Genomic DNA, 113599 nt, shown 5'->3' with positions numbered 1-113599 from the left:
AGGTTCGCTACCTCCGTTGCCGAGTTCCCCATCAAGGTTCCCGCCCCACGCGTACACCTGACCCGAGTCGGTGATGGCGTACACGGCATTCTGAGAGAGAACCAACTCTGAGATCCGAAGGCCCTCGAGACCGACCACGGGCTTCGCTACGGGGTTTGATTCATCGGCGGTTCCATTTCCGAGAAGGTCTCCGCCTGCTCCCCAGGAATACACGCGGCCCGCGTCGGTAACGGCGAAGAAAGCCCCACTCCCATGGCTCACTACTTCTCGCACGGGGTCGCCGATCTCGCCGTAGATGGTTTCAACATCGTAGAACTCAGCACCCGCCGTGTGGGTCTGTCCGATAAACGGTGTGTGGGATCCGGCGGTTTTCATTCGTGAGTGGTTTTCTCGAACCGTCCGGCGAAGGTGATCGCGAACGCGTTCAGCGCGGGCTTCCACCTCATCACCCAGCGTGCCCTTCCGCCGCCAGTCGGGTCAAGCGACCGCGTCACGAGGTAGAGACATTTCAGCGCGGCGGCCTCGTTGGGAAAGTGCCCCCGAGCTCTCACGGCGCGCCGATAGCGAGCGTTGATTGACTCGATCGCGTTGGTCGTGCAGATCACCCGCCGGATCTCGACGTCATACTCGAGGAACGGCACGAACTCCGCCCAGCTGTTCTTCCAGAGCTGCACGATCGCCGGATACCGTCCGCCCCACTCGGCGGCGAACTCCTCGAACCGATCCTTCGCCGCCTGCTCCGACGGGGCCGTGTAGACGGGTTTGAGGGAACGGACGATCGCGTCGCGGTGTTGCCGCCCGGCGTAGCGGAAGCTGTTGCGGATCAGATGGACGATGCACTGCTGGACGACCGTTTGCTCCCAAGTGGTGTTGATCGCCTCCGGGAGACCCTTCAGCCCGTCGCAGACCGCGATGAGCACGTCCTCGACACCCCGGTTCTTCAGCTCGGTGAACACCTGCAGCCAGAACCTCGCACCCTCCTGACCGTCACCGGCCCAGATGCCGAGGATGTCGCGTTCCCCGTTCACGGTGACGCCCATCACGACATAGAACGGGGTGTTCCTCACCTGCCCGTCACGGACCTTCACCACGATCGCGTCGACGAAGATCACCGGGTAGAGCGCATCCAACGGCCTGCTCGACCATTCGGCGAGTTCCCCGGCGACCTTCTCGGTGATCCGGCTGATCGTGTCCTTGGAGACCTTCGCCCCATAGACCTCGTCGAAATGCGCAGCGATCTCACCGGTCGTCAACCCCCGAGCGGAAAGGGAGGGTCTGTCCGATAAACGGTGTGTGGGATCCGGCGGTTTTCATTCGTGAGTGGTTTTCTCGAACCGTCCGGCGAAGGTGATCGCGAACGCGTTCAGCGCGGGCTTCCACCTCATCACCCAGCGTGCCCTTCCGCCGCCAGTCGGGTCAAGCGACCGCGTCACGAGGTAGAGACATTTCAGCGCGGCGGCCTCGTTGGGAAAGTGCCCCCGAGCTCTCACGGCGCGCCGATAGCGAGCGTTGATTGACTCGATCGCGTTGGTCGTGCAGATCACCCGCCGGATCTCGACGTCATACTCGAGGAACGGCACGAACTCCGCCCAGCTGTTCTTCCAGAGCTGCACGATCGCCGGATACCGTCCGCCCCACTCGGCGGCGAACTCCTCGAACCGATCCTTCGCCGCCTGCTCCGACGGGGCCGTGTAGACGGGTTTGAGGGAACGGACGATCGCGTCGCGGTGTTGCCGCCCGGCGTAGCGGAAGCTGTTGCGGATCAGATGGACGATGCACTGCTGGACGACCGTTTGCTCCCAAGTGGTGTTGATCGCCTCCGGGAGACCCTTCAGCCCGTCGCAGACCGCGATGAGCACGTCCTCGACACCCCGGTTCTTCAGCTCGGTGAACACCTGCAGCCAGAACCTCGCACCCTCCTGACCGTCACCGGCCCAGATGCCGAGGATGTCGCGTTCCCCGTTCACGGTGACGCCCATCACGACATAGAACGGGGTGTTCCTCACCTGCCCGTCACGGACCTTCACCACGATCGCGTCGACGAAGATCACCGGGTAGAGCGCATCCAACGGCCTGCTCGACCATTCGGCGAGTTCCCCGGCGACCTTCTCGGTGATCCGGCTGATCGTGTCCTTGGAGACCTTCGCCCCATAGACCTCGTCGAAATGCGCAGCGATCTCACCGGTCGTCAACCCCCGAGCGGAAAGGGACAGAACGATCTGATCGATGCCGTCCAGTCGGCGTTTCCGCTTGGGGACGATCACCGGCTCGAACGACCCGTCTCGATCTCGCGGGACTTCGATCTGGGTCTGTCCGATAAACGGTGTGTGGGATCCGGCGGTTTTCATTCGTGAGTGGTTTTCTCGAACCGTCCGGCGAAGGTGATCGCGAACGCGTTCAGCGCGGGCTTCCACCTCATCACCCAGCGTGCCCTTCCGCCGCCAGTCGGGTCAAGCGACCGCGTCACGAGGTAGAGACATTTCAGCGCGGCGGCCTCGTTGGGAAAGTGCCCCCGAGCTCTCACGGCGCGCCGATAGCGAGCGTTGATTGACTCGATCGCGTTGGTCGTGCAGATCACCCGCCGGATCTCGACGTCATACTCGAGGAACGGCACGAACTCCGCCCAGCTGTTCTTCCAGAGCTGCACGATCGCCGGATACCGTCCGCCCCACTCGGCGGCGAACTCCTCGAACCGATCCTTCGCCGCCTGCTCCGACGGGGCCGTGTAGACGGGTTTGAGGGAACGGACGATCGCGTCGCGGTGTTGCCGCCCGGCGTAGCGGAAGCTGTTGCGGATCAGATGGACGATGCACTGCTGGACGACCGTTTGCTCCCAAGTGGTGTTGATCGCCTCCGGGAGACCCTTCAGCCCGTCGCAGACCGCGATGAGCACGTCCTCGACACCCCGGTTCTTCAGCTCGGTGAACACCTGCAGCCAGAACCTCGCACCCTCCTGACCGTCACCGGCCCAGATGCCGAGGATGTCGCGTTCCCCGTTCACGGTGACGCCCATCACGACATAGAACGGGGTGTTCCTCACCTGCCCGTCACGGACCTTCACCACGATCGCGTCGACGAAGATCACCGGGTAGAGCGCATCCAACGGCCTGCTCGACCATTCGGCGAGTTCCCCGGCGACCTTCTCGGTGATCCGGCTGATCGTGTCCTTGGAGACCTTCGCCCCATAGACCTCGTCGAAATGCGCAGCGATCTCACCGGTCGTCAACCCCCGAGCGGAAAGGGACAGAACGATCTGATCGATGCCGTCCAGTCGGCGTTTCCGCTTGGGGACGATCACCGGCTCGAACGACCCGTCTCGATCTCGCGGGACTTCGATCTCGACGGGGCCGATCTCTGTCAGCACCGTCTTGACCCGCGTCCCGTTACGCATGTTCTCGCCGATTGGGGTCCCGCCGTGCTCGTGGCCGAGGTGCTCGGTCAACTCGGCATTCAGCGCGGTCTCGAGGACGTTCTTCGTGAGCTGGCTGAGCAGGCCGCCCGGCCCCGTCAGGCTCACGCCCTGCTCCTTCGCCTGCGCGAGCAAGCGTTCTGCGAGTTCTTTCTGATCGATGATCTCCCCGGTCACGGGATCAATCATCTCGTCGTCAACAACGACAGTGGTCGTGTCAGCCACGGCCATCTCCTTTCGGATCAGGCCGGACCCTCACACACCATTATTCAGACAGTCCCTTCGATCTCGACGGGGCCGATCTCTGTCAGCACCGTCTTGACCCGCGTCCCGTTACGCATGTTCTCGCCGATTGGGGTCCCGCCGTGCTCGTGGCCGAGGTGCTCGGTCAACTCGGCATTCAGCGCGGTCTCGAGGACGTTCTTCGTGAGCTGGCTGAGCAGGCCGCCCGGCCCCGTCAGGCTCACGCCCTGCTCCTTCGCCTGCGCGAGCAAGCGTTCTGCGAGTTCTTTCTGATCGATGATCTCCCCGGTCACGGGATCAATCATCTCGTCGTCAACAACGACAGTGGTCGTGTCAGCCACGGCCATCTCCTTTCGGATCAGGCCGGACCCTCACACACCATTATTCAGACAGTCCCGCGTGTTGCCGAGATTGGTGAGCGTGAGCTGCCAGGCCACGTCGCAGACACCGGTGGTGTCGTTGCAGGCGAGGCTGGCCTCGTTCTTGTCGATGTCGACCTTGGGCTCGGCGGCGTGGAAGCCGTAGTTCACACCGTTCTGCGCGCCGCCCATGGCGAGCGTGAACACCGTCGACTGCTCGGCGGCGTTGGCGAATCTGCGGTTGATGAACGAGAAGGTGGGGTCGACTGCGAGGTCTTGGCCGTAGTAACTGGTGAGGTGTGCAGGGAGATTGGGCCCGCGCTGGTCGACGCGGGTGACGTAGTCGCCGTGCACGAGCCCGGTGAAGCTGTAGTAGCCGGTCGCGTTGGTGACCGCGGTGCGCACCGGTGCGTCTTCGATCACCCCGTTCACCACCCGATACAGACCGACCGATGCCCCCTGCACCTTCGGCTCCGTCGCGTGCATGACGGCGTCGTTGTTCACGTCATTCCAGACCGTGCCGCTCGCACTCGCCATGACCACCTGTGCGCGCGCCGGCCAGGGCACGGGTGCGGCTTCGACACCCGTGTCGGTGATCGTTCTACCCGCCCACAGCAGGTAGTTGTTGCCCTGCCGGTTGCCGGTCGGCTGCAGGGTGACGTTCAGGGCCGCGTTCTCGCCGGCGCCGTTCGCGGGCTGACGCACCTTCAGCGCGGTCGCGCCGGCGAGCGGGGGCACGCCGCCCTGGCCTGCCTGCGAGACCGGGTGCCACACCGAGTTCGGGTCGCCCGGGTTGAGGGTGGGGTTCGCGGTCACCGTGAAGAACACCTCGGCGCCGTCGGTGGTGTCTTCGACCCCGAAACCCGCTCCGGTGAGCGCGAGGCTGCCCTGAAAGCTCGACGTCTTGGGGCTGGCGGTCCAGTTGGGCACCTGGCTCTGGTAGGCGGCGCCGTCGCCGTTGCGGGGCAGCGCGATCACGGTCTCGGTGTGCCCCGTGCCGTTGAGGGTGGCGGCGAGATCGACCCGCCAGGTGAGGGGTTCTTCGATCTCCTGCTGCGGCGTCACCACGCTCACCCGCGCGGCGGCGGTGAGCTGCTCGGGCACGGTGCTGCGCGCCTCGGCGCTCGCCGGCAGCACCTGCTCGGCGCCGTCGAGCGAGAACGTCGCCGCCGACACGATCGTGTCGCGCGCGGTGTACGTGGCCTTCGCGTCGTACGTGATGTCGGGCAGCGTGGCGGTCTTGTTCCAGTCCTGGTACGAACCCGCGATCAGGCCCTCAGCGGGCGTGAACACGAGGCGGGCCGGAGTCGACTCGGGATCGCCGCAGACACGCCCCGACGGGCCGGGCTCGGCGGGGATCACGGTCAGCTGCCAGGCCGGGTTGGTACTCACGGGGTCGGTGACGCACCGATCCGCCTCAACCTCGACGCGGGCCGCGAACCCCGCCGCCGGGATCGGCGGGTTCACCACACGCGCCCTCACCCGATAGGAGGCGGTGCTGCCCGGCGGGGTCTGCGGGTTCGCGACGGTGTGCTCGACCTGCAGGGTGGGGATCACGGGGAACACCACTTGCACCGCGCCCGTCACGCCGGCGATGTCGCCGTCGCCCACCCGGGCCCGCATCACGTCCTGCACCACCGGCCCGTCGCCCGGCTTGACGCTCTCGCGAATCTTCGCGGGCACCGTCACCGTGAACGCGCCCGCGCCCGCCTGGTCGTGCACCGGCAGGGCGCCCTCGGCGAAGACGACCCTGATCGCGCGCCCGCCCGCCGGCGCCTCCTCCTGCTCCACCCAGCCCTGCGTCACCGACGCATCGGCGATCGGGTCGCCCGTCTCGGTCGTCGACCAGAAGATGCGATACGACGCCGGGTCCACGGGGGTGCCGTCGGGGCCGGTCACGTTGACGAAACCGTCCACCCGCTGCAAGCCCGGATCCCACTCGTCAGCTACCACGATCTGCGGGGCCGGGTCGCCAGGTCCAACCTCGATTGCGGTGGTGAGCACCGACAGCTCCTGCCGGAACTGCGCGCCGGCCGCCAGCTGCCAGGGGCTGCCCGCATTCGAGTATCCCGTCGACGAGGCCGCCGCCCACTGCATGTTGCCCGGTTCGAACTTCGACTGTGATCCGGTGTAGGGATACGCCACCCGCTTGCTGAACAGCTCGCCCGACGCCGGAATCGGCCGGTACACCCGCGCCGCCGAGTAGTCGTTGTTCGGGTAGGGGGTGCCGCCGATGGACCCGGTCTTCGGATCGTACGTCGACCAGCTCTGGGGCTTGCCCGTGCCCGGCTGCCAGCCGTCGCCGTTGTTCAGGTAATCGGTCGACCTGAATGCGCTCCCGGGCACCTCCATCCACACGTCGTAGACGGCCGTGGATCCCTCGTCCTGCTCGGGCCAGCCGCCCGGCACCGTGAAGTTCAGCTGACGTTCCCCCGAGTACTTCAGCGTCAGCCAGCCGTCGACGGGGGTCACCGCCTGAGTGCCGAGCCGCCAGGTCGTGCCCTCGGGGAACGCCGACACGTTCACGCGGGCCTCCCACTGCATGCCCGTCGATACTCCCTTGACCGGCGAGAACCCCTCACGCTTGAGCGCCCGCGGGGTGATCGTGAACCCGCCCGACGCCGCACCCTCGTACGCGTACAGTTGGGCGCTCGGGCGGATCGTGAGATCAGCCTGCGGCGCCGACACCACCGTCACCGCCTCGGTCTCCACCGAGGCGTACGGCGATTGGCCGCTGATGCCGACCGATACCGGGAACTTCTGCTCGGTACGCGCCAACCCCTGCGCATCCGAGGCGGTCATCAGCAGGGTGCGCGTCACGCTCGCCGCCGCACCCTCCTCGATCGTGAACAGGCAGGAGTTGCCGCTCACCTGCACCGAGACCCCCGGCACCGGCGCGCAGAACTCGGCCTTGCCCTCGGACCAGCGCAGGTACGCGGCGCTGCCCATCGACACCGCGACCGTGCGCTTCGGGCCGGCCTGGAACTTCAGCTCCACCTCGTACCCCACGACGTCGCCCGACGACACCACCCCGTCGCTCGGGCCATCGTCGCCGGGGCTGAACCCGTTCGCCGTGTTCACGAACGACGCCGCATCAGTGCCATGCCCAGTGCCGTCGTACTTCTTCGTCACCCGCACGTCGGTGTACGGGTTGGGGCCCGGTGCAGCCGTCGCGCCTGGCGCGCTCACCGCGACCAGGCCGCCCGCCACCACCGCCGCCGCCGCGACGCCCGACAGCACCCGCCTCACGACGGCGCGACGGCTCTCGCGGCCCACACCCACAGCACGCATCGAAGAGCACTCCCAAGGTCGAACGACACACGGCACTACCGATGTCGCGTCGCTCCCCTCAACGCACCAGTCGACCCGGTTCTGCCCAATCGTAGCCACGCGGGGACGGGGCATAGGCCGCGCACAGGGAACAATCACCCTGTTCGGCGCGTTTTTCACCCCGGAGGCGAGGACGCCACCCGCCGCCCCAGGCGCCTCCTGAGCCACATCTCCCGCCCAGAGAGCACGCACGCGCGCACGGAGCCCCGACCTGCCCCTGCCGAGTGGGCAAGAATAGCTCGCGAGCCGCAGAAACACCGCACTTTCTGCCCACTCGGGGCGCTTGTTCCTTTCGACAGGCTCAGGGGCCGGGCACGCGCTCACTGAACCGCGACCCGCTCATGGAATCGCGGCCGCGCCGGGGAACCGTCGCAGACCACCCCATCGAGAGGTCAAAAACTGCTCAAGGACCGCAAAAGCGCAGCACTTTCTGACCGCTCGGGGAGGGTGTTCGTTCCCTTCGGCAGGCTCAGGGAGCAGCCTCCGGGAGTCCCGGCGGCGCTCAGGGAACGGTTCAGGGAGTGGGAACGCGCCAGGCAACCGCGGCGGGCTCAAGGAACGGCGACGCGCCCAGGGAGCGGCCATGCGCCGAGAACGACCCAGGCCACCCGTCGAGAAGTCGGTCAGTCGGCGATGCCCGCCAAGCGCCGTCGCAGCAGCACCGCCTGCGTGCGCGCGTCGGCCACGGCGCTCGCGGTCGAGCCGCCGTGCAGCGCCTCGCCCACCGCCAGCAGGTCGTGCGTCGCTTCGCGCGCGGCGCCCAGTCGGCGCTCGGCAGCCTCGCGCTGCTCGATCGACGCGTAGGGGGCGATTCGCAGCACCGCCTCCACACCGCCGGCCGCGGCCAGTCCGACGGCCGTGAGAGCCTCGCTCACCGAGCGCTGCACTTGCCCCTCACTCGGCACGCCCTCGAGGTCGACCCCCTCGATCACGGGCCCCGAGAGGCGCGCCCGGCGTGCGCCGCCAGGTTCGACGCGCACCGCCCAGTGCTGCCCGTCGGCGAGCTCGACCGCGCACAGCGCGGTCTCGTCACCGATCGGGAGTCCGTCGGCGCCCGCCGCGAGGGCGACCCGGGCCTCCATGCGCCAGCGCGTCGGCAGCACGTCGTGCAGCGCTTCGGACAGCACGCCCGCGGTTTCGAGCACAGCGGGGGCCTCGCGAGCCGACGATGCATCGACCCCCACCACGAGCGCGCGCGCCTCGGTCACCGTGCCGTCGACCTCTTCGACGCGCCAGACATCATCGCCCGTGCGCTCGACGGCGGTGACGGTCGCCGCGGCGACCTGCGCCCCGTAGAGACCGAGCCGCTGTTTCAGCTCTGCGAACGCTGCGGGCCAGCCCCCCACCGGCGCCACCGCGGTTTCACGTGCAACATCACGATCGGCGTTGGCCAGCACCGCACCCGAGAGCGACCCCGCGCGGGTGAGCGCCTCGTTGAGGCCGGGCACCGCCGCAGCGACCTCGACCTCGTCGGCGGCGAGACCGAAGCGTTCGCGCACGAACGGGTCGACCAGCCGCTCCACGACCGCCTCGCCAAGGCGACTGCGCACCAGCTCGCCGAGCGAGTGCGCCTTGCCGATCGTGAGCACCGGTTTCACCCGATCCAGGTACGCCCGCGCGGCGGCGCGACCGCCGAGCACGGCGACCGCGTGCGACGAGATGGGCACCGCGGGAATGCCCAGGGCCGCCGGAACGGGCTGCGGCACCCACTCCTGCTTGATGCCGCGCAGCAGCACGGGGTTCGGCGCAACCGACACGGCGCGCACCTCGTCGTTCACGTGCCCGCCCTGCGAGAGAGGCGCGGCGATGTGCTGCAGCAGTTCGCGCAGCACGCCGTCGGGATCGGGCAGTGCGTCGGCTCCGCCGACCGCCTCGGCGCGGGCCCGAGCGACCGCGGCAGGCGCGCCCTCGATCGGCCAGTCGCCAGTGCGCACCGAGAGGCCCACCTCGGCCAGTTCGAGAGCCGCCGACAGCTCGGGCAGGCCACCGCCGATCACGTAGACATCAACCACGCTGCTGCTCCTCTGACCCCGGGTTCGGCGACTGCGGCTCTACTGCGGGCGACTGCGGCTCCGCGGGCTGCTCCCGCGGTTCTGCAGATGGCGGCGCGGCCGCATCAGCCTGCGGAGCCGCCGCGCCCCCCTGCCCCGCGATGGGCGGCTGCGGCTGCGACTGCGACTGCATCTGCGGCGAGGTCGGCAGCGCCGGCTGCAGCGTCGGCGCCTGCACCTGCACCAGGTCGATGCGCGAGCGCCCGTGACCGCCCTTGCGGAAGATCCTGAGCGCCAGCCAGACGAACACCCCGAGCCCGACGATCTCGCCCAGCAGGCCGCCCGCGCTGCCGCCGTCGGCGGTCTGCGCGGTCTCGCCGCCGAAGCCGGTCACCATGAAGCCGAAGCCGACCAGGTTGTTGACGATGTGAATCGCGATCGCCGCTTCGAGGCCGCCCGTGCGCCAGGTCAGCCAAGCCGCGACGACGCCCATCAGCCCCACAGCCGCGAGACCCCAGAAATCGTAGATGTGCGCCATGGCGAAGGCCACCGAGGGGATGAGGATCGCGAACCACGGATTGCGCAGCCACGCCCCGAGCACCTGCATGAACAGCCCGCGGAAGACCACCTCCTCGGTCGCCGCCTGGACCGGCACGAGCACGATGACGAGCACCAGCGAGATCAGCGCCGCGTTCACGTCGAACGCGCGATCCGCTTCGGCGGGCGGCTCGGAGAGCGCCGCCGGATCCACGATCGCCTGCAGGCCGATCTCGGCGGCCATGCCCACCGCCGTCATCGCGATCAGCGCGAGCACCGCCGCCCCGAGCAGGCGCAGCAGCAGCCCCCAGCGCAGCCGCGCCGCGACCGACCACACGCGGCCCACGGGGCGCATGCCCAGCGTGAGCATCGCGAGGATCACCGCCGGCAGCATCACGATGATCGACAGCATGCTCATCAGCACCGACAACGGGCGCTGCGTGTCGATGATCTCGGTGCTGCCCGACGCGAGGTCGTTCAGGTACTCGGGATCGCCCGCCATCATCAGCGGTACGAAACCGACCGCCAGGATCACCGTGAACACGCCGAAGTAGACACCCGCGAGCAGCAGGAGCAGCAGCGGCTTCCACCAGCGATAGTTCGCCACACCCCGCAGCAGGCGGTGGTACTCGAGCGGCTCGGTCTCGACCGTCTGCATCACCGGCGCCGGAGCCGCCCACGCCCACTGCTGCGGCGCCGACTGCTGCGGCGCGGGTTGCTCTGGGACGCTCATGGATGTCTCCTTCTTCTCGCCGACGATCGCTCGGCGCACAGATCGAGGCGGGATCCTGCTGCTACAGAATCCTGCCCCATACCTCTGACAGTCTCGGGAGAAACCGCCGTGCCCGTCGAGCCGGGCCGGGCGAAAACGCTGCCGCGCCTTCGCTCACGCCCCTACCCCTCGCTTCGCTCCGTGGGCCGCCGCAGTAGCGGCGCCGCGGCGCGGCGAAAACGCTGCCGCGTCTTCGCTCACGCCCCGCGCAACCGCGCGGCGAGGTAACCGTGCAGCTCGGCCAGCGGCACGCGCTGCTGCTCCATCGTGTCTCGCTCGCGCACGGTCACCGCGTTGTCGTCGAGCGAGTCGAAGTCGACCGTCACGCAGAACGGCGTGCCGATCTCGTCCTGACGGCGGTAGCGGCGGCCGATCGCGCCCGAATCGTCGAAGTCGACGTTCCAGTCGTCGCGCAGATCCTGCGCGATCTCGCGGGCGAGGGGCGACAGCTTCTCGTTGCGGCTGAGCGGCAGCACGGCCACCTTCACCGGGGCGAGGCGCGGGTCGAGCGCGAGCAGCGTGCGCTTGTCGGTGCCGCCCTTCGCGTTCGGCACCTCCTCCTCGCGGTACGCGTCGACGAGGAACGCCATCAGCGACCGGGTAAGACCCGCCGCCGGCTCGATCACGTACGGCGTGTAGCGCTCGTTCTTGGTCTGGTCGAAGAAGTTGAGATCTTTGCCCGAGTGCTTCGAGTGCGTCGACAGGTCGAAGTCGGTGCGGTTCGCGATGCCCTCGAGCTCGCCCCACTCGCTGCCCTGGAAGCCGAAGCGGTATTCGATGTCGGCGGTGCGCTTCGAGTAGTGCGACAGCTTCTCCTTCGGGTGCTCGTAGAAGCGCAGATTCTCGGGGTCGATGCCGAGGTCGGTGTACCAGCTCATGCGCTCGTTCATCCAGTACTCTTGCCACTGCTCGTCGGTGCCCGGCTCGACGAAGAACTCCATCTCCATCTGCTCGAACTCGCGGGTACGGAAGATGAAGTTGCCCGGCGTGATCTCGTTGCGGAAGCTCTTGCCGATCTGGCCGATGCCGAACGGGGGCTTCATGCGCGCCGCCTGCAGCACGTTCGCGAAGTTCACGAAGATGCCCTGAGCGGTCTCGGGGCGCAGGTAGTGCAGGCCCGACTCGTCGTCGACGGGGCCGAGGAAGGTCTTGAGCAGGCCCGAGAAGGCTCGCGGTTCGGTCCACTGGCCGCGGGCGCCGCAGTTGGTGCAGACGATCTCGGCGAGGCCGCCCTCGGGGGCGCGGCCCTTCTTCTCCTCGAACGCCTCGATGAGGTGATCCTCGCGCTGGCGCTTGTGGCAGCTGAGGCACTCGACCAGCGGATCGCTGAAGACCTCGACGTGGCCCGAGGCTTCCCACACCTGCCTCGGCAGGATGACGCTCGAGTCGATGCCGACCACGTCGTCGCGCTTCTGCACCATGGTCTTCCACCACTGGCGCTTGATGTTCTCCTTCAGCGCGGTGCCGAGGGGGCCGTAGTCCCATGCGGAGCGCGAACCGCCGTAGATCTCACCCGCCTGGAAGACGAAGCCGCGATGGCGGGCGAGGGCGATGACCTTGTCGAGGCGGGACTGTTCAGCCATGTTCGATTCACTCCAAGGGGCAAGCGGGGATCTTGGGAAGCGCCGGGCGCGGGGCCCGGCGCATCCGACCATCCTACGCCCTCGGGTGCACCAAGCGCCGGGGCCGGCGACCGGGTGCGGCGGGCTACTGCGCCGGCGCACCCGGCGCCATGCCGTCGGCCCCCTCGGGCGGCGTGCCGCCGAAGCCGCCCGCCCCGGGGCCGCCCGGGGCTCCCGAGCCATCGCCGCCCGGCATGCCGCCGGGCGCACCGGCCCCGCCCATGCCTCCGGGGCCCTGCTGCGCGGTCGCCGGATCCCACTCGGCGCCGTTCGCGGTGACGGTGCCGCCCGTCACCGTGATCTCTCCGTTGGCGTCGACCGGGATGTCGCCGCCGTTGTCCGCGCTCGTGATGACGATGTCCCCGCCCGAGATGCCGATCGTGCCGTTCGAGTCGAGCCCGTCGGCGCCGGCGACGATGGTGATCGTGCCGCCCGAGATCTCGAGGCGCTCGCCGGTGTCGGTCTCCCGATCCGCGCCGCCCGTGTTGAGGCCCGAGGCGTTGATGCCGTCGTCCGAGGCCGTGAGGTCGAGAACACCCGCGAAGATGCCGATGTTCACGGCCTCCATCGCCTCGGTCGACTCGGTCACGGTGATGTCGCCGCCGCCCACCGAGACGGTCACCTCGCCCTTCACGCCGTCGTCGACCACCGCGGCCGTCAGCGTGCCGCCCGTGATCACCGTGTCGGTCTGGGCCTGCACCCCGTCATCGCCGGCGGTGATGTCGATGTCGCCCCCGGTCACGAGGATGTAGCCCCGCGTCTCATCCTCTTCCTGGTCGCTCTTCAGCCCGTCGCCGCTGCCGGCGGCGAGCGCGAGCGCGCCGCCCTCCACCACCAGCGCGTCCTTCCCGCGCAGCGCGTCGTCGGCAGCGGTGACCGTGAGGTCGCCCGACAGGATCACCAGGTCGTCGGTGCTCGAGATCCCGTCGTTGCCGTTGCCGTGCACCGAGAGGGATCCGGATCCCGAGATCGTGAGATCGGCCCGAGCGTCGATCGCGGCGTTCGCGGTGGCGTCGTCGGCGTACGACGCGGCGTCGGAGACCGTGTTCTCACTGCCGTCGGCGAGGTTGATCGCCACGTCGTCGGCGCTCTGCACCTCGATCGCGGGTCCGGCCGTGTTGTCGATGTCGACGCCGTCGAGGATCAGCACCACGAGCGCGTCATCGGGGGCGGCGACCACGAGCCGCCCGTCGAGGGCACCGCTCACCCGGTAGACGCCCGCCTCGGTGATGGTGACGGTCGATTCGTCGACGCCCACCCCGGCCGCGGAGGACGAGGCCGAGGATCCCGAGAGTTCGATGTCGACCGCGTCGGCGGCCGACCACTCGTCGTCGTTCACGGTCGTGTAGTCGGCGTTGGCGGCGAGCACCTCCTCGGCGCTGAGGTCGCCAGAGAAGACGTCGGCGCCGGCCGACACCGAGGCCGCCGCGGTCGGCGCCTCGGCTTCGTCGGCCGCGGCCGCGCACCCCACGAGCAGGGCGCCCGAGAGGGCGATCGCGGCGGCGGCGAGGATCTGGCGTTTCATGGTCGCTCCTTCGGGGAATGCGGATGGGTCTGCCGGGGTGAGGCGAACGGGCCGCGGAGCAGCCGCGCCCACTTGTTGCCCGGCAACTCGGGGTGCAGCGCGGCGGTGCCGGTGCCGAACTTGCTGATGTTCTGGGGGCGGTGGCCGGATCGCCACAGCGCCCGGTCGAGCGGGGTCACGTGCCCCACCGACTTCGACTCCACGATCACGTGCCCCGGCAGCGACAGGCGCCGCCCGTCGGCGTCGAGCCAGAGGAGGCCGGTGTCGACGGTGGCCCGGCTGCCGTCGCCGAGCAGCAGCGTCGTGCGCCGGTATCGGGTGGTGATCGCGGGGCGCAGCTGCGCGTCGAGACCGGGATCGAGGCCGATGCTCGCGAGCGACTCGGCAGCGTACACGCGGCCCTCGGCCGTCAGCCGGTCGAGGTCGCGCGCCGCATACGGGATGCGCTCCTTCACCGTCGCACCACGCCCGCCGCGGGTCTTCATCTCGAGGAACGCGGCTCCGCTGCCGGCGTAGGCGCGGGTGCGCAGCTTGAAGCGGCGCCGGCGGGGCTGCGCCGCCAGCCGGTAACTCAGGCGGTCCGGTGTGTCGAAGTAGACCGAGGCGTAGTCGCAGCCGTGCGCCCCGTCGACGTCGAGCACGCGGGTGCTCGCGTCGAGGCCGCGGATCACCGTCACGGCGTCGTCGGCGGGCAGCAGGTACTTGCGGTCGACCCGGGTCAGCAGTTCGGCGTCGGCGACGAGCTCGCCGAGCGTCACCTCCGAGAAGCGCTCCGTCGACCGCTCCACGGGGGTCACCGCGCCTCCCCCGACGCGATCTGCACCGCGCGCGTGCGCAGCGGGGCGACGAGTCGACCCCGCGTCGGCTGCGGCAGACGGTACCGCACGTCGACGAGCGCCGTGTCGTTCACGAAGTCGAGATCCTGTACCGTCATCGACGTCACCCGGCCGCCGAGCCTGCGCTCCAGCTCGCCGCGCAGTTCGCCCTCATCGGCGATCGCACGGTCGAGTCGCACCACCTGATGCCGGCTGCGCGCCAGCAGCGCCGGGTGATCCGCGAACCACATCACCGCCAGGATCATCACGATCAGCGCCACCGGTACCAGCAGCGAGTCGGTCGCGAGACCTCCGATGAGCCCCATCGCGAGCGCCGAGAAGTAGTACGCCACCTCGCGCTGCGAGATCTCCGACGACCGCAGGCGGATGATCGACAGCACGCCGAACAGGCCGAGGCCCAGCCCCGCCGCGATCTCGGTGCCGCCCAGCACCGACGTCACCGCCAGCACGCCGATGTTCACGCCGAGAAACGCCACCACGAGGTCTCTGCGGCGGTGCCTCGGGTAGTAGAGGCCGAGGGTGAGGATGAGCGCTGCGACCAGGTCGACAGCGATGAGGGTCAGGCTGGGGGCGGACACGCCGAGCTCCTATCGTCGAACGGAGTCGGCGACCGCGAGGGGATCCCGACTGCGTCCATTCCAGCGAACGGAGTTATGCGGACCTTATGATTCGACTGCGAGGCGGGTAGGAGCTCTCGGGGCGGATCGGCGGCGCTGCCGGGGCGGGCGGGATCGCACGCGGCCGGCCGGGATCGCCCGGCGAGTCGGGCGGGTTCACGAGGCGGATCGGCCGCGATCCCGCCGCGTCTCAGGAGAGATCGATGAGGTTCTCGGGCGACTCCCCCGCGCGCAGATGCGCGATCTGGCGCTCGATCAGGGCCACCATGCGCGGCTCCATCGCGCTCGAATCACCGCCGACGTGCGGCGTGATGAGGGTGTTCGGGCACTTCCACAGCGGGTGATCCTCGGGCAGGGGCTCGGGATCGGTCACGTCGAGCGCCGCACGCAGACGGCCCGCCTGCAGCTCGGCCACGAGCGCGTCCGTGTCGACCACGGGCCCGCGGGCGACGTTCACGAGCAGGGCGTCGTCAGGCATCGCGGCGAGCGCCGCGGCGTCGACGAGCCCCCGCGTGCCGTCGGTGAGGGGCACCGCGAGGATCACCACCTCGGCGTCGGCGAGGCACTCGTGCAGATCCTCGAAGCCGCGCACCTCGACCGTGTCACCGGCGAGATTCTGCTCTTCGCGCGCCGAGCGGGCCAGGCGGGTGAGCTGCACCTCGAAACCCGCGAGCCGCGCCTCGACCGCCTTCGCCACTCCGCCGTACCCGACGAGCAGCACACGGCGATCGGCGAGGCTCGGGAACTCGCGCAGATCCCAGCGGCCCTCGTCGCCCGCCCGCACGAACTCGGGAATGCCGCGCTGCGACGCGAGCGCGAGCGTCACCGCCAGCTCGGCAGTGGAGGTCTCGTGCACGGTCGCGGCGTTCGCGAACGCCAACCCGGCCGGCAGATGCCTCGCCACGCCGTTGTAGCCGATCGACTGCCACTGCACCAGCTTCACATCGACGCCATCGAGCGCCGACAGGCAGCGCGCGCCGCCCCAGTAGGGCGGTACGACGATATCGAAATACTCTCGCGGAGCAGGCGTTTCGAGATCCCAGGCGACGAACTCGACCCCGGGCACCTCGCCCAGGATGTCGCGCAGCGGCTCTTCGGCGGGCAGTGAGACGACGAGGTCATTCATACGATCGAGTGTAGTGTCGGCGCCAGTTCGCGCCAGGCGGATCGCGCCGTCCCGGGGCTCGCTGCAGCACTCGGGGGCAGTTGGCTGTAACGTAATGGATATGGACACCTCGTATTTTGAGCGACTCCCCGAGAGCATCCAGAAGCTCGTCGTCGACGGCCTGGATGCCGAAGTGCAGGCCGGGCTCGAGAAGCTCGACGAGGCGAAGAAATCGGGATCACTGGCCGTCGAGCAGCAGACCGCCATCGAAGGCGACATCCGCCGCGCCGCAGAGCTGCGCAACCGCTTCGCGCCCGCCTAAACGGCTCGCCGCTGCACCAGCGGTCGCCTCGGCGCGGGATCACGAGTCGACTCTCAGCTCCGCGCACCCGTTTGCACACCGCGCGCACAGCTTCGTTCGAGAGTCTGGAGCTCCAGCGGAAAGGAGAACCGGTCATGGGATTTCTTGAGGATGCGAAGGAAACCGCCGAGGCAGCGGCGAAGAAGGTGAGTCGCGCGGTCGAGGACGGCGTCGACAAGGCCAAGGACAAGCTCGACGAGGTGAGGGCCGAGGCCGACGTGAAGAAGGCGGAGGCCGACGTCAAGAAGGCCGAGGCCGAGCGCGACGCGACCAAGACCCGCAACGACATCAAGGACGACCTGCGCGACTGATAGCCGCGCGGCGCCGTGATCCGGCGCGACAGAGGCCCGGTCGGGATCGATCCCGACCGGGCCTCTGTCGTGCCGGGGGCGACGTCACCAGTTCTGGCGGAAGGCGTAGCGCCCGTCGATGAACACGTCGATGTATTTCGCACCGCCGTCGACGAGCTGCTGAGCGATGAACCGCACGGAGACCATGTGCTGCTCGTGTGCCCCGACCTCGAGGTCGAACACGTTCGGCATCAGGATCCCCGTGTTGCCGCCGCTGTCGATCACGGGCGTGCCGTCGACGCTGATCGTGACGCGGTTTCGGATCCCGGTCACGTTCACACCGACCTCGTGCTACTCGTGCGCCCCGACTCGAAAGGTGAAGCCTGCTGCCATGGCCACCAGTCAACCACAGGCGTGCGCGACCGAGCACCTGCCGCAGTCCGCGCGAATCAGTCTCGCGTCGACCACCATGCGAGGGCGACCAGGACGGGCTGGAAGAGCAGTCGCGCGAACCGCTTGTTCTCGGTGTCGAGTCCGAACGCGTTGCGCCGGTGGAGGTACTGGGAGACGTTGCCGGGGAACACCAGCACGAAGAACGCGGCCGCTATCGCCCCCACCAGGCGCGCGCGCCTGCCCTGGGAAACGGTGAGCGCGGTACCCAGCGTGATCTCTGCGACGCCGGACGCGACGACGGTGGTGTCCGGTTCAAGTGGCACGAACTCGGGGACCTGCGCTTGGAACTCTTTCCGGGCGAACGTGAGATGCGCGGTACCGACGAAGATCAGGGCTGCGCCGAGCAGCGTCTTCGTGAGGTGTCTTCCGCGGTGAGCGCCCATGCCGCCCATTATGCAGCAGAAGCGAGGCCGCCGGCCAGGGGTGCCCGCGGCGCGCGTCGGCGGGGTCCGGCCGTCCCACGGCAGAACCAACCCGAGCGGATCCCCCCGCCGACGGATGCGAGGCCGCCGTTCTCTCCGTAAGGTCGAAGGCATGGACGAGAACGAGCCCGAAGAAGAGAAGCAGCGGTCGAGCAACTGGCTGGTCTACGGCATGGTGTTCGGCATGCTCGCCGGGGTGGTCATCGGATCGCTGACCGACCAGCTCGCGTTGTGGATGGTGTTCGGGATCTCGATCGGGATCGCGGTGAGCGCCGGATTCTCGAAATCCGGCAAGTAGACGCGGTTCGAAGCCCCGTGACTGGGCGCTCGCACCGCGAAGCGTCGGAGAAGCGCGCGGGGCGGCGACTCCTGAAACGGAACGATCCCCCGACTCCCTGGTGTCTTCCAGGCAGTCGGGGGATCCGATTCGGTGGCGGGTGAGGGATTCGAAACCTGCCGACTGCCAAGCGCCACCGTGGACAGGCCGAACATTGAATTGGCCTGGTTTGAGTTCCGACCGGTTTTCCTGTCAACCTGTCGGTGACAGAAGTTCCTCGGCCTCAGCATAGTAGGCCTGCTCGACCTCGATCGGGGTACGCATATCGAGCTCCCCGTGAAGGCGCTCATGGTTCCACCACCACACGTATTCGAGGGTCGCGAGTTCGACCTGCTCAACCGTCCGCCAGGGGCCCTGCTGTCGGATCAGTTCGGTCTTGTAGAGGTTGTTGACCGCCTCAGCCATGGCATTGTCAAAACTGTCGCCGACCGTCCCGGTCGAGGGCACTGCTCCGAGTTCCGCAATGCGATCCGTATAGACCATGGCGGTGTAATTCGACCCGTGATCGGCGTGATGGATCAGGCCATCGAGCCTGCCGCCCGATTGCCACGCAGCCATATCGAGTGCCTGCATCGGCAGAACCTCAGATTTCAGCGTCGCAGCGACATTCCAGCCCACGATTCTGCGCGAGTACACGTCAGTGACGAACGCGACATAGGCGAACCCAGACCAGGTGGCGACGTAGGTCACGTCGCACACCCAGAGCTTGCGCGGCCCGTCAGCGGCGAATCTCCGGTTGACGAGATCGGCAGGCAGTGCCGCCGTTTTGTTAGGGCGTGTGGTGAACACGCGCTTTGATTTCCGTACCCCGCGCACGCCGGCGAGCCGCATCAGACGCTCGGTCTGGTCGCGGCCGATCTTCCACCCCTCACGCTTCAGCAGGGCATGCATCTTCCGGCGCCCGTACACGCCATAGTGCTTCGCGTGGAGCCGCCGGATCTCAGGGAGGAGCAACTCGTCGCGCAGCTGCCTGGCTGAGGCCGACCGGGCTTTCGCGGCCCGGTATCCGCGGGAGGTGAGGAACCCACGAACTGCCGCACGCAGCGTACGACAGAGGAACTCGACCCCGAAACGATCACGGTACTCGTCGATGAATCTGATCATTTCGTTCGTGGCCGGTCGAGTTCCTTCGCGAAAAACACGCTCGCGGCTTTGAGTACCTCGTTGGCCTTACGGAGCTCGCTCACCTCGCGGCGTAACCGCCGGTTCTCCTGGGCCATATCGATCGAGGTGCCAGGCTTCGCGCCGGTATCGATGTCGTAGCGGCGCTGCCACACGCGCAGCGTCTCCGGGCTCACTCCGAGGAGCCCACCGACGTGTCGGCAGGCCGCGGTCAGCGACTCGTGCTCGGGACGGGCTTCGGCGAGCATCCGAAGTGCGCGCTGGCGAAGTTCAGGGTCATATTTGCTTGGCATCGTAGTTCCATCCTTGTATAAAGATCGGAACTCAAACCAGGCCAATTCACTCGCGGAAGAACGTCGGGCCTCCGAACGGACGCAACTACCGGCCGATGAAACCCAAGCCGTTCTGATGGAGATCAGTATGGGGGCGGACCCAAGTCAGCTCGATAGCGTGATCACGGAGCTTGAGGAGATGTGGAGTAGCGATGGCGATTCGTGACGACGGTGGTCTCCACGTGAGCGCATCCCGTTACGACGCCGCACACGCGGAAACCGTGATCGCGGAGCTCGAGGAGCAGTACGCGGCCGGCGAGATCGACCGGCACGCCTACCTCGAGAAGAAGCGCGGCTTGGTGCGTCTCTTCCTCAAAGCGACCACGCAGCCGAAGCGCCGTCGCAAGTACGTCGAAAACTACGACGGCGACTAGGGGCTACCGCCGCCCCAATGCGCGGCGTAGCCTGAGCGCATGTGCGCTTCATACGGCCTCACCGGCGACGGCACCCCGATCCCTCTGCCGGGCGAGGATGAGCCGATCAGCGAGCCCGGGTCGCTCGCGCTGCTCAACGACTGGATCGAGCAATACGACGGGCACGCGAAGATCACCGGGCGCAAAGCGAAAAACCTGAACCCAGTCCTCATTGGAGACCGCCTCGAGCTTGGATGGTGGTCGCTCTGGGCAGACGGCAGCGGCCCCCGCGGACGCAACAGCTTCAACGCCCGCGACGACTCTCTCGTGAAGCGATGGAGCCACGCGTTCCAGCAGCGGGCCCTGCTGCCGGCGAGCTGGTACGACGAGGGCAAGCCCAGGTGGTCCCTCGCCGACGGGTCGCCGTTCTGGATCGCTGCCGTCACCTCGACCGTCACCGACGACGAGACCGGCGAGGCCCGCCTGACCTACGCCATGGTCACCCGACGAGGGATCGGCAAGGCCTCGGCAGTGAAGTCGAAGAGCAGCGGCGGCACCGAATCGCGCATGCCGCTCCCCATCCCCGCAGACTTCGCCTCCGAATGGCTCAACCCAGACCGTCCAGGAGACGCAGGCCTCGTCGCGGAGGCACAGATTGCGTCGGAGGATCTCGCCCGGGCGATGGAGCCGGATCGTCCGATCGACGTGTCGGAGACCCTGTTCTGACGCATCTGACGCAGTAGACAGAAACTCCTACTGATGTACGCCCGGTACAGGCGCCACCGCTGAGTGATGACGGTGACGCCTGCCCTTCTCCCCCGGGAAATGGCCGGCCTCTCGCGCGATCACCCTTTGGCGGCGGGAGACGACAACTGCCCTTCGAGAAGCCGACAACCCAGACGATAACGCCTAGATATAGATCATGCGAGACCCCAGAAATACGAAAAGCCCCCTGCAGCGTCCCGAACGCCCCGCCGTGCCCGTTCTGCGACAGCCCTGTGATGATTCCTTGGAAAGAGTGGTGGGAATACCCAAGATGCGACGGAGTGAGGCTACCAAGCATGGAATCTGAATCTCCGGCATCTGCTACTTCATCGTAGGGTTAAGAATTCCTTGTTGGTAGACGGTATTCGTGCTTAGAAGTGCATCCACTCTGTCCGCCCAGTCATTATCCCCGATTAGCGCATTCAGCCACCTCTTGGCCACGATGATTGTGGAGTATGGACCGGGCAATTTGTGCTTGGGTTCCCGTTTCTTCTCCTTGGGTAACGCAGCTACGAGAACATCAAAAGTGCGGTTCCATAGTTGCGAATGATGAGCACACTTGTTCCGGAGAACAGAGAAAGTATGTAATCCACTGCTGAATCCTGTGGTTTGAAGGCCCAAGCTCTGCGCAGCAGATTTACTCAACTCGGGTTCGTTGAGATACCAACTCATTTTTGCGACGGCACCAAACGTCATGACTTCGATCGCAACCCAGACGGATGCTCGGGCACGCCTCGGCCGCGATGACCTTGGACGTGTACGCGGACCTGTTCGATGACGATCTTGAGGCGGTTTCGGAGCGTCTGGTTTTGGCGATCGCGTCTCAGGGTGTTGTCAAAGTGTTGTCACGGGACGATTCCTGAAACGAAAAAATCCCCCGACTCCCTAGTGTTTTCTAGGTGAGTCGGGGACTTAGTTCTGGTGGCGGGTGAGGGATTCGAACCCCCGTAGGCAGTGCCAGCTGATTTACAGTCAGCCCCCTTTGGCCGCTCGGGTAACCCGCCGTCGGTCGCGCGAACACGACCAAGAAACCACTGTAGCGCCTCGCTCCCGCGAACGGAAATCGGTGGCAGCCGAGGCGGCGTGGCAGGATCGGAGCATGCCCGCGCTCCCCGAAGAACTCACCCTGCTCGCCGCCGACCGGGTCGACGACATCCCCAGCAGCACCTTCTACCGCATCGCCCGCCTGCGCCAGGAGGTCTTCGTGGTGGAGCAGGACTGCGTGTATCTCGACCTCGACGGCCGCGACCTCGAGCCCGGCGCAAGGCAGCTCTGGGCGCAGACCGACGGCGGCGAGGTCGCGGCGACCGTGCGCATCCTCGACGAGAGCGCCCACGAGGCGAACCTCGTGAGCATCGGTCGCGTCGTCACCGCGCCGGCCTGGCGCGGTCGCGGCGTCGCCGCCGCACTGCTGCAGGCCGCGATCGAGGCGTGCGCCGGGCGCGCGATCCTCATCCACGCCCAGTCGCATCTCGCCGACTGGTACGGCAGGTTCGGCTTCGCACCGTGCGGTGAGGAGTTCCTCGAGGACGGGATCCCGCACACCCCGATGCGGATCGGCTGACTCTCACCCGATCTCCCGCCCGGCTCGGGAAACGGTACGCACGACCGGCCGGGGTCAGGCGTCGACCACCTCGTCGAGGCCGGGCACCGCGATCGCGAGCCCGTGCCGGTGCGCCCGTGCCGATACCGCCTGCTCCCGCAGCAGCGTGAGCAGTTCGACCGGCCCCGCCATCGTGACCGGCTGAGCCCACAGCGCCGCACGGTCCAGGCCGCCCATCCACTCGGCCGCCCGCACCGCGTCTCCGCCGATCAACCGCACACGCTCGGCCACCACTCCGTCGGCTCCGACGGGGCCCGCGACCGCGAGCCGCTCCACCCAGTCGTCGTCGCGCTCGAGCGACACCTCGATGCCCTGGCGCTCGAGGAAGGCCGTGACGGCGGGAGGCAGCACCTTGCCGGTCGACACCGACACCCGCGCGCGCACCAGCAGGGCCGCGGCGATCACCCGCACCAGCCACGCGATACTGCCGCCCTCGGCGAGCCGCAGCTGCGTGGTGACGGGCAGGTAGCGGATCACGTTGCGCTCGATGCCGAGGCCGATCGTGTCGCGCTCCACGCCGAACGACGTGCGCCACGCGAGCGCGTCGGCGAGCGCCGCGCGCCGCACCTCGTCGAACTCCTCGTAGTGCAGCACCGACTGCGCCGCCTCGATGAGCAGGCGCACCTCGGGTTCGAGCCCGCGCAGATGCAGGGTGTCGCTGCGCGTGCCCTCGCGCAGCTGCCAGGCGCCGAGCGGCAGCAGACGATTGGGGCCGCCGCTCAGCGCGGGCAGACCCGTGGCGGCTGTGCCCCAGACCCCTCCGGGGTGGCGTTCGATGCGGGCCGCGGTGGTCGGGCGGTTGACCGCCAGCGACGCCGCTTCGACGCCCGCGAGCCAGTCGAGGATCTCGTCGGCGTCGTTCGACTGCAGGCCGGCCGCGGCTCCGCTGCCGTCGGCGTTCTGCAGACGCAGCGCCTCGTCGAGGGTGTGCGCGTGCGCGATGCCGAGCACGGGCACGCCGAGCGCGTCGCGCCAGAAGGACGACGAGGCCGACACACCCGACCGCACGCCGGGGCTCCACAGCCGCCCCTCGTCGTCCAGTCGGCGCGGCTGCACGAGCCACTCCTCGCCGCGCCCCAACTCGGTGAGCGCACGCAGCGCGGCGCCCGCAGCGGGCGCGGGCAGCGGGCCGACGTCGAAGCTGAGCGGGTCGGCGTGGCCCGGCCGAGCCGTGTCGCCCACCCGCAGCGCGCGCACCGCGTCGGCGAGCCCCTCGCGGAAGCGGCGCGACCGCGCCACACTGCCCAGCAGGATCGCGACGTGCGCGGCGCGCGGGTGCGCCCCCGCTCCGAGGAACGCTGAGGCGACCACGTCGTCGATCGCTCGGTCGAGGTCTGCCGACGGCGCCACGAGCACCGCGCCGCGGGCGTGGAAGCGCCCCTCGATCTGCAACTCGGGTCGGCGGCGGGCGATCTCGCGCGCTGCGGCGCGGTCGCCGAGCACTATCGCGCGATCGATGTCGGCGCACGACACCTGGTCGAAGAGCCCCGTCGGGTCGCGCACCACCTCGATGCCGACCGCGCCGGGTGTGACACCGCCGACCTCCCACTCCTCGAGCAGCACCTCGGCCGAGCGTCGAAGGCGCCGGGGCACCGCCCACAGCACCCCGCTGCCGGCCGCGAGCGCGGCGAGCACCGACTCGGCCTGCGCCGAGAGCGGGGTGCTCTCGTCGGCGACGACCAGCACCAGCCCCTCAGACACGAACGTCGCGCCCCTGACGGCCGCGAGCCCCTCTGCGAGCTGCCCGTAGTAGCGGCCCGCGTCGACGATGTCGTTGACCTCGGTGTCGAGCTCCATCGCGGGGGCGCCCGTGTCGGCCGCGAGCGTCTGCAGCAGGCGGTCGCGCGCGGCGACCACCGCGAGCGCGGCCCGGCGCAGCCGCGACGCCCTCGTTCGGGCGGGCTGGCCGCTCCACCGCTGACCGGCGTCGCGCGCGGCCCTCGTGACCTGCTCGATCTGCTCTGCCTGCTCGACCTGCTCGGCGGCCCCTGCCTGCGCGGGGTCTGCGGAACGCTCGGGGTCACGCGCGTCAGCGGCCTCATCGGCGGCCGGGGCCGCTTGCTCGACCGCGATCGCGGGGTCGGCCTCGGTCTCGGGTCCGTTGAGATCGGCGGCAGTCGCATCAGCGGGGGCGGCGGCAGAAGCGAGCGGACCGCCGGCGGCCGGAGTCGCCTCGGCGGCCGGCTGCGCCGCCGCCAGAGCCTCCGCGTCTTCGGCCGCACGCGCGAGCAGCGCGCGCACCCAGTCGCGGTTGCCCGCGAGGCTGGCGTCGGTGGTGGGCTCGCCCGCGAAACCGGACTGCGAGACCACCGGAATCGGGCACGGCGGTGCGAGCGACTCGAGCCTCACCTCGCCCGTCGAACCGCGCGTGAGGCCGAGCACCGCCGCGGTGAGGCCGCCGGTGTCGAAGCGCGCGGGCTCGTCGGGTGCGCGGTAGAACAGGGCGCTGTCGCGCTCGCTCGGATCCCACTCGCGGGCGCGCATCTGTGTGCGGTGGGAGGCGGGTGCCGGCTCGGCGGCGAGTGCGGCGGCGGCGCGGAATGCCGCCTGTTCGGCCTCGAGCACCTCGCCCCCGACGATCCCGTCTGCGGAAACGGCGACGGGGGCGCGAGACCCGCCTTCGGCATCGTCCGCGCCGACGGACCCGGGATCGGCCTCAGCACCGGCACCGGCGTCAGCACCGGCACCGGCACCGCCCCCTCCACCGGCAGCGGAATCGGACCCGCCGTCGGAACCCGAATCGATAGCGGGATCGACGCCCTCCGACTCGAGAGCGTCGTATCGGGCGATGACGGATTCGGGATCGGCGGCCTCGGCGGCGAACGCCACGAGCGTGTCGACGGCGCCGGCGAACTCGCGGGGTGCGACGACCGGCAGCGAGACGCGCACCTCGGCCCCCACGTCGGAGAGCGCCTGCGCGAGACCCGGCGCGATGCCGCTGCGCAGCTGCAGCGAGAAGAGGCCCTGCGAACCCAGGTGCTCTGCGAGCGCTGCGGTGCCGCTCAGCACGAAGAGGTCTTCTGTCGCGATGACCGGGCGCAGCACGGCCGCGCGCCCGGGATGCAGAGCGAGTTCGATGAGGCGCAGCAGCTGCGCCGTGACCTGCTCGCGCTCTTCGAGCACCGGCACCGCGAGGCCGCTCTCGATCGAGGTGATGCGCTCGGAACTCGCGACGCCGGCCACCCCGATCACCGTCTCGACTGCGGCTCCGCCGTCGGCGGCGCGCTGCTGCGCCCACCGACTGATGCGATCGTAGTGCTCGCGCGACTCGGGCAGCTCGGCCATGATCCGCACCCCGACCCGAACGCGGTCGAGCGCGGCATCGGCGAACGCGCGCACCACGATCTCGGGCAGCAGTCGCGCCCACCGCACGCTCCGGGGCTCGAGGTGCACGGTGGTGCCGTGCTCGGCCGCCGCGTCGAGCACGGGGCGGATGCCTCGTACCACACGGGCGACGTCGTCTTCGGCCGACCAGTCGCTGCCGCCCGGAGCGATGCGGGCGGGGTCGATCACGAGGTGGTTCACGGCGGGCACCGCGCAGAGCGCGGCCAGTCGGGCGACCTCGGCCTCGGCGCCCGCGGGGCCGTGCACCGCCTCGCCCAGCGGCACGACGACGGGCGCCACCCCGGCCTCTCCGAGCCTGCGCAGCGCCTCGGTGAGACGGCTCATCCTGCCGGGGCCCGCGGTCGGCCCCGCAGCGGGCAGCTTGGCGGCGAGCACGAGATCGGCGACGCGGTCGCGCAGCCGCTTTCGGGCCATCGGCAGCACCGCCCAGGGCAGCCCCAGCGAGGTGGCGCCGCCCGCACGCACGGCCAGGCGATCGCGCACCGGCAGCGAGGGCGGCACGTCTTGGGCCACCTCGCGCAGCCCGGCCGCCGACACGAACACGTCTTCGGTGCTCGCGAGCAGCTCGAGCAGCCGCCGCGTGAACTCGAAGCTCTCGGGGTCGCGCCGCATCGCCCTCAGAAACCCCGGCCGCTCATCGCCGTCGCGGGAGCGCAGCACGGAGAGCCACCCGTCGACGCGCGCCTCAGCCTGGTCGGCGACTGCTTGCCACGCCGCTTCCTGACCGAAAGATTCTGCTGCCATGTGCCCACTGTAGAGGGCGCCTCCGACAAAGGCGGGAGCGCACGCGGGGAGCACCGAAGCACCGCTCGGCAGGCCGCCGCACTCCCCCGACTGAGCGCCGCCCCTGCCGAACGCCACGCCTCCTGCGCAGCGCCGCGCCGACGCGGGAGCCTGCGCCCGCCGAACGACGGAGCCCGCCGCAGCCGGTCGGGCTGCGGCGGGCTCCGTCGCCGAACGTGTGGGGATCAGCCGACGGTGGTCGCCTGGTCGAGGATCTCCTGCGGGATCTCGACGCCCATGCGCTCGGCGGCGCCGGGGTTCACGACGTAGGCGAGCTCGGTGGCGAACTCGACCGGGGTGTCGGCGGGATCCTCACCCTTCTCGAGGATGCGGAGCGCCATCTCGCCCGTCTGACGGCCGAGCTCGGTGTAGTCGATGCCGAGCGTCGCGATCGCACCGCCCTCGACGGTGCCGGACTCGGCGCCGATCACGGGGATCTGCTTCTCTTCGGCGACCTGCACGAGCGACGAGATGCCGCCCACCACCAGGTTGTCGGTGGGCACGTAGATGGCGTCGACGTCACCGAGCGACTCGGTGGCCTGGGGGATGTCGCCCTCGGTGGTGACGGTCTTCGTCACGATCTCGAGGTCGAGGCCGGCGGCGACCTTCTCCGCCGCGGCGATCTGCACCTCGGAGTTCACCTCGCCCGAGGCGTAGACGATGCCCACCTTGGCGGCGTCGGGCACGAGCTGCTTGATGAGCTCGAACTGGGCCTGCAGGGCGTCGTCGGGAACCGCGTCGCTGGTACCCGTGACGTTGCCGCCCGGCTTCGCGTTCGAGGCGACGAGATCGGCGGTCACCGCGTCGGTGACCGCCGTGAAGAGCACGGGCTTGTCGGTGATCGCCTGAGCGGCGGCCTGGGCGGCCGGCGTGGCGACCGCGAGCACGAGATCGGCGTCGGAGGACGCGAAGCTCTGCGCGATCGAGACAGCGGTGGACTGCTCGCCGTTGGCGTTCTGCAGGTCGAACTCGACCGTCTCGCCCTCGACGTAGCCGGCGTCGATGAAGGCCTGCTTGAAGCCCTCGGTCGCCGAATCGAGCGCGGGGTGCTGCAGCAGCTGGCTGATGCCGATGGTCACCTTCTCGACCGCGGCGTCACCGCCGCCCGTCGAATCGGAGGAACCGGAGCAGGCGCTGAGCGCGAGCGCTGCCGCGGCGGTGAGGCTCACGGCGGCGAGCGCACGGCGGAACGAGGTCTGACGCATGTGTTATCGATCCTTCGCAGGTCTACCCGCCGCGACTGCCGCCCCGGCGAACTGAGAAATCGGCGCGGGAAAACACCGATTCCAGCATCGTAGACCGCGACGGCCCGATTCATGCAAACCTCATACGGTTTCGTGATCGACCCGTTGCCTCGCGGAGGCGCCCTCCCACGTACGCTGACGATCCGAATGCACCCGCGTCCGATAGTTCGGATCTCACCCGTGTTTCGGACGGGATCGCGCAATTCCATCCGAAACACGGGTGAGATCCGACCTACGGGCGGTGAGGATCGGGATCCGCCCCGGGCCCGGAGCCCCCTATCCGTAGATGATGTCGGCGCACACCCGGTACGCGTTCTCGGTGGGGGTGAGGCCGAGCCGAGCCGCCTCGGCGAGGTTCTCCCGCGTCTTGCGCGGGATGGTGCTCTCGATCCGCTGCTGCAGTGAGTCGTACGAGGCGTGGGCCCCGTTGAGGTACTCCTCGGCGCCGCACATCACCCCTGCGGTGTTGTGCCACCACTCGGTCTGGAACACGATGCCCCGCTCCGCGAGCAGGCGCGAGAGGCGCTCCTCCTCCCGCTGGTTGGTCGCCCTGAGCTGGTTGTTCGCCGGCCCCCAGACGTAGCGGTAGCGCAGGCGCCCGATCACCGTCTCGTCGATGATGCCGCCGATCGCGGCGGGGCAGAGCACGTCGGCCTCGAGGTCGAGCACCTCGTCGACTCCCACCCGCGTGCTGCCGGGGTGGGCTGCGAGGAACTCGGCGACGCGGGCCTCGTTCAGGTCGGCGACGATCACTGCGGCGCCGTCTCCGTGCAGCAGCTCTGCGAGGTGCCGGCCGACGGCGCCGAGGCCTGAGACCACGACCCGCTTGCCGTCGAGCCGGCCGTAGGAGCCAGGCTCGGTGAACCGCACCGCCTCCTTGAGGGCGAGGAAGGTGCCGTACGCGGTGGGGCGGCCGCTCTCGCCGAGCGGCGAGCTGGGCCCGTTGGTGAACTGCGGCGAGAAGTGCGCGTTGATGACGTCGGACATCGCCGTCGGGAAGTTCATGTCGGGGCCGGTCATCGTGCGGCTGCGGTCGATCGCGAAGGCGAGGAAGCCCAGGGCTTCGAGGTCGGCGAGATCGAGCTCGTCCATCTGCACGGTGGTCTTGCAGCCGCCGAAGTCGAGATCGGCGGCGATGTTCTTGAAGCTCATCGCGCGCCCGAGGTTGAGCCCGTCGACGATCACGTCGAGTTCGGACTCCTCGAGCGGGTGACGGCGGATGCCGCCCGCGAGCGTGGCCTGCCGCTTGTTCATGGCGCCCTGCTTGCGGCTGTGCTGGTTGCACATGAAGCGGATGTTCTTGCCGGCGTGGAGGTAGGCCTCGATGCCGAAGTGCCGCCCCTGGCGCAGCAGGTCGAGCACGGTGTCGAGGTAGCCGCGCAGCCCGTGCGCCTCGTAGAGCGCGTAGACCTCTTCGCTGTCGAGGAAGCGCGCGCGCTGCGTGAGCAGCGATTCGGCGGCGAAGCGGCTGCGGTACCGCGAGAAGTCGCGATCGGCGTCCCACTCGCGGGCGGCGAAGAGAGTGTGCTCGTCGGTGCGCCAGTCGTACTGCAGCTTGAGGGTGGTGAGCCCCTCGGCGGCGAGGGGGCGAAGAGACTGTCGTTCATGGGGTCCTTTCAGGGCACGATTCGAGAGGCGGGAGCCGGGAAGCGGCGCCGGGCGGCCGCACGGCAGGGCGACCCCACGGCGGCGCGGAGAACCCGGCGGCATGGGGAACCCGGCGGATCGCGCACAGCTGCGGATCGCGCACGACTGCGGAGAACCGCCGGTCGTGCGCGGGCAGCGCCGAGAGCGATGAGGGGCGGATCGGCGCGATGCCGATCCGCCCCTCCCCGAGCCGCCGATGGGAGGAGACTAGGCGAGCAGCGCCCGGTCGTCGAAGCTCGCGCCCTTGATCTTCGCGAACTCGGCGAGCAGCAGCGGCACGGTGAGGTGCCGCTTCTCGTCAGCCGAGGCCTCGAAGACGATGCGGCCCTCGTGCATCATGATGAGGCGGTTGCCGAGCTTGAGCGCCTGCTCCATGTTGTGCGTCACCATGAGGGTGGTGAGACCGCCCTGGGCGACGATGCGCTCGGTGAGGTCGGTGACGAGCGCCGCGCGCTGCGGATCGAGCGCGGCGGTGTGCTCGTCGAGCAGCAGGATACGGGGCTGTGTGAAGCCGGCCATGAGCAGCGACAGCGCCTGACGCTGGCCCCCCGAGAGCAGGCCGACCTTGGCGGTGAGCCGGTTCTCGAGGCCGAGTTCGAGCGACTTCAGCTCTTCGACGAAGCGCTCCTTGCGAGCCTTGGTGACTCCCAGGCCGAGACCTCGGGCCTTGCCCCGCTGCAGCGCGAGCGACAGGTTCTGCTCGATCGTCAGATCGGGCGCGGTGCCCGCCATCGGATCCTGGAACACGCGGCCGACGTAGCGGGCCCGCTGGTACTCCTTGAGCTTCGTCACCGGCTTGCCGTCGACCGTGAGCGACCCGGTGTCGACCGTGTAGCGGCCCGCGACCGTGTTCAGCAGCGTCGACTTGCCCGCGCCGTTCGAGCCGATGATGGTCACGAAGTCGCCCTCGTCGAGCGTGAGGCTGAGGTCGACGAGCGCCTTTCGCTCGTTGATCGTGCCGGCGAAGAAGGTCTTCGAGATGCGGTTGATGTTCAGCATGGCGTTCTACCTTCCCGCCTCGGGCACGGTGACCCCGGTCGTCGCAGAAGCCACGGGTTCTGGCTCCGGATCCGGTTGCTTCGCGCCCGGTCTGCGATTGCCGCGATCCCTGAGCGACGGCACCTTCTTGAGGAAGCCCCAGCGCGGCAGGAGCAGCGCCAGCACCACGAGGATCGCGGTGATCGCTCGCATGTCGTTCGGGTTGAGGCCCACGGACAGGGCGAAGAAGATGATGAGTCGGTAGAGGATCGAGCCGACGAGCACCGCGAGGCTGGCCATGAAGATGTTGCGCTGGCCGAGCACGGCCTGGCCGAGGATCACGGAGGCGAGACCGATGAGGATCACGCCGATGCCCATGCTGATGTCTGCGAAGCCCTGATACTGCGCTACGAGTGCGCCCGCGAGGGCGACCAGGCCGTTCGAGATGGCGAGGGTGAGGATCTTCATGCCGTCGGTGTTGACGCCGAAGCTGCGGATCATCTGCTCGTTGTTGCCGGTGGCCTGGATCGCGAGACCCAGGTCGGTCGAGAGGAACCAGTCGACCACGAGCTTCAGCACGAACACCAGCACCGCGAAGATCGCGACGGCGATCCAGGTCTTGCCGATCCAGCCGACCTCGCGCAGCGGGGTCATCAGCGTGTCCTCCCGCAAGAGCGGTGTGTTCGCCTTCCCCATGATGCGCAGGTTGATCGACCACAGCGCGATCATCGTGAGGATGCCCGCGAGCAGGCCGTCGATCTTGCCCTTGGTGTGCAGCAGGCCCGTGATGACGCCAGCGATCACGCCGGCCGCGGTGCCCGCGAGCGTCGCGACGACGGGGTTCTGGCCCGCCGTGATGAGCGCCGCGGCGACCGCGGCGCCCGTGGTGAGGCTGCCGTCGACGGTGAGGTCGGGGAAGTTCAGCACGCGGAACGTGAGGTACACGCCCAGCGCCATGACTCCGTAGAGGAGTCCGAGTTCAATCGCACCGATCATAGGATCACTCTACGACGTTCGCGGCGCGGTCGACGAGCCCCTGGGGCAGCTCGTAGCCGAGTCGCTCGGCAGCGGCGGGGTTGATGGTCAGCTCGAACTCCGACTGCGTCTCGACGGGCATCAATGCGGGATCCTCGCCGTCGGCGAGGATGCGGATCGCCATCTCGCCCGTCTGGTAGCCGAGCTTCGTGTAGTCGATGCCGAGCGTGGCGACGGCGCCGCCCGACACGTGCTCGGCGTCGGCGCCGACCACGAGGATGCCGCGCTCCTCGGCGACCGAGATGATCGAGCCGAGGCCGGAGATCACGAGGTTGTCTCCCGGCGTGTAGATGGCGTCGACGTCGCCGAGCGCCTCGGTGGCCTGCTTGAGCTCACCGGCGTTGGTGACGGTCTGCTCGATGAGCTCCATGCCCTCGGCCTCTGCGGCCTCGCGCGCGAGCTTCACCTGCACCTCGGAGTTGACCTCGCCCGAGCTGTAGACGGTGCCGATCTTCTTCGCGTCGGGGTCGATCTCCTTGATGAGGGCGATCTGGTCGGCGACGGGGTTCATGTCGCTCGTGCCGGTGACGTTGCTGCCGGGCGCCTCGTCCGACTCGACGATGTCGGCCGCGACGGGATCGGTGACGGCGGTGAAGACGACGGGCACGTCGGCGATGTTCTGCATGGCGGCCTGCGCCGAGGGCGTGGCGACGGCGAGCACGAGGTCGAGGTTGTCGCCCGCGAAGGTCTGCGCGATGGTGGTCGCCGTGGGGACCTCGCCGTTCGCGTTCTGCTCCTCGAACTCGACGGTCTCGCCCTCGACGTAGCCGGCGTCGGCGAAGGCCTGTTTGAATCCCTCGACGGCGGCGTCGAGCGGGGGTGCCTGCACGAACTGGCTGATGCCCACGGTGAACTTCTCGCCGCCGTCGGCGTCGTTGCCGGCGGTTCCGGAGCAAGCGCTCAGGGCGAGGGCCGCGGTCGCGATGCCTGCGACGGCGAACGCGGTGCGGCGGATTCGGGTGATTGCCATGATTTTCCTCACTCGAGTGGAGCTGGTGGTGGTGCACCCGGGCGGGAGTGCGCCGGATGGAAGATGACAACACGGCGCAAAAAATACAGCACCGTCGCTGTTGTCTGTGATGCTAACCAGTCGCTATCGCGACTACAAGCTGTCAACTGTTCTCTAGTCAGATAGGACGGTTACAGCAGCGATATCGACGATTAGCTATACATATTGTCTAGTCGGCCATCGCAAAGGTTTCGGCGGCGACCAGCTCGGCCGCGGCCGCGGCCGCGAGCACAGCGTCGTTCTCCTCGGGCAGCCCCACGGTCACGCGCACGCCCTCGCCGGCGAAGCGCCGCGCCGAGATGCCGTGCCGCTCGAGCGCCTCGGCGATCCGCGCGCTCTCCTCGCCTGCCGGCAACCACACGAAGTTCGCCTGCGAGGGCACCGGCGCGAGGCCGGCCGCCAGCAGCCCGTCGAACAGTCGCGCGCGCTCGCGCACCAGTTCGTCGATGCGCTCGTCGAGCTCGGCCTCCGCCTCGAGCGAGAGCACGGCCGCCTCCTGGGCCAGTCGCGAGACGCCGAACGGCAGTGCGACCTTCCGCAGCGCGTCGGCGACGGCCGGTCGCGCGATCGCGTAGCCGATGCGCAGGCCCGCGAGGCCGTAGGCCTTCGAGAAGGTGTGCAGCACGACCACGTTGGGGTAGCGCCGGAAGAACTCGATCCCGCTCGGCGAATCGGGGTCGCGGTCGAAGTGCACGTAGGCCTCGTCGATCACCACGAGCACCCGCTCGGGGACTGCCGCCATGAACGACTCGAGCTCGGCCCGCGTCACCACGGTGCCCGTCGGGTTGTTGGGGTTGCAGACGAAGATCACGCCCGTGCGCTCGGTGACGGCCGCCGCCATCGCGGGCAGGTCGTGCCGCTCATCGGCGTCGAGCGGCACCTCGACCGGCACCGCCCCCGCGACGCGGGTGAGGATCGGGTAGGCCTCGAAGGATCGCCACGCGAACACCACCTCGTCGCCCGGGGCGGTGAGGGCGTGGATCAGCTGCCCCGCGACCTCGACGGAGCCGGCGCCGAGCACGATGTTCTCGGGCTCGACCTCGAAGCGCGCGGCGAGTGCGGCGGTGACCTCGGGGGCGGCGATGCTCGGGTAGCGGGCGAGCGACTCGGGCAGCGCCTCGGCAAGGCCTCGCGTCACCGAGGCGAGCGGCGGGTAGGGGTTCTCGTTCGACGACAGCTTGAAGCTGCGACCGTCGGGGCCGAGCGGCGCGGGCTTGCCCGGGCGGTAGGCGGCGATGCGCTCGAGACCGGGGCGGAAGCGGTGGTCGGCGGGCACGACGGCGGGCACGGCTTCGCTGCCCGTATCGCCGGGGTGCTGGGGTGGCTGGAATGTCATCTTCGACGCTCTCTCGTTCGTGGGCGGTTGCTCGGCCGCCACTCTAGGGAGCACTCGAGGAGCAGTCAATCGGCCCGCTATCTCGGCAGCAATATGTTCATCACGTATAGCTGCGCTACGATCCAGCTATACAGATTGCCCACATCAAGGAGGATGTATGAGCATCGACCGGCTCGACGCGCGACTCATCACGCTGATCAGCGAAGAGGCCGGCATCTCGGTCGTGGAGTGCGCCCGCAGGCTCGGTGTGGCCCGCGCCACGGCGCAGGGCCGCCTCGACCGCCTGCGCCGCTCGGGCGTGATCTCGTCGATGGCGCCGCACATCGACCCCGCCGCCCTCGGCTACCCGATCCGCGCGTTCTGCTCGCTGCTCATCCACCAGTCGGTGGGCCACCAGAAGGTGGCCGAGGGGCTGGCGAGGATCCCGGAACTGCTCGATCTGCACACGGCGACGGGCGACACCGACATGACCACCTCGGTGGTCGCGCGCTCCACGCAGGATCTGCAGCGCGTGCTCGACCTGATCTCCCACACGCCGGGTGTCGCCCGCGTCTCATCGCGGCTCGCCCTCGGCACCCACTTCGAGGGGCGCACGCTGCCCCTCGTGCAGGCGGCCGTGGGTTAGACGCCGCCCGCCAGCGCGCGCTCCACGGCCGCGAGCGAGCGCTCGAGCGGGGCCCGCGGGTCGAGCGCGTACCCGCCGTCGCCGAACAGCTCGACCGTCATCCAGCCCTCGTAGCCGTGCCGGTCGAGCGCCGCGAGGATCTCGGCGAGCGGCAGCTCCCCCTCGCCCCACGCGAGGTGGCCCGCCGGCGCCCCGTCGATGAGGTGCACGTGCCGCACGCGCCCGCCCAGCAGCGCGAAGTAGGCGTCGACGTCGTCGCCCGCGACGGCCATCGCGACCGTGTCGAGGGCCACCCCCAGGTTGGCGGCGCCCACGTCGGCGAGGGCGCGCGCGGCATCGGCGGCCGAGTTCACGAGGTTCGACTCCACGCGCTGCAGCGGTTCGAGCAGGCACTCGAGGCCGAGCCTGGCCGCATACGCCGCGATCTCCCCCAGCGCGTCGACCGAGCGCCGCCAGGCCGCCCCGACGGGCTCGCCCTCGAAGCCGCGGCCGGGCGTGAGAAAGAGCTTCGGCGCGCCGAGCTCCACGGCGAGCTCGGCCGCGCGCCTGAAGCAGGCGACGCTCTCGGCCCGCAGCCGAGTGTCGGGCGAGGCGATGTTCACGGGGTACATCACCTGCTCGGGCGTGAAGCAGACCACCTCGAACCCGCGCTCGGCGGCCTCGCGGCGCACGGCGCGCGCCTCGGCGTCGCCGAGCCACGGCACGTGCAGCTGGGGGGCGATCCCCCACAGCTCGACCGCGGTGCGCCCGAGGGCGGCGAGGTCGTCGAAGCACTGGGCGAGGGGCCTGTGCTGATACGAGAAGTTGGATCCGCTGACCTGCGCGAGCGAGAGAGACACCCGCGCCCCCTACTTGCCCACGCCGTCGGCGAGGCCCTTGACGAAGTACCGCTGGCAGGCGAGGAACAGCACGATCACCGGCACCGCGGCGATCACCATGCCCGCGAAGACCACCGGGTAGTCGGTGCCGTGCTTGCTCATGAGGCTCGTGAGACCGACCGGCAGCGGCTGCACGCCCGTTCCGCTCGTGAACACCATGGCGAACAGGTACTCGTTCCACGCGAAGAGCACGTGCAGCAGCACGGTGGAAACGAGGATCGGCCGGCACATGGGCAGCACGATGCGCCAGAACGTGGTCCACCGGCTCGCGCCGTCGATCTGCGCCGCCTCGTCGACCTCGCTCGGCAGGTCGACCATGTAGGAGCGGATGAGGAAGGTGGTGAACGGGATGCGGAACGCGGTGTAGAGGATCATGAGCGCCCAGAACGTGTTGTAGAGGCCCATCGCCTGGAACATCTTCACCAGGGGCACGAGCGCCACGGTCGGAGCGAGCATGAGGCCGCCGAGGATCACGCCGGTCCAGAGCGCGTTGAAGGGGATCTTCACGCGGGTGAGTCCGTAGGCGGCCCAGGCGCTCACGAAGACCGTGGTGATGGTCGAGGTGATGGTCACGAGCACGCTCGTCATCAGGTAGTTGCTCACGCCCCGGTTCCACGCCTTGACGTAGTTCTCCCAGCTCCACTGCTGCGGCAGCGCGAACGGGTTGCCGAAGAGCTGCGCGTTCGTCTTGAAGCCGTTGAACACCATCCACAGCAGCGGATAGAGCACGATCACGACGAGGCCGATGAGCAGCGACCACACGAAGATGCGCCCGATGATCCCCAGGAATCCCAGCTTGCCGATGCGCGACCGCTCGGGGCGCACCGCCAGCAGCACCGCGGTTTCAGTGCTCATACCTCTACCCTCCGCTTCTTCGTGTACCACAGCTGCAGCAGGCCGATCCCGAGCGACAGCACGAAGATGACCACGGCGATCGCCGCCGCGTAGCCGAAGTCGTTGCGCACGAAGCCGTTGCGGTACAGCCAGGTGCCGAGCACCTGCGTGGAGTTGTTGGGGCCGCCCGTGGTCATCACCATGACCTCGTTGAAGACCTGGAACGCACCCGAGATGGTGACGATCATCATGAGACCGGACATCTCGCGCACGAGCGGGACGGTGATTGTGAAGAACCGTCGCACGCCGCCGATGCCGTCGAGCTGCGCGGCCTCGTAGAGCTCGGAGGGGATGCGCTGGATCGCCACGGTGAACAGCAGCGCCGAGTAGCCGAAGCCCTGCCACTGGCTCATCGCGATGATGCCCAGCATCGCCGTGCTCTCCTGCCCGAGCCAGGGCTGCGCGAGCGCGTGCAACCCGACTGAGTCGAGGAAGCTGTTGAGCATGCCGATGTTCGGCTCGTAGATGAAGTAGAACAGCAGGCCCGAGACGGTGATCGAGATGGCCGACGGGATGAAGTAGATGGTGCGCAGCGCGTTGCGGGTGCGGCGGTTGCGCACGCTCTCGACGAGAGCAGCGATGACGAGCGCCGCGCCCACCTGGAACACGATCGACACCAGCGCGTAGAGCAGGTTGTTGCCGAGCGAGCGCCAGAAGATCGGGTCGTCGAGCAGCAGCTCGAAGTTCCTCGTGCCGACGAACTCGTTCGTGCCCGAGTAGATGTCCCACTCGGAGGCCGCGAAGCCGAAGTTCTGGATGAGCGGGACGTAGACGAACCCGATGAGGATCAGGATCGCCGGGGCGAGCCAGAGGAGACCGCCCGCCTTGGAGAGGCGTGAGTGCATGTTGCTTCCCTCGGTACTGCATCGACGTCGTGCTGCGGAGCCGGTGCCCCGACCCCGCAGCACGGACGGGTCAGCGGGCCATTTCGTTCGCCTTCTGCACGCTCGCGAGGATGTCCTCGGGCGACGAGTCGCCGCTGATGAGCGCCTCGCCGCCGGCGAGCCAGGCGTCGGCGACCTCGGGCACCGTGACCGTGTCGAGCCAGACGACCAGCTGGGAGGCGTCGTTGACCTGGCCGATGCCGTCGAAGACCGCCGCGCTCGAGGTCTCCTCGGTGACGGCGCCGATGACGGTGCTCGGCTGCCCGTAGGGCGGCGACGAGAGCGTCTTCGCGTTCTCGGGATCGGTGACGAACTTCATGAAGTCGACCGCGAGAGCCGCGCGGGGCGACTTGGCGTTGATGAGGTAGCCCTCGGGCGAGCCCTCGACCGCGTCGGGGTCGCCCTTCGCGCCCTCGGGCACGGGCAGCTTGAAGAGGCCGAAGTTCTCGGGAGTGAGGATGTCGCCCGAGGTGAGCTGGTCGAACTCGAGGATCTCCTGGTAGTACATGGCCGCGCGGCCGCCGGAGAGGGCCTCCTGCGCGGTCGTGTAGAGCACGCCGTTGGTGCCGGTGCCCGAGTCGGTGCACTCGTTCACCAGCTCCTTGAACTCCTCGAGCGACTTCGCGTAGCCGGGGTCGTCCCACTTCGCGGTCTCGGGGTCGAAGTCGGCGTTCAGCGTGTCGCTCGGCACGTTGTAGGCGAAGAGCTGCTGCAGGTAGTGCAGCCCCGGCCAGCCGTCCTTGTTGCCGAACGCGATCGGCTCGTAGCCGGCGTCGCGCAGCGGGCCGCAACTGTCGATGAGCTGCTCGAAGGTGGTGGGCACCTCGATGCCGGCCTTCTCGAAGGCGTCGGTGTTGTAGCCCATGAACTTGCCGTTGTTGTAGAGCGGGATGCCGAAGTACTTGTCGTCGTACTTGAAGGCGTCGAGTGAGGCCTCGCCGAAGCTGTCGCCCCATTCGGTGCCGGGCGCGATCACCTCGCTGAGGTCGGCCGCGAGCCCGCCCTCGACGAAGTTCTGGGCCCAGGTGCCGGTCCAGGTGAAGTAGATGTCGGGCAGCGCGCCCGAGGCGGTGAGGGTCTTCGTCTTGTCCTTCACCGACTGATCGGTCTCCTGGATGAGCTCGAACTCGACGTCCGGGTGCTGCTCCTGGTAGGCGGCGGCGAGGTCTTCGAAGTACGGGCCGAGCGGTTCGCCGGCGAACTTCGTGAGGATGCTGAGCTTGCCCGAGAACTCGGGTTCGGCGGTGACGTCGGCCACGGCGTCGTTGCCGCCGCCTCCTGCGCAGCCGCTCAGCATGAGCGCGGCGCCGACCGCCATCGCCGCCAGCGTGGTCTTCTTCCGTTGCATGTGTATGCCCCTCCTCGTTGAGAGCGCCGCTTCCGCGCGACCGCCCGATGGGTCGTGAATGTGGCGTCGAGCAGGCGGCCCGTGCACCGCTGACTCTGATACCGGTACCACCAACTTGCATTGAATTGTGACCCATGCGGGCCCTTCGCGCAAGGGCAATTTCGGAATGAGCCTCGACTCGTTACCAAACAAGCACTGAGTCGCGAGCGCTGGTCAGCGAGCGACCGGTCGCCCTGCAGGGTTTCGGTGTTGACGGGCCCGATCGGCTGTGCCACGATGTTCAGACCTGATACCGGTACCAGATCGGGCAGGGTCTCGGCACGAAAGGATCACAGATGCTCGGTTTCAACGAAGCCCAGGTTCGCGAACAACTCACCAGCGCGGTCGCACTGCGCCCGCAGATCGAGGAGCTGGTGGATCAGCTGCTCGACCGCGGGATCGACAACGTGCTGCTCGTCGGCTCGGGAGGCACCTACGCCCAGGCGTGGCCCTACGAGTACCTCGCCCGGCGCTTCTCGAAGCTCCCCATTCGCGCGGTCATCTCGCGCGAGCTCATCGAGTCGGGCGACGCCTGGCTCGGCGAGAGCACGCTCGCCGTCTTCATGTCGGTCTCGGGCACCACCGAGGACGTGCTGCTCGCCATCGACTACGTGAAGTCGAAGGGGGCCACCACCGTCTCCTTCACCGGCGTGCCGGAATCGCCCATCGCCCAGAAGGTCGATCACACGCTCACCTCGGCGCCCAAGACCTGGCCGTTCGACCCGCAGCTGCTGCTGCTCGTCGGCCGCATCATGAACGTGCGCGGCGAGTTCCCGGGCTACGAGTCGCTCGCCGACGAGCTGGCGGGCCTCGCCGACGCCGTCATCGACGCGGCGAAGGCCGCAGAACCGCAGGCGTCGGCCTTCGCCGAGGCGCACAAGGACACCGACTACCACTTCCTCATCGGCGGCGGGCCGCTCTGGGGCTTCACCTACCTCTACTCGATGTGCATCCTCGAGGAGATGCAGTGGCTGCGCACCACGCGCGTCAACTCCGCGGAGTTCTTCCACGGCTCGCTCGAACTGCTCGAGGAGGACACCTCCGTGATCGTCTTCCAGGGCGAGGACGAGACGCGGCCGCTCACCGACCGCGCCGAGACGTTCGCCAAGCGCATCTCGAAGAACGTCACCGTCTTCGACACCCGCAACTACGAGCTCAAGGGCTTCAGCCCCGAGAACCGGGGGCTCATCGCCCCCATCGTGCTCGACGCCGTGATGGGCCGCGTGAGCAAGCATCTCGAACGCGTGCGGGATCACTCGCTCGACCTGCGCCGCTACTACCGCGTGATGGACTACTGATCCGGCCAGCGCAGATCGGAGCGGGGGCGGATCGGCCGATCCGCCCCCGCTCCCCCATCACCGGCCGCGGGACCGCGCCGCACCGGCACGCGACGGAGAGGAGACCCCGTGAAGATTCTCGGCCTGGGTGACAACATCATCGACCGCTTCGTGGACCGCGGCATCGACTACCCCGGCGGCAACGCCGTCAACGTGGCCGTCTACGCCCGCCGCCTCGGCGCCGAGGCGGGTTACCTCGGAGTCTTCGGTGACGACGACGAGGGCGACTTCCTGAGACGGGCCGTCGAAGCCGAGGGAGTCGACCTGCGGCAGGCCGTGGTGCGCACGGGCGAGTCGGGGGTCTCGCGACTGCACGTCGTCGACGGCGATCGCACGTTCCTCGGCTGGAACGGCGGGGGCGTGACCGTGCGCGAACCGATCGACCTCGACGGCGGCCGGCTCGACTACGCCGCGGGCTTCGACCTGGTGCACACCAGCGTGTACTCCGGCATCCTGTCCGAGCTGCCCCGGCTGGCGCAGCTCGGCGCGCTCGTCAGCTTCGACTTCTCGTCCGAGCCCGAGTTCCGCACGGACGACTATCTCGCCCGGGTGGCACCGCACATCGACCTCGCGCTCATCTCATGCTCCGAGCAGGACGAGGGCGCGACGCACGCGCTGCTCGACGCCCTCCTCGCGCACGGCGCGGGCCTCGCGCTCGCCACCCGCGGCACCGACGGAGCCGTGGTCGCCGACACCGAACATCGGATCGCGGGAAGCGCGCTGCTGCTCGACGATCCCTCCGCCATGGTCGACACCATGGGCTGCGGCGACGCCTTCCTCGCCGGCTTCGTGGTGCGCCTGCTGAGCCTCGGCTGGTCTCGGGATCGGCGCCCGAGCGCCGAGGATCTGCGCGCGGCACTGCGAGCGGGCGCAGAGGCCTCGCGCGACCAGTGCCTCGTCGAGGCCGCGTTCGCGCGCGGCCGCGCGATGCCGCTCGACGCCGAACGCGCCTCGTCGACCTCGCGGGCGGCCTCGCAGATCGCGGGCGCGGCCGAGGGCACCCCCACCGCGTCGGCTCCGGATCCCGCGACCGCGGCGGGGGCACCGACGGCTCCCGCGGCCGCTGAACACACGCCCTAGACTGGAGTCTCCACCGAGGAGGAAGCATTGGGCAGAACTCGATCGTCCTCCCCCACGATCTCCGAGGTCGCGGCCGCCGCCGGCGTCGGCCGCGCCACCGCAGCGAGAACGCTCGGGGGCTACGGCTACGTCAGCGACGAGATGCGCGAGCGCGTGCTCGCCTCGGCCGAGGCGCTCGGCTACCGGGCCAATCAGCTGGCGCGCAGCGTCTCCACCGGAGTCAGTCACACCATCGGAGTGGTCGTCGCCGACATCTCGAACCCGTTCTTCGGCGGTGTGGTGCGCGGCGTCTCGGAGATCGCGAGCGCCCGCGGCTTCGACGCCCTCGTGATCAGCACCTACGAGCACTTCGAAGACGAGATCGCCGCGATGAACGTGCTGGTCGACAAGCGGGTCGACGGCATCATCCTCTCGTCGGCGGCCTGCGACCCCGCCTCGACCGCGCACCTGCAGCTGGCGCGCGAACGGGGCATCCCGCTCGTGCTGCTCGACCGTCTGATCCCGGGGATCGAGCTCGACGCCGTAGTCATCGACAACCGCACCGCGGCGCGCACCGCCACCGGCGAGCTGATCGCGGCCGGCCACGCGCGCATCGGCTTCGTGTGGGGGCCGCCCACGCCGGCGCGGCCGAGCTTCCGCCGCGACCTGGTCGACGCCGCCGCGCGCAACCTCTGGAGCGACGGCGAACGCCTCATGGGATACCTCGACGCGCTCGACGACTCGGGGCTGCCCCTCGATCCGGACCTGGTCGCCGTGGGCGAGAAGACCGAGGCGCACACCTACGACGAGGTGATGCGCATGCTCGCGCTCGCGGATCCGCCCACCGCGTTCTTCTGCACCGAGACCGATGCGCTCACCGGCACCCTGCACGCACTGCGCGACAGCGGGGTCGCGATCCCGTCCCAGGCCTCGGTGATCGGCTTCGACGACAGCTCGTGGGCGGCCGTGATGGAGCCGCCGCTCACGATGGTGGAGCAGCCGATGCTCGATCTCGGGCGGCGCGCGGCCGAGTTGCTGCTGGGCCGCATCGACGGGGACGGCGACGGCGAGGAGGCGCCGACGCAGCTCGAACTCCCCGCGCGGCTCATCCAGCGCGCCTCGGTCGCCCCGCCGCGCTGACGGGGGTCAGCGCTGGCGCAGCACGCTGAAGGAGATCTCGTCGCCGCGGTGGTAGTCGCGCGCGTAGAGCACCCGCCTGCCGTCCTTCGTGAGACCCACCTCCGTCACCAGCAGCCAGGGGCCGAGCCCCTGCAGCCCGTGCCGCTCGCCCCACGCCTCGGGCAGTTCGACCGCCGATATCGCGGCGAGCGACGAGCGCACGTGCTGCCCGTGCGCGGCGAGCGCCGCAGTGAGCGAGCCGCTCCAGTCGCGGTACTCGATGGGGCCGGGCAGCAGTTCGCGGGGAATGGTGTTCTCGCTCACCACGAGGGGTCGCTCGTCGCCGAAGCGGATCCTGAGCAGGCGGATCACGGGATCGCCCGCGTCGAGCTCCAGCGCCTCGGCCTCGGCCTCGGTCGCGCTGCCCTCGGTGACGTCGAGCACCGCACTGGCGACGGCGTAGCCCCGCGCCGTCAGCATCTCGGTGATGCTCTCGTACTTGGTCATGGGGCGCTCCGGGCTGAGCGAGGCCGCCGCCGAGATGAAGCGGCCCTGCCCCTGCACGGCGACGAGCACTCCCTCCTGCTCGAGCTTGCGTAAGGCCTCGCGCACGGTGGATCGAGAGACCCCGAAGAGGTCTGACAACTCGGCCTCCGTGTGCAAACGGTCGCCCGTGCGCAGCCCGAGCTGCTGCACCAGCTGCAGCACGCGGCCGTACACGCGGTCCACGGCGCGCCCCGGCTCACGGGAGGCGGCAGAGGCGGCAGAGGCGGTCGTCATCGCGCGTCTCCCTGCAGTCGTAACGGCTCAGCACCCATACCGGCGACCCTAGCATCTTCCCCGCCCGATCAACTTGGCCGGACAAGTGATATTGTTGTCTGACAACACTATCCAATGACGGACAGGAGCAACGATGCTGAACTTCGACCCCACCCACTACCGCTCGGTGCAGCAGGGCGCCGTCGCACTGGCAGAGCCGATCCGCGAGGCCGTCGCGCACCTGCTCGACGACGGCGCGACGAACATCTTCTTCATGGGGGCCGGCGGAGTGAACTTCCTGATGCTGCCCGCCGCCCGCCTGCTGCAGACCCGCTCCACCTTCCCCGCGCACATCGAGATGAGCGCCGAGATCGTCGGCACCGGCAGCGTGCACCTCGGCCCCGGCTCGATCGCCGTCTTCCCCTCGGTCTCGGGCACCACCAAGGAGGCCATCGCCGCCATCGAGTTCGCGAAGCAGCAGGGCGCGACGATCCTGAGCCTCACCGCGAAGCCCGACACCCCCATCGCCCGGCTCGCCGACGTCAACTTCGCGAACGAGTGCGCCGACCCCACCTCGAGCGAGAACTTCTACCTGCAGTCGCTGCTGCTGGCCCTCGCCGTCATGCACCAGCGCGGCGAGATCGACGACTACCACGAAGTGGTCGCGCAGCTGCAGGCGCTGCCCGAACAGCTCGTCGCCGCAAAGCGGCAGTTCGAGCCCCGCGCCGCCGCCCTCGCCGACGAGATCAAAGACGAGCAGCACCACATCATGGTCTCGGCGGGCGGCTCCTGGTACGAGGCCGCCTACTATGGCATGTGCATCCTCGAGGAGATGCAGTGGATCTGGACGCGCCCCGTGCACGCCTCCGACTTCTTCCACGGCACGCTCGAGCTGCTGGAGGAGGATACGAGCGTGTTCCTGTTCAAGGGCGAAGACGAGCAGCGCCCTCTCACCGACCGCGTCGAACGCTTCGCGCAGACCGTCACCCGCAGGCTGCGCGTGCTCGACGCCGCCGACTTCGAGCTGGCCGGCATCTCCCCCCGCGTTCGCGCGCTCGTCTCGCCCGTGCTCTTCGCCGCCGTGCTCGAGCGCCTGAGCACCCACCTCGAACGCGCGCGAGACCACGACCTCACCATCCGCCGCTACTACAAGAAGGGCGACTTCTGAGCAGCACCATGACCGGCGCACCCGAACTCTTCGCCCTCGGCGACAACTGCCTCGACGTCTACGTCGAGCAGGGCAGGCTCGCCGTGGGCGGAAGCGCGCTCAACGTCGCCGCGCAGTGGCGCGCAATGGGCCGCCCCGCGCGGTACCTCGGGGCCGTCGGCACCGACGCCGCCGCCGGGATCGTGCGCCGCGCCGCGGCCGCGGCCGGGCTGCCGCCGGAGGGGATCGAGACGCTCGCGGGCGCCACGGGGGTCACGCTGATCCGGCTGCGGGACCGCGAGCGCGACTTCCTGCACGAGGATCTGGGCGTCGGACCGCTCTGGAACCCCGCCCGCGTCGAGGAGACGACCGCGGGCGCGGCCTGGTGCCACGTCACCGGCACCTCGCCCGAGGCCGCCATCCCGCAGCGGCTCGTCGCCGCGGGTCGGCGCGTCAGCGTCGACCTGCTCGGCCGCCCCAACGGCGACCAGGGGTCCCTCGCCGGAGTCGAGATCGCCGTCACCTCGTGCGACGGCGAGACCGCCGAGGCGGCGGAGACGGCGGCCGCCCTCGTCGAGGCGGGAGCGCGCATCGGCGTCGTGATGCGCGGCGCCGACGGCAGCCTCGCTCTGCAAGCCGGCCGCCTCTTCACCGCCGCGGCCGACCCCATCGTGCCGGTCGATACCTGCGGCGCCGGCGACAGCTTCATCGCCGCATTCGTCGCCGCGCATCTCGACGGCGCCGGGGTCCCCGCCGCCCTCGCCGCGGCGACCCGATCCGCCACCCGCACCTGCCTGCACCTCGGCGGCTTCCCGCAGCGAGACCGGCCGGTCCCGAGCTGGCTCGCCGAGCAGTACGCGCCGCACTTCGACCGGCCCGCCCCGCAGTAGGCGCCGCGCCCCGGTCGACCCGCCGAGATGACACGTGTGGCCCCTTCTCCCTACGGGTAAGGGGCCACACGTGTCATCTCGGCCAGACCAGAAGCCGCCCGGACCGGAGGCCCGGCCCAGCGCTACGGCACCAGGTGGCGCGCCTGCAACGTGCCGATGCGCTCGCCGCTCTCGAAGTCGAAGAGGTGCACGCGGTCCGGGTGAGGCGCCACCGTGATCATGTCGCCCGGCTGCGCGTGATCCCGGCCGTCGACGCGCACGACGAGCGTCACCCGCTCCCCCGCGATCTCGGCGTCGCCGAACAGGTAGCCGTCGACCCCCAACTCCTCGATCAGCGTGGTCTTCACCGCGATGCCCGGCTCGTCGGGCCCGCCGACCACCAGATCCTCGGGGCGCACGCCCACCGTCACCCGACGATCGCCGATCTGCGCGCGCACCGCATCGGCCAGGGGCAGCACCGCGCCGCCCAGCACCAGGCCGCGCTCGTCGACATCGGCGGTGAACAGATTCATCGCCGGACTGCCGATGAAGCCCGCCACGAACGTGTTGACCGGGTGATCGAGCAGCTCGCGCGGCGAGCCCACCTGCTGCAGCACGCCGAGCTTCATCACTGCGATGCGATCCCCCATCGTCAGCGCCTCGGTCTGATCGTGCGTCACGTACACCGTCGTCACGCCGAGCCGGCGCTGCAGCGTCGCGATGCGCGATCGCGTCTGCACGCGCAGCTTCGCGTCGAGGTTCGAGAGCGGCTCGTCCATCAGGAAGACCTTGGGGGCGCGCACGATCGCGCGGCCCATCGCCACCCGCTGCCGCTGACCGCCCGAGAGCGCCTTCGGCTTGCGATCGAGATACTCCGTCAGATCGAGCTGCTGAGCCACCTCCTCGACCCGCTTGCGCCGCTCCTCCTTGGGCACACCCGCGATCTTCAGCGCGAAGCCCATGTTCTCGGCCACCGACATGTGCGGGTACAGCGCGTAGTTCTGGAACACCATCGCGATGTCGCGATCCTTCGGCGAGACCTGCGTCACATCCTGCTCGTCGATGAGGATGCGCCCCTCCGTCACCTCTTCGAGGCCGGCCAGCATGCGCAGCGCGGTCGACTTGCCGCAGCCCGACGGGCCGACGAGCACCAGGAACTCGCCGTCCTGGATGTCCAGGTTCAGATTCGTGACCGCGGGGCGCTCAGTGCCCGGGTACTGCAGGGTCACGTCGTCGTACACGACTCTCGCCATTGAGTTGTCCTCTCGTTTCACCGGCAGGTACGTGCCGGACGATCCGTTGTGAAATCGAAGCCGTCGGCGTCGCAGCCGACGGTGCCAGTGTCGCAGATCGACACCGGTATTGCCAAGAGTGCGACCCGCGGCGCGCGCTATGCGGCCTGGCCGTACTCCCCGGTGGCGACGATCACCGCGCGGGCGATCACCGCGTCGCGCATCGTGAAGCCCATCACCGCCGGCGTGGCCTGCGGGTCGACGTCGATGCGCTCGACGTCGAGCGCGTGCACCACGAACCAGTAGTGGTGCGCCCCCGTGCCCTCGGGCGGAGCGGCGCCCGTGAACGCCGGCTCCCGCTTCTCGTTCGGCATCGTGAGCGCACCCTCGGGCAGCAGCGCGCTGCCGAGCGAGCCCGCGCCCGCCACCAGCTCCGTCACCGACGCGGGGATGTTCGCCACCGACCAGTGCCAGAAACCCGACCCGGTGGGGGCGTCGGGGTCGAAGCAGGTCACCGCGAAGCTCTTCGTCTCGGCGGGGAACCCCGACCAGCTCAGCTGCGGCGAGAGGTTCGAACCGCCCGCCGGCTCGGCGTACTGCTCGGCCGGCAGCGGCTCGCCGTCTTGGATGTCGGTGCTCGTGAGCGCGAAACCCGGCACCTCCCGCATGCCGGCGTATGGATCGATCGCGCCTCGACTCGGATTCCTCTGCGTCATCGCTTCAGCCTTCCTCGGTGCTCAGTGCTGCCCGGTGCGCCCAGCGCGACACCGCGTGCGTTCCGCGGCGACCGGCGAACCGGGCCCCTGCAGTCAGCCTAGAGCGGATCCGGCCGCCGCGCAGCCCGTACTCGCGCCCCGCGGATATACTGGGCCGGGACCCGGAACACCCACAGCAGCGAAGCGAGGCGAAGCATGGCAAGCACCACAGGTTCTGAACGAGCCCGTGCCACACTCGCCTACCTGCGCCGCAAGATCACGACCGGCGAGTGGCCGGTCGGCAGCCGCATCCCGATCGAGCCCGAGCTCTCCGAGCAGACCGGCGTCGGCCGCTCCACCGTGCGCGAGGCGGTGCGCTCGCTCGCCAGCATGGGCATGCTCGAGACGCTGCCCGGCCGCGGCACCTTCGTGCGCTCCTCGGCGCCCACCAGCACGCTGCTCAACGAGTTCCTCAACGACTTCACGCTCGAGGAGATCCTCAGCTACCGCCGCGCGCTCGAGATCGAGGCCGCGCAGCAGGCCGCGCTGCACCGCACCGACGAAGACGTCGCCGCCCTCGAGCAGGCCGCCGCCGAAGAGGTGGGCTGCACCCGCTGCCCCGTGCTCGGACTCGCCGCCGGATCCGACAACTCGGCGTTCGACAGCAAGTTCCACCGCCTCGTCTTCGACTCGGCGAAGAACCGACTGCTCGCCTCGCTCTACGCCGGCATCAACGACCAGCTGCGCACCCCCGAGCACCGCGGGCGCCTCGCGAACGTTGCCACCGGCACCGAGATGGAGCGCGACCACGCCCGGGTGCTCGACGCGATCCGCCGCCGCGACTTCATCGACGCCGTGCACGCGATGGTCGACCACGTCGACCACGACGTGGTGATCGTCAACGACCAGCACGAGGTCGTGCCGCCGCTCGTGCGCACGCCCGCGCAGCAGCAGCGCATCGACGACGCGCGCGCCGCCGAAGACGCGCGCGTCGAAGAGGATTCGCGGGCGACCGCGGGCAACGCGCCCTAGCGGCGGACTACCCTCGCAGTTCGCGCTCCACGTAGACGCGCAGGGCGTCGCGCACGAAGCGCGCTCCCTCGGCGCCGCCGTAGTTCGCGGCGAAACGGTCGTCGGCCGCGTACATCTCGGCGAGGCCGAGCACGTAGCCCGCGAGGTCGCCGCCGGCCTCGGAGGCCGGGGTGCCGGGCACGCCCCGCAGCCACTCGACGTGGCGCCGTGCGAGATCCTGCCCCTCGGCCGACTCGGGATCCGCGCCGCTTCCGGCCGCCGCGATCCAGTCGCGACCCAGCCGCTCCATGCGGGCGCGCCACTCGGCCCGCCCCTGCTCGCCGAGACCGCGCCACCAGCGATCGCTCCTCGCGTACGCGTCAGCGCCCCAGCGACGCTCGACCTCCTCGCGATAGCGGGTGTGGTCGAAACCGTCGAACATGTTCTCCGACATGAGATTCTCCTCTGCATGATCCTCGCCCGGAGCCGCTCGGCCCGCTCGGTCGAGCGCCGCGATCGTGCGCTCGACCGAGCCGATCTGCGCGTCGACCCGCGCCCGCTCTCGCCTCAGCAGTTCGAGGTGCGCACCCAGGATGCGGGCCTCGGCGACGGCGGGAGGCTCCCCGCCGCGCGCCTGCGCGTCCTGCGCCCTGAGCACCTCGCCGATCGCCTCGAGCCCGAGGCCGAGCTCGCGCAGCAGCAGCACCCGCTGCAGCCGCACGAGCGCGCGGTCGTCGTAGTACCGGTAGCCGTTGACGCCGACGCGGCTCGGTCGCACGAGCCCGATGCGGTCGTAGTGACGCAGGGTGCGCGAGGTCGTGCCGGCCGCACGGGCGATCTGCTGGATCGAGTGCTCCACGCGTTCCTCCGGGGTGTTCGGCCGGGACCCTCCCGGCTCGAAACACACGCTAGAGGTTGACGTTACGTCAAGGTCAAGCGAACCGCCACTCCTGCGACCGGCGCACTCCCGCCCGCCTCCGCGGGTCGCCCGCTACTCCATCGTGTCGAGGATCTCGGTGAGCTGCTCGAAGGCGGTGAGCGGGTTCACGATCGCGAAGCGCGTATTGGGACGCCCCGCGTGCGAGCTCGGCACGACGAAGGCGCGCTGCTCGTCGAGCAGGCGATCCGACCAGCGGTCGTAGTCGGCGCGCTCCCAGCCGTCGCGCTCGAACACCACCACCGACAGCTGCGGCCGGCGCACGAGTCGCAGCCCCGGCCGGCGTTCGATCTCATCGGCGATCCGCCGCGCGAGCGCGATCGAGTGGGTGACGGCCTCGCGGTAGGCGGCGGCGCCGTACGTCGCGAGCGAGAACCAGAGCGGCAGGCCCCGCGGCCGCCGCGTGAGCTGGATCGAGTAGTCGGAGGGATCGTACGCGGCCCGCTCGGTGAGCACGTCGAGATACTCGGCGTGCTGGGTGTGCGCCTGTCGGCCGTGCTCGGGATCGCGGTAGACGAGTGCGCACACGTCGTAGGGCGCGAACAGCCACTTGTGCGGGTCGACGATCACCGAGTCGGCGCGCTCCACGCCCCCGAAGTGCGGGCGCCCCAGGGGGGAGAGCATGGCGGTCAGCCCGTAGGCGCCGTCGATGTGCAGCCAGAAGTCGAAGTCGTGCTTCAGGGCCGCGATGCCGGCGATATCGTCGACCACGCCGAAGTTGGTCGACCCGCCGGTCGCCACCACTGCGAAGACCCGATCGCCGCGCTGCTCGAGCGCCTCGCGAACCGCGGCCGCCCGCAGCACGCCGTCATCGTCAGCGAGCACCGGCACGACGTCGACGTCCATCACCCGCGCCGCCGACTTGATCGACGAGTGCGCCTCCGCGCTGCAGACCACCGCCCATCCGCCCTCGGGGCGCGACACGAGCCCGGCCCGCTCGCGCAGCGCGCGGGCCCGGTCGCGGGCCGCGACGAGCGCCGAGAGGTTGCCGATCGTGCCGCCCTGCACGAAGACGCCGCCGGCGCCCTCGGGCAGCCCGAACTCGGAGGCGAGCCAAGCCAGTACCTCGTTCTCGGCGTAGACGGCTCCCGCGCCCTCCATCCACGAGCCGCCGTAGAGGGCGCTCGCCGAGACCACCAGGTCGAAGGCGATCGCGGCCTTCGAGGGCGCCGACGGGATGAACGAGAGATACTGCGGATGGTCGGTGGTGATGCATGCCGGAGCGAGAATGTGCTCGAAGACCGAGAGCGCTCGGCGGCTGCCCAGCCCCTCCTCGCTGATCGTCGGGCCGGCGAGACGCCGGAGCTCCTTCGGCGACGACGCGTGGTCGAGCGGGGTGTCGGTCGCCAGTATGCGGCGGCGGGAATACTCGAGCACCAGATCGACGATGCCTCGGGTCTCGTCTGAGACCGAGTGCATGCGAGCGTGGTCGGGCTGCGGGTTCGGAGACTGGTCGCCGGCTGACATGGTCTCATCATAAATGCGGGCCGCGCGCAGCGCGCGTGCGCCCGCGTAGCATGGACGGGTGAGCGAGCCCAAGATCCTGCTGTACTACGTCTTCGCGCCCGTGACCGACCCCGAGGCGGTGCGCCTCTGGCAGCGCGAGCTGTGCGAATCGCTCGGGTTGCGGGGCCGGATCATCATCTCGAAGCACGGCATCAATGGCACCGTCGGCGGCGAGCTCGACGCCTGCAAGCGCTATCTGCGGCGCACGCGCGAGTACGGCCCGTTCGCCGGGCTGGAGCCGAAGTGGAGCGCGGGCACCGGCTTCGTCGAACCGCTCTCCGCCGGCGAGGCCGGCGCGGCGGTGCCCGCACCGTCTCACGGGAGCGGAGCCGACGCGACCGCGTTGACCGGCAAGACACGACCGGCGCCGTGGCGGCGCATCGTCGACTTCCCGAAGCTGAGCGTCAAGGTGCGCGACGAGCTGGTCGCGTTCGGCATCCCCGACGAGCTGCGCGTCGACGAGAGCGGCGTGGTCGGCGGCGGTGCGCACCTCTCGCCGAGTGAGGTGAACGAACTGGTCGAGCGGCGCGGCGACGACGTGGTGTTCTTCGACGGCCGCAACGCGTGGGAGGCCGAGATCGGGCGGTTCAAGGGCGCCGTGGTGCCCGACGTCGCGACCACGCACGACTTTATCGAGCAGATCGAGAGCGGCGTGTACGACGGCATCAAGGGCCGCCCGGTCGTGACCTACTGCACGGGCGGCGTTCGCTGCGAGATCCTCTCGGCCGCCATGCGCGAACGGGGCTTCGAGGAGGTCTACCAGATCGACGGCGGCATCGTGCGCTACGGCGAGGCCTTCGGCAACAACGGGCTGTGGGAGGGATCGCTCGCGGTGTTCGACGGGCGCGAGGCGGTGGAGTTCGCCCCGGGAGCGGCGGTGCTCGGGCGCTGCTCGGTGTGCGGTTCCGCGTCGAGCAGGCTCGCCAACTGCACCGACCCGAGCTGCCGCGCACGCTTCGTCGCGTGCGAGCAGCATGCCGGGGCGGCCTGCCTCTCGCATGCCTGAGGCGGTCTTGCCCAGCGGGCTCCGGCCCGATACGTCGCGAACACCTCGGTGCCACCGCGGCGCCGCTTCACACCGGCGGGGCTGCTCCTTAATTTCACCCTTGACTTATATAAGCGCCGGGTGAATGATGGGGCCATGCACGCGCTCGACATTCTCGGAGATCCTGTTCGGCGACGGATCCTCGAACTCATCGCCGACGGCGAAGAGAGCGCGGGCGACATCGCCGCGGTGATCTCCGAGGAGTTCGGGATCAGCCAGCCGGCCGTCTCCCAGCACCTGCGCGTGCTGCGAGAACACGGCTTCGCCTCCGTTCGCCCCGAGGGCACCCGGCGCCTCTACGCCGTCGACCCGCGGGGCCTGCAGCAGGCGAGCGCGTGGCTCACCCCCTTCGAGCGATTCTGACGCGGCCCCTTCGCCGCGCTCGGCACCGAACTCGCCCGCGGCAAGCGGCAGCGTCGGCTCGCCGAGGAACGCCGCACGAGCGACGGATGCGCGACCCCCGCCGACGCTCCCAGCACCACCGGCGCGGGCGCCCGCCCCGCCGATTCCGGCCACCACCAGAGTGAGGAATGATCATGGTCGACGTACGCTCGCAGATCGATGCGGTCAGCCGCAGCCTGCGCGACGCGCAGATCGACGGCGAACCCGCGCGCGTGCAGGCTCTCGCGCAGGAATACCCCGCAGCCATCGATGACGTATGGGAGGCCGCCACCAGCGCCGAGCGCATCGCGCGCTGGTTCCTGCCCATCTCGGGCGATCTGCACCTCGGCGGGCGCTACCAGCTCGAGGGCAACGCCGGCGGCGAGGTGCTCGAGTGCGCGCCTCCGTCCGACGGCCGCGCCGAGTACCGCGTGACGTGGGAGTTCGGCGGGGGCGTCTCGTGGGTCACCGTGCGCCTCGCCGAGCAGGGCCCCGAGCGCACGCGCTTCGAGCTCGAGCACGTCGCGAAGATCGCCGACGTGCCGGCTGAGATGTGGGACACCTTCGGCCCCGGCGCCACAGGCGTCGGCTGGGACGGCGGCCTGCTCGGCCTCGCGCTGCACCTCGGCGCGCAGCAGGGCTCGCTGTCGCCCGCCGAGGCCGAGGCCTGGGCGTTCACGCCCGAGGGGCGCGCCTTCTACCGCGCCGCCGCCGACGGGTGGGGCGCCGCCCACGTCGCCGCCGGAGCGGACCCCGAGACCGCGGCGCGCGGTGCCGACGCCACGTACGGCTTCTACACGGGCCAGGGCGCCGCCGAGTAGCCGGTGGGCCGGCGGCGAGCGACGCCGGCCCGGCCCCGCTCTCCTACTCCACGCTGTGCAGCGCCGCGCCCACGATACCCGAGTTCTGACGCAGTCGCGCAGGAACGACGGGGGCGCGCACCGAGATGAGGTGCAGGAACTCGTCGGCTCTGCGGCTGATCCCGCCCCCGACGATGAACAGGTCGGGCGAGAACAGCTGCTCCACGTGCGAGAAGTACCGCTGCAGCCGCACCCCCCACTCATCGAAGCTCAGGCCCTCGCGCTTGCGCGCCGCGGCCGAGGCTCGCGATTCGGCGTTGGCCCCGTCGATCTCAAGATGACCGAGCTCGGTGTTGGGCACGAGGCGGCCGTCGATGAAGAGCGCGGATCCGATCCCCGTGCCCAGCGTCAGCATCATCACGACGCCGTCGTGCCCGAGCCCCGCCCCCATGCGCATCTCGGCGAGGCCCGCCGCGTCGGCGTCGTTGAGAGATCGAACCGGGGCGCCGAGGCGCTCGGCGAGGTGCTGCTCGAGGTGCTCTCCGAGCCACTCGTCGTCGATGTTCGCAGACGAGCCGACGACCCCGTTCTTGACGACACCCGGGAAGGCGCATCCGACCGGTCCCCGCCAGCCGATCTCGGTCACCACCGCGGCCGCGGTGTCGAGCACGGCCGAGACGGTCGCCGGCTGCGGGGTGTCGAGGCGCACCCGCTCGCTCACCAGCTCGCCGGACGCGAGGTCGACGATGCCGCCCTTGATCCCTGTGCCGCCGATGTCCAGTCCGAATGCAGTGCTCACCCGATCTCCTCCAGTTCACGGCCGCGCTCTTCCCGCCTCGCTCCAGCGCGAGACGGCGGCTCGGTACAGCCATCGTCGCACACGCGGTCGGGCGAGCGGGAGAGCAGAAGGGGCCGCCCCGAGGTCTCCCTCGGGGCGGCCCCCGCGATCCGCGGACTCGGTGACCGCTAGGCGGTCGCCCTGCGGCGGCGGATCACCAGCACCGAACCGCCCAGCGCGAGCAGCGCCAAGCCGGCGGCGATGAGCCCCGCGATGTCGGCGCCGGTCACGGACAGTGCCGATCCGCTCGAGGCCGGGGCCACCGGATCGAGCTCGATCACACCGGCATCCCAGGTGGGATCGATGCCCTCGCTGGCGTCCACGCCGTTCGCGTAGTCGCGGGTGAGCGCCGCATTCGAATCGTCGAGCACGAACTTCTTGCTCAGACCCACGAGCGGATTGCCGCCGGTGAGCGCGTCGGAATCGGTCGCGGCATCGCCGACGTTCGGCTTCGTGAACCGGTACCGCTCGCCCTGCTGCTCGGTGAGGGTGAACCGCACCTGATAGGTGCCGGCGTCGAGCAGATCGAACTTGTAGAAGCCCTTCGCATCGGTCTTCGTCGTCGCGACGACCTCACCCCGCTCGTTCAGCAGCTCGACCTTCACACCCGGCAGTGCGGGCTCATCGGCATCCTGCTTGCCGTTCTTGTTCGTGTCGATCCAGGTGTAGTCGCCGACGGCGTACGACTTGGCGTACGCGTTCCACACGTCGCTGTCGACGACGGTGGCGCCGTTCACCTCGCCGCGCGCGCTCACCGTCGCGGTGTCGCGGTGGCTCTCGCCGGCCGTGAGGCCGGGCAGGGTGCCCGAGCAGTCGAACTGGGTCGCGAGCTCCATCGGGCCGGCCCAGGTGGTGCCCGTGCTGCCGTCGGGGAACTCGCAGACGAGGTTCTGGATCTCGCCGGCACCAGCGGTCAGCACATCGGTCACCGAGATTTCGACCAGACGGTCGGGGCCGTTGTTCGACACCGTGAAGTTGACCTGCTGGGACTGGCCGCCCGCGAGCGGCTTGCCTGCGAACGGTGCGGGATCGTCGTAGTCACCGGCGAAACCGTCGTTCAGCAAAGCACCCGGCTGGGCCTCGCCGATGGGGGCGTAGAGCGGGACCTCGCCCTCGTCGCTCCACTTCTCGATGTCGACGCCCGGGGTGGAGATGCCCTGGATCGTGGTCGTCGAGACCGGCGTGTTCAGGCCCTGGAGCAGCAGCGAGTTGACGACCTGCTGACTGCCGTCGTTGACCTCGACCAGGAATCGGAACGGGATCTGGCCCTGCACCGGGAAGCGCCCCGACGTCTGATCGATCGTTACCGTGTGCGTGGCACCGTCGTAGCTCGCCTCGATGCCGTTCTTCGTCACGGGGCCGGGGGGGTGGTGTCGCTGTCCTGCGGATCGCTCCAGACGGCTGGATCGTCACTCGTGATGAAGCCGACGAAGTCGACGTTGCTCGGCAGGTGGTCGAGTACGGTCGGCGCGTTCGCGGAGTTGTAGTTGCCGTGGCCGAGCAGCTCGATCTCGTAGGCGTACCGCGCCTACGTCAGCTTGCCGTTCTCGTATGCCGTGCGCAGGTACGGGCTCCACTGCGTCGAGTCCCAGACGCGCTTGCGGGCCTCGAGCTCGTCGCCCCACGAGGTGGCGGAGCCGTTGTGCTCCGACCAGTACGCCGGGTCGTTGCCGCTGCCGTAGAGCGTCGCGACGTTCTTGACGTCGAGGGTCTCCTTGCCCTCGAGCACCCGCGTGCGCAGCGTCAGATCGACGATCAGGTCGCGGCCGTCGGGCTGCCCCGCGACCTTGTCCTTGCCGCTCTGCGCGAGCGTGATCGTGAGATCGCCCTGGTTCGCGCTGAGGCGGTTCAAGCTCAGCTCGAAGTCGTCGGCGGTCAGCGTGGCGCCGGCATAGGAGCCCGAGACCAGCACGTTCGGCGCCGAGAGCGTCTGCTCGGTCAGCGGGAACACCGAGAGGTCGATGTGGTCGACGAGGTGCAGATCCTGCGCTTCGATGCCTTCCGTCGATGCCGTCTTGCCCGTCTTCACCGTGAACCGGTAGTCGATATCGGTCGGCTCATCCGGCGTCGCGGAGACCTCGCCGGTCGGACCGGCCTTGGTGAACGCGTCGGAGTCGTTGAGCCCGTTCGTGCGATCCTGCGGCAGCTGGATCGGACGCACGTCGGCCGTGCGGGTTTCAACGCCGCCCGAATCGGAGTAGGTGAAGGTGGCCGCGTTGCGGAAGCGGTACGCCGTGGCGCCCGCGACATTGGTGCTGCCGTTCACGATGAGCCCCGCGCCGTTGCCCGACGTCGGATCGGCGAGGCGGTTGAGCTGCGCGTTCACGAGAATGCCGACGCTCGTGTCCTTGTGCTTGCCGACATTGACGCGCAGGGTCTGGCCGTCGAGGCAGTACCGGCCGACGTTGGCGTCGCTCGCGATGGTGTTCGCGTCGCAGGCGCCGCCCGAGAAGAGCGCCAGCGCCGAGAAGTCAGGGCTCGTCGAGCCGCTCGCGAGGCCGATGACTCCCGAGCCCGTCTTCCAGCTCGCCTGCGCCGGGAGGGTATCGGTGATGACCACGTTGCGGTTCAGCTCGAAGTGGGAGTTGCGGCCGTCCCAGGTGCTCAGATCCGCGTTCAGCCGGTACGAGATGTCGACCGGCTCCGGCAGAATGTTGCCGCCGACGTCGGTGGTGAACTCGCGGGTCCAACTGCCGCCCTCGACGGACTTGGCGAAGCCGCCGTTGCACCCCGGGCAGGGGCCGGGCACGCTGCCGTTGATCGAGAATTCGGCGGTGTCGGTGCGCGAGGTGGGCCCGAAGGTCGCCGTGTTCGTCTTGCTGATGCCGTACTGGCCGGGCGCGGTCGGGTTCGTGCGGCCGTCGTAGGCCGCGGCGAGCTCGTTCTGGTAGGCGGTGACGTCGACGATGCGCGCCTGATACTGGACGGTGAGCGTGGCCGGGCCGGTGAGATCGATCGTGCCGGCGAAGGAGCGATCACCGGCCTGCACTGCGGGGGCGAACGGCGGGTTGGTGACCACGCCTGCGGCGGCGCCGCCGACGCCGCCGGGCGCGTACTGCGTGAGCGTCGCGGTGGTCGCGACGCTGTCGCCGGCGCCGGCGAGCCCGCTCGCACCCACGTACTGCATGCCTGCCGGGAGCAGATCGCCGATCGGGTAGGCCGGGTAGACCTGGCCGTCGGGAACGTTGACGGTGAGGGTGTAGGTGATGTTCTCGTTCGCGATGGCCGGGTCGAGCCCGTCGAACACGTAGTCGCCGTCGCCGTTCTGCGTCTGCTGCACGAAACGGTTGAGGTTTCCGGCAGACACCGCCTTGTCGATGGTGTCCGGGATCACGATCGGGGGCACCTCGTCGCGGTCGCGCACACGGATGTTGAGGGTCTGCTCGTCACCGCCGATGGTCCAGGTGATGGGGCGGAGGCCCGTGCCGTTGACGTCGTCGAGCACGAAGGTGAGACCGAAGGCGCCTCCGATCGTGCCCTCGGGCCAGGAGGCGTCGTCTTTGAAGGTGACCCGCACGGTGTCGCCGCCGACGAGCTCGAAGCTGTCGATGCCGACGGTGCCGGCGGGCAGAGGGGTGCCGATGGTCGCGTTCGGGCCGAGCTTGAAGTCGAACGTCTGGCCCTTCGCGAGCTCGGTGTAGTCGACCTCGAGGGTGAGCATGGTGCCCTCATCGAGCTGCGCACCGTCGGCCACCGCGTTGCCGTTGCTGTCGACGATGGTCGCGGCGGTGATGCCCGCGGGCAGCGCGTGGGCCGCCGTGCCGCCGACCGTCAGCAGGCCGACGCTCATGGCGAGAGCTGCCAGCGCGGAGAGCGGTTTCTTCCACAGGCGCTGACGCCCGGTTCCTTCTCGGGATCTTCCGATCCCCATTCTCAATGACAACTCGTGCCTCCCCACAAAGACGCTCGGCGGCGTCTCCGCCGAGAAAAGGAGAGCGGAACGGATGAACCCCAGACGCCGGTGCAGAACCGCCGTCTCCAGCCTGCGCCGCGCACAGACGCGCGGAGGTGCTGAGAGCCCCACTCGGCTTACAGGCTAGGAAGCCGCGGGGGTGTCTCCCCGGCGGAAGCGTGCCTTTTCACCCTTCTATTCACCCTGCCTCAGGGGAGGGGCCGCTTCCGGCCGGGGAAAGTTCGGCCCCGGGAAGCCCCGGCCCGGGGCCAGCTGGTCGAGTTCGATCACTCCCGCGTCCCAAGCGGGATCGATGCCCTCGCTCACCTCGTACCCGTTCGCATAGTCACGCGCGAGCGCGGCGTTCGAGTCGTCGAGCCCGCCGAACACGGCAGAGGGGCACCCACCCCGCGGGTGCACGCCCCTCTGCCGCAGCCGCAGCGGCCTACCAGATGCTCACGCGCTGCGCCGGGTCGAGCCACAGGCCGTCGCCCGGATTCGTGCCGTAGGCCTCGTGGAACGGCGCCAGGTTGCGCACGATCTGATTGCACCGGAACTCGTTGGGCGAGTGCGGGTCGATGGTGAGCAGGCGCACGGTCTCCTCGGGGCGCGACTTCTGCTGCCAGGCCTGCGCCCACGCCAGGAAGAAGCGCTCCGCACCGGTCAGCCCGTCGATGACCGGCGGCTGATCCCCGCCGAGCGAGCGCAGGTAGGCCTTCCACGCGATCTCGAGGCCCGACAGGTCGCCGATGTTCTCGCCGATGGTCAGCTCGCCGTTGACCGGCCGGCCGTCGGCGCCCTCGGGCGAGAGCGCGTTGTACTGGCCGATGAGCGCCTTCGTGAGCTGCTCGAACGCCGCGCGATCCTCTTCCGTCCACCAGTCGGTGAGGCGGCCCTCACCGTCGTAGCGCGAGCCCTGGTCGTCGAAGCCGTGCCCGATCTCGTGCCCGATCACGGCCCCGATCGCGCCGAAGTTCGCGGCGGCGTCCCAGGATGCGTCGAAGAACGGGGGCTGCAGGATCGCGGCCGGGAACACGATCTCGTTGAAGCCCGGGTTGTAGTACGCGTTGACGGTCTGCGGGGTCATGAACCACTCGTCGCGGTCGATCGGCTTGCCGACCTTGCCGAGCTCGCGGGCGAACTCCACCTCGGCGACGCGGCGGGAGTTGCCGAGCAGATCGCCCGAGTCGACGGCGAGCGCCGAGTAGTCCCGCCACTTCACCGGGTAGCCGATCTTGGGCGTGAAGCGGTCGAGCTTGTCGAGGGCGCGCCGCCTCGTGTCGGGGCCCATCCACTCGAGTCGCTGGATCGAGTCGCGGTACGCCTCGATGAGGTGCCCGACCAGCTCGTCCATCGCCGCCTTCGAGTTCTCGTCGAAGTGGCGCTCGACGTAGAGGCGCCCCACGGCCTCGCCCATCGCGCCCTCCACGAACGAGACGCCGCGGCGCCACCGCTCGCGCTGCTCGGGGGCGCCGGTCAAGGCGGTGCCGTAGAAGTCGAAGTTCGCACGCGAGATCTGCTGCGAGAGCAGGGACGCGGATCCGCGCACGATCGACCACAGCAGCCAGGCCCGCCACGCCTCGAGCTCCTCGTCGACCAGCAGCTCGGCGAGGCCCGCGAGCGCCTCGGGCTGCGCGGCGACGACCTCGGCGAACGCCTGCTCGGGCGCCCCCATGTCGGCGAGGTAGGCGCGCCAGTCGAGGCGGGGCGTGATCTGCTGCAGCCCCTCGAGGGTGCGCAGGTTGTAGAGCTTCTGGATGTCGCGGCTCGCGACCTTGTCCCAGTGCGAGGCCGCGATGCGGCGCTCGAGGTCGTAGGCGAGCTGCGCGAGGCGCTCGGCCTCGTCTGCCTCGGCCACGCCGGCGAGGTCGAGCATGCGGGCGATGTGGGCGCGGTACTGCTCGCGGATCGCGGCGAACTGCTCTTCGCGATAGTACGACTCGTCGGGCAGGCCGAGGCCGCCCTGCATCACGAACACGATGTAGCGGGAGGGATCGCCGGGGTCGTTGTCGACGAACATGCCGTAGAAGCCGCTCACGCCCTGGCGCTCGAGTTCGGCGACCACCGAGATCAGCTCGGGGATCGACGAGACGGCGCGGGCCCGCGCCACGTCGCCCGCGATGGGCTCGGCACCGAGGTGATCCGCCCGCTCCGTGTCCATGAAGCTCGCGTAGAGCGCCGCCACCTTGTCGGCCTCTCGGGACTCGCCGCCCTCGATCAGTCCGGGCGCGGGAGCCTCCGTGCCCGTGATGATGTCGCGCACCGCTTCCTCGGCGTTCTCGGCGAGCACCGCGAACGAGCCGTAGCGCGCCTTGTCGGACGGGATCTCGGTGCGTTCGATCCACTTGCCGTTGACGTGGCGGAAGAGGTCGTCCTGCGGCCTGACCGCAGGATCGAGTTCGGAGAGGTCGATACCGGAGACTGAGGCGGCATTGGTCATGGCACCAGCCTAGGGCGTGTCGGTTGGATCGCGGCTCAGCGCACGCGGGCCGCGCGAGGACGGCGCGGTCGCGCGTGTCGCGTCAGCCGGCGCGGCTGCGGCGTCGCAGACCTGTCGGGGTCGCCGCTAACATGCTCAGCATGTCGGAAATCGGACGAGGGCGGTGGCGACAATCGCGGGGCGCGCGCCGCCGCATCGACCGCAGCATCGCGCACCTCGCGGTGCCGGCCCTCGGCGCGCTCGTCGCCGAGCCGCTGTTCCTGGTGGTCGACTCCGCGCTCGTGGGGCATCTCGGGGCCGCCCCGCTCGCGGGGCTCGCGGTCGCGGCGGCGATCCTGCAGACCGCCGTGGGGCTCATGATCTTCCTCGCCTACTCCACCACGCCCCTCGTCGCGCGCCGACGCGGGGCGGGCGACCTGCGCGGGGCGGTGCAGGCCGGCATCGACGGCCTCTGGCTCGCGCTCGCGATCGGCGTCGCGGTGGGGGCCGTGCTGTGGGCGGCCAGCGGGCCGCTCGTGACGTTGTTCCACGTGGAACAGCGCACCGCCGAGCTGGCGCTCACGTACCTCACCATCTCGTGCCTCGGCATCCCCGCCATGCTCGTGGTCTTCGCGGCGAGCGGCCTGCTGCGCGGCCTGCAGGACACCAAGACCCCGCTCGCGGTCGCCACGATCGGCTTCACCGCGAACGCCGCACTGAACTGGTGGTTCATCTACGGCCTCGGCTTCGGCATCGCGGGCAGCGCGTGGGGCACGGTGCTCGCGCAGTGGGGCATGGTCGCGGTCTACATCGTGGTGATCGCGCGGCACGCGGGGCGGGCCGGCGCTGGTTTCCTGCCGCGGCGCGACGGCCTCGCCCACGCGGGTCGCAGCGGCGGCTGGCTCTTCATCCGCACGGCCGGGCTGCGCGCCGCGCTGCTCGTCACGGTGTTCGCCGCGACGAGCCACGGCACCACCGCCACCGCCGGCTATCAAGTGGTGTTCACCCTCTTCTCGACCGCGGCGTTCGCACTCGACGCCCTCGCGATCGCCGCCCAGGCGCTGATCGGCGACGCCCTCGGCGCGCACGACGCCCGGCGGGCTCGGCTCATCGTGCGGCGCACCGTCTTCTGGGGGGTCGCGTGCGGCGCGGTGATCGGCGTGCTGCTCGCCGCGGCCAGCCCCGTGGTGGGGCGCGTCTTCACGAGCGACGAGGCGGTGCTCGCGATCCTGCCCCCCGCCCTGCTGGTGCTCGGGATCTCGCTGCCTCTCGGCGGCTACGTCTTCGTGCTCGACGGCGTGCTCATGGGCGCGGGAGACGCGCGCTATCTGGCGTGGACGAGCCTCGTCAACCTGGCCGTCTACCTGCCCGCGCTGTGGCTGCTGACGGTGCTCGTGCCGAGCGGCACCGCCGCGCTCGTCGCGCTCACCGCCGGGTTCACGCTCGTCTTCATGCTGGCGCGCGCCGTGACGCTCGGGATCCGGGCGCGCGGCAACCGATGGGTGCGGCTGGGCGCCTGACCCCGTCCCGTCGACGGCTCGCGATCCGCGCCCGGAACCCGGTCAGCCCCCGATCAACCCGCGTCGGACTCGCAGACGGCTCCCGGCTCGGGCAGCTCGCCCTCGAGCAGATAGGCCGTGGTCGCGTCGTTCACGCAGCTCGAGCGCCCGAGGTAGCTCGCGCCGTGCCCGTGCCCGTCGAGGGTGAGCAGGCGCGCGTTGCCGAGCTCCCGCACCAGCTGCTCCGACCCTTCGTAGGGCGTGGCGTGGTCGCCGAGCACGCCGATCACGAGGATCGGCGCGTCGGGCGACCCCGAGAACGAGTCGGTGATGTCATCGCCGCTCTCGGGCAGCGCGTCGCACGACAGATCGATCCACGGGAGCAGGGCCTCGTCGTCGATCTCCGGCCCGCCGAGCATCTCGGGCAGACCCGCCTCCTCGACGTACTCGAGGAAGCCCACCAGGTCCGGGTCATCGGGGAACGAGTGGCAACTCACGATCGACCCCTCGATCCCCACCGCGGCGCCGCCGCTCGCCATGCTCTCGAGGATCTCATCGATGCCCTGCTGCTCGCCGCGCATCGCACTCGCGAGCCGGTCGAGCGCCAGCTCTCGCCCCTCGGGAATGCCGTAGAGCGATGCCGTGAGAAACTCCAGCAGCACGCCTCCGTCGAGCTCGTCGCCGGTGCTCGCCACGAGCGGGGTCTCATCGAGCCGGTCGATCGCCTGCTGCAACTGCTCCTCGCTCTCGATCGGGCAGTCCGATCTGCCGTACTCGGTCGCGCAGCCGCTCAGCAGCGCGACCGTCTCGCGGGCGATGGCGGCCTGCTGCTTGAAGCGGTTGACCGGGGCGCCCCAGTTCGCCGAGATCGCGCTGTCGAGCACGAGGCGGCCCACCCGCTCGGGAAACAGGGTCGCGTAGGTCGCGCCGAGCACAGTGCCGTACGAGTAGCCGAGGTAGTGCAGGCTGTCATCACCGAGGAGCGTGCGCAGCAGTTCCATGTCGCGCGCCACCTGCGAGGTGCCCATCGAGTGGGCGAGCGGGTTCGCATCGGCGCACAGCGCGATCTCGAGCTCGGCGACATCCGAGAACCCCGGGCAGTCGATGCGCGAGCTGCGGCCGATGCCCCGCGGATCGAAGCCGACCACCGCGTAGCGCTCCGTCACCCGCTCGGCGCCCGGCATGATCGACAGGCGGTAGGCGAGATCGACACCGCTCGCGCCGGGGCCGCCCGGATTGACGAACAGCGTGCCGAGGGGCTCGCCGTCGCCGGTCGCAGCGCGCTGGTTCACCGAGAGCTCGATCGTCTCGTGGTTGCGCGGGTCGTTCCAGTCGAGCGGGGCCTCGACCGCGGCGCACTGGTACTCGTCGAGTGGCGCCCCCTTCTCCTCGAGGCGCTTCGCCGCGCCGTCCTCGATCTCCGAGAGGTCGCACTCGCCCCACTCGATCGTCTGCGCGTACACGCCGGGGAATGTCTCTGCCTGGAGGGCGTTCTCGGAGTCGTCGACGGCCGGCGCGCAGCCGCTCAGCACCAGCACCCCGGCGGCGAGCGCGGCCAGAGCTGCGAAGCGGGCGCGCTGAGCGCGCGAAATGCGCGCGGAGGACGCGCCGATGCTGCCGAGTCGACGATCTGCCATGAATCCTCCGATGCGAAGTTGGACTAGGTTCACTATAGGGCTTGAGGGCCGCCCTCGACGCCCCGCGTGGGTTCGCGCGCAGCAGGCGAGGATCAGCGGGCACGCCCTAGACTCGATCCGTGATAGAACGCGCCGCATTCGAACGGGCCCTGGTCGTGCGCTGGGTGCGCACGGTGCCCGTCGTCTTCCTCGTGGTCGGCCTGGGCTTCGGCACCTGGCTGAGCCGCCTGCCGGCCGTGCGCGACCACCTCGACGCCAGCGCCACCGAGATGAGCGTCTACGGCCTCTGCCTCGCGGTGGGCAGTCTCGCCGGGCTCGTGCTCTCCGGGCGCATCGTGCACCGCTTCGGGCCGCGCCGCACCATCCTCGTCGGCATCATCGCCACCACGATCCTGCTGCCGGGCGCGGCCGCCATCATCATGAGCGGCGCCATCCCGCCCGGCCTCGCCGTGCTCTTCGCCTACGGCTTCGCGTTCAGCATCTGCGACGTCGCCATGAACGTGAGCGGGGCCAACGCCGAGGCCGCGTTCGGCCGCCCTCGCATGCCGCTCATGCACGCGGGCTACAGCCTCGGCGCGGTCGCCGCCACGAGCCTCGGCGGGCTCGCCGAGGCGCTCGACGTGCCGGTGCCCGTGCACTTCGCCGCGGTGATGCTCGCGAGCGCCGCCGTGCTGTTCGCGCTGCTGCGCAACCTGCCCCGCGACGAGCAGGCGGCGCGGGCGGCCGGCGAGCGCGCGGGCCGGGCCGGCGGATCCGCTTCGCCGTCGCTCCCGGCGCCTGAAGAGCGCGACCCCGCCACCGGCTCGATCCCGATCATCGACTCCGCCGCCGGGCAGCGGCCCGCCTTCACCACCATGACGGGCTCGATCCCGATCCAGACCAGGGGCAGGGACCGCGATGCGAACGGCGCCGCGGGCGAGCAGCCGCGGCGGGGGTCCGGATCCGCCCGCCCCTCCAGCCCTTGGCGGGATCCGCGCATCTTCCTCATCGGCCTGCTCACCCTCTCGTTCGGGCTCTTCGAGGGCACCGCCAGCGACTGGCTGCCGCTCGCCCTCGTCGACGGCCGAGAGCTCAGCAACCACCTCGGCTCGATGATGCTCAGCGTGTTCTTCGCGGCGGTGATGTCGGTGCGGATCGCCGGATCGTGGCTCATCACCCGCTTCGGCCGGGTGGCCGTGCTGCGCGCCTCCGCCGTGCTCGCCGCCGCCGGAGTGGTCACGACGATCCTCGCGCCCGGCACCCCCGGCGCAGTGCTGGGCGTGCTCGCCTGGGGCGTCGGCACCGGGCTCGGCTGGCCGATCGCGATCTCGGCGGCCGCCGACCGCGCCGACACGGCGGCCCGCGACGTCGCAGCCGTCTCGGCCATCGGCTACGGGGCGATGCTCGTGGGGCCCATGGCGTTCGGCTTCCTGGGTGAGCACATCGGCCTGCTCACCGCGTTCTGGGCGCTGCTGCCCTTCGCGGTATACGTGCTGTTCGCGGCCTCGGCGACGCGGGCGCGGCGCTGACCCGCGCCTCTCGTGCTCCCGGGGCTCCCGCACTCGCCGTACCCGCCGGAGCAAGCGGGCGAACGGGTGAGCGGGTAAACTACGGCGGGTGCGAATCGTTGTTGCAGACTGCTCGGTCGACTATGCGGGCCGCCTCTCGGCGCACCTGCCGCGAGCCAAGCGCGTGCTCATGCTCAAGAACGACGGCTCCATCCTGGTGCACAGCGACGGCGGCTCCTACAAGCCGCTCAACTGGATGAGCCCGCCCTGCTCGCTCACCGCCGTCGAGCTCGACGAGGATCAGCAGGCCGCCGGCATCGTCGAGGCCTGGCAGGTCACCCACAAGAAGACCGCCGACAAGCTCATCGTCTCGGTGTTCGAGGTGTTCCACGACTCGTCGCACGACCTGGGCGTCGACCCCGGCCTCATCAAGGACGGCGTCGAGGCGCACCTGCAGGAGCTGCTCGCCGACCAGATCGAGCTCGTCGGCGAGGGCCACACGCTGGTGCGCCGCGAGTACATGACGGCGATCGGCCCGGTCGACATCCTCGCCCGTGACGCCTCGGGCGCCTCGGTGGCGATCGAGATCAAGCGCCGCGGCGGCATCGACGGCGTCGAGCAGCTCACCCGCTACCTCGAGCTCATGAACCGCGACCCGAAGCTCGCCCCCGTGCAGGGGGTCTTCGCGGCGCAGGAGATCAAGCCGCAGGCGCGCACGCTCGCCGAGGATCGCGGTATCCGCTGCCTCGTGCTCGACTACGACTCGATGCGCGGCATGGAGGATCAGAACACCCTGTTCTGAAGTGCCCGGCCTCGGCGGCGCTCAGGGTTCGATGCGCGGAAGACCCCTCGGCGCGGGCGCCTGCTCGACGGTGCGCCGCGCGATCTCGCCGAGCGGCGCGATCCAGACGTCGCTCATCGTCGCGACATCGGCCATGAAGCGCTCCAGCACCGCTGCCCGGCCGGGGCGGCCCGACAGGAACGGGTGGTTGGTGAGCACCCAGCACCCGCCGTGCTCCCGCATGCCGTCGAGCTCGCTCCGCCAGAGTTCCACGGCGTGCGCCGGCGTCTGGATCGGCCCCAGCTCGGTCACGTCCGGTAGAAAGCAGTACTGCTCCCAGTCGTCGAGCGCCCACTGGATCGGGATCTCGACGAGCGTGCGCGCCCCCTCGGCGGCGCCCTGCTCACCCGGGGAGAGCACGTAGGGGAAGTCGTCGTCCATGAGGCTGGAGTCGTAGAGGAACCCGCGTTCGGCGAGCAGCGCCGGCATCTCCCACGAGAGATCCCACATCGGCGCCCGGTAGCCGAGCGGGCGATCGCCGGTGAGCCGCTCGAGGGCGTCGGAGCCCCGGTCGAGCTGCTCCGCCTGCTGCTCGGGGTCGAGCCCGGCCGGCCGCACGTGGTGATAGCCGTGGTGGGCGATCTCGTGCCCGGCGGCGGCGATGTCGCGCACCGCGCCCGGGTGCAGCTCGGCGGTGAACCCCGGCACGAAGAAGGTGCTGCGCACGCCGACTCGGTCGAGGATGTCGAGCAGCCTCCCCACCCCCACGCGCGGCCCGTACGCCTGGTGCGTCATCACGCTCAGGCTGCGCGCCGTCCCGGGTGCGGCCGCGAGCGCGGCCGACTCCCCGTCGACGTCGAACGAGAACGACGCCGCGCACCGGGCGCCGCCCGGCCACTCGAGCGGCGCTCGCGCATGCGGGCGATCCGCGGCAGCGCTCATCCCGCCGCCACCCGGTCGCTCATGATCGAGACGAGATCGTACGCGCAGTGCGACGCGGCCACCGCGGTGATGCTGGCGTGGTCGTAGGCCGGGGCGACCTCGACCACGTCGGCTCCCACGAGGTTCTTGTGCCGCAGCCCGCGCAGCAGCTCGAGCAGCTCCCGACTGGTGAGGCCCCCCGCCTCGGGGGTGCCCGTGCCCGGCGCGTGCGCGGGGTCGAGCACATCGATGTCGATCGAGATGTAGAGCGGCGCGTCGCCCACCCGGGCGCTGATGCGGTCGATGATCTCGGTGAACGGGGTCGTGTGGAACTCGCGCGCGTGCACGATCGTGAAGCCGAGCTCGGCGTCGTCGGTCAGGTCGTCGGCGCTGTACAGCGAACCGCGGATGCCCACGTGCGCCGAGTGCTCCTTGATGAGCAGCCCCTCCTCGATGGCGACCCTGAACGGGGTGCCGTGCGTCACCGGAGTGTTGAAGTAGGGGCCCCAGGTGTCGAGGTGCGCGTCGAAGTGCACGAGCGCCATCGGCCCGTGCTCGCGATGCAGGGCGCGCAGCGAGGCGAGCGCGATCGTGTGGTCGCCGCCGAGCACGACGACCGGGCGGCCGCCCTCGGCCAGCGCCGAGACGCCGGCCTCGATCTCGCCGAGCGCGGTGGTGATGTCGAACGGGTTGCAGTCGACGTCGCCCGCGTCGACCACCTGCACCGAGTCGAACGGCGCCACCTCGAGTGCCGGGTTGTAGGGGCGCAGCAGTCGCGAGGCCTCGCGAATCGCCCCCGGGCCGAACCGGGCGCCCGGGCGGTAGGTGACCCCCGCATCGAACGGCACGCCGACCACGGCGATGTCGTGGCGCGGCACGTCGCCGATCCGTGGCAGCCTCGCGAACGTCGTGAATCCCGCGTAGCGCGGCGAGACCTGACCGTCGATCGGGGGGATGGGGTTCGTAGTCACTGATGGATCCTGTTCTCTCGTGGGTCAGACCCGGGCGCGGGTCGATCCGCCGTTCACCTGGAGCGTCTGCCCGGCGATCGCCCGCAGCCCCGGATTCGCGAGGAAGGCGACGGCCTCCGCGATCTCGTCGGCGCGGCCGATGCGGCCGAGCGGGATGCCGCGAGCGTAGTGCTCGTGCATCTCGGCGAGCGAGACGCCCGCCGCTTCGGCGTCGACGTTCAGCTGCGGGGTATCGATCACCCCCGGGGCGATCGCGTTGACGATGATGCCCTCGGGCGCGAGCTCGTGGCCCAGGCACTTCACGAGCGCGATGAGGCCCGCCTTCGACGCCGCGTAGGAGGTGGCCTCGGGCCAGCCGATCACACCCCACTCGCTCGAGATCACCACGATCCGCCCGCCCGTGCCCTGCTCGCGCATCACGCGCACGGCCTCCTGGATCATGGCGTAGGTGCCCAGCAGGTTCGTCTCGACGACCCGCCACCAGTCGGTGGGATCGGCGTCGACGAGCGGCGCCATCGTCATCGTGGCGTGATTGGCGACGAGGGTGTCGAGCCGGCCCGCGATCCGCACCGCGTCCCGGATCAGCTCCCTGCAGGCCTCGGGGGTGCCGAGATCCTTCGCCACGCCCCGCGCACCGGAGGTCCGCAGCACCGCCTGCAGCGCGGGGCCGTCCGAGCGGGCGTGGGCCAGCACGTCGGCCCCCGCCGCGGCGAGCGCCGACACCTGCGCTGCGCCGAGCCCGCCGGCGGCGCCGGTGACCAGCGCCGCCGTTCCCTCGAGGTTTCGACTGTTCGAGTGGGGCATCAGATCACGGCTCCCGAGTTCGGATGGAGGATCTCGCCCGTGACGAAGCTCCCCGCGTCGAGCAGGAACTCGACGCAGAGCGCCACGTCGTCGGGTTCGGCGAGCGCCCGGGTCGGCAGCGTCGCGAGGTACGCCTCGTCACGCCACGGCGAGTCGGGCGCCAGCATCGGGGTGTTCGTGGGGCCCGGGGCGACCGCGTTCACCCGCACGCCCGACGGCGCGACCTCGACGGCGAGGCTCCTCACCGCCCCGAGCACGGCGCCCTTCACCGCGGCGTAGTGCGAGTCGCGCGCGCCGCCTCCGACGGCCAGTTCGCTCGCGATCGCCACGATCGCGCCGGCGCCGCGCTCCAGCATGCCGGGGAGCACGGCGCGGGATCCGGCGAAGAATCCGCCGAGGTGCACGCGGAGCATGCGCGCGGCCTGCTCGTCGGTCACGTCGGTGAACGGGATGCTCTCGTAGTGCCCGGCGGCGCTCACGAACGCCTCCACCGCGCCGAGATCCCGCTCCACGGCGGCCACGGCGGCGGCCACATCGGCTTCGTCGGCCACATCGACCTGCAGCGCGAGGTCGACGTCGCTGGCCCGGACCCGGTCGAAGCCGGCCACCGTCCAGCCGGCGTCGCGCAGTCTCCGCGAGACCGCCGACCCCATCCCGCCGGCGGCCCCCGTCACGATGGCGACCGGGCTCATCGGCGCTCCCCGCTCTCGCGGCCGGGACGGGCGCCCCCGGCGGGATCGCCGGCGGTCTCGCTCTCGGCGGCGCCGTCCAGCTCGAGCATCACGGCCGAGGTCTCGACGTTGACGATGCGGGTGCGCACGCGGGAGTAGATCGCGGCGCCCACCACAGCGAGCGCCACGGCGCCCACCACCACCGACCAGTCGAGCCAGGGGTTGCCGTTGAGGGCGCGGGGCCAGGCGATGTTGACCAGCTCGAGCACCACCCACACGAGGGCGGCGACGGCGACGATCCCCGTCCAGCGGCCGATGCTGAACGGACCCGGCCGCCAGCGCTTCCGCAGCACCGCCACCGCGAACGCGAGCACCGGGAAGAGGAAGCTCAGGTAGAAGCCGCCCGACGTGAAGTTCACCATGATCGTGTACAGGTTCTCGGCGACGTTGCTCAGCAGGAAGAGCGCGGTGCCGATGACGGTGGTGATGAGGATCGGGCCCACCGGCTGGCGCTGCGAGCGGCTGAGCCGAGAGAGCGCGTTCGAGAACGGCAGCGCGCCGTCGCGGGCCTTCGCCCAGATGAGGCGCGACGCCGAGGTCTGCAGTGCCAGGAAGCTCGCGACGAAGCCGATGGCGAAGAGCACCTGGATCGGGATCGCGAGGTGCGAGCCCAGCTGCGCGGTGAGCACCGCGTAGACGGGGTCGGCGTCGTAGTCGGGCAGCTCGGCGGCGTTCTCGGGGGTGGCGAGGATCACCGCGAGGCTCGAGAACATCACTACGACGGCGATGAAGCTGATCGAGAACAGCACGGCCTTCGGCAGGTTGCGCCGCGGCTCGTGCACCTCCTCGGCGATCGAGCCCGCGCTCTCGAACCCGACGAACGAGAAGCCGATGAACACGACGGCGAGCAGGAACGGACCGCCCAGCGAGAAGAACCCCTCGGACGCGCCGATGCTGGCTCCGCCGTCGAAGAGCACCGAGAAGTCGTGCTCGCGGTGGGCGATGAGCAACCAGACGGCGAGACCGATGGAGCCGATCACCTCGGCGCCGATGCTCGCCAGCATGAAGCCCTTGAGGATGCCGCGGCCCGAGAGGTTGATGATGGTCCCCAGCACCAGCACGATGAACGCGATGAACGCGATCTGGGTGCCGCTCGCGCCGTGCATGCCGATGATGTTCGCGATGAAGCCGGCCGCGCCGAGCGCGACCGTCGCCATCGCGATCACCAGCGTCCAGATGTAGAACCAACCGGCGAACCAGCCGTAGCCCGAACCGAGCAGTCGCGACGCCCACTGGTAGATCGATCCCTCGAGCGGCCATCGCGAGACCAGCATCGCGAATACCAGCGCGACGAGGAACTGGCCCCCGAAGACGATCAGGAAGCCCCACCAGAACGACGGACCCGCGGTGGTGATGGCCAGGCCGAAGATGCCGTACAGGGCGACGATCGGCGAGATGAACGCGAATGCGAAGGCGAACGCGGCGCCGAAGCTGAATTCCCTTCGCAGGGTGCGGGTGCCCTCTTCGGGGCGAGCAGTGCTCGTAGTCACAGTGGTCTCCTTTGGCCCGGACGGCGACGAACGCCCCCAATTATGCACTCCTCCACTATTCAGGGCTCAAAAAGAGGAACATCCTCTATTTCCCGGCACGCGAGTTGTAGAAAGCTACAATGCTCTCATGTCTTCGATGCAGGCCGATTCCGGGGCGCTCGTCAGGATCGGCGATCTCATCGCAGCGGGATCGCTGGCCGTCACCGCCGCCGTGCTGCCCGACGGCGCGCTCGAGCGACAGGTCTCGTGGGTGCACGCGACCGAGCAGCTCGACCCGCGCCCGCACCTGCGCAAGCACGAGCTCGTCTGCACGCTGGGCAGCGCGCTCGTGCGCCCGCGCTCCGCCGAGACGTTCGTCGCCGCCCTGTCGGACGCCGGGGTCGCGGGCATCGCGCTGGGCCTCGGCGAGGTGCACCTGGAGCCGCCCGAAGAGCTCGTCGCGGCGTGCGAGCTCGCGGGGATGCCGCTGCTGCTGCTCGACCACGGCGTCCCCTTCCTCGCGGTGAACGATGTCGTGCTGCGGCGTCGCACCCAGATCGAGAGCGAGGCCAGGAGGCGGGAGACCGCGCTGCTCTCGCGGCTGCTGGCGATGGCCCGCACCGGCGCGGGCGAGACGGCGCTGCTCAGCGCGGTCGAGGAGACCCTCGGCGGCCGGGTCGGGAAGGTCGGATCGGGGGCGAGCCGCGGGCTCGAGTGGATCGGCGAGGCGCCGGGGCCGAGCGGCGAGTTCATGGAGCAGCTGCAGAGCGTGCTCGAGTTCACGGGCCTTGAGCACGCCCGCGAGGCATCGGAGCAGCAGCAACGCCTCGGGCAGCTCATCGACCTGATCGCGAGCGGGCTCGCGCTTCCCGCGGCGATCCTGCCCGAGATCGAGGCCCACGGGCTGGATCGCGCGCAGCTGCGGGCGTCGAGCTGGCCGAGCGGCAGCGAGGGGGCGCTCGGCCGCCACGGCATTCCCGGGCTGATCGGCGTGACGTCCCAGGGGGTCGTGCTCATCTCGGGGCCGAACTCGGAGGAGTCGTTCCGCGGCCTCGGCCTCGTGTGCGGCTACAGCTCGACGGTCGAGCTGGGCGAGCTGCGGCGCGCGCTCAGCGAGGCCAGGTCGGCGCTGCGGCTGGCGCGCAGCCGCGGCGGCCTCGCCGGGCCGGATCAGCTGGTGTCGCTCGAGGCGCTGCTCGAGCAGCAGCCCGCCGAGCATCTGAGCCCGTTCGTCGAGCAGCTCATCAAGCCGCTGCTCGATGCCGAGGAGCAGGGGCGGGTGGAGCTGCTCTCCACGCTGCGCGTGTTCATCGACGCCGACGGGCACCTGCAGGCCACCGCGGACCGGCTGTACGTGCACGTGAACACGGTGCGGCATCGGCTGCGGAGGATCCGGGAGCTGAGCGGCCGCGATCCGCTCTCGCAGAACGATCTGGTCGACCTGCGCATCGCCCTGTGGACGGCCGAGCGCCGCAAGGCGGTCGAGCACCGCCTGATCCGCCCCTTCCACCGTTGAGGTTCGACGGCTCGGCCCGGGGCCGGCCGCGTCAGCGGCCCGAGGTCGCAGACGCGTCGAGGCCCCGCAGGATGATGGCGAGGCCCCGCTCGAACGATGCGTCGAGGTCGCGTTCGGGATCCGCCACCGCAGCCGCGTCCCTTCGGGGCAGCGCGGCAGGATCGATCAGCGCGCCGAGCGCCGCCGCCTGCCGGTGGGTCTGCGTCGACTGCGCGTGCCCGAAGGTGTAGAGCAGCAGCGTGCGCGCGCCGTCGGGCCCCACGAGCGCGGTCAGCCACCGCTCCACATCGGAGGCTCCGAGCCGGAACGCCGCAGCCGTCGCCACCACGTCGGCGCCGTCGCGCACCGCGAGCATCGCCTCGCGCAGCGCCATGCAGAAGGCGCGCGGATCGGCGGCGGGGCCCGCCGCCTGGGCGCCGGCCGCGCCCTCCGCGCCCTGAGCCGCTCCGCCGCCCAGCGCGACCGGGCCCACGATCTCGTCGGCCATGAGCGCGAGCAGGGTCTGCTTGTCGGGCACGTGATGGTAGAGCGCGCTCGGCTGCACGCCCAGCTCGGCGGCGACGCGGCGCATCGAGCAGTTCTCGAGCCCCTGGGCGTCGAGCACGCGCAGGCCGGCGGCGACCACGTCGGCGAGGCTGTTGCGCATTCCACCAGCCTACCGCTAACCTGAACACCGTTCACCAGAACACCGTTCAGGTTGCTGTCCCGAGCAGCGTCCGGCACCGCGCCGGGCCGTGCCCCGCGATCCCGATCCCCTTCCCGCCCCTCCGCGCCGCATCATCGAAGCGCGGCCCACCACAAGGAGCCAGAGTGTCCGCACCCGAGACCGCCGCCGTCGGCGCCGCACCGAAGCGCAACGTCGCCACCGACATCGCCCTCATCGCAACCTTCGCCGCCCTCATCGCGGTCTGCGCCCTGCTGCCTGCCATCAGCGTGGGCGGCGCCGTACCCATCACCCTGCAGACCTTCGCCGTGATCCTCGCCGGCGCCGTGCTCGGTGCGCGCCGGGGCTTCCTCGCCGTGCTGCTCTACCTGGCGGTCGGTGCGGCGGGACTGCCGGTGTTCTCGGGCGGATCCGCGGGCCTCGCGCCCTTCGCCGGCCCCTCGGTGGGCTACCTCGTCGCATTCCCGCTCGCGGCGCTGCTCGCGGGCTTCATCGTCGAGCGCCTGCCCCGCCGCAAGATCGCGACCAGCATCCCCCTCATCTTCGTGGCAGGCATCGTGTCGAGCTTCGTGTTCGTGCACCCGCTCGGCATCCTCGGCATGGCGTGGCGGGCCGACCTCACCCTGGGGCAGGCGTTCGTCGCCGACCTCGCCTTCTGGCCGGGCGACGTGGTCAAGAACATCCTGATGGCGCTCGTGGCCACGGCCGTGCACCGCGCGTTCCCGAGCCTGCTGCCGGCGCGCCGGCGCGCCTGAGAGCGCCCGGCCGCTCGGGCTTCCCACCCGTGTCTCGGTTCTCACCGGCATCTCGGATCGAAACTCGCACTCCGATCCGAAACACCGCCCGGCTCCGCACCCCGGGACGGCGCACAGCCGAAGACCCCGAGCCGGAGCCGATCCCCCACCAGAATCCCGTCAACACCGCATAGGATCGCCGAGTGATCGAACTGCGCAGCGCCACCGTGACCGCACCCGAGGGCCCGGTCACGATCCTGCACCCCGTCTCGCTCACGCTCACCGAGCGCCGCGTCTCGATCATCGGCGCGAACGGCTCGGGCAAGTCGACCCTCGCCCGGCTCGTCAACGGGCTCGTCGAGCCGAGCGCGGGGCAGGTCGTGATCACGGCGAGCGCCGCATCGAACGGCGGAGGCACGAGCGAGGCCGACGCAGCCCCGGGCGCGGCGGAGGCGAGCGCCGGGGCGCCGGATCCGCGCCCCCTCGACACCCGCCGCGACGGCGCCGCCGTGAGGCGCCGCGTCGGCTTCGTGTTCACCGACCCCGCCGCGCAGCTCATCATGCCGACCGCGATCGAGGACGTGATGCTCTCCCTGCGCCGCACCCATCGCGACAAGCGCGCCCGCCGGGAGGCCGCGCTCGCCGCACTCGACCGCTTCGGGCTCGCGCAGCTCGCCGATCGCAGCGTGCACACGCTCTCGGGGGGCCAGAAGCAGCTGCTCGCGATCGCGTCGGTGCTGGCGACCGACCCCGCGATCCTCGTCGCCGACGAACCCACGACACTGCTCGACCTGCGCAACGCCCGCATGATCGGCGACCTGCTCATGTCGCTGCCGCAGCAACTCGTGGTCGTGACGCACGACCTCGAGCTCTCCGCTCGGGCCGACCGCACCCTCGTCGTCGACGAGGGGCGCGTAGCGTTCGACGGCGCCCCCGCCGCAGCGATCGCCCACTACCGCGAACTGAGCGGGGCTCCGGCGGCATCGAGTGCGGCCGCAGGCCGCCCCTCGCCCGACGATCCCGCCCGGGAGCGACCGTGAGCATCCACTCGCCGCTCGGCGCCTACCTGCCGGGTTCGGGGCCCCTCCACCGGCTGCGGCCGGGCGCTAAGCTGCTCGGTCTGTTCGGGTTCGCGATCGCGGTGGTGTCGACGACCGGCGTGCCGCTCACCGCGGCGTGGCTCGGGATCGCCGTCGCCCTCGCGGTGCTCGCGGGGCTGCGCGGGCGCGACTTCTGGCGGGTCGCCCGCGGCTTCGCGCTGATCGCGGTCCCCCTCTTCGCGTTCCAGGCCTGGCAGCACGGCTGGGAGCGGGGCGCCGAGGTGGTCGGCGACCTCTTCGCGATGATCCTCGCCGCGAGCGCCGTCACCGCGAGCACCGCCGTCGAGGACATGCTCGACACGATCACCTGGGCGCTCGGGCCGCTGCGCCACCTCGGCGCGAAACCCGAGCGGGTGGCGCTGGCGTTCTCGCTCGTGATCCGCGCGATCCCGACCATCCTGGGCGTCGCGCGCGAGACGCAGTCCGCAGCGCGGGCCCGCGGGCTCGAACGGGATCCGCGCGCGCGCCTCATGCCGCTCGTGCTGCGCACCGTCGCGCACGCGCAGCTCACCGGCGAGGCTCTCTCGGCGCGCGGTGTCGGCGAGGACTGAGGGGCGCGCACTGTAGACGATGATGCGCGAGAAACGCCCTAGGCTGGAGGGCATGGCCGAGAACCCCCAGCATCCGGATCCCGACGCCGCAGCGCACCCGTCCGAGGCCGCAGACCGGGCCGAGGCCGCGATCCCTGCCGAGGTGCACCCCGACTACGCCAACGAGGCCGTGCGCGATGCCCTGCGCGAGCTGCAGCAGCAGCCCGACTACGAGCGACTCGCCGCCTTTCTGAACTCGCTGCGCGAGGGCTACCTCGTGGCCGACGTGACTGGCACCTCCTCGAAGAAGAAGGGGCCGCGGGTGCGCACCATCCGCTCCACGAAGGGCCAGCTCGTGCTGCCGCTCTTCACGTCGATGGCCGAGCTGCGCGCCGTCGCGCCCGCCGAGCGCCGCGCCGACAGCAAGGGCGTCATCATGCCCGCGCACGAGGCGATCGCGCTGATCCGCACCGACCGCTTCGTCGCAGCCGAGTTCGACAAGGCGGGCGCCTCGCTGGTCGTGCTGCGCAAGTACCTGGCGCTCGCCCTCGAAGAGGAGCCCGTCACCGCGGAGCAGCTCGAGCAGATGCGCTGAGCCGCGCCGGGTCGCCACCGTCGCCACGGCTCCGGGCCGCCGCCGACCGAGGCCCACGAACGACTGAGACCCGGAGTGCAGCGCACCCCGGGACCCCGATCGACGGCGGCAACGCCGCCGCCCGTGTGCTACTCCGCGGAGCCGACCTTGAAGGCGCGCACCACCTGCACGACACCCATCACGACCATCGAGATGCCGAGCAGCAGCCACAGGGTCACGGCCCCGAGCAGCGGCGAGAGCATGAGCGAGAGACCGGCGATGACGCTGATGATGCCGTAGATGACGGTCCAGGTCTTGTTGCCGCTCTGCTTGACGACCGTGAACGCCATCACGCCCTCGAAGAGCCACAGCACGCCGATGGTCACCGAGAGGAAGATCGCGAGCACCGCGGCGGTCGCGCCGAGGTTCACCATCATCACCACGCCGCCGATCACGTACAGCACGCCGAGCAGGATGTGGCCGGTGCGGGCCCAGCCGCCGAGCGCGCGGCTGAAGACCGCGGAGCCGATGTAGACGACGCCCACGACCAGGGCGTAGGCGGCCATCACGGCGGCGACGATCTGCATCGCGACCGCGCCCGTCTTGCCCGGGAACAGGATGATGAGCAGGCCCAGCACGATCGCGATCAGGCCGCCCACGCCGAAGGCGGTGCGCACGCCGTCGCCGGCGCGCTGCAGCAGGTTCGTTTCGGGTGAGGTCATGAGAACTCCTTGGGTGAGACAGCATCCGCACACGCGGCGCATACCCTTATCATGGCCCATCTGCGGTCGCGGCACTACTCCCCTCGGCCCGCTCCGGCCGCACCACACGGTTGCAGCGAGCTCGACGAACAGGAGGTCGGCGCGGCCGGCGACCCCGCCGACGCCTCAGCGGGTCTGCCCGCTGAACGTCCACTGAGTGCGCGGCACGCCCTCGACGGTGACCCAGGTGTCGGGGCGCTTGCCGTCGGGTCCGGTGCAGTGCTCGGCGACGACCTCATCGATGGCGATGGCCAGCCGCTCCGCGAACTGCGGATCCTGATGCAGACGATGCTCGAACATTTTCACGGTGACGAGTGGCACGGCGATTCTCCTTGTCTCTCGGGCCCGGGGCCCGGGCCGTAGCGGTGGGGGCGGGTGAACGGGCGGCCATGCGGGGCGCGGGTCGCGGAGCCTGCGCCCCGCGACCCGTGCGCCTCTACGACCAGACGCGGTCGAGACGGGCGCGGCGCTCGGCACGCGCCTCGAGCGCCTGCTCCATGGTCACTGGCACGAAGCGCACCCGGGTCCCCGGCGACATGCGCGCGAAGAGATCCATGTCGGCGCTGATGACCGTGCAGGCCTGCGCGTAGCCGCCCCCTGAGACCGCGTCGTAGTGCAGCACGATGGGCTGCGTACCACCGGGTATCTGGATCGAGCCCACGGGGTAGCCGGCGTCGGTGATGTTCGAGGGGTCCTGGCCCGCGCCGAAGGGCTGGGGCTCGTCCCTCCATGGCGCACCGGGCCCGTCGAAGCGCAGGCCCATGCGGTCGGCGACGGGAGTCAGGGTCCACTCGGCGCCGAGCAGGTTCCGCAGCCCCTCCTCGGTGAGCTTGTGGTCGTAGAGACCCGTCATCACGCGCACCTCGACCTGCTTCTCGTAGCTCGGCAGCAGATCGTCGGGCACGCGGTCGAGACGGGGCAGCGTCTGCTCGCGCGCCTCGCCCACGGGCAGTGCGTCGCCCGCGGCGAGCGCGCGGCCCTCGACGCCGCCGATGCGGCCGATGGGGTACGTGGAGCGGGAGCCGAGGGCCACTGGCACGTCGATCCCGCCCGCGACGGCGATGAAGAACTTGGTGCCGCCCCGGATCACACCGAACGAGAGTTCGTCGCCGGCCTGCAGCTCGATGCGAGCGTTCTGCTGCGCGGGCTCGCCGTTGACGAGCACGTCGACGGGCGCGCCCGTCACCGCGATCACGGCGGGGGCGTCGGTGGTGAGCTTCGGCCCGAGGTAGGTGCACTCGAGCACGGCGTCGTCGGGCGTGTTGCCGACGAGGCGGTTGGCGAGCGCCGACGAGTACTGGTCCATCGAGCCGCCCTGCGGGATGCCGTAGCGGTAGTAGCCGAAGCGCCCGCGATCCTGCACCGTGGTCGCGAGCCCGGGGGTGATGATCTCAAGCGACATCGAGGGCCTCCAGAAGTGAGCGATTGTGGCCCTCGAGGTCGGCGAGCGCCTCCGAGAGCGAGAACGTGACGGGTGCCTGCTTGTAGCGGTAGGTGCCGGCCTCGACCTGCGCCTGTATCTCGCGGTACTCGGCCTCGTCGACGGGGCGGTACTTCACCACGTCGCCGGTCTTGAACAGCACCGAGAAGTCGGCGAAGTCGGTGAGACGCTGCTCGGGGTCGTAGATGGGGGCCGGCGCGATGCCCAGCATCTGGTAGCCCCCGGCGCCGCGCACCGAGTAGTGCGCGGTGAAGCAGCCGCCGATGCCGACCGTGAGGGGAGGCGTGTCGGTGCGTGGGCTCAGGTACTTGGGCACCTCCAGCTGCTCCTCCTGCGGTGCGAGTTGGAAGAGGAACGGGAGGCCGGCGACGAAGCCCACCATCGACACCAGCCACGGGCGCTCGTGGTGGCGCCGGATGAACTCCTGCGCGTCGGCGAGACCGTTGACCGCCGCCGCGTAGTCGAGGTCGGTGCCGCTCGGGTCCTGGTGGTACCCCTCGCGGAATCGCTCCACCGTCTCGCGCGTGTAGGGGTCGTCGTACCAGACGGGCACCTCGACGATGCGGGTTTCGAGCACCCCGCCGGAGACCTGGCGAACGTCGGCCTCGAGTTCGCGCACCACCCGCTCGAGCTCGGTGTGGGCGAGCTCGTCGGGGTCGAATCGGATGAGCAGGGAGGCGTTGGCCGGGCAGATGTCGATGATGCCGGGCAGCTCGCGCTGCTCGAGGCCCATCGCGATCGAGTTCGAGACGAAATTCGCCTCGAGCGACATGTCCGGGGCGATCTCGACGAGCAGGAACTCGTCACCGCCCCAGGTGTAGCGCGCGTGGTCGGGCAGGGTCATGCTGATGCTCCCAACAGGCCGGGGACTGATTCGATGTAGGTGGTGTAGTGCTGCGCGGCCGAGAAGTCGTCGAGCGCCACGAGCCGCCGCATGAGCGGCACGGTGCTCTTGATGCCCGAGATCTCGACCTCGTCGAGGGCGCGAGCTGCGCGAGCGAGGGCGTGCTCCCGGTCGCGGTCCCAGACGATGAGCTTGCCGAGCAGCGAGTCGTAGAACGGCATGACGGTCTGGCCGGCGGAGAACCCGAAGTCGGCGCGCACGCCGGGCCCGCCCGAGAGCTCGAGGGCCTCGATGCGGCCGGGGCTCGGCATGAAGCTGCTGTCGGGGTCCTCGGCGTTGATGCGGAACTCGAAGGCGTGGCCCTCGAACTCGATGTCCTGCTGGGTGTAGCCGAGCCTCTCTCCGGAGGCGATGCGCAACTGCTCGCGCACGAGGTCGATGCCGGTGATGGCCTCGCTGATGGGGTGCTCGACCTGCAGGCGCGTGTTCATCTCGATGAAGGCGATCTCCTGGCGGTCGGGATCGTAGAGGAACTCGACGGTGCCGGCCCCCACGTACCTCGACTGGCGCGCGAGTTCGACAGAGGTGTCGCGCATGCGCTGCCGCAGGTCCTCGGGCAGGCCCGGTGCGGGCGCCTCCTCGATGACCTTCTGCTGGCGGCGCTGCATCGAGCAGTCGCGGTCGCCCAGGTGCACCCAGGTCTCTCCGTCGCCGAAGATCTGCACCTCGACGTGACGCGCCCGGGTGACGAACCGTTCGAAGTAGACCTCGTTCGAGTTGAACGCTGCCTGCGCCTCGGCCTGGGCGACCTCGACGGTGCCGCGCACCTCTGCGCGCGACTCGATGCGCCGGATGCCGCGTCCGCCTCCACCGGCGGAGGCCTTCACCACGAGCGGGTAGCCGATGCCATCGGCGATGCTCTCGATGTCGGCCGTGACGTCGAGCACGCCGTCGGTTCCCGCGAGCACGGGCACTCCGGCCTCGATGGCGGCCCGGCGGGCGCGCGACTTGTCGCCCATCAGCACGATGGTGTCCGGGTCGGGCCCCACCCAGACGAGTCCGGCGTCGGTGACCTTGCGGGCGAAGTCGGCGTTCTCGGAGAGGAAGCCGTAGCCGGGGTGGATCGCGTCGGCGCCCGTCTCGGCGGCGGCGGTGAGCACCGCCTCGTGGTTGAGGTAGCTCAGGCCCGCGGGAGCGGGCCCGATCACGACCGATTCGTCGGCGAGGCGCTCGGCGTTCGAGCCGCGGTCGGCCTCGCTCACCACCGCCACGGTGGCGATGCCCATCTCGCGGGCGGCGCGGATGATGCGCACCGCGATCTCGCCTCGGTTGGCGATCAGCAGTTTTTTCACAATGGCGCTCCTTTGCGGGCTGGCGTCGGGTGGGATCAGTCGATCGTCGCGATGACGTCGCCGGGGCCGACCATGCCGTTGTCGTCGACCTCGAACGACTGAATCGTGCCGCCGATCTCGGTGCGCACCTCGGTGAACTGCTTCATGATCTCGATGACGCCGATCGTCTGCCCGGTCTCGACGGTGTCTCCCACCTCGACGAACGGGGCCTTGTCGGGTGCTGGGCGGCGGTAGAAGATACCGGGAATCGGGGCGATGACCTGTGAACTCATGTGTTGTTCGCTCTCGAGATAGAGGGATAGATGGGATGGTGGGTGGTGTCGTCTACCGGTCGACGACCGCGCGCACGGCGGCGGTGACCTCGACGGCGTTGGGGGTGTCGGAGTGCACGCAGATGCTGCCGAACTCGATGGGCAGCTCGGTGCCGTCGACCGACACGATGACTCCGTCGTCGATGGCGCGCCGGGCCTTCTCGGCGGCCTGCTGCGGGTCGGTGGCGTGGGGCTGACGCAGGATGATGAGGCCGCCCTCGGAGTTGTAGTCGAGGTCGACGTAGAGCTCGCCCACGAACTCGACGCCCTCGCGCTCGGCGACGCGTTGGTGGGCGGATCCGGCGATCCCGAAGACCGGCACGCCGTAGTCGCGGGCGACTCGCACCGCTCCGAGCATCAGCTCCTCGTCCCGGGCGAGCATGCCGTAGAGCGAGCCGTGGGGCTTGATGTGGTTGAGAGGGAGTTCGTACTTCGTGAGGAAGCCGGTGAGCGCGCCCACCTGGTAGCGGATGAGATCCTCGACCTCCTGAGGCGTCAGCTTCATCTCGCGGCGGCCGAAGCCCACGAGGTCGGGCAGACCGGGGTGGGCGCCGACGCGCACGGCGTTCTCGTGCGCGAGCGAGACCGTGGTCTCCATGGCACCCGGATCGCCGGAGTGGAAGCCGCATGCGACGTTCGCGACGTCGATGAGTCGCATCAGCTCGGGATCGTTGCCGAAGGTGTGCAGGCCGAAGGCCTCGCCCATATCGGAGTTGACTGAGATCGCATCACCACGTTGTGCTGTCATGGCCTCAAAGCTACGCCCAGCCCGCAACGAACGTTATTATGCATACGCAAGAATCTTCCATTCGAATTTGTGCAGATGCGAAAGGGATCGAATGCGCGTCACCGACCTCCTCGCCGAGCAGTCCCTGCAACTGCGGCTCGAGACGCCGTCGAGCATGAAACGGCTGGGCCGCGAGATCGCCCGCTGCGCCCCCGCAGAGCACCTCGATCCAACGCCATACCTCGAGCCGAACGTCCTCGTGCTGACCTCGGGCATCGGCATGAACTTCACCGAGCCCAGCATCTGGGACGGCTACGTGGAGCGCCTCACCCGGGTGCCGGTCTCGGCCCTCGCCTTCGCGGTGGGCGTCGCCCACCGCGAACTGCCGAAGGGGCTCATCGAGGCGTGCGCTCGCCACGACGTGCCCCTGCTCGAGGTACCCACGACCGTGCCGCTGTTCAAGATCAACCAGCACGTCGAATACATGCTGCAGGCCGAGCGCATCGCCCTCACCGACCGGGGCTGGCGGCTCGCCGACGAGTGCGCGCGGCTCGCGAGCCAGGGCGCCGAGATCTCGACGCTGCTCGCTGCGATCCACTCCGTGCTCGAACTGCCGGTCGCCGTCTACGACGCCTTCGACTCCATCATCGCCCAGTACCCCACCACCGTCACCTGGCGCACCGGCGCGACCCGCGGCGCTCAGCCCGACGTCTTCAACCTCACCCTGCCGATGGGACTGCGCAACCCGTGCCAGCTCGCGGTGCGCCTGCTGCGGCCGTCGAGCGAGTTCGAGCCCCTGCTCACGCCCGTCACTTCGATCCTCGCCATGCAGCTCAACCGCTCGGTGACGGTCGATGCGAGCAGTCAGCAGGACATGCTGCGCTTCGTGAACCGCTGCGTCTCGTGGTCCGAGGCCACCCGCAACGACGTGGCCGGTGCGTTCCACGAGCTCGGCCTCAGCCGCGGCGCCGACACCGCGCTCGTGGTCGCCGACCTCGGCGGCGAGCACGCCGCCGCCGCCTGGCAGCTGCGCCTCGCGCTGCACGACGCCTTTCACGATGTGCGGGTGGCCGAGATCGACGACCGCCTCATCGCGCTCATGCAGTTTCCCCGCGACGGCATCGCCGAGGCCACCGCGCACCTGCTGGGCGTGCGGGCCGACCTGCCGCTCGTGCTGCGCGAACCCACCCACACCATCGACGAACTGCGCATCTCGCTGGTGCACGCCCTCGATCTGGTGCGCCACGCCGAGAAGCCCGTGGTGGCGCCGGCGCTCGGGCTCAGCGCCGTCGTGGCGGCAGCCGCGGGGCGCGGGGCGCGGGAGTCGGCCCACCGCTTCCTCGCGCCGCTGCTCGAGCACGACGAGAAGCGCAGCACCGAACTGCTGCCCACGCTGCGCGCCTGGCTGCGCAACGACGCGCAGCCCTCGCGCACCTGCGACGAGCTGTTCATCCACCGCAACTCGCTGGGCTACCGGCTCCGACGCATCGAACAGATCCTGAACATCTCTCTCGACACGCTCGACGGCAAGGCCACCTGCCTCATGGCGCTGCGCCTGGTCGAGCTCGAGCCGTACTGACGCACCGCGGCCCCGATGCGACGCGGGATCCCGCGACCCGCGATCCCGAGCGGCAAGGCGATCGCGCGGCGAGGCCGGGGCCTCGAGAACGGGGTTCTCGAGGCCGCCCGACCCCGCCGGGCTCGCCGGGGCCCGAGGGCACCGGCGAGGGGCTACTGCTGCGCGACGACCTTGATCAGGCCGGTGCGGCTCGTCGGGTGCGTCTTCCAGAGCACGGCGTAGATGACGCCAGCCGACACGGCCGTGAGGATCGGGCCCCACGTCGATCCGACGCCCGCCAGCTCGGGGTTGATCGAGCCGAGCTGCAGCATCACGAGGCCGATCACGGTCGCGATCGTCCAGGAGATCAGGCCGTTGCTGTTGAAGGCCCGATAGTGCTTGTCGCCGATCGCCGCGTGCTCCTGATTGCGGCCCTGATCGAGCAGCACGTGGGTCAGCGCGATCGCCACCCACGCCGTCACCAGCACGCCCTGCCACGCCAGAGCGAGCAGCAGATACTGCACGATGGGCAGCAGCATCAGCAGGTAGATGATCACCGACGAGACGAGCACCCACACGATGTTCGGCAGTCGCAGGCGCAGCACCCGCTCCCCGAATGCCCGCAGATTCGCAGCCCCGAGGTAGTAGTTCGCCGTGTTGATCCGGGTCTGCGAGGCGATGATCACGATGAGGCCGAGGATGCCCATCAGCGACACCATACCGCCGGCGATGCCGGTCTCGGAGACCTCGAGACCCGGGATGGTGAACGTGAGGAAGATGCCGACGAAGGCCGAGAATCCGTAGGCGAGCACGTAGAACAGCGGGCCGAAGGTGAAGCGCTGGTGGAACTTCACATCCTTGCGCTTGCCGAGCGCCGCGTAGTCCATGGTGAACATCATCATGATCCACACGCCCATGTAGCCGGCGAAGGTCGCGAGCCAGCCCGGGCCGCCCTGCGCGAACGGCAGCGGCACCTCGGGAGCGTGCGTGAGCCAGGCGTCGCCGAAGCCGTAGACGACGCCCGCCCAGATGACGGCGGCGACGAGGCCGAAGAAGTAGAGCGGCATCAGCCAGCCGTTGAGCTTGTCGAGGAAGCGGCGGGCGCCGCCGATGATGAGCGGCGTGGAGTAGATCACCACGATGAGGCTCCACATCCACATCTCGCCGCCGAACGCCGCCATGAAGGCGTAGGCCACGATCGAACCCTCGAACACGGCGTAGTAGATCGCGACGAGCGCGAAGATGATCGTCGCGATCGACGAGCCGGCGGTGCCGAGGATGGTGCGCGAGAACTGCGCCACCGTGGTGCGGTTGTTGATGGCGTAGCGCGACAGCACGGCATTGATGACGCCGTAGCAGATGATGGTCAGCACGATGCCGACGATGGCGTTCACCGTGCCGTAGGCGGCCGCCATCGCCGCGCCGATGTAGACGAAGAAGAACGCGCTGGCGACGCCGTACCAGGCCATCGCGAGCGATCCGCGAGTCATCTGGTCTTCGTCGTCGCCCTGTCGCGCGAGGGCGTCGGTCGCTTCGACGTCGTCGTTGCTCCCGGTCAGATTGAGGGTCACGATCATACCTCCATTGGTATTTCGGGGAGTGCCGCCGCGGGCGTCGTCGCGCGGAGGCGCGGCGGCGAGCACGGCTGCGGAAGGGGGGAGAATCCGCGTCGGCCGGAACCGGTGCGAAGCCGGGTCGGTGCTGCAGTCGATCGCACCGACATCTCATTTTTGTCAGGCGTGTCGCGGATCAGTATTGTGCAAGGGCCGGAAAATCAGCAGACTCCTTTGTCGTATGCATAAATCTCCGATCCGGCACCGACCGATCGTCGGCACGGGACGGGCTCCCCTCCGCGGAAGATCTCGGAAGACCGCGGTGCACGGTCGTCCGCTGTCGCCCGCAGAGGGGGCCGTCCGGATCCGGGCGAGGCGCCGCTCGCCTCGGACGGGTGGTCGCCCACCCGGTGGCCGGCCGCCGCGTCAGTCCCAGTGGCCGAGCGAGCGTCGCGCCATCTGCTCGCGATGCTGCCTCGTGGTCTCCTCGAAGAGCTCGCCGGTACCCCAGTCGAGGATGACGCCGTGCCGGCGGATCACGTCGAGCAGGTCGAGCTCGCCCGCCCGGTACCGCTCGGCCACCTCGCGCGGGTCGGACTCGAGCCAGGCCGTGCGGTTCTCGCGGATCCAGGCGCGCTTGGCGAGCGTCGCTTCGCGGTCGATCTCGTAGCGGTCGAGTTCGGGATCGATCGGCACGATGACCACGCCGTAGTCCTCTGCCGCCCGCTCGACGGAGACGTAGTCGTCGATGACGTCTTCGAGCACCTCGTCGGGGGTGCGGTCGAGCGGATCGCCGAAACCGCCGCCCCCGCCGAGGGGCGGTAGAAGGTGTCGCCCGGCTGCACCGGCACCGACGAGAAGATCGACCCGAGGAAGCGCTCGTTCTCGGTGTCGCGGTTGAGCCAGACGCCGTGCGGGATGGAGGGCAGGCCGCCCTCGATGCCCCAGGTGATCGAGCGGGCGCGGTCGCAGCAGTAGCTCATCACCGACGCGTCGGCGTCGGTGAGCGTGCCGCCCTTCTCGACGCCGCAGCCGCCGCGGAACCGGCCGGGCCCGCCCGAGTCGGTGCCGATCCGATGCATCGTGGTGAGCACGGGCGTGAGCCGCTCCTGCCCCTCGCACGCCTGCACCGCGAGGCCTACGCCGAACACGGGGGCGGTGGCGCTCGAGCCGTCCTTCGAGGAGCGGCCGCCCCAGCCGCCGGCCATCCAGTCGTACCACATGAAGTACGGCTTGTTCTCGCTGCGGGCGTCGCGCCCGCCGACGAGCAGGTACTCGAGGTTGAAGGCGCAGGCCATGGCGCGCTCGGGCATGAGCTGCGACCAGATCTCGAAGATGCCGTTCATGAGCTTCTCGTAGGGCCCCGAGCAGAAGCCGGTCACGGCGTACGGCCAGCCCGCGTTCACGACGGTGCCCTCGGGGCCGATGTCGGCCGTGACGGCCGCGTAGAAGCCCGAGTTGAGGGGCACGTCGGGGAAGAAGGTCTTGGTGCCCGCATAGATCGCCGAGAAGGTGGTGCCGTAGCCCGAGTTGAGGAAGGTGTCGACCACGTCGGCACTGCCCTCGAGGTTGTAGTGGATGCCCTCGCCGTCGAGCGTCATGCGGATCTTGACGGGCACGAGGCCCTCGGGCTTGCCGGGGTCGAGGTCGAGGTAGTCGACGGTCTCCCAGGTGCCCTGGGGCAGGTCGGCGAGGCGGCGGCGCACGGTGCGCTCGACGTAGTCCTGGGTCTCCTGCATCGCCAGTTCGACGGTGCGGGTGCCGTAGCGGTCGACGAGGCGCAGCACCTCGCGCTCGCACACCGCGGTCGCCTCGGACTGCGCGTGCAGGTCGCCGAGCGCCTGCTCGGGCGCGCGGGTGTTGGCGACGAGCAACTGGGCCACGTCGTGCAGGAAGACGCCCTTCGACCAGACGCGGATGGGGGTGATGCGCAGCCCCTCGCCGAAGTGCTCGGACGCCGAGACGTCGAACGATCCGGGCACCTTGCCGCCGATGTCGGCCCAGTGCCCCTTGTTCTGCGCGAAGGCGATGATGCGCCCCTCGGAGAAGACGGGCCGCACGAACGAGACGTCGTTGAAGTGCGTGCCGCCGCGGTACGGGTCGTTGATCGCGAACACGTCGCCCGGGTGGATGTCGTCTCCGAACTGCTCGATCACGGCCTTGGCCTGGAAGTGCAGCGTGCCCACGTGCACCGCGATGTCGCCGGAGCCCTGCATGACGGTGTTGCCGTGGGCGTCGCAGAGCGCCGACGAGAAGTCGCGGGAGTAGATGACGAACGAGTAGCAGGTGCGCAGGATCTGCTCGCTCATGAGGTCGACGCTGGTGGCGAAGGCGTTCTTCAGCACCTCGAACGTCACCGGGTCGAGTTCGGTCTGCCGCCCCACTGCGGGGGCGAGAGCGATGGTGTCACTCATCAGTTGATCTCCTCGAGGTGGATGCGGATGTTGAGCCACTCGTCGATCTCGGCGCGAGTGTACGGGGGCACGACGGTGGTCGAGTCGAGCTGGTTGATGATGGCCGGGCCCTGGAACGCCGTGCCCGCGGCGAGCGCGTCGCGGTCGTAGACGGGGGTGTCGAGCCAGCCGGTGACGCCGAAGTAGACGGGCCGGCGCTCGGCTGGCTCGCCGGGAGCCTGGGGCACGGGATCGGCGGGCCGGAACGAGGGCTTCGGGATCTTGCCGACCGCGCCGAGGTGCAGCTGGTAGACCTCGACGGGGGCGTCGTCCTGGCGGAACGCGAGCTCGCGCTCGTACTGCTCGTGGAAGGTGCGCACGGCCCGCTCGAGCGCGCCGGGTCCGGATCCCATGGGCACCTGCAGCGAGCGCCACTGGCCCTGGTAGCGCATCGAGATCTTGCGCTGCAGGATCGCGTTCTCCTCTGCGACGCCCTCGTGGCGCAGGCGCGCGGTGGCCTCGGTCTCGAGGGTGATGAAGGCCTGCTCGATGCCGTCCTCGTCGGCGCCGTTGTACATCTGCGCGAAGTCGTGCTGGATGTCGACGAGCAGGCAGCCCATGGCCGAGGTGACGCCCGGGTTGGGCGGCACGACGACCGTCGGGATCCCGAGTTCGCGGGCGACGTCGGCGCCGTGGAGGGCGCCGGCCCCGCCGAAGGCGAGCAGCGCGAAGTCGCGGGGGTCGTAGCCGCGGCGGATCGAGACGAGTCGCACGGCGTCGGCCATGTTGGCGTTCGCGACCGAGATGATCGCCTGGGCCGCTTCTTCGAGCCCCATGCCGAGGGGTTCGGCGATGACGCGGCGGATCGCCTGCTCGGAGAGGGAGCGGTCGAGCTGCTTCACCCCGCCGGCGAGCGAGGTGCCGAGCCGGCCGAGCACGACGTTGGCGTCGGTGTTGGTGGGCTGGTCGCCCCCGGTGTCGTAGCAGGCGGGCCCGGGGTCGGCGCCCGCCGACTGGGGGCCGTTGCGCAGCGAGCCGGCGATGTCGATGTGGGCGAGGGATCCGCCTCCGGCGCCGATGGTGAGCACCTCGATGGAGGGGAAGATGATGGGGTGGCCGTACTCGACCTGCCACTCCTGCGAGACGCGCAGCTCGCCGTCGGCGACGAGGGCGATGTCGGTGGAGGTGCCGCCCATGTCGAGGCTCACGGCGTTGTCGTAGCCGCACTGCTGGGCGATGTGCTTGGCCGAGATGGCTCCGGCGGCGATGCCCGAGGCGGCGAGCCGCACGGGGAACTTCTCGACGAGGCGCGGCGTCATCGACCCGCCGCCCGAGTGGAGCAGCAGCAGGTCGCCCCGGTAGCCGCCGTCGCGCAGACGGCCGGCGAGCCGGTTCACGTAGCCCGACACGAGCGGTGCGAGCACGGCGTTGGCGACGGCAGTGTTGAACCGCGGGTACTCGAAGATCTCGGGCAGCACCTCGGCCGAGGTCGAGACGGTGGCGTCGGGGATGACCTCTTCGAGGATCTCGCGCATGCGGGTCTCATGGGCCGCGTTGGCGTAGGAGTTGAGGAAGCAGACGGCGATCGTCTTCACGCCGCGGCGCAGCAGCAGTTCGGCCAGCCGGCGGGCCTCGGCCTCGTCGAGGGGCGTGATCGTGTTGCCGTTGTAGTCGATGCGCTCGCTCACCTCGAAGCGGTCGCGGCGGCGGATGTAGGGCGCGGAGACGTCGTTGTACGCGTCCCACAGGTCGTCCTTGGTGCCGTCGCGGATCTCGAGCACGTCGCGGAAGCCGCGCGTGGTGACGAGGGCGGCGGCGGGGAAGTTGCGGGTGATGAGCGCGTTGGTGGCGACCGTGGTGCCGTGCGAGAAGAGCGCGACCTCGTTCAGGTCGATCTCGCCCCGATCCACGCCGTTCATCACCGCGATCATGGGATCGGCCGGTGTCGATGGCACCTTCGTCACCCGCATCTGCTGGGTGTCGTCATCGAAGATGCAGACGTCGGTGAATGTGCCGCCGACGTCTACCGCGACGCGAATACTGCTCATGGGTCCTCCTGGATTCATCGTTGACTTCCGGATGCATCAACCCTCGTGCCCCTCAGGTCGGGGGGTCACTAGAGAATACGAAGGTTTGCGACGCCCTCATTGTAAAATTCACAAAAATCGCCGGTTTAACGTCCGGCAAACCTCCCGTTCACACAATCCGCACCGAGGATGGGGCGCAGGCGTGCCCGGCCACGAGCACTCGACGAAGAGAGGGGCGATCCGCATGCCCGACGAATCCGACACCGGCGCCGAGCTCGCCCGTCTCCGCACCCGACTCGACATCACCCACGCGCTGCTCGCCGCCGTCTCCTCGACCGACCCGGTGCGATCCCTCGCCTCCCGCGTGAGCACGCTCTGCCACGGCACCGCGATCATCTACGACTTCGAGGGCAGCGTGGTCGCGAGCACCGGCGAAGCGCCCGTGCAGCTCATCTGGAACGAGGTCTCCGCGACCAACCAGCGCGAGCTCGCCCTCGAGATCGGTCGCTGGCACGTGCGCACGCGCCGCGTCGCACTGCGCGACGGCGTGCACGTCATCGCGATCGCGAGCCGGGGGCCCGAGACGCTGGAGCAGATCGGCGAGCTGCTGCTCGACACCTCGGAGCGCCTGCTGGGGGCCGTGCACGGCATCCAGTACGGCGCCACCCAGCGCGACCGCCGAGACAACGAACAGCTCATCGCGGCGCTGCACGACGGCATCCTGCCGGCCCGCGAGCATCGCTTCTGGAGCCGGCTCGCCCAGTTCCGATTCCCCACCTACGCGAGCGTGCGGGCCGTCGAGCTCGCTCCGCTCGACGAGCCCTCGGCGTCCGAGGCGCACATCGCCCAGCTCGTCTCACGGGCCCGCTCCGACGACCTGCCGCTGCTCGTCATGCTGCGCCGCGTCGACATGGACGCGCCCGCCACGGTCGCGGCCCTCGTTCCCGCCTCGCACGCGAGCGAGCAGTGGCTCGCCGCCGTCTCTCGGCAATTCCTCACGGGCTCCTCGGCGCCGTCGCCCTCGCTCTCGGCGGTTCCCGAGTGCGTGCGCGAGGCCGAGACGGCGCTCGGCATCGCGCGGCAGTGGGCCGCCGCCGCGGAGGCGCCCCAAGACCTCGGCCCCGTGCTCATCGACCGCATCGACCTCTCGACCTGGCTGCTCTCGCACGTCGATCCGCGGCAGCTCCGGGAGCGGATCGACCGCACGCTCGCGCCGCTCGGCTCGCAGCAGCTGCGCGACACGCTCACGACCTACCTCGCCGCGGGCCAGAACGTGGCGGGCACGGCCGAGGCGCTCTTCCTGCACCCCAACACGGTGCGCTACCGCATCGGGCGCGTCGAGGAGGCGATCGGCGAGCCGCTCGCGTCGCCGTTCTCGCTGTCGAACCTCATCCTCGCGCTGTACCCGGAGATCATCGGCCGCCGGGCTGAGCTCGGAGAGGGGCGCACCCCCGGCTCCCTCGCCCCGTGAGCCCGTCGCGGGGCCGGGCGCGCCGGCCTCGCGCCCGCGACCGGCCCCGGAAGCGGGTGCCGGGCCTAAGCTGGGGGCGGAGGGCGCCGACGGGGCGCCCGGTCACGCATCGAGGAGGATCATGAGCACCGGATCGCGCAGCGAGGTACAGCTCGAGAACGAGCACTTCCGCGTCACGAAGTGGACCATCGAACCGGGCGGGGCGATCCCGATGCACCGGCACGAGCACGAGTACGTCGTGGTGCCGCTCGTGACCGACACGATGCACGTCGCGAACGCCGACGGCAGCGAGATCGTCGCCGAGCTCGTGGCGGGCCGCAGCTACACGCGCCCCTCCGGCGCGGAGCACCGCATCGAGAACCGTGGCGACGCCGCCGACGTGGTCTTCGTCGAGGTGGAGAAGCTCTCGTGAGCGCGCAGGCGGGCGGGTCGGTCGTGGTGCGGCCCGTGATCGAGGGCGATCGCGAGGCCTGGGGTGCGCTCTTCCGCGGCTACCGCGACTTCTACGAGAAGACGCACGATCCCGCGGTGGTCGACACCGTGTGGGGGTGGCTGATGGATCCCGCGCACGGGACGCGCGGCCTCGTCGCCGAGCTCGACGGGCGGCTGGTCGGCATGGGGCATTTCCGCAGTTTCGCGCGACCGATCATCGGCGAGCAGGGGCTCTACCTCGACGATCTCTTCACCGTGCCCGAGGCGCGCGGCACGGGCGCGGGATCCGCGATCCTCGCCCGCCTCGCCGAGATCGCGCGCGACGAGGGCGCTTCGGTGGTGCGCTGGATCACGCATGAGAGCAACACGACGGCGCGCAGCCTCTACGACCGGGTCGCCCGGCAGACCCCCTGGGTCACCTACGACCTGGCGCCCGCGGAGTAGCCGCATCCGTCGTGCAGCGGGTCCCGCCCCGAGCGGGAGGCACCGGCCGGTCGCATCCGTTCCGCGCGCGATTCACCGCGCCTCGGGCGGCCGGGCCGCGAGCTGGGCCAGGCACCCACCGATGAGCCGGCCGATGCGCTCGAGCAGCGGCAGGGGCTCGCGCATGCACCGCTCGGCGTCGGGCTCGATCGAGACGAGCTCGAATACCTCGCGGAAGCCCGCCGCGACGGCGCGCTCGCGAGGCAGGGCGCTGGATCCGCACACGAGCACCACGGGCGCGCCGCCCGCGCGCGCCGCGACGCCGGCCGGGGCCTTGCCGCTGAGCGTCTGCTCGTCGAGCCGCCCCTCGCCCGTGATCACGAGATCGGCCCCCGCCACCGCGGCGTCGAAGCCCAGCAGGTCGAGCACGAGATCGATGCCGGGGCGCAGCTCGCCGCCCAGCACCGCGAGCGCGGTGAAGCCGAGCCCGCCCGCCGCGCCGGCGCCCGGCCGCCCCGTCCACTCCCCCGGCGCCGCGCCGAGCCCGCGCTCGACCAGGGCCCCGAAACGGCCGAGACCGGCGTCGATCTCGGCGATGCGCTCGGGCGGCAGCCCCTTCTGCGGACCGTAGACGGCGGCCGCGCCGTCGTCGCCGCAGAGCGGGTTCGTGACGTCGGATGCGACGAGGATCCGCGCCCCGGCCAGACGGGGGTCGAGGCCGGCGGTGTCGATCCGGGTCGCGTGCGAGGCGCCGGCACCGCCCGGCCCGACCGGCGCGCCCACCGCGTCGAAGACGCCCAGGCCGAGCGCGGTCAGCATGCCCGCGCCGCCATCGGTCGTCGCGCTGCCGCCCAGGCCGAGCACGATGCTGCGCGCTCCGGCGTCGAGCGCCGCGGCGATCAGCTGACCCGCCCCCGCGCTCGTGGCGACGGTCGCGTCGAGGGCACCCGATCCCAGCGCGTGCCGATCGACGAGGTGCAGCCCGCAGGCCTCGGCGACCTCGATCACCGCGGTTCGGGCACCGGGGTCGAACGCGAAGCGGGCCTCCCGCGGCTCGCCGTACGGGCCCGTGACGGAGCAGCGGCGCTCGTCGAATCCGGGCGCCGCGGCGGTCGCCGAGGAGGAGGAAGCAGCGGCGGCGAGCGCCGCGTCGACCGTGCCGTCGCCGCCGTCGGCGACCGGCAGCACGTCGACCTCGGCGCCCGACCGCTCGGCGAGGATGCCGCGGCGCAGCGCCCCGGCCACCTCGAGCGCCGTCGCGGAGCCCTTGAACTTGTCGCAGGCGACCAGCACGCGCGGCGCAGCGACTCGGGCCCCGCTCACGCGTCCGGAGCGGCCCGGTCGCCGCTCTCGCCCGCGCCGGCTGCGTGCTCGCCGCGCCGCGCCGGGGCGCCCGGGTCCCGCAGCCGCTCGGTGCCCTCGGTCGCCGCGGTGCGCCCGTGCGCCACCGCGTGCCCCTCGGCGTCGACCGCGACGAACACGATGCGGTCGAGGGTGAGCACCTGCTGACCGGTCACGGCGTTCTCGACGCGGCAGCTCAGCGTGATCGAGGTGCGCCCGAAGGCCGCCACCCGGTACTCGAGCTCGAGCAGGTCGCCGCGGTCGGCGCGCGCCGAGAAGTCGATGGCCGACATGTGCCGGGTCACCACGTCGATCGTGCCGAGCTGCGCCACGGCGACGATCGCGGCCTCCTCGTCGACCCACTGCAGCAGCCGGCCGCCGAACAGCGCCCCGTGCTGGTTGAGATCCTCGGGCTTGACCCACTTGCGCACCACGTGCCGGTACTCGCTCATACCCTCAGCCTACGCGGGCGCGCCGCGCGCCCCGACGTGCGGCGCGGCGCGCGACGGGCCGATCCGTCGCGGCTACAGCACGCTCCGCAGGAAGGCTCTCGTGCGCTCGCTGCGCGGTTCGTCGAAGACCTGCTCGGGCGAACCGGACTCCTCGACGACGCCCTCGTCCATGAACACCACCGTGTCCGCAGCGCTGCGCGCGAAGCCGATCTCGTGCGTGACGACCACCATCGTGGTGCCGTTGCGCGCGAGATCCCGCATCACGGCGAGCACATCGCCGACGAGTTCGGGGTCGAGCGCGGACGTCGGTTCGTCGAACAGCATGATCTTGGGTTTCATCGCGAGCGCCCGCGCGATCGCCACGCGCTGCTGCTGCCCGCCCGACAGCTGGGCCGGGTAGTGGTTCGCCCACTCCTGCAGACCGACCTGCTCGAGCAGGGCGAGCGCCTCGGAGCGCACCTCGCCCCGCGGTCGTCTCGCAACGCCGATCGGAGCCTCCATGATGTTCTCGAGCGCGGTCTTGTGCGGAAAGAGGTTGAACCGCTGGAACACCATGCCGATCTTGCGGCGCTGCTTGGCCACGTCGCGCGGATGCAGCTCGTGCAGCTCGCCGTGCCGCTCCCGGTACCCGACGAGGTCGCCGTCGACGACGATGCGGCCGCCGTTGATGGTCTCGAGATGGTTGATGCAGCGCAGCAGCGTCGACTTGCCCGATCCCGAGGGGCCGAGCAGGCACGTCACCTCGCCGTGCCGCACGTCCATGTCGATGCCCTTGAGCACCTCGAGGTTGCCGAAGCGCTTGCGCACGCCGCGCAGCTGCACGAGCGCCGTGTCGTCGAGCGCGGCCGTCGAGCGCGGGGCGTCGAGCCCGGTCGCGCCGGCGGCGTCATCCGGGGGAAGGAGATCAGACATGGTTGCTCGCCTTTCGCTTGCGCTTGTGCTCGCGCTGCACCTGGATGCTCCCGGTGTACTCGCGCGCCTTCTGCAGCAGGGTCTGCGGTTGGTTCTTCGTGCTGCCCCGGCCGAAGTGCCGCTCGAGGTAGTGCTGCGGCACGGAGAGCACCGAGACGATCGCCAGATACCAGATGCTGACGACGATGAGCAGCTCGACCTGGCGCAGGTTCTGCGCCGAGATCTGGGTGGCCTGCGTGTACAGCTCGAGCACCGCGATCAGCGAGAGCAGGGAGGTGTTCTTGATCATCGAGATGAGCTGGTTGCCCATCGGCGGGATGATCACGCGCATCGCCTGCGGCAGCAGGATCTTCAGGAAGCAGTACGCGGGGCTCATGCCGAGCGACGCCGCCGCCTCCCGCTGGCCCTCGTCCACCGAGAGCATGCCCGACCTCACGATCTCCGAGGAGTAGGCCGCCTCGTTGAGGGTGAGGGCGATGATCCCGGCCACCAGGGCGGTGATGAGGGTGTTGGTGTCGGCCTGGAAGAACACGATGTCGGTGAAGGGGACGCCGACGGTGATCTTGTCGAATATCAGGCCGAAGTAGCCCCAGATCACGATCTGCACCAGCAGCGGCGTGCCGCGGAAGGCCCAGACGTAGACCGCCGCGAACGCGACGAGCACGGGGTTGCCCGACATGCGCATCGCCGCGATGATGACCGCGAGCAGCGCGGCGCACGTCATCGAGATCACGGTGATGACGAGGGTGAGCTGCACCCCCGAGAGGATCCTGGGGTTGAAGAGGTACTCCCCGATGGTGGGGAAGTCGATGTTCTCGTTGGTGGCGATCGCCTGCACGAACGCCACCAGCAGGATGATGAGGAACGCGGCACCGATCCACCGCCCGGGGCGCCGCAGCGGCCGTACCGCGTTGTCGAACTCTCTGCTCGGAGCAGGGGGTGCCATGTTCTGTCCCTCCCCGTCTCTTACTCGTCGGCCGCGTTCACGAGCGCCTCGTCGAGCGCGAGCGAACCGAGGCCGTGCTCCTCGAGGATGCGCTGGTAGACGCCCTGGTCCATGAGGCTCTGCATCGCCGCCTGCAGCGCGTCCGTGAGCTCCGTGCGCTCCTTCAGCAGGCCGAACCCGCTGTACACGGGGTTGAAGCCCTGAGGGTTCTGCGGGTCCTCGACCAGCTCGAAGTGCTCTCCGTCGCCCGCCGTCGCGGCGGTGAAGGCCGCGACCGGCGCGTCGACGATGTACGCCTGCGCGCGCCCGGCGCGCAGCGCGGTCTGGGAGTCCTGGGCCACGGGCAGCGCCTGCACGTCGATCCCCTCCTTGCCATCGGCGATGCACTCCTCGGAGAGCTGCTGGAGCAGCTCGGCCTGCAGCGTCGACTTCTGGGTCGACGCGCTGTGCCCGCAGAGGTCGGTGAGGGTGTTGATGCCCTCGGGGTTGCCCTTGGCGACGACGATCGCGAAGCCCGCCTTGATCTCCTCGATGAAGTTCAGGGTCTGCTGGCGCTCCTTCGAATCGTTCATGCCCATCATGATCAGGTCGTGCCGGTCGGACTGCAGCGAGGGGATCACCGACTCGAACGGCTGATGGTTCACCTCGACGTCGATCCCGAGGGTCTGGCCGAGCGCGAGCGCCATGTCGACGTCGACTCCGACCAGCTCGTCGGCGTCGTTGTACTCGACGAACGGCGGGTAGGGCACTCCCATGGCGATGCGGATCGCGCCCCGGTCGAGCACGTCGTCGGGCAGCAGCGCGGCGGCGGCCTCGTCGGCCTCGACGTCGAACTGCGCGGTCGCCGTGAGGGGCAGACCGCCCGGCACGGTCTCGGCCCCGTCGGCGCCGGTCTCGCCGGAGGCGGTGCCTCCGCCGCTGCACGCGGTGAGGGCGAGCGCCCCCACGGCCAGTGCGGTCAGGGTGCGCGTCATCCGTGTCGTTCTCATGCTTTCGTTCCTTTCGTTCCACGGGACTTCGGTGTCCCGTCGTGCTGTACTCGAGGGTGTTGCGGGTTGGTCTGGTTACGGCCCTCGCCGAGCGCCGTCCTCGGCTGGGCGCCGCCTCGTCCACTCGAGCGCGGGGGCGTGGGGGGCGATCAGGTCTTCGTAGCTCTGACCGCGCACCACCACGCTGGGCTCCCCCCGCAGGCAGAAGACCATCGGGGGGTGCAGGGCGCCGTTGTAGTTGTTCACGAACGTGAAGCCGTACGCCCCGGTGCCGGCGATCGCGACGGTGTCGCCGCGACGCGGCGCCGGCAGCGGCGCCCGATCGACGAGCAGGTCGCCCGATTCGCACTGGCGTCCGACCACCTGAGCGATCGTATCGGGGGTTTCGGCCACGCGCTCCGCGATCACCGCGGTGAATCGGTCGTCGGTGAGCGCGATGTTGATCTGATCCGACATGCCCCCGTCGACCGCGACGAACGTGCTGTTCGAGCGCTTCACGTTCCGCACGCCGTAGAGCGTGACCCCGCTGCGCGAGACCAGGGACCTCCCTGGTTCGATGAGCAGCTCGGCGGTCGCCGGAAGCGCTTCGCGCGCCGCGGCGGTGACGGCGTCGAGGTACTGCTCGATGGTCGGCGCGTCGTCATCATCGGAGTAGTTCACGCCCAGTCCGCCACCCACGTTGTAGATGTCGAAGGCGCCGAGACCGGCGACGACCCTCAGCGCTTCGACGAACGGAGCGGTCTCGAGGATCTGCGAGCCGATGTGCACGTGCACGCCCCGCACCCGGATGCGCGGGTGGTCCCGCAGCCGCTCGACGGTCTCGCGGGTCTGCGCGAGGGTCAGGCCGAACTTCGATCCCCGCCCTCCGGTGGCGATCGAGGGGTGGGTGTTCGCGTCGATCTCGGGCAGCACCCGGAGCAGCACGTCCTGGCGACCGCCCTCGATCTCGCTCAGCATCTCGATGTCGGTGGGGTTGTCGACCACCACGAGCCCCGCGCCGACGCTCTTGGCGAGCCGCAGCTCAGCCTCGCTCTTGGCGTTGCCGTGCAGCACGAGTCGGCCCGGTTCGACGCCGGCCGCGAGCGCGAGCCGCAGTTCGCCTTCGCCCACGACGTCGACGAGCAGCCCCTCCTGCTGGGCGACGGCGTACGCCGCGACGCAGGGCAGCGACTTCGAGGCGAAGCAGACCCGGGAGCGCGCCCACCGGCTCGACAGCCCTTCCCGGTACCGGCGCATCGTGTCGCGCAGCCCCTGCTCGTCGATCGCGTAGAGGGGGGTGCCGAACTCCCGCGCCAGCTCCGGAACCGAGCAGCCTCCGACGACGAGCTCGCCGTCCGGCCCGATGGAGCTGTGGATCGGGAGCACTCGTGCAAGGTGCGCTGGCAGGGTGTGCGGCGTCATCGCGGCGACCTCCACGTCTTCGTCGTCGAACGGGAACTGGGAACGCTCACCAGGCTATGAGGGGGATCATCGCGATATATTGTCGGATCCGGTAAATTTTGGCCATGCGATTATCAGTTTCCGCAGAACCCTCGTTGACGGGCGGCGGCACGCCCTCCCGAGAGGCGGCGTGGCAGCCGCGCTTCGGAGTGCGGCTCAGCACCCTCGAGCAGCGCCTCGGAAGCGACCTCGTGCAGGTCGACGCGCCCGCCGGCGCCGACGACCCGCTGATCCAGGCACTCGACATCTACGACGCCCGCAGCGGCGAGGCCGGCGGCGAGGGGACTCTGCTGAGCATCGTCTCCGCCGACGCCATGCGCTCCGACGAGCTGCTCCGGGCCCTGCGCGCCGCGGCCGGGAAGGGATGCGTCGGAGTCGCGTTCAAGAGCGGCGTCGAGGTGCCCCGGGAGGATTCGGCACCGGTGCCATTCGAACGCCTCGTGCGCGAGGCGGGGCTCGTCGCCGTCGTACTCGCACCGGAGGTGAACTGGCGGGAGTTCGACGCGCTCATCACGAGACTGCTGGGAGAGAACGCCCGCTCGCTCACACTCGCCCCGTCGACGGGCGACAAGCTGTTCGCGATCGCCAACACGGTCGCCCGTGTCTTCGGGGGCTCGGTCGCGATCGAGAACCACCAGCGGGACATCCTCGCCCACTCATCGGTGCTCGATCAGGCCATCGACGAGTTGCGCACCACGGGCATCCTCTTCCGCCGCGCGGGCGACGCGCCCGTCAACGAGCGCCGCTACCGGGAGGTGCTGGCCGCCAATGGGATCGTCCGCTTCGAACGCTACCGGTCGTTCCTCCCCCGGGCGGCCATCGCGATCCGCGCGGGAGCCATCCCCCTCGGCACCATCTGGGTGCTCGACCCCGACGGCGAAGACCCCGCCGCGAGCCCGCTGCCGCCCGAGCGGGAGCGGGTGCTGAGGCAGGCCGCCGACCTCGCGGCCGACGCGATGCTCGGCGAATGGCAGACGAGCACGCGCGACGGCGCCAGGCGCGAAGCCGCGCTCAGACGCATGATCGCCGGAGCCGCCCAACCCGGAGACCGCGAGATCGTCGACCCCTCGGGCATCGCGAACGGGGTGCTGCTGCACTGCGCGGTGCCGCGCACGCAGAGCACCGCGGTGCACACCGCCGAGATCCGCACCTCCCTCGGCCGCTACCTCGCGACCTACGTCCCCGATCTCGTGCTCTTCTCCGACGGCAACGAGATCACGGCGCTCTGCCCCGCCTCACAGGTCGAGACGGTGCGCGAGTGGGTCGTCGCCGCGCTCTCCGAGGTCGACGGATCCGCGCGATCCGCCATCCACGTCGGCCTGAGCGACCCGCATCCGCTCAGCACCGGCCTCCCCCGGGCCAACGAGGAGGCGCGGCAGCTCGCAGCGCTCGCCTCCGGCGTCGCCGAGCAGGTGGGCACGGTGGCCCGGCTGCGACCCCAGCTCTTCTTCGCCGCCTGCCTGTCGCAGCTCGAGCTCGACAGCAGACTCGTGCTGCCGGAGGTGCGGCAGATGCTCGACGCGGATTCGCCCCTCGCCCCGCTCGCCGAGACCCTCGAGTGCTGGCTGGAGCAGGCGTGCAGCATCTCGCGCACCGCGGCCCGGCTCCAGGTGCACGAGCAGACGGTGCGCTACCGCATCCGCAAGCTGCGCGAGCGCCTGGGCTCGGCCGACGGCGACCACCGGGCCCTGCTCATCGCCTGGGCGCAGCTGAGCGCCCTCCGGCTGCAGCAGTCGCTCCCCCGAGACGACGGGGAGTGAGCGGACACCGCGGCTCAGACGCTCGGGAAGACCGGAGGGAACAGCTGCTCGCCGGTCGACCCCTCGGGGCCGGCGAGGGCGTCGCGCCCGGGAGTGCCGCCGCGAGCACGCACCGGCGGCACGCCCTAGGCTGAGGGCATGATCGTCTTCGCAGGCATCGTGCTGCTGCTCAACGCCGTCTACAACGTGATCGTCTGGCCGCGCTTCTGGACGCGCGTCACCAAGGATCCGCGCGCCCGAGACGAGCAGGGCCGGCCCACCGCGTTCTCCCGCGTGCACGCCGTGCTGATCGGCATCGCCCTGCTCATCGCCGTCGTCTCCGCGATCGCGGGCGTGCTCGTGCTCGTCACCTGACGCGAGGAGCCGGGGCGGGCTCAGCCGACGGGCCGCTCGACCGTCACTCCTCTTCCTCTTCGTCGCCGTGAGGGCGACCCGATCCGAGGTGCGTAGCCGGCCCGAGGTGCGAGGCCCCCCCTCGTCGACCCACTCGTGCCCGAGCTCGTCGTTGTGCGCGGGATCAGATTCGTGGTCCGGGGTTCGGCGATCATCATCGATCCGCATCGTGACCTCCTTCTTCGCGGGGCCGCAGAGGCCGCAGCCCTTTCATCCAGGGTACGCGGACCGTGCGGCTTACGATAGAGAGATGAAGCGGATCCTGACCTACGGCACCTTCGACCTCCTGCACTGGGGGCACATCCGGCTGCTCAAGCGCGCACGCGATCTCGGCGACTACCTCGTGGTCGCAGCTTCGACCGAGGAGTTCAACGCCGGCAAGGGCAAGAAGACCTACCACGACTTCGAGACCCGCAAGAACATGCTCGAGGCCGTGCGCTACGTCGACCTCGTCATCCCCGAGCAGTCGTGGGACCAGAAGATCGGCGACGTGCAGAAGTACGAGATCGACGCCGTGGTGATGGGCGGCGACTGGGAGGGCGACGAGCGCTTCGAGATCCTGCGCCCCTACTGCGAGGTCGTCTACCTCGACCGCACCGAGGGGGTCTCGACCACCAAGATCAAGCGCGACCTCGGCGTCAACGCCTGACCTCGGCTGAGGCCGGGCAGAAGCCCGGCCCCAGACGGCCGCCTACAGCACCTTCGAGAGGAACGCCCTGGTGCGCTCCCGCTGCGGGTTGCTGAGCACCTCCGCCGGGTCGCCCGCCTCGACGACCACCCCGCCGTCCATGAAGACGAGCTGATCGGCGACCTCGCGAGCGAAGCCCATCTCGTGCGTCACGACGATCATCGTCATGCCGCTCTCGGCGAGCCCCTTCATCACGTCGAGCACCTCGCCCACGAGCTCGGGATCGAGCGCCGAGGTCGGCTCGTCGAAGAGCATGAGCTTCGGCTCCATCGCGAGCGCGCGGGCGATCGCGACGCGCTGCTGCTGCCCGCCCGACAGGTGAGCGGGATAGTAGTCGTGGCGATCCGCGAGGCCCACCCGAGCGAGCAGCTCGAGCGCCCGCGCCTTCAGCGCCGCCCGGTGTCCCTTCTTCAGCAGCGTCGGCGCGAGCATCACGTTCTCGAGCGCGGTCATGTGCGGGAACAGGTTGAATCGCTGGAACACCATGCCGATGTCGCGTCGCTGCTTCGAGGCCTCGCGCGGGTGCATCTCGTAGAGCTTGTCGTCCTTCTGGCGGTAGCCCACGATCTCGCCGTCCACGAACAGCCGACCGGCGTTCACGGTCTCGAGGTGGTTGATGCAGCGCAGGAACGTCGACTTGCCCGAGCCCGAGGGCCCGACGAGGCAGAGCACCTCGCCGCGCTGCACCTCGAGCGAGATCGACTTCAGCACCAGGTTCGAGCCGTAGGACTTCGAGACGCCCTCGGCCCTCACCATCGGGGTGTCGGTCGCGTGCACGCTCATGCGCCACCTCCTGGACGATTGTGCGGCGGCAGGATCGTATCCCCGCCGGCCCCGGGGTAGGTCGGATATCCGCGCTCGTCGTCCGCAACGGTGATCGCGCCCGTCTCGAGGCTCGGCTTCATCACGTCGGGCCGCTGCCCCACGCCCTTGGCGAAGTGCTTCTCGAGGTAGTACTGGCCCACCATGAGGATGGACGTGATGACGAGGTACCAGATCGAGGCGACGAGCAGCATCGGCACCGGCTTGTAGGTGACGGCCGCGATGTCCTTCTGCTTGGTGAAGAGCTCGAGCGTGAACGGCACCGCCGTCACGAGCGAGGTGGTCTTCAGCATCGAGATCACCTCGTTGCCGGTGGGCGGGATGATCACCCGCATGGCCTGCGGCAGGATCACCCGAGTCATGGTGTGCCACCAGCCGAGGCCCAGCGCGACCGCCGCCTCGTCCTGGCCTTTGTCGACCGACAGCAGGCCGGCCCGCACGATCTCGGCCATGTAGGCGGCCTCGTTGAGTGCGAGGCCGACGATGGCGAGCGTGAACGCCGTCATGATCGCCTTCGTCTCGAACTCGAAGATGGGATCCATGAAGGGGATGCCGATGCCGAGCGTCGGGTAGATCACCGCGAACAGGCCCCAGAACGTCAGCTGCACGTAGACCGGGGTGCCGCGGAAGATCCACAGGTACACCCACGCCACCGATTTGACGATCGGGTTCGGCGACAGTCTCATGATCGCGAGCGACACGCCCAGGATGATCGCGATGACCATCGAGTAGACGGTGAGCTGCAGGGTGTAGCCGGCGGCCGCGAAGATGCGGGTGTCGAAGAGGTACTTGCCGACCTCGGGCCAGTCGAAGGCGGGTCGCTGCGCAGTGTCGATGATGAACAGCACGGCGAGCACCGCGAGGATCACCGCGAGGACGATGCGCCCGGGATGCTTCAGCTTGACGGCCTCGATGGGCTCGGATTCGTAGAACGGCTGGGGCTTCGAGTCGCTGCCCGAAGCCCCGTTCGCCTGCTCTGTCATAGGACGATGCCTTCCTGAGCGATGAATCGCGGGTCAGGAGCCCGCGTTGATCGTCGCCTCTTCGATCGCGCCGTCCTCGACCCCGGCCTTGGTGAGGATCTCGAGGTAGGTGCCGTCGTCGATGAGCGACTGCAGCGCCGCCTGCACCGCCTGGGTGAGGTCTGACGGAGTGCTCGGATCGTCGGCGTTCTTGGCGAGCGCGTAGCCGTAGGGCGCCACGTCGAAGGTCTCGCCCGAGGGGCCGATCTTGTCGCTCTGCGCCGCGATCGCGGCGAGGGTGACGGGCGAGTCGGCGCTGAACGCCTCGGCCTGGCCGAGCACGACGGCGTTGGTGGCCTCGGCCTGGCCCTCGAACGGCATGATCTCGATGGCCGGCTTGCCCGCGGCCTCGCACTCGGCCGACTTGGCGGGCAGCTCGTCGGTGTGCTGGAAGGTGCCCGACTGCACGGCGACCTTGTGGCCGCAGGCGTCGTTCGGGTCGATCCCGGCGCCGAGCGGGGCCGCCCACAGCACGCCCGCCTCGTAGAAGTTGACGAAGTCGACGGTCTTCTGACGCTCGGCGTTATCGGTGAACGAGGAGGAGCCCATGTTCATCTTGCCGCCCTGGATGCTGGGGATGATGGTGTCGAAGCTCGCCTCCTCCCACACCGGCTCGAGGCCGAGCTTGGCGGCGACGGCGCTGGCGAGGTCGACGCCCCAGCCCACGATCTCGCCGCTGGAGTCCTTGTACTCGTTGGGCGGGTACGAGGCGTCGGTGCCGAGCACGAGCTCGCCCGAGTCCTTGATGTCGTCCGGCAGCAGCGCGACCGCGGCCTCGTCGGGCTGGATGCCCGACGTGTCGGCGGCCTCGTGCTGCTCCCCCTCCGTGTTGGTCACGCAGCCGGTGAGCGTGAGCAGAGCGGCTGCGGCGAGGACGGGAACTGCGTAGCGAATCTTCATCGATTCCTCCAGGTGATGGATGGCCGGGAATGCCCGGCGTGCGATCTCGCTCCGAGTGTACTGCTCGCGTGTATCGGGCACATCACAGGATCTCTATGCGGCTCCAGATGCAGGCTGGAGCGCCTCGCCCACAGCGCGTGTTCATGCGGCGAACGGCCACGAAACACCCAGGTAACATTCGGGTTAAGCTAGGTGTCGGGGGAAGTACGCGAAGTTGGACGGTGTCCTCCGGAGAAGCGGGGAGGGGCGCTTCTGCTCGGACACCCGCCTGCGAAAGGGACGACACTGTGCCTAGTGACCCTCGAACCAACGCCGCGGTGCCGACCGATTCACCCGGCCAGCTGCGGCGCGAGCGGCTGCTCGCGAAGATCGACGGCGGCGGGCGCGTCGTCGTGGTGCGAGCCGAGGGCGGCGCGGGCAAGACCGCCCTCATCGCCCGCTGGGTGCGCGAGCAGCGCGGTACCGCGATCGCCTGGGTGACCCTCGACGAGGGCATCATCGACGCCCGCAGCTTCTGGCTTCGCACCTTCACCGCGCTGCGCGCCGCCGCCCCCGACGTGTTCCAGCACCTCTCCGACGGCTACATGAGCGGCTTCATCGCCCCCGAGGACGTGCCCTCGCTGCTCGCCTCCACGCTGCTGCGCGCCGAGCCGCAAGTGGCGCTCGTGCTCGACGACCTGCACCTCACCGACGACGCGCTGCAGGATCAGCTGGTCTCGCTCATGCGCGTCGCCACCCCGCTGCGCATCATCGCCACCACTCGCCAGCGCACCCGGTTCGAGACGCCCCTCACCTCGACGGCCATCGGCACCACGGTCATCGGGTCGGAGGAGCTCGCATTCACCGACGAGGAGCTCGCCCAGCTCGCGGCCGCGCTCCCCTACCCCGCCAGCCAGAACGAGCTCGCGGTGCTCGAGCGCATGACCCGCGGGCACTCGCTCGCGGTGCGGCTCGCGCTCTCGGTGATGGACGGGCTCTCCGCCGACGGCTCCCGCCGCCCCGCACTCGACGAGATCGAGCGCGGCGTCGCAGCCGTGCTCACCGATTTCACCCCCCGCTTCGAGAACACCGAGGAGGAGGCGCTCGCACTCGCCGTCTCGCTGTGCCCCGAGGTCGACGAGGCCCTCGCGAAGCGCCTGGACGACGAGGATCGCGGCTGGTGCGCCATCACCTCGTTCGAGGAGCGCGGTCTCGGCCGCATCACGATGCGTCGCGGCCGCCCCGTGTTCCTCATGCACGCCCTCATCTCGTCGGCCCTGCGCCATCGAGCGCTGCAGGAGCTCAGCCCCGAACGCATCACCGAGGTGCGCCGCATCGCGTTCGACCAGTTGCGCGAGCTCGCCGACCCCGTCGAGACGCTCGCGCTGCTCGTCGACGGCGGCATGGACAGCGCGATCTTCCCCCACTTCGCGCGCTACTTCTCGGAGCTCAGCCAGTTCCGACCGGCGGAGGTGATCGCGCTGCTGAGCCCGATCCCGACCGAGCGGCTCAAGCGCGAAGGCGGGGTGCCCATCACGCTCTCGATCGCCCTCAGCGAGAGCGCGATCATCCCCACCCAGCGCATCAAGCAGCTGCTGCGGATCGGCTTGACCGAGCTGTCGCGGCGCGGTGCCGCCCCCGGCAGCGTCGAGGGCATGTTCGCCGCGCTCGCCAGGTTCGGCGGCATGCGGGTGAGCCGCAACTACGACGAGGCGTCGCGAGCGGGCGAGGAGTTCGTGCGCCTCGTCGCCGGCGCTCATCACTCCGACGGCGCGTCGTGGCTGTACGCCGGCAACCTGCAACTGGTGATCACGGCACTGCTCGCCCACCGCATCAGGCGCGTGATCGAGCTCGCCGCCAGCATGGAGGGCGACCCTCACCCCGGCAGGCCGTATCACACCCGCTCCGTGCTCTCCTTCACGCTCGCATACACCGGCGACCTGGTGGGCGCCGAACGCGAGATCGCGATGATCGGCACGTCGCCGTGGAGCGGCTGGGAGGGCTCGCTCTACGCCCTCGACTGGCACCTCGCCTGCGCGCTCACAGCCGCGAACCGCGACGACCACCGCGGGGCGCTGCGGGCGCTGCAGCCCGTCGCCAAGCGGCTCGATGAGTTCGAGCAGTGGCCCATGATCACCTGGACGCGGGGCGTCGTGCGCCTGGTCGGCGGCGAGGCGGCTCGCGGGCTCGAGGAGCTGGAGGCGACGCGCGACGCGCTGAGCTCGTACCCGTTGAGCTCGGGGTGGGCCGAGGAGCTGCGCGCACTGCACGCCGACCTGCTGCTGGCGACGGGGGATCTGCTGCGCGCCAGGGCGGTGCTGGGCCACCGGGGCGAGGAACCGGTGACCGTGCTCGCCCGGGCCCGGCTGGCGCTGCTCTCGTCTCAGCCCGAGGACGCGGTGGCGCTGCTCGGAGACCTCGAGCCCTCGGCGCTGTACCCGGCGCATCAGGCCCAGCACCTGCTGCTGAGCGCGGCCGCCCACGCGCGCCTCGGCAACGCGGGGTACGCCGCCACGCTGCTGGAACAGGCGCTCTACGCGCTCGACCGCACGAACAACCGGCTGCCCCTCTCGTGGGTGCCGGCCGCCGACCTGCGGGTGCTGCGCACGCTCGTGCCCGACGGCATGTGGATCGAGCCGGTGAGCACGCCGTTCGAGACCGAGACCGAGGCGTTCGAGAAGCTCTCGAAGCGCGAGTCGCTGGTGCTGGTCGAGCTCGCGAGCGACGCCTCGATCGAGGAGATCGCGGCGTCGCTGCACGTCTCGGCGAACACGATCAAGTCGCAGACGCGCAGCATCTACCGCAAGCTGCAGGTGTCGTGCCGCGCCGACGCGCTGCTGCGGGCGCGTCAGGTCGGTCTGCTCTAGCGGGGTGCGGCCTCCCGGCGGGCCCCGGCGCGCGCGATCCCGCGGTGCTCGCAGCGCCTCACCGCGCCTCGGCCGCGCTGCGCCCCGCCCCGCGCCCTACTCGATCTCACCGTCGACCGCGCTCGCGAGCACGCGCGCCTCGGCGAGGGCCTCGGGCTGCGCCGTGCGCGGGTCGACGTCGAGCACCGCGAAGTCGGCGCGCAGGCCGGGCGCGAGCGCCCCGACCTCGTGCTCGCTGCGCAGCTGCCAGGCGGCGTTCGTGGTGTGGGCGCGCAGCGCGTCGAGCCGGGTGACGGCCGTACCGCCGTCGAGGCGCCTGCCGGTGCGCGAGGTGCGGGTCTCGGCGACGGCCATGTTGCGCAGGGGCTCGTAGGGCGTCACCGTGCCGTCGTTGTGGAAGGTGGCGCGGTGGCCGGCGGCGAACGCCGCGCCCGCGTCGGCCCAGCTCGCGCCCCGCTCGCCGAAGAGGTCGTCGACGAGCACGTCGCCCCAGTAGGTGATGTGGTCGACGAAGAGGCTCACGGTGACGCCGAGGTCGGCGGCGCGGCGGAACTGGGCGGGGGTCATGAGTCCGCAGTGCTCGATGCGGAAGCGGTGGTCGCGCAGTGCGAATTCCCTGATCAGGTGCTCGTAGGCGTCGAGGGTGCTGTCGACGGCGACGTCGCCGTGGGAGTGGCAGGCGAGCTGCCAGCCGTCGCCCGCGTACTGCGATCCGATGTCGATGAGCTGCTCGGTGGTGTAGTTCGCGCGCCCGATGTGGCCGGGCTCGAGGCCGATGCCGCGGGTCGCCTCGGTGTCGAGGTACGGGAACGACGTGGCGATGTTGCCCACCCAGGGCGAGCCGTCGCTCCACACCTTGACGCCGGTCTGCCGCACGCGGGCGTCGCCGTTGTCGAGGGGCCTGGTCGCCCGCGCCCCGGGGCGCGACATCTCGTAGCCGCGCACGCGCACGGGCAGGCGCCCGGCGTCGCGCAGCCCGTCGAACAGCGGCCCGAGCTCTCCGGTCCAGGTGAGGTCGGCGACCGTGGTGATGCCGCGCCGGCGCACCTCGGCGAGGTGCTCGGCCATGCGCTGCGGCAGCTGCTGTCGAACGGCGGCCATGACGGGGCCGGCGATCCGCATCACCGCGGCGGCCTCGTAGGCGACGCCGGTGAGCTCGCCCGACGCGTCGCGGCCGTATGAGGCGCCCGCGGGGTCGGGGGTGCCGCGGTCGACGCCGGCCTCGCGGGCCGCGGCGGTGTTGAAGTACGCCGAGTGCAGCGAGTTGTGCACGATGACGAGCGGGATGTCGCCGGCGATCGCGTCGAGGTCTACGATGCTGGGCGGTACGAGCCCGCGCTGCAGCAGGGGATCCCAGCCGTTGGCGAGCACGCGCTCGGGGCGGGGTTCGGCCGCGAGCGCGCGCTTGACCGCGCCCCACACGGCGTCGGCGCTCTCGAGTGTGACGGGACGGATGTCGATGACGTCGCCGCCCAGCAGCTGCGCGGCTTCGGAGGGGTGGCCGTGCGGTTCGATGAGGCCCGGGATCGCCCAGCCCTCGCCGAGGTCGATGCGGCGGGCGGCGGCGGGTGCGGGCACTTCGTCTTGCGAGCCGACGGCGACGATGCGCCCGTGCTCGACGAGCATCGCCTCGGGCGCGGAGGCCGGACCGGCGGTTTCGCCGATGCAGTCGAGGTCGGTGCGCACGAAGCGCCCCGTGATGCGGAGCATGCCGGATCCATCCATCTTCGTGTCCCCTCCCGGGCGGGCGTCGGAGCCCTCACCCCTTTGTACCGGCCGGGGACCCTCGCGGGGAAGCCGGATGACCGCCTTCGCACCCGATTTCACCCGCGGCTCGGGTGAGGGATCCGCCTTCGGTGAGACCGAAACCCGGCGATACGCCTCACCGAAGCCGGATCGCCGACCGAGCGCTGCCCGCCATTGACAGCCCCGGCGCGATCCACGAGTATCGGCAGTGTCGACGGAAGTTCGAAGGCGAGCTCGACCGCGCGGTCGTCTCGCAGCATCCGCCGCGATCAGCTTGAACACTCATCCCATCTCGACGTGGAGGTTGCAGTCATGAAGAAGCTCATCAACGATCCGGCGGACGTTCTCGCCGACGCGCTCAAGGGCCTCGCGAAGGCCCACCCCGAACTCGACGTCGACCACGAGCACCGGGTGATCTATCGCAGCGAGCCGAAGGACCAGGGCAAGGTCGCGCTGCTCTCGGGCGGCGGATCGGGGCACGAGCCCCTGCACGGCGGCTTCGTGGGCCTCGGCATGCTCGACGCCGCGTGCGCCGGCGAGATGTTCACGTCGCCCACCCCCGATCAGGTCGTCGCGGCGACGAAGGCCGCCGACCGCGGCGCCGGCGTGCTGCACATCGTCAAGAACTACACGGGCGACGTGATGAACTTCGAGATGGCGGCCGAGATCGCGGCGGCCGAGAGCGGGGTGGAGGTCGCGACAGTGGTGGTCGCCGACGACGTCGCGGTGCAGGACTCGCTCTACACCGCGGGCCGCCGCGGGGTGGGCCTCACGGTGCTCATGGAGAAGATCGTGGGCGCAGCCGCCGAGGAGGGGCGGGATCTCGCCGCCGTCACCGCGCTCGCCGAGAAGCTCAACGAGCGCGGGCGCTCGATGGGCATGGCGCTCACCAGCTGCACCGTGCCCGCCGCGGGCAAGCCCACCTTCGACCTGCCGGAGGACGAGATCGAGATGGGCGTCGGCATCCACGGCGAGCCCGGCCGCAAGCGCGTTCCGCTCGCCCCGGCCTCCGAGATCGCGACGCAGCTGGTCGAACCGATCCTCGCCGACCGCGACTTCACGGGCGAGCCGGTGATCGTCATGCTCAACGGCATGGGCGGCACGCCGCTCAGCGAGCTGCACCTCATGTACGGGGAGGTCGCCGAGCTGCTCGAGCAGGCCGGCGTCGAGGTGGCACGCACCCTCGTGGGCGACTACATCACGTCCCTCGACATGGCCGGCTGCTCGGTCACGCTGCTCGCCGCCGACGACGAGATCCTGCGGCTCTGGGACGCGCCCGTGCGCACTCCCGGTCTGCGCTGGCTCGCGTAACCGCGCGAGCCCGCACCGCCGCAGGCCGCCGCGCGGCCCCGCACCGTCACCCCAGGAAGGCATCATGACGAACACCATCACCGTCGACACCCTCACCCGCTGGCTCACGGGCTTCGCCGATCGCGTCACCGAGCAGCGCGAGTACCTCACCGAGCTCGACTCCGCCATCGGCGACGCCGACCACGGGGCCAACATGGCCCGCGGCATGGCGGCCGTGGTCGACAAGATCGGGCAGGATCCCGCAGCCACCGCCGACGCCCTGCTGAAGACGACGGGCATGACGCTCGTCTCGTCGGTGGGCGGCGCGAGCGGGCCGCTCTACGGCACCTTCTTCCTGCGCATGGGCGCGAGCGCCGGGGCCGTGCCCGAGCTCGACGCCGCAGCGCTGGGCGCGGCGCTGCGGGCGGGCTACGAGGGGATCCTGCAGCGCGGCAAGGCCGAGCCCGGCGACAAGACCATGATCGACGCCATGCTGCCCGCGCTCGACGCGTACGACGCGGCGGCGGCCTCGGGCTCGCTCGCCGACGCCCTCGCCGCGGCGAGCGCCGCTGCGGCAGAGGGTCGCGACGCGACCGAGCCGCTCGTCGCCCGCAAGGGCCGTGCGAGCTACCTCGGAGAGCGTTCGGCCGGGCACATCGATCCGGGCAGCGCCTCGACGGCGCTGCTCTTCGACGCCCTCGCCGCGGCCGCCTGAGCCAGCACCGCACCCCACCTCAGCCCGTCTGAGCCGCCACCGCACCCCGCCGAGAGGCGGGCTTGGCATCACGGATCCCGAATCCACCTGCGAAGCCCGCCTCTCGACCACTACCCGCATCCACCGGAGGTTTGCAGCATGACGGAACGCGTCGGCATCGTGGTCGTCTCCCACAGCGCTCCCCTCGCCGAGGCGGCGGTCGCGCTCGCACTCGAGATGACGCCGTCGGATCCGCCGCGGGTGGTGCTCGCGGCCGGCACCGCCGACGGCGGCACGGGCACCGACGCGATGCGCGTGGCCGAGGCGATCGGCGAGGCGGCGGCCGACGGCGGCGGGGTGCTGGTGCTCATGGATCTGGGCTCGGCCGTGCTCAGCGCCGAGATGGCGCTCGAGTTCGCCGACGTGGGCGAGACGCCCGTGCGGCTCACGAGCGCTCCGATCGTGGAGGGGCTGCTCGCCGCGGTGGTGACCGCCGCGGCCGGGGCATCGCTCGACGCCGTCGAGGCCGAGGCGCGGGGCGCGCTCGGGGCGAAGAGCGCGCACCTCGTCGAAGACGACGCGGGCCCGGGAGCGGACGGGGGCGCGGCGCCGAGCGAGGGCGCGGGATCGGCCGAGGCCGCTGCCGCCGGGTCGGTCGACGCGACCGTGGAGGTCGAGGTGCGCAATCGCGACGGCGTGCACGCCCGCCCCGCGGCGCTCATCGTCGCGGCGCTCGCGGGCCGCGACGCGAAGCTCCGGATCGCCCGCGCGGGAGCGGAGCCGGTGCGCGTGAGCGGCCCCACCGCGCTGCTCGCCCTCGGGGCGCGCCAGGGCGAGCGGTTGACGCTGAGCGCGGCGGGCGCCGACGCGCGAGCGGTGCTCGACGAGCTCGCGGCGCTCTTCGCCGACGGCTTCGGGGAGCCGATCGAGCCGGCCGAGACCTCGGGCACCGCGGGCGGCGACGTCGCCGCACCCCCCGACTCCGGCGCCGCCGGCGCCGCCCCACCGCCCGGCACCGGCCGGGCCGCGGCTCCACGGGCCGGGAGCGGTGCGGCGACAGGCACCGGGGCAGGGGCCTCCCTCGGCGTGAGCCCGGGGCGCGTGGCGGGGCGCGTCGTGCGCATGCCCGGCCCCGTCGCGGAGCCCCCGGAGGGCGCGGCGCTCCCTGAGGGCGAGCGCGAGGCCGAGTCGCAGCGCGTCGGGGAAGCCGCCGACGCGGTCGCCGAGGCCCTGCGGGCGCGCGCCGCCCGCGCCGGCGAGGAAGGTCGCGCGATCCTCGAGGCCGGCGCCGCGATCGCGGCCGATGAGGATCTCAGGGAGGCCGTTCGCGGGCGCATCGGCGCCGGAGCAGCGGCTCCGCGCGCCGTGTGGGAGGCCTTCGGCGAGGCCGCCGAGGCGCTGCGAGCCGTGGGCGGCCGCACCGCCGAGCGCGCCGCCGATGTCTTCGACGTGCGGGCCCGCATCATCGCCCGCCTCACCGGGCAGCAGCCGCCGGGGCTCCCGGACACCGACGAGCCCTACGTGCTGGTGGCCCGCGATCTCGCCCCCGCAGACACGGCGATGCTCGGTCCCGGGCTCTGCCTCGCCCTCGTCACCGAGGAAGGAGGCCCCACCTCGCACACCGCGATCCTCGCGCGCGGGCACGGCATCCCCGCCGTGGTCGCGGCGCGCGGGGCGTGGAGCGAGCCCGGGGGCGACTCGCTGCTCGTCGACGGGTCGACCGGCGAGCTCGTGTGGGATCCGCCCGCCGAACTGCTCGCCTCGATCGCCGAGCGGGTCGAGACCCCACCCTTCGACGGCACCGGGCGCACCGCCGACGGCCAGCGGGTGCCGCTGCTCGCGAACGTCGGCAAGGCCGGCGACGCCGAGGAGGGCGCGCGGGCGCTGGCCGAGGGCGTCGGCCTCTTCCGCACCGAGTTCTGCTTCCTCGGGCGCGCCGAGGAGCCCAGCGTCGACGAGCAGATCGAGGCCTACCGCGGGGTGCTCGCGGCGTTCCCGGGCAAGCGCGTCGTGGTGCGAACGCTCGACGCCGGATCCGACAAGCCGCTCGCGTTCGTGCCGACCGGCGAGGAGGAGAACCCGGCGCTCGGCGTGCGCGGGCTGCGCACCTCGTGGGTCGCCCCGGGCCTGCTCGACCGGCAGCTCGACGCGATCGCCGCCGCCGCGGCTCAGCAGCGCGCCGAGGTCGCCGTGATGGCGCCCATGGTCGCGACGGTCGCCGAGGCCGCCGACTTCGCCGAGCGGGCGCGCGCCCGCGGCATCGAGCACGTCGGCGTGATGATCGAGACCCCCTCGGCCGCGCTGCTCGCCGACCGGCTCTTCGACGTGATCGACTTCGTGAGCCTCGGCACCAACGACCTCGCCCAGTACACGATGGCGGCGGATCGCCTGCTCGGCAGCCTCGCCGCCCTCAACGACCCGTGGCAGCCCGCGGTGGTCGAGCTCATCGCACGCGCGGGATCGGCGGGCGCCGCCGTCGGCGGCAGCGTGGGCGTCTGCGGTGAGGCCGCCTCCGATCCGCTGCTCGCCGCCGTGCTCGTGGGAGCCGGCGCGACGAGCCTGTCGATGGCGGCGCGCGCGATCCCCGCGGTGGCCGCGCAGCTGCGCGAGACGACCCTCGAGCAGTGCCGACATGCGGCCGAGGCGGTCGTCGCGGCGCGCGACACCGCCGAGGCCCGCACCGCGGCTGCCGCGATCCTGCGCTGAGACGACCGCTCAGCCGCCGCCCCGGAACCGGGGGTGCAGCAGCGTGAAGAGGAAGACGACCGCCATGACCGCGGCGCCCACGATGATCGGCAGCGGCGGCCACAGCCCGTAGAGCGCCGTGCTCGCCGTCGGCGTGATCACGAAGGTGAGCCCGTTGGTCGCGCCGATCAGACCCGCGAGGCCGCCCTGCTCGTCGCGATCGACGAGCAGGGTGGGGCCCGCCGTGTAGCCGGGCATGGCGATGCCGAGGCCGAGGCCGATCAGCAGCGTCGCAGCGATCAGCGGCCACAGTCCCGCATCGAGCACCAGCAGCGCGAACCCGGCGAGCGCCACCGCTGTTCCGATCCGCAGCAGCGCGGGCGGCGACCAGCCGCTCCTCGGCACCACGACCGCTTGCGCGACGACCATCCCGATGCCGGCCGCGAGCAGCGAGCCGCCCGTGGCGAGGCCCGTCGCCTCTGCGGTGAGGCCGAGGCGATCCTGCACGACGAAGCCGATGAGCACCTGCATGAAGCCCAGCGCGGTGAACATGCCGAAGCCTGCCAGCAGGTAGGGCCACACGCGGGGGTCGAGCGGGCTCACCCGGGCCGGGTCGGCGACGAGCTCGTGGCGCTCCTCGCGGCGCAGTCGCACCGCCACGAGCACGAACGCGAGCGCGAGCAGCATCGGCACGACCGCGAGGGGCACCAGCAGGCCGAACCCGGCGAGGGCGCCGCCGACCACGGCGCCGCCCACCATCGCGACGCCCTGCACCGCGCCCACGCCGGCCATGCCCCGCGTGCGGGTCTCCTCGTCGTGGGTGACGTCTGCGATGTAGGCCTGCGCCGTCGGCGGGATCGCAGCGATCGCCGATCCGAAGCCCACGCCCCGCAGCAGCACGAAGAGCGCGAACAGCGCGCCGCCGGCCAGCACTCCGCTCATGCCAGAGGCGGCCGCGACGGCGAAGCCGGTCATCGATACGACGGCCGCCCCGAGCGCGATCATCAGCACCGTCTTGCGGCCCCAGGCCTGGGAGCGGCGCCCCCAGAACTGGCTCGTGACCACCACCATGACCGCCGCCGCGCTGATGGTCACGCCGACCTGCCACTCGGCGAGGCCGACCTCGCGCGCGAGCGGGGCGATGATCGGGTTGAGGGCCATCTGACCGAGATAAGCGAGGAACACCGTGGACAGCAGCAGGCCGATCTGGGGTCTCGCCTGCGCGACCGGCGCGATTCCTGAACTCATCGAGAACTCTCCTTCTGCTGGTGCGGGCGCGGGTCAGGCTGAGCGCGCGACGCGGGCGGGCCGGCCTCGTCGGCCTCCGCCGCCGGCGGACGGCCCGGCGCGGATGCCTCGGCGCGCGCGGGAGCCGCGGGCGGGGCGAGCACCAGCTCGCGGTCGGCGGCGAGCGCCAGCAGATCCTCGTCGTGACTGATCAGCAGCACCACCGCCCCGTCGTCGGCGACGCGGCGGATCTGCTCGGAGATCGACCCCAGGTGCCGCCGGTCCACCCCGGAGCTGGGCTCGTCGAACACGACGACGCTGCGCCCCGAGAGACGCACGGCCGCGACGACGAGCCGCTGCTGCTGCCCGCCCGAGAGCGAGAGCGGGTGCCGTTCGGCGAGGTGCGCGAGATCGAGCGAGTGGAGCACCGCCTCGGGCGCGGGTGCGCCCGAACGCTCAGCCGCTCCCCGCTCGGCGAGTCGGATCTCGGCGACGACGCTGTCCGTGAAGAGCTGCCGCTGCACGTCCTGCATCACGATCGCGCTCTCGCGCTGGCGTCGTCGTGCGCTGAGAGGCCTGCCGTGCAGGCGCACGACGCCGCTCGCCCGCTGCAAGCCGGTGACCACCCGTGCGAGCGTGCTCTTGCCGGCTCCGTTGACGCCGCGCACCGCCGTGACCTCGCCCGCGGCGAAGCTCGCGCGCTCGATGTCGAGCACGGTGCGCCCGCCGAGGCGGCAGCGCACCGACTCGAGCTCGAGCGCGCCCCGGGGCACGGCGGCGGGCGCGACGGGCGACCCCGCGCTCAGGCCTGCGACGGGGGCCGCGGGCAGCTCGACGCTGCGCACGTCGCCGCGCAGCCCCTCGCGCGCCAGCTCGGCATCCGGCACGGCGGCGAACTCGGCCGCGCTCCACACCCGGTCGACGCGACCGTCGCGCATCACCACGACCCGGTCGACGAGCCCCTGCAGGTACCGCAGCCGGTGCTCGGCGACGACGACCGTGATCCCGCGAGCCTTGCAGACGGCCAGGGTCTTGACGAGGCGCGCCACCGCGTCGGCCGAGAGGTTCGAGCTGGGCTCGTCGAGCAGCAGCACCCGCGGCTCGTGGGCGGCCGAGGCCGCGATCGCGACCTGCTGCTGCTGGCCGCCGGAGAGCCGCTGCAGGCGCTCCGCCACGGGCATCGACGGCGCGAGCCGCTCGAGGGCCTCGCCGACGCGCTGTCGGATGCGGGCGGCGGGAACGCCGAAGTTCTCCATCGCG

General features: G+C 70.5%; 96 protein-coding genes, 1 tRNA gene and 6 pseudogenes (2 of these 103 running past the window's edge). 36 read left to right on the top strand and 67 right to left on the bottom strand.

Annotation, left to right across the window (positions count from 1 at the left end):
• From Leucomu_RS15880 to Leucomu_RS00720, 13 genes and pseudogenes are all read right to left on the bottom strand, one after another.
• A pseudogene (locus tag Leucomu_RS15880) lies at positions 1-375 on the bottom strand (RCC1 domain-containing protein); its annotated part reaches 588 nt to the left of the window's first position; the annotation flags it as partial.
• Positions 372-1271 (bottom strand): annotated as a pseudogene (locus Leucomu_RS00775) (IS256 family transposase); the annotation flags it as partial. The pseudogenes Leucomu_RS15880 and Leucomu_RS00775, both read right to left, overlap by 4 nt.
• Before the next feature lie 39 nt (positions 1272-1310).
• A pseudogene (locus Leucomu_RS00770) lies at positions 1311-2360 on the bottom strand (IS256 family transposase); the annotation flags it as partial.
• On the bottom strand, positions 2345-3598 hold the full coding sequence (locus Leucomu_RS00765) for an IS256 family transposase (protein WP_228407350.1): 1254 nt from the start codon (positions 3596-3598) through the stop codon (positions 2345-2347). The gene Leucomu_RS00765 and the pseudogene Leucomu_RS00770, both read right to left, overlap by 16 nt.
• Before the next feature lie 92 nt (positions 3599-3690).
• Positions 3691-3957, bottom strand: a pseudogene (locus Leucomu_RS00760) (transposase); the annotation flags it as partial.
• Positions 3958-4023: 66 nt separating this feature from the next.
• Positions 4024-7302, bottom strand: coding sequence for an SdrD B-like domain-containing protein (locus tag Leucomu_RS00755; protein WP_128386023.1), 3279 nt, complete (start codon positions 7300-7302; stop codon positions 4024-4026).
• 662 nt (positions 7303-7964) lie between these two features.
• Positions 7965-9353, bottom strand: a complete 1389-nt coding sequence (locus Leucomu_RS00750; RefSeq protein WP_128386022.1) for a hypothetical protein — start codon at positions 9351-9353, stop codon at positions 7965-7967.
• Positions 9346-10602, bottom strand: a complete 1257-nt coding sequence (locus Leucomu_RS00745; protein ID WP_228407152.1) for a CPBP family intramembrane glutamic endopeptidase — start codon at positions 10600-10602, stop codon at positions 9346-9348. The genes Leucomu_RS00750 and Leucomu_RS00745 overlap by 8 nt, the downstream gene beginning before the upstream one ends.
• A gap of 236 nt (positions 10603-10838) precedes the next feature.
• A complete protein-coding gene (locus Leucomu_RS00740; protein WP_128386020.1) occupies positions 10839-12224 on the bottom strand; it encodes a glycine--tRNA ligase in 1386 nt (461 codons plus the stop codon).
• Between the two features lie 124 nt (positions 12225-12348).
• The gene (locus Leucomu_RS00735) at positions 12349-13788 is read right to left on the bottom strand and encodes a carbohydrate-binding domain-containing protein (RefSeq protein ID WP_128386019.1); all 1440 of its coding nucleotides are present in this window, start codon (positions 13786-13788) and stop codon (positions 12349-12351) included.
• Positions 13785-14585, bottom strand: coding sequence for a polyphosphate polymerase domain-containing protein (locus Leucomu_RS00730; RefSeq protein ID WP_017884248.1), 801 nt, complete (start codon positions 14583-14585; stop codon positions 13785-13787). Before Leucomu_RS00730 ends, Leucomu_RS00735 begins: the two co-directional genes overlap by 4 nt.
• A complete protein-coding gene (locus Leucomu_RS00725; RefSeq protein ID WP_017884247.1) occupies positions 14582-15202 on the bottom strand; it encodes a DUF4956 domain-containing protein in 621 nt (206 codons plus the stop codon). The genes Leucomu_RS00730 and Leucomu_RS00725 overlap by 4 nt, the downstream gene beginning before the upstream one ends.
• Positions 15203-15431: 229 nt before the next feature.
• Positions 15432-16367 (bottom strand): 2-hydroxyacid dehydrogenase, encoded by a 936-nt coding sequence (locus tag Leucomu_RS00720; protein WP_017884246.1) that lies wholly within the window; start codon positions 16365-16367, stop codon positions 15432-15434.
• A 100-nt stretch (positions 16368-16467) separates the two neighbouring features.
• On the opposite strand from Leucomu_RS00720, the gene Leucomu_RS00715 reads away from it, so the two are divergent.
• The gene (locus Leucomu_RS00715) at positions 16468-16668 is read left to right on the top strand and encodes a hypothetical protein (RefSeq protein ID WP_017884245.1); all 201 of its coding nucleotides are present in this window, start codon (positions 16468-16470) and stop codon (positions 16666-16668) included.
• Between the two features lie 134 nt (positions 16669-16802).
• Positions 16803-17018 (top strand): hypothetical protein, encoded by a 216-nt coding sequence (locus Leucomu_RS00710; protein WP_017884244.1) that lies wholly within the window; start codon positions 16803-16805, stop codon positions 17016-17018.
• Between the two features lie 84 nt (positions 17019-17102).
• Here the strand turns inward: Leucomu_RS00710 and Leucomu_RS00705 are convergent, their stop codons facing one another.
• Together Leucomu_RS00705 and Leucomu_RS00700 are read right to left on the bottom strand one after the other, a co-directional pair.
• Positions 17103-17330 carry a hypothetical protein gene (locus Leucomu_RS00705; protein ID WP_128386018.1) on the bottom strand — a complete coding sequence of 76 codons (228 nt, stop codon included), beginning with the start codon at positions 17328-17330 and terminating at the stop codon, positions 17103-17105.
• 116 nt (positions 17331-17446) lie between these two features.
• Positions 17447-17842, bottom strand: coding sequence for a DoxX family protein (locus Leucomu_RS00700; RefSeq protein WP_017884242.1), 396 nt, complete (start codon positions 17840-17842; stop codon positions 17447-17449).
• A gap of 142 nt (positions 17843-17984) precedes the next feature.
• Between Leucomu_RS00700 and Leucomu_RS00695 the strand changes: the two genes are divergently transcribed.
• The gene (locus Leucomu_RS00695) at positions 17985-18170 is read left to right on the top strand and encodes a hypothetical protein (RefSeq protein ID WP_017884241.1); all 186 of its coding nucleotides are present in this window, start codon (positions 17985-17987) and stop codon (positions 18168-18170) included.
• 231 nt (positions 18171-18401) lie between these two features.
• Here Leucomu_RS00695 and Leucomu_RS00690 read toward each other — a convergent pair.
• Positions 18402-19624 (bottom strand): IS3 family transposase gene (locus Leucomu_RS00690; protein ID WP_128387728.1). Its coding sequence is split into 2 segments (ribosomal slippage): positions 18402-19339 and positions 19339-19624, totalling 1224 coding nucleotides; the frame shifts between segments, so codons are not numbered across the junction.
• A gap of 191 nt (positions 19625-19815) precedes the next feature.
• On the opposite strand from Leucomu_RS00690, the gene Leucomu_RS00685 reads away from it, so the two are divergent.
• Positions 19816-20037 (top strand): SHOCT domain-containing protein, encoded by a 222-nt coding sequence (locus Leucomu_RS00685; protein ID WP_128386017.1) that lies wholly within the window; start codon positions 19816-19818, stop codon positions 20035-20037.
• Positions 20038-20076: 39 nt separating this feature from the next.
• Entirely contained in the window at positions 20077-20742 is a 666-nt protein-coding gene (locus Leucomu_RS00680; RefSeq protein WP_128386016.1) for an SOS response-associated peptidase family protein, read from the top strand.
• Positions 20743-21102: 360 nt separating this feature from the next.
• Here the strand turns inward: Leucomu_RS00680 and Leucomu_RS15875 are convergent, their stop codons facing one another.
• Positions 21103-21453: an Abi family protein gene (locus tag Leucomu_RS15875; protein ID WP_407656664.1), complete on the bottom strand. Its 351-nt coding sequence runs from the start codon at positions 21451-21453 to the stop codon at positions 21103-21105.
• A 41-nt stretch (positions 21454-21494) separates the two neighbouring features.
• Between Leucomu_RS15875 and Leucomu_RS16005 the strand changes: the two are divergent.
• Positions 21495-21644: pseudogene (locus Leucomu_RS16005) on the top strand (site-specific integrase); the annotation flags it as partial.
• A 56-nt stretch (positions 21645-21700) separates the two neighbouring features.
• Here the strand turns inward: Leucomu_RS16005 and Leucomu_RS00670 are convergent.
• Positions 21701-21785 (bottom strand) — tRNA-Tyr (locus Leucomu_RS00670).
• A 95-nt stretch (positions 21786-21880) separates the two neighbouring features.
• On the opposite strand from Leucomu_RS00670, the gene Leucomu_RS00665 reads away from it, so the two are divergent.
• On the top strand, positions 21881-22345 hold the full coding sequence (locus tag Leucomu_RS00665) for a GNAT family N-acetyltransferase (protein WP_031290065.1): 465 nt from the start codon (positions 21881-21883) through the stop codon (positions 22343-22345).
• 54 nt (positions 22346-22399) lie between these two features.
• Here Leucomu_RS00665 and Leucomu_RS15305 read toward each other — a convergent pair whose 3' ends face one another.
• The 7 genes from Leucomu_RS15305 to hisC all read right to left on the bottom strand — a co-directional run bounded on the left by Leucomu_RS15305 (position 22400) and on the right by hisC (position 33761).
• On the bottom strand, positions 22400-26473 hold the full coding sequence (locus Leucomu_RS15305; RefSeq protein ID WP_128386014.1) for a proline dehydrogenase family protein: 4074 nt from the start codon (positions 26471-26473) through the stop codon (positions 22400-22402).
• Positions 26474-26697: 224 nt separating this feature from the next.
• Positions 26698-27717, bottom strand: a complete 1020-nt coding sequence (locus tag Leucomu_RS00655) for an ABC transporter substrate-binding protein (protein WP_128386013.1) — start codon at positions 27715-27717, stop codon at positions 26698-26700.
• Between the two features lie 315 nt (positions 27718-28032).
• On the bottom strand, positions 28033-29466 hold the full coding sequence (locus Leucomu_RS00650; protein ID WP_228407149.1) for a Glu/Leu/Phe/Val dehydrogenase family protein: 1434 nt from the start codon (positions 29464-29466) through the stop codon (positions 28033-28035).
• Between the two features lie 144 nt (positions 29467-29610).
• Positions 29611-30402, bottom strand: a complete 792-nt coding sequence (locus tag Leucomu_RS00645; protein WP_017884229.1) for an ABC transporter ATP-binding protein — start codon at positions 30400-30402, stop codon at positions 29611-29613.
• A 6-nt stretch (positions 30403-30408) separates the two neighbouring features.
• A complete protein-coding gene (locus Leucomu_RS00640; protein WP_017884228.1) occupies positions 30409-31377 on the bottom strand; it encodes an ABC transporter permease in 969 nt (322 codons plus the stop codon).
• Positions 31378-31381: 4 nt separating this feature from the next.
• Positions 31382-32386 (bottom strand): ABC transporter substrate-binding protein, encoded by a 1005-nt coding sequence (locus Leucomu_RS00635; RefSeq protein WP_128386012.1) that lies wholly within the window; start codon positions 32384-32386, stop codon positions 31382-31384.
• 208 nt (positions 32387-32594) lie between these two features.
• A complete protein-coding gene (hisC, locus tag Leucomu_RS00630) occupies positions 32595-33761 on the bottom strand; it encodes a histidinol-phosphate transaminase (protein WP_228407147.1) in 1167 nt (388 codons plus the stop codon).
• Positions 33762-33918: 157 nt separating this feature from the next.
• On the opposite strand from hisC, the gene Leucomu_RS00625 reads away from it, so the two are divergent.
• Positions 33919-34386 (top strand): Lrp/AsnC family transcriptional regulator, encoded by a 468-nt coding sequence (locus Leucomu_RS00625; protein WP_017884225.1) that lies wholly within the window; start codon positions 33919-33921, stop codon positions 34384-34386.
• Here the strand turns inward: Leucomu_RS00625 and Leucomu_RS00620 are convergent.
• The 4 genes from Leucomu_RS00620 to Leucomu_RS00605 form a co-directional block, all read right to left on the bottom strand.
• The gene (locus Leucomu_RS00620) at positions 34383-35225 is read right to left on the bottom strand and encodes a sugar phosphate isomerase/epimerase family protein (RefSeq protein ID WP_128386010.1); all 843 of its coding nucleotides are present in this window, start codon (positions 35223-35225) and stop codon (positions 34383-34385) included. The genes Leucomu_RS00625 and Leucomu_RS00620 overlap by 4 nt on opposite strands.
• A gap of 9 nt (positions 35226-35234) precedes the next feature.
• Positions 35235-36119: a carbohydrate ABC transporter permease gene (locus Leucomu_RS00615; protein ID WP_017884223.1), complete on the bottom strand. Its 885-nt coding sequence runs from the start codon at positions 36117-36119 to the stop codon at positions 35235-35237.
• Positions 36116-37003, bottom strand: a complete 888-nt coding sequence (locus Leucomu_RS00610; protein ID WP_017884222.1) for a carbohydrate ABC transporter permease — start codon at positions 37001-37003, stop codon at positions 36116-36118. Before Leucomu_RS00610 ends, Leucomu_RS00615 begins: the two co-directional genes overlap by 4 nt.
• Positions 37004-37073: 70 nt before the next feature.
• A complete protein-coding gene (locus tag Leucomu_RS00605) occupies positions 37074-38390 on the bottom strand; it encodes an ABC transporter substrate-binding protein (RefSeq protein WP_128386009.1) in 1317 nt (438 codons plus the stop codon).
• Positions 38391-38725: 335 nt separating this feature from the next.
• On the opposite strand from Leucomu_RS00605, the gene Leucomu_RS00600 reads away from it, so the two are divergent.
• From Leucomu_RS00600 to Leucomu_RS00590, 3 genes are all read left to right on the top strand, one after another.
• The gene (locus Leucomu_RS00600) at positions 38726-39727 is read left to right on the top strand and encodes an SIS domain-containing protein (protein WP_017884220.1); all 1002 of its coding nucleotides are present in this window, start codon (positions 38726-38728) and stop codon (positions 39725-39727) included.
• Positions 39728-39835: 108 nt separating this feature from the next.
• Entirely contained in the window at positions 39836-40846 is a 1011-nt protein-coding gene (locus Leucomu_RS00595; RefSeq protein WP_128386008.1) for a PfkB family carbohydrate kinase, read from the top strand.
• Positions 40847-40873: 27 nt separating this feature from the next.
• On the top strand, positions 40874-41965 hold the full coding sequence (locus Leucomu_RS00590; protein ID WP_128386007.1) for a LacI family DNA-binding transcriptional regulator: 1092 nt from the start codon (positions 40874-40876) through the stop codon (positions 41963-41965).
• A gap of 6 nt (positions 41966-41971) precedes the next feature.
• Here the strand turns inward: Leucomu_RS00590 and Leucomu_RS00585 are convergent, their stop codons facing one another.
• Positions 41972-42724, bottom strand: coding sequence for a GntR family transcriptional regulator (locus tag Leucomu_RS00585; RefSeq protein ID WP_017884217.1), 753 nt, complete (start codon positions 42722-42724; stop codon positions 41972-41974).
• A 133-nt stretch (positions 42725-42857) separates the two neighbouring features.
• Here Leucomu_RS00585 and Leucomu_RS00580 point away from each other — a divergent pair, with 133 nt between their 5' ends.
• Positions 42858-43871, top strand: a complete 1014-nt coding sequence (locus Leucomu_RS00580; RefSeq protein WP_128386006.1) for an SIS domain-containing protein — start codon at positions 42858-42860, stop codon at positions 43869-43871.
• 8 nt (positions 43872-43879) lie between these two features.
• Complete coding sequence (locus Leucomu_RS00575; protein WP_128386005.1) at positions 43880-44740, top strand: PfkB family carbohydrate kinase; 861 nt, start codon at positions 43880-43882, stop codon at positions 44738-44740.
• Positions 44741-44862: 122 nt separating this feature from the next.
• Here Leucomu_RS00575 and Leucomu_RS00570 read toward each other — a convergent pair whose 3' ends face one another.
• Both Leucomu_RS00570 and Leucomu_RS00565 read right to left on the bottom strand, forming a co-directional pair.
• The gene (locus Leucomu_RS00570) at positions 44863-45972 is read right to left on the bottom strand and encodes an ABC transporter ATP-binding protein (protein ID WP_128386004.1); all 1110 of its coding nucleotides are present in this window, start codon (positions 45970-45972) and stop codon (positions 44863-44865) included.
• 137 nt (positions 45973-46109) lie between these two features.
• The gene (locus tag Leucomu_RS00565) at positions 46110-46667 is read right to left on the bottom strand and encodes a YbhB/YbcL family Raf kinase inhibitor-like protein (protein WP_128386003.1); all 558 of its coding nucleotides are present in this window, start codon (positions 46665-46667) and stop codon (positions 46110-46112) included.
• 195 nt (positions 46668-46862) lie between these two features.
• Between Leucomu_RS00565 and Leucomu_RS00560 the strand changes: the two genes are divergently transcribed.
• Entirely contained in the window at positions 46863-47678 is an 816-nt protein-coding gene (locus tag Leucomu_RS00560) for a FadR/GntR family transcriptional regulator (protein ID WP_128386002.1), read from the top strand.
• Positions 47679-47685: 7 nt separating this feature from the next.
• On the opposite strand, the gene Leucomu_RS00555 is transcribed toward Leucomu_RS00560, so the two are convergent.
• Both Leucomu_RS00555 and Leucomu_RS00550 read right to left on the bottom strand, forming a co-directional pair.
• Entirely contained in the window at positions 47686-48516 is an 831-nt protein-coding gene (locus tag Leucomu_RS00555; RefSeq protein WP_017884211.1) for a MerR family transcriptional regulator, read from the bottom strand.
• A 132-nt stretch (positions 48517-48648) separates the two neighbouring features.
• On the bottom strand, positions 48649-50061 hold the full coding sequence (locus Leucomu_RS00550) for a pyridoxal phosphate-dependent decarboxylase family protein (protein ID WP_128386001.1): 1413 nt from the start codon (positions 50059-50061) through the stop codon (positions 48649-48651).
• A 58-nt stretch (positions 50062-50119) separates the two neighbouring features.
• On the opposite strand from Leucomu_RS00550, the gene Leucomu_RS00545 reads away from it, so the two are divergent.
• From Leucomu_RS00545 to Leucomu_RS00535, 3 genes are all read left to right on the top strand, one after another.
• Positions 50120-51106 (top strand): tRNA uridine(34) hydroxylase, encoded by a 987-nt coding sequence (locus tag Leucomu_RS00545; protein ID WP_017884209.1) that lies wholly within the window; start codon positions 50120-50122, stop codon positions 51104-51106.
• A 135-nt stretch (positions 51107-51241) separates the two neighbouring features.
• The gene (locus Leucomu_RS15300; RefSeq protein WP_228407145.1) at positions 51242-51508 is read left to right on the top strand and encodes an ArsR/SmtB family transcription factor; all 267 of its coding nucleotides are present in this window, start codon (positions 51242-51244) and stop codon (positions 51506-51508) included.
• Between the two features lie 173 nt (positions 51509-51681).
• Positions 51682-52347 carry an SRPBCC domain-containing protein gene (locus tag Leucomu_RS00535; RefSeq protein ID WP_128386000.1) on the top strand — a complete coding sequence of 222 codons (666 nt, stop codon included), beginning with the start codon at positions 51682-51684 and terminating at the stop codon, positions 52345-52347.
• A 43-nt stretch (positions 52348-52390) separates the two neighbouring features.
• Here Leucomu_RS00535 and ppgK read toward each other — a convergent pair whose 3' ends face one another.
• From ppgK to Leucomu_RS00515, 4 genes are all read right to left on the bottom strand, one after another.
• On the bottom strand, positions 52391-53125 hold the full coding sequence (gene ppgK, locus Leucomu_RS00530) for a polyphosphate--glucose phosphotransferase (protein WP_128385999.1): 735 nt from the start codon (positions 53123-53125) through the stop codon (positions 52391-52393).
• 167 nt (positions 53126-53292) lie between these two features.
• Positions 53293-54519 (bottom strand): SdrD B-like domain-containing protein, encoded by a 1227-nt coding sequence (locus Leucomu_RS15050; protein ID WP_164884480.1) that lies wholly within the window; start codon positions 54517-54519, stop codon positions 53293-53295.
• Between the two features lie 173 nt (positions 54520-54692).
• Positions 54693-56954 carry a hypothetical protein gene (locus tag Leucomu_RS00520; protein WP_128385998.1) on the bottom strand — a complete coding sequence of 754 codons (2262 nt, stop codon included), beginning with the start codon at positions 56952-56954 and terminating at the stop codon, positions 54693-54695.
• Positions 56955-57501: 547 nt separating this feature from the next.
• Entirely contained in the window at positions 57502-59496 is a 1995-nt protein-coding gene (locus Leucomu_RS00515; protein ID WP_128385997.1) for a M13 family metallopeptidase, read from the bottom strand.
• 140 nt (positions 59497-59636) lie between these two features.
• Between Leucomu_RS00515 and Leucomu_RS00510 the strand changes: the two genes are divergently transcribed.
• Entirely contained in the window at positions 59637-60995 is a 1359-nt protein-coding gene (locus Leucomu_RS00510) for an MATE family efflux transporter (protein WP_128385996.1), read from the top strand.
• A gap of 53 nt (positions 60996-61048) precedes the next feature.
• Here the strand turns inward: Leucomu_RS00510 and Leucomu_RS00505 are convergent, their stop codons facing one another.
• Positions 61049-62611 carry an alpha/beta hydrolase gene (locus Leucomu_RS00505; protein ID WP_017884201.1) on the bottom strand — a complete coding sequence of 521 codons (1563 nt, stop codon included), beginning with the start codon at positions 62609-62611 and terminating at the stop codon, positions 61049-61051.
• 119 nt (positions 62612-62730) lie between these two features.
• Between Leucomu_RS00505 and Leucomu_RS00500 the strand changes: the two genes are divergently transcribed.
• Together Leucomu_RS00500 and nucS are read left to right on the top strand one after the other, a co-directional pair.
• On the top strand, positions 62731-64119 hold the full coding sequence (locus Leucomu_RS00500; RefSeq protein ID WP_017884200.1) for an MFS transporter: 1389 nt from the start codon (positions 62731-62733) through the stop codon (positions 64117-64119).
• A gap of 88 nt (positions 64120-64207) precedes the next feature.
• A complete protein-coding gene (nucS, locus tag Leucomu_RS00495; protein ID WP_031290058.1) occupies positions 64208-64900 on the top strand; it encodes an endonuclease NucS in 693 nt (230 codons plus the stop codon).
• A gap of 21 nt (positions 64901-64921) precedes the next feature.
• On the opposite strand, the gene Leucomu_RS00490 is transcribed toward nucS, so the two are convergent.
• Genes Leucomu_RS00490 through Leucomu_RS00470 form a run of 5 tightly spaced genes read right to left on the bottom strand, consistent with a single transcriptional unit; the run spans position 64922 to position 69796 of the window.
• Complete coding sequence (locus Leucomu_RS00490) at positions 64922-65821, bottom strand: polysaccharide deacetylase family protein (protein WP_128385995.1); 900 nt, start codon at positions 65819-65821, stop codon at positions 64922-64924.
• Positions 65818-66771: an agmatinase gene (speB, locus tag Leucomu_RS00485; RefSeq protein ID WP_017884197.1), complete on the bottom strand. Its 954-nt coding sequence runs from the start codon at positions 66769-66771 to the stop codon at positions 65818-65820. The genes Leucomu_RS00490 and speB overlap by 4 nt, the downstream gene beginning before the upstream one ends.
• A 24-nt stretch (positions 66772-66795) precedes the next feature.
• Positions 66796-67575 carry an SDR family NAD(P)-dependent oxidoreductase gene (locus tag Leucomu_RS00480; protein ID WP_128385994.1) on the bottom strand — a complete coding sequence of 260 codons (780 nt, stop codon included), beginning with the start codon at positions 67573-67575 and terminating at the stop codon, positions 66796-66798.
• The gene (locus Leucomu_RS00475; RefSeq protein ID WP_128385993.1) at positions 67575-68267 is read right to left on the bottom strand and encodes an SDR family NAD(P)-dependent oxidoreductase; all 693 of its coding nucleotides are present in this window, start codon (positions 68265-68267) and stop codon (positions 67575-67577) included. Before Leucomu_RS00475 ends, Leucomu_RS00480 begins: the two co-directional genes overlap by 1 nt.
• Positions 68264-69796, bottom strand: a complete 1533-nt coding sequence (locus Leucomu_RS00470; RefSeq protein ID WP_017884194.1) for an APC family permease — start codon at positions 69794-69796, stop codon at positions 68264-68266. The genes Leucomu_RS00475 and Leucomu_RS00470 overlap by 4 nt, the downstream gene beginning before the upstream one ends.
• A gap of 127 nt (positions 69797-69923) precedes the next feature.
• On the opposite strand from Leucomu_RS00470, the gene Leucomu_RS00465 reads away from it, so the two are divergent.
• Positions 69924-71291, top strand: coding sequence for a PucR family transcriptional regulator (locus Leucomu_RS00465; RefSeq protein ID WP_164884479.1), 1368 nt, complete (start codon positions 69924-69926; stop codon positions 71289-71291).
• A gap of 31 nt (positions 71292-71322) precedes the next feature.
• On the opposite strand, the gene Leucomu_RS00460 is transcribed toward Leucomu_RS00465, so the two are convergent.
• Entirely contained in the window at positions 71323-71937 is a 615-nt protein-coding gene (locus Leucomu_RS00460) for a TetR/AcrR family transcriptional regulator (RefSeq protein WP_128385991.1), read from the bottom strand.
• A 164-nt stretch (positions 71938-72101) separates the two neighbouring features.
• Here Leucomu_RS00460 and Leucomu_RS00455 point away from each other — a divergent pair, with 164 nt between their 5' ends.
• The 4 genes from Leucomu_RS00455 (at position 72102) to Leucomu_RS00440 (ending at position 74914) form a co-directional block, all read left to right on the top strand.
• Positions 72102-72710: a biotin transporter BioY gene (locus tag Leucomu_RS00455; RefSeq protein ID WP_128385990.1), complete on the top strand. Its 609-nt coding sequence runs from the start codon at positions 72102-72104 to the stop codon at positions 72708-72710.
• 182 nt (positions 72711-72892) lie between these two features.
• The gene (locus Leucomu_RS00450) at positions 72893-73729 is read left to right on the top strand and encodes an energy-coupling factor ABC transporter ATP-binding protein (RefSeq protein ID WP_128385989.1); all 837 of its coding nucleotides are present in this window, start codon (positions 72893-72895) and stop codon (positions 73727-73729) included.
• Entirely contained in the window at positions 73726-74340 is a 615-nt protein-coding gene (locus Leucomu_RS00445) for an energy-coupling factor transporter transmembrane component T family protein (protein WP_128385988.1), read from the top strand. The genes Leucomu_RS00450 and Leucomu_RS00445 overlap by 4 nt, the downstream gene beginning before the upstream one ends.
• Positions 74341-74392: 52 nt before the next feature.
• A complete protein-coding gene (locus tag Leucomu_RS00440; protein ID WP_128385987.1) occupies positions 74393-74914 on the top strand; it encodes an SseB family protein in 522 nt (173 codons plus the stop codon).
• A 128-nt stretch (positions 74915-75042) separates the two neighbouring features.
• On the opposite strand, the gene Leucomu_RS00435 is transcribed toward Leucomu_RS00440, so the two are convergent.
• The 7 genes from Leucomu_RS00435 to pxpA all read right to left on the bottom strand — a co-directional run bounded on the left by Leucomu_RS00435 (position 75043) and on the right by pxpA (position 80350).
• Positions 75043-75615, bottom strand: coding sequence for an HdeD family acid-resistance protein (locus tag Leucomu_RS00435; RefSeq protein ID WP_017884187.1), 573 nt, complete (start codon positions 75613-75615; stop codon positions 75043-75045).
• 165 nt (positions 75616-75780) lie between these two features.
• Entirely contained in the window at positions 75781-75975 is a 195-nt protein-coding gene (locus Leucomu_RS00430) for a tautomerase family protein (protein WP_128385986.1), read from the bottom strand.
• Between the two features lie 115 nt (positions 75976-76090).
• On the bottom strand, positions 76091-77056 hold the full coding sequence (locus tag Leucomu_RS00425) for a 5-oxoprolinase subunit C family protein (RefSeq protein WP_128385985.1): 966 nt from the start codon (positions 77054-77056) through the stop codon (positions 76091-76093).
• Positions 77046-77939 (bottom strand): 5-oxoprolinase subunit B family protein, encoded by an 894-nt coding sequence (locus Leucomu_RS00420; RefSeq protein ID WP_128385984.1) that lies wholly within the window; start codon positions 77937-77939, stop codon positions 77046-77048. Before Leucomu_RS00420 ends, Leucomu_RS00425 begins: the two co-directional genes overlap by 11 nt.
• Positions 77936-79291 carry an acetyl-CoA carboxylase biotin carboxylase subunit gene (locus tag Leucomu_RS00415; protein ID WP_128385983.1) on the bottom strand — a complete coding sequence of 452 codons (1356 nt, stop codon included), beginning with the start codon at positions 79289-79291 and terminating at the stop codon, positions 77936-77938. The genes Leucomu_RS00420 and Leucomu_RS00415 overlap by 4 nt, the downstream gene beginning before the upstream one ends.
• A gap of 35 nt (positions 79292-79326) precedes the next feature.
• On the bottom strand, positions 79327-79563 hold the full coding sequence (locus Leucomu_RS00410) for an acetyl-CoA carboxylase (RefSeq protein ID WP_017884182.1): 237 nt from the start codon (positions 79561-79563) through the stop codon (positions 79327-79329).
• 52 nt (positions 79564-79615) lie between these two features.
• A complete protein-coding gene (pxpA, locus tag Leucomu_RS00405; protein WP_031290054.1) occupies positions 79616-80350 on the bottom strand; it encodes a 5-oxoprolinase subunit PxpA in 735 nt (244 codons plus the stop codon).
• Positions 80351-80441: 91 nt separating this feature from the next.
• Here pxpA and Leucomu_RS00400 point away from each other — a divergent pair, with 91 nt between their 5' ends.
• Positions 80442-81908, top strand: coding sequence for a PucR family transcriptional regulator (locus tag Leucomu_RS00400; RefSeq protein WP_164884478.1), 1467 nt, complete (start codon positions 80442-80444; stop codon positions 81906-81908).
• A 152-nt stretch (positions 81909-82060) separates the two neighbouring features.
• Here Leucomu_RS00400 and Leucomu_RS00395 read toward each other — a convergent pair whose 3' ends face one another.
• From Leucomu_RS00395 to Leucomu_RS00385, 3 genes and pseudogenes are all read right to left on the bottom strand, one after another.
• The gene (locus Leucomu_RS00395) at positions 82061-83464 is read right to left on the bottom strand and encodes a purine-cytosine permease family protein (RefSeq protein ID WP_017884179.1); all 1404 of its coding nucleotides are present in this window, start codon (positions 83462-83464) and stop codon (positions 82061-82063) included.
• A gap of 402 nt (positions 83465-83866) precedes the next feature.
• Positions 83867-85854: pseudogene (locus Leucomu_RS00390) on the bottom strand (hydantoinase B/oxoprolinase family protein).
• On the bottom strand, positions 85854-87881 hold the full coding sequence (locus Leucomu_RS00385) for a hydantoinase/oxoprolinase family protein (RefSeq protein WP_128385981.1): 2028 nt from the start codon (positions 87879-87881) through the stop codon (positions 85854-85856). The pseudogene Leucomu_RS00390 and the gene Leucomu_RS00385 overlap by 1 nt, the downstream one beginning before the upstream one ends.
• A 223-nt stretch (positions 87882-88104) precedes the next feature.
• On the opposite strand from Leucomu_RS00385, the gene Leucomu_RS00380 reads away from it, so the two are divergent.
• The 3 genes from Leucomu_RS00380 to Leucomu_RS00370 all read left to right on the top strand — a co-directional run bounded on the left by Leucomu_RS00380 (position 88105) and on the right by Leucomu_RS00370 (position 90207).
• Positions 88105-89331 (top strand): PucR family transcriptional regulator, encoded by a 1227-nt coding sequence (locus Leucomu_RS00380; RefSeq protein WP_228407143.1) that lies wholly within the window; start codon positions 88105-88107, stop codon positions 89329-89331.
• Positions 89332-89452: 121 nt separating this feature from the next.
• Positions 89453-89743, top strand: a complete 291-nt coding sequence (locus Leucomu_RS00375; protein ID WP_128385980.1) for a cupin domain-containing protein — start codon at positions 89453-89455, stop codon at positions 89741-89743.
• Complete coding sequence (locus Leucomu_RS00370; RefSeq protein WP_017884174.1) at positions 89740-90207, top strand: GNAT family N-acetyltransferase; 468 nt, start codon at positions 89740-89742, stop codon at positions 90205-90207. The genes Leucomu_RS00375 and Leucomu_RS00370 overlap by 4 nt, the downstream gene beginning before the upstream one ends.
• Positions 90208-90279: 72 nt before the next feature.
• On the opposite strand, the gene Leucomu_RS00365 is transcribed toward Leucomu_RS00370, so the two are convergent.
• The 6 genes from Leucomu_RS00365 to lysA all read right to left on the bottom strand — a co-directional run bounded on the left by Leucomu_RS00365 (position 90280) and on the right by lysA (position 96227).
• On the bottom strand, positions 90280-91509 hold the full coding sequence (locus Leucomu_RS00365) for a glycerate kinase (RefSeq protein WP_228407141.1): 1230 nt from the start codon (positions 91507-91509) through the stop codon (positions 90280-90282).
• A complete protein-coding gene (locus tag Leucomu_RS00360; protein WP_128385979.1) occupies positions 91506-91979 on the bottom strand; it encodes an acyl-CoA thioesterase in 474 nt (157 codons plus the stop codon). Before Leucomu_RS00360 ends, Leucomu_RS00365 begins: the two co-directional genes overlap by 4 nt.
• Positions 91980-92051: 72 nt before the next feature.
• Positions 92052-92891: an amino acid ABC transporter ATP-binding protein gene (locus Leucomu_RS00355; protein ID WP_017884171.1), complete on the bottom strand. Its 840-nt coding sequence runs from the start codon at positions 92889-92891 to the stop codon at positions 92052-92054.
• The gene (locus Leucomu_RS00350) at positions 92884-93837 is read right to left on the bottom strand and encodes an amino acid ABC transporter permease (protein WP_017884170.1); all 954 of its coding nucleotides are present in this window, start codon (positions 93835-93837) and stop codon (positions 92884-92886) included. Before Leucomu_RS00350 ends, Leucomu_RS00355 begins: the two co-directional genes overlap by 8 nt.
• Before the next feature lie 20 nt (positions 93838-93857).
• Positions 93858-94826, bottom strand: a complete 969-nt coding sequence (locus tag Leucomu_RS00345; RefSeq protein WP_031290051.1) for an ABC transporter substrate-binding protein — start codon at positions 94824-94826, stop codon at positions 93858-93860.
• 75 nt (positions 94827-94901) lie between these two features.
• Complete coding sequence (gene lysA / locus Leucomu_RS00340) at positions 94902-96227, bottom strand: diaminopimelate decarboxylase (RefSeq protein ID WP_228407139.1); 1326 nt, start codon at positions 96225-96227, stop codon at positions 94902-94904.
• Positions 96228-96331: 104 nt separating this feature from the next.
• Between lysA and Leucomu_RS00335 the strand changes: the two genes are divergently transcribed.
• From Leucomu_RS00335 to tagD, 3 genes are all read left to right on the top strand, one after another.
• Entirely contained in the window at positions 96332-98026 is a 1695-nt protein-coding gene (locus Leucomu_RS00335) for a PucR family transcriptional regulator (RefSeq protein WP_128385977.1), read from the top strand.
• 138 nt (positions 98027-98164) lie between these two features.
• A complete protein-coding gene (locus Leucomu_RS00330; RefSeq protein ID WP_128385976.1) occupies positions 98165-98380 on the top strand; it encodes an SCO4848 family membrane protein in 216 nt (71 codons plus the stop codon).
• Between the two features lie 289 nt (positions 98381-98669).
• Positions 98670-99068, top strand: a complete 399-nt coding sequence (gene tagD, locus Leucomu_RS00325) for a glycerol-3-phosphate cytidylyltransferase (protein ID WP_017884163.1) — start codon at positions 98670-98672, stop codon at positions 99066-99068.
• A gap of 42 nt (positions 99069-99110) precedes the next feature.
• On the opposite strand, the gene Leucomu_RS00320 is transcribed toward tagD, so the two are convergent.
• The 3 genes from Leucomu_RS00320 to Leucomu_RS00310 are packed head-to-tail and all read right to left on the bottom strand — an operon-like array spanning position 99111 to position 101851.
• Entirely contained in the window at positions 99111-99890 is a 780-nt protein-coding gene (locus tag Leucomu_RS00320; RefSeq protein ID WP_323368296.1) for an amino acid ABC transporter ATP-binding protein, read from the bottom strand.
• The gene (locus tag Leucomu_RS00315; protein WP_128385975.1) at positions 99887-100912 is read right to left on the bottom strand and encodes an amino acid ABC transporter permease; all 1026 of its coding nucleotides are present in this window, start codon (positions 100910-100912) and stop codon (positions 99887-99889) included. Before Leucomu_RS00315 ends, Leucomu_RS00320 begins: the two co-directional genes overlap by 4 nt.
• 33 nt (positions 100913-100945) lie before the next feature.
• Positions 100946-101851 carry an ABC transporter substrate-binding protein gene (locus tag Leucomu_RS00310; RefSeq protein ID WP_128385974.1) on the bottom strand — a complete coding sequence of 302 codons (906 nt, stop codon included), beginning with the start codon at positions 101849-101851 and terminating at the stop codon, positions 100946-100948.
• A gap of 317 nt (positions 101852-102168) precedes the next feature.
• Here Leucomu_RS00310 and Leucomu_RS00305 point away from each other — a divergent pair, with 317 nt between their 5' ends.
• Positions 102169-104697 carry a LuxR C-terminal-related transcriptional regulator gene (locus Leucomu_RS00305; protein WP_164884477.1) on the top strand — a complete coding sequence of 843 codons (2529 nt, stop codon included), beginning with the start codon at positions 102169-102171 and terminating at the stop codon, positions 104695-104697.
• Between the two features lie 96 nt (positions 104698-104793).
• On the opposite strand, the gene Leucomu_RS00300 is transcribed toward Leucomu_RS00305, so the two are convergent.
• The gene (locus Leucomu_RS00300; protein ID WP_128385972.1) at positions 104794-106407 is read right to left on the bottom strand and encodes an amidohydrolase; all 1614 of its coding nucleotides are present in this window, start codon (positions 106405-106407) and stop codon (positions 104794-104796) included.
• A 348-nt stretch (positions 106408-106755) separates the two neighbouring features.
• Between Leucomu_RS00300 and dhaK the strand changes: the two genes are divergently transcribed.
• The 3 genes from dhaK to dhaM all read left to right on the top strand — a co-directional run bounded on the left by dhaK (position 106756) and on the right by dhaM (position 111133).
• The gene (dhaK, locus tag Leucomu_RS00295) at positions 106756-107754 is read left to right on the top strand and encodes a dihydroxyacetone kinase subunit DhaK (protein ID WP_128385971.1); all 999 of its coding nucleotides are present in this window, start codon (positions 106756-106758) and stop codon (positions 107752-107754) included.
• A 64-nt stretch (positions 107755-107818) separates the two neighbouring features.
• Positions 107819-108448, top strand: a complete 630-nt coding sequence (dhaL, locus tag Leucomu_RS00290; RefSeq protein WP_128385970.1) for a dihydroxyacetone kinase subunit DhaL — start codon at positions 107819-107821, stop codon at positions 108446-108448.
• Between the two features lie 138 nt (positions 108449-108586).
• The gene (gene dhaM / locus Leucomu_RS16000; protein ID WP_128385969.1) at positions 108587-111133 is read left to right on the top strand and encodes a dihydroxyacetone kinase phosphoryl donor subunit DhaM; all 2547 of its coding nucleotides are present in this window, start codon (positions 108587-108589) and stop codon (positions 111131-111133) included.
• Between the two features lie 9 nt (positions 111134-111142).
• On the opposite strand, the gene Leucomu_RS00280 is transcribed toward dhaM, so the two are convergent.
• Both Leucomu_RS00280 and Leucomu_RS00275 read right to left on the bottom strand, forming a co-directional pair.
• Positions 111143-112360, bottom strand: a complete 1218-nt coding sequence (locus tag Leucomu_RS00280; protein ID WP_017884154.1) for an MFS transporter — start codon at positions 112358-112360, stop codon at positions 111143-111145.
• Positions 112357-113599: the 3' portion of an ABC transporter ATP-binding protein gene (locus Leucomu_RS00275; protein WP_128385968.1), read on the bottom strand. It continues 320 nt past the right edge of the window; the window shows 1243 of its 1563 coding nt (coding positions 321-1563); its start codon lies off the right edge, out of view; its stop codon occupies positions 112357-112359. Before Leucomu_RS00275 ends, Leucomu_RS00280 begins: the two co-directional genes overlap by 4 nt.

This window comes from Leucobacter muris (genome assembly GCF_004028235.1).
GTDB lineage: Bacteria > Actinomycetota > Actinomycetes > Actinomycetales > Microbacteriaceae > Leucobacter > Leucobacter muris.
The sequence above is the reverse complement of the archived record's forward strand: the minus strand, read 5'-3'. Positions and strand labels throughout refer to the sequence as shown.

What these genes read in the sequence shown, in the direction of transcription:
- Leucomu_RS00765 (WP_228407350.1), bottom strand. Translation starts at nt 3,598, where the DNA reads ATGATTGATCCCGTGACCGGGGAGATCATCGATCAGAAAGAACTCGCA.
- Leucomu_RS00755 (WP_128386023.1), bottom strand. Translation starts at nt 7,302, where the DNA reads ATGCGTGCTGTGGGTGTGGGCCGCGAGAGCCGTCGCGCCGTCGTGAGG.
- Leucomu_RS00745 (WP_228407152.1), bottom strand. Translation starts at nt 10,602, where the DNA reads ATGAGCGTCCCAGAGCAACCCGCGCCGCAGCAGTCGGCGCCGCAGCAG.
- Leucomu_RS00740 (WP_128386020.1), bottom strand. Translation starts at nt 12,224, where the DNA reads ATGGCTGAACAGTCCCGCCTCGACAAGGTCATCGCCCTCGCCCGCCAT.
- Leucomu_RS00735 (WP_128386019.1), bottom strand. Translation starts at nt 13,788, where the DNA reads ATGAAACGCCAGATCCTCGCCGCCGCCGCGATCGCCCTCTCGGGCGCC.
- Leucomu_RS00720 (WP_017884246.1), bottom strand. Translation starts at nt 16,367, where the DNA reads ATGAATGACCTCGTCGTCTCACTGCCCGCCGAAGAGCCGCTGCGCGAC.
- Leucomu_RS00715 (WP_017884245.1), top strand. Translation starts at nt 16,468, where the DNA reads ATGGACACCTCGTATTTTGAGCGACTCCCCGAGAGCATCCAGAAGCTC.
- Leucomu_RS00710 (WP_017884244.1), top strand. Translation starts at nt 16,803, where the DNA reads ATGGGATTTCTTGAGGATGCGAAGGAAACCGCCGAGGCAGCGGCGAAG.
- Leucomu_RS00700 (WP_017884242.1), bottom strand. Translation starts at nt 17,842, where the DNA reads ATGGGCGGCATGGGCGCTCACCGCGGAAGACACCTCACGAAGACGCTG.
- Leucomu_RS00695 (WP_017884241.1), top strand. Translation starts at nt 17,985, where the DNA reads ATGGACGAGAACGAGCCCGAAGAAGAGAAGCAGCGGTCGAGCAACTGG.
- Leucomu_RS00685 (WP_128386017.1), top strand. Translation starts at nt 19,816, where the DNA reads ATGGCGATTCGTGACGACGGTGGTCTCCACGTGAGCGCATCCCGTTAC.
- Leucomu_RS00680 (WP_128386016.1), top strand. Translation starts at nt 20,077, where the DNA reads ATGTGCGCTTCATACGGCCTCACCGGCGACGGCACCCCGATCCCTCTG.
- Leucomu_RS15875 (WP_407656664.1), bottom strand. Translation starts at nt 21,453, where the DNA reads ATGAGTTGGTATCTCAACGAACCCGAGTTGAGTAAATCTGCTGCGCAG.
- Leucomu_RS00665 (WP_031290065.1), top strand. Translation starts at nt 21,881, where the DNA reads ATGCCCGCGCTCCCCGAAGAACTCACCCTGCTCGCCGCCGACCGGGTC.
- Leucomu_RS15305 (WP_128386014.1), bottom strand. Translation starts at nt 26,473, where the DNA reads ATGGCAGCAGAATCTTTCGGTCAGGAAGCGGCGTGGCAAGCAGTCGCC.
- Leucomu_RS00655 (WP_128386013.1), bottom strand. Translation starts at nt 27,717, where the DNA reads ATGCGTCAGACCTCGTTCCGCCGTGCGCTCGCCGCCGTGAGCCTCACC.
- Leucomu_RS00650 (WP_228407149.1), bottom strand. Translation starts at nt 29,466, where the DNA reads ATGCCGCCGGGTTCTCCGCGCCGCCGTGGGGTCGCCCTGCCGTGCGGC.
- Leucomu_RS00645 (WP_017884229.1), bottom strand. Translation starts at nt 30,402, where the DNA reads ATGCTGAACATCAACCGCATCTCGAAGACCTTCTTCGCCGGCACGATC.
- Leucomu_RS00640 (WP_017884228.1), bottom strand. Translation starts at nt 31,377, where the DNA reads ATGATCGGTGCGATTGAACTCGGACTCCTCTACGGAGTCATGGCGCTG.
- Leucomu_RS00635 (WP_128386012.1), bottom strand. Translation starts at nt 32,386, where the DNA reads ATGGCAATCACCCGAATCCGCCGCACCGCGTTCGCCGTCGCAGGCATC.
- hisC (WP_228407147.1), bottom strand. Translation starts at nt 33,761, where the DNA reads ATGACATTCCAGCCACCCCAGCACCCCGGCGATACGGGCAGCGAAGCC.
- Leucomu_RS00625 (WP_017884225.1), top strand. Translation starts at nt 33,919, where the DNA reads ATGAGCATCGACCGGCTCGACGCGCGACTCATCACGCTGATCAGCGAA.
- Leucomu_RS00615 (WP_017884223.1), bottom strand. Translation starts at nt 36,119, where the DNA reads ATGAGCACTGAAACCGCGGTGCTGCTGGCGGTGCGCCCCGAGCGGTCG.
- Leucomu_RS00610 (WP_017884222.1), bottom strand. Translation starts at nt 37,003, where the DNA reads ATGCACTCACGCCTCTCCAAGGCGGGCGGTCTCCTCTGGCTCGCCCCG.
- Leucomu_RS00605 (WP_128386009.1), bottom strand. Translation starts at nt 38,390, where the DNA reads ATGCAACGGAAGAAGACCACGCTGGCGGCGATGGCGGTCGGCGCCGCG.
- Leucomu_RS00600 (WP_017884220.1), top strand. Translation starts at nt 38,726, where the DNA reads ATGCTCGGTTTCAACGAAGCCCAGGTTCGCGAACAACTCACCAGCGCG.
- Leucomu_RS00585 (WP_017884217.1), bottom strand. Translation starts at nt 42,724, where the DNA reads ATGACGACCGCCTCTGCCGCCTCTGCCGCCTCCCGTGAGCCGGGGCGC.
- Leucomu_RS00580 (WP_128386006.1), top strand. Translation starts at nt 42,858, where the DNA reads ATGCTGAACTTCGACCCCACCCACTACCGCTCGGTGCAGCAGGGCGCC.
- Leucomu_RS00575 (WP_128386005.1), top strand. Translation starts at nt 43,880, where the DNA reads ATGACCGGCGCACCCGAACTCTTCGCCCTCGGCGACAACTGCCTCGAC.
- Leucomu_RS00570 (WP_128386004.1), bottom strand. Translation starts at nt 45,972, where the DNA reads ATGGCGAGAGTCGTGTACGACGACGTGACCCTGCAGTACCCGGGCACT.
- Leucomu_RS00565 (WP_128386003.1), bottom strand. Translation starts at nt 46,667, where the DNA reads ATGACGCAGAGGAATCCGAGTCGAGGCGCGATCGATCCATACGCCGGC.
- Leucomu_RS00560 (WP_128386002.1), top strand. Translation starts at nt 46,863, where the DNA reads ATGGCAAGCACCACAGGTTCTGAACGAGCCCGTGCCACACTCGCCTAC.
- Leucomu_RS00550 (WP_128386001.1), bottom strand. Translation starts at nt 50,061, where the DNA reads ATGTCAGCCGGCGACCAGTCTCCGAACCCGCAGCCCGACCACGCTCGC.
- Leucomu_RS15300 (WP_228407145.1), top strand. Translation starts at nt 51,242, where the DNA reads ATGCACGCGCTCGACATTCTCGGAGATCCTGTTCGGCGACGGATCCTC.
- Leucomu_RS00535 (WP_128386000.1), top strand. Translation starts at nt 51,682, where the DNA reads ATGGTCGACGTACGCTCGCAGATCGATGCGGTCAGCCGCAGCCTGCGC.
- Leucomu_RS00520 (WP_128385998.1), bottom strand. Translation starts at nt 56,954, where the DNA reads ATGAGCGTCGGCCTGCTGACGGTCGGCGGCACGGCGGCCCACGCGCTG.
- Leucomu_RS00515 (WP_128385997.1), bottom strand. Translation starts at nt 59,496, where the DNA reads ATGACCAATGCCGCCTCAGTCTCCGGTATCGACCTCTCCGAACTCGAT.
- Leucomu_RS00510 (WP_128385996.1), top strand. Translation starts at nt 59,637, where the DNA reads ATGTCGGAAATCGGACGAGGGCGGTGGCGACAATCGCGGGGCGCGCGC.
- Leucomu_RS00505 (WP_017884201.1), bottom strand. Translation starts at nt 62,611, where the DNA reads ATGGCAGATCGTCGACTCGGCAGCATCGGCGCGTCCTCCGCGCGCATT.
- Leucomu_RS00490 (WP_128385995.1), bottom strand. Translation starts at nt 65,821, where the DNA reads ATGAGCGCTGCCGCGGATCGCCCGCATGCGCGAGCGCCGCTCGAGTGG.
- Leucomu_RS00480 (WP_128385994.1), bottom strand. Translation starts at nt 67,575, where the DNA reads ATGCCCCACTCGAACAGTCGAAACCTCGAGGGAACGGCGGCGCTGGTC.
- Leucomu_RS00475 (WP_128385993.1), bottom strand. Translation starts at nt 68,267, where the DNA reads ATGAGCCCGGTCGCCATCGTGACGGGGGCCGCCGGCGGGATGGGGTCG.
- Leucomu_RS00465 (WP_164884479.1), top strand. Translation starts at nt 69,924, where the DNA reads ATGTCTTCGATGCAGGCCGATTCCGGGGCGCTCGTCAGGATCGGCGAT.
- Leucomu_RS00460 (WP_128385991.1), bottom strand. Translation starts at nt 71,937, where the DNA reads ATGCGCAACAGCCTCGCCGACGTGGTCGCCGCCGGCCTGCGCGTGCTC.
- Leucomu_RS00440 (WP_128385987.1), top strand. Translation starts at nt 74,393, where the DNA reads ATGGCCGAGAACCCCCAGCATCCGGATCCCGACGCCGCAGCGCACCCG.
- Leucomu_RS00435 (WP_017884187.1), bottom strand. Translation starts at nt 75,615, where the DNA reads ATGACCTCACCCGAAACGAACCTGCTGCAGCGCGCCGGCGACGGCGTG.
- Leucomu_RS00425 (WP_128385985.1), bottom strand. Translation starts at nt 77,056, where the DNA reads ATGTCGCTTGAGATCATCACCCCCGGGCTCGCGACCACGGTGCAGGAT.
- Leucomu_RS00420 (WP_128385984.1), bottom strand. Translation starts at nt 77,939, where the DNA reads ATGACCCTGCCCGACCACGCGCGCTACACCTGGGGCGGTGACGAGTTC.
- Leucomu_RS00410 (WP_017884182.1), bottom strand. Translation starts at nt 79,563, where the DNA reads ATGAGTTCACAGGTCATCGCCCCGATTCCCGGTATCTTCTACCGCCGC.
- pxpA (WP_031290054.1), bottom strand. Translation starts at nt 80,350, where the DNA reads ATGACAGCACAACGTGGTGATGCGATCTCAGTCAACTCCGATATGGGC.
- Leucomu_RS00400 (WP_164884478.1), top strand. Translation starts at nt 80,442, where the DNA reads ATGCGCGTCACCGACCTCCTCGCCGAGCAGTCCCTGCAACTGCGGCTC.
- Leucomu_RS00395 (WP_017884179.1), bottom strand. Translation starts at nt 83,464, where the DNA reads ATGATCGTGACCCTCAATCTGACCGGGAGCAACGACGACGTCGAAGCG.
- Leucomu_RS00385 (WP_128385981.1), bottom strand. Translation starts at nt 87,881, where the DNA reads ATGAGCAGTATTCGCGTCGCGGTAGACGTCGGCGGCACATTCACCGAC.
- Leucomu_RS00380 (WP_228407143.1), top strand. Translation starts at nt 88,105, where the DNA reads ATGCCCGACGAATCCGACACCGGCGCCGAGCTCGCCCGTCTCCGCACC.
- Leucomu_RS00375 (WP_128385980.1), top strand. Translation starts at nt 89,453, where the DNA reads ATGAGCACCGGATCGCGCAGCGAGGTACAGCTCGAGAACGAGCACTTC.
- Leucomu_RS00360 (WP_128385979.1), bottom strand. Translation starts at nt 91,979, where the DNA reads ATGAGCGAGTACCGGCACGTGGTGCGCAAGTGGGTCAAGCCCGAGGAT.
- Leucomu_RS00355 (WP_017884171.1), bottom strand. Translation starts at nt 92,891, where the DNA reads ATGTCTGATCTCCTTCCCCCGGATGACGCCGCCGGCGCGACCGGGCTC.
- Leucomu_RS00350 (WP_017884170.1), bottom strand. Translation starts at nt 93,837, where the DNA reads ATGGCACCCCCTGCTCCGAGCAGAGAGTTCGACAACGCGGTACGGCCG.
- Leucomu_RS00345 (WP_031290051.1), bottom strand. Translation starts at nt 94,826, where the DNA reads ATGAGAACGACACGGATGACGCGCACCCTGACCGCACTGGCCGTGGGG.
- lysA (WP_228407139.1), bottom strand. Translation starts at nt 96,227, where the DNA reads ATGACGCCGCACACCCTGCCAGCGCACCTTGCACGAGTGCTCCCGATC.
- Leucomu_RS00335 (WP_128385977.1), top strand. Translation starts at nt 96,332, where the DNA reads ATGCGATTATCAGTTTCCGCAGAACCCTCGTTGACGGGCGGCGGCACG.
- Leucomu_RS00330 (WP_128385976.1), top strand. Translation starts at nt 98,165, where the DNA reads ATGATCGTCTTCGCAGGCATCGTGCTGCTGCTCAACGCCGTCTACAAC.
- tagD (WP_017884163.1), top strand. Translation starts at nt 98,670, where the DNA reads ATGAAGCGGATCCTGACCTACGGCACCTTCGACCTCCTGCACTGGGGG.
- Leucomu_RS00320 (WP_323368296.1), bottom strand. Translation starts at nt 99,890, where the DNA reads ATGAGCGTGCACGCGACCGACACCCCGATGGTGAGGGCCGAGGGCGTC.
- Leucomu_RS00315 (WP_128385975.1), bottom strand. Translation starts at nt 100,912, where the DNA reads ATGACAGAGCAGGCGAACGGGGCTTCGGGCAGCGACTCGAAGCCCCAG.
- Leucomu_RS00310 (WP_128385974.1), bottom strand. Translation starts at nt 101,851, where the DNA reads ATGAAGATTCGCTACGCAGTTCCCGTCCTCGCCGCAGCCGCTCTGCTC.
- Leucomu_RS00300 (WP_128385972.1), bottom strand. Translation starts at nt 106,407, where the DNA reads ATGCTCCGCATCACGGGGCGCTTCGTGCGCACCGACCTCGACTGCATC.
- dhaK (WP_128385971.1), top strand. Translation starts at nt 106,756, where the DNA reads ATGAAGAAGCTCATCAACGATCCGGCGGACGTTCTCGCCGACGCGCTC.
- dhaL (WP_128385970.1), top strand. Translation starts at nt 107,819, where the DNA reads ATGACGAACACCATCACCGTCGACACCCTCACCCGCTGGCTCACGGGC.
- dhaM (WP_128385969.1), top strand. Translation starts at nt 108,587, where the DNA reads ATGACGGAACGCGTCGGCATCGTGGTCGTCTCCCACAGCGCTCCCCTC.
- Leucomu_RS00280 (WP_017884154.1), bottom strand. Translation starts at nt 112,360, where the DNA reads ATGAGTTCAGGAATCGCGCCGGTCGCGCAGGCGAGACCCCAGATCGGC.